We start from the raw sequence: 110,412 nt of genomic DNA on the forward strand, positions 1-110,412 counted from the left end.
AGCAACCCCCCCCGGCCCCCGGACTCCCCCGCCCACGGCCAAAGCCGGGGCGAGGCACCTGAGGCGGACTGCGCGCGGCGTCAGGCCGCCTGGATCGCCGACGAGGTCCCCGCCTCCTCGACGTGAGGCGAGTCTCGGAGCGTCTTTGTACCAGACCTCGATGCGTCGAGATCATCGAGGTCTGGTACAAGGACCCTCTGCTCCTCAGTGTTATCCGGTTTCCGGTTAATTGCTTCGGTCAGCCTGTGCGCGACGCGCTCCCTCTCCTGAAAGGAGAGGGTTGGGGTGAGGTGTGGTCCATTTCCGGAGAGGTCACACACCTCACCCTGTCCCTCTCCTTCCAGGAGAGGGGACCCGCGCCAGAACCCGAACGATTCAGCCGGAAACCGTATTACTTGTCGTTGAGCACCTTGATCGGGTCCGTGCGCTGGACCGGGCTCGGCTCCTGGGTGGCGCTGCTGGCGCCCTTGCCCGCGTGCGGATCGTCCGGCTTCTTCGGCAGCCCGGTGCCGCTCGCGAGTTCGAGGCAGGTCACCATCTCGACGTAGGACGGGAAGCCGCCCGCCTCGAACTGCTTCTCGCACTGGCGCTTGGCGGCGGGCGAGAACTCGCCCCAGCGGCGCTTGACCTCGTCGCGCGAGGCGCGCTCGGAGCGCAGGCAGCCTTCCTGGCTGGCATTGTCGCTGACGCTCGCGGAGGCCGCCGATTGGCAGGTCCGGTTGATGTCCAGTTGCGGCGGCCCGCTCTCGGCCTGCGCGGCGGCACCGAGGAGCAGGAGGGCGAAGGCTCCGGTGAGGAGGACGGGCTTCGTCATGGTGGGCGGTCTCTCGAGGGGATGCGATGTGCCGCACCAACGCGCGAGGCCCGTCCCCGGCACCACCCGAAAATTCAGGCGTCCCGCAGGGCGGCGTCGAGATCGGCGAACAGGTCGTCCACCGCCTCGATTCCGGTGGAGAGGCGCAGGAGATCGGGCGGGCAGGGCGAATCCGGCCCCTCCACGGAGGCGCGGTGCTCGATCAGGCTCTCGACGCCCCCGAGCGAGGTGGCCCGCTTCCACAGCCGCACCCGCGCCGCCGTGGCGATCGCCGCCGCCTCGCCGTCCCGCACCCGGATCGACAGCATGAAGCCGAAGCCGCCCTCCATCTGGCGGGCCGCCACCGCGTGGCCGGGATCGTCCGGCAGGCCGGGATAGAGCACGTGCGAGACGCAAGGATGCCCCTGGAAGCGGCGGGCGAGCTCGGCCGCCCCGGCGGATTGCGCCGCCACACGCAACGGCAGGGTGCGCAGCGAACGCATCAGCAGGTAGGCCTCGAACGGCCCCAGGATGGCGCCGCCGCCCGAGCGGATCGCGGCGAGACGCTCCCAGAAGGCGTCCGGCGTCGCCCCGGCGAGCACGCCCGCCACCACGTCGGAATGGCCGTTCAGGATCTTGGTGGCCGAGTGCATCACGAGGTCGGCGCCCAGCGTCAGGGGCCGGGTGTGGATCGGTGAGGCGGCGGTGGAATCGACCGCGAGGCGCGCGCCCGCCGCGTGCGCAAGGCGGGCGGCCTCGGCGATGTCCGTGACCGTCCAGAGCGGGTTGCCCGGTGTCTCGATCCAGACGAGCTTCGTCGTGCCCGGCCGGATCGCTCGCGCCAGGGCGGCAAGGTCGTCCATGTCGACGAAATCGACCGCGATCCGTCGGCGCGGCATCTCGGCGCTGAGCCAGCGCTTCAGGCCCCAGTACATCACCCGGGGTGCCACCACGTGGTCGCCGGGCTCCAGGGCGGTGAAGACCGCCGTGGCCGCCGCCATGCCGGAGCCGAACAGCAGGGCGCCGGCCGCCGCGTCCTCCAGCATCGCCAGCACCGCTTCCGCCTCGCGCACCGTGGCGTTGTCGGGCCGGGCATAGGAGAAGCCCGAGCTGTAGCCGTTGTCGGGATCGCGCAGGAAGGTGGTGGCCACGTGCAGCGGCGCCACCACGCCCCGGGTCACGGAATCGACGCGGCCGAGGGCCTGGGCGGCGAGGCTGCGCTTGGCGAAGGCGGGCGGCGCATCCGAAGACCCGGTCGGCGCGTTCGGTTCTGACAGAGGGTCGGCCATGCAGCGTGTCCGTGAGGTCGGGGTCTGATTGACCCGCCCTCGCAGACCGGTGCACGGACCGCAAGCCGAAGCGTCGCCGCTCCCTCCCAAGGGCGAATCACCAGACCGGATCAAAGGCAAGGAAGACCGTTCGTCATGTCCCGTGCGACCGCATCGTCACCGATCCACGTTCCCGCCGCGCCGGCCCTCGCCCTGCCCTGGCGGCTGGCGGCGGCGATCCTGCCCGTGGCCGCAACGGCCGTGCTCGGCTCGGCCGCCACGGGGCCGAACATCGAGGGCTGGTATGCCGGCCTGACAAAGCCGTCCTTCAACCCGCCGAACTGGGCGTTCCCGGTGGCCTGGACGATCCTCTACGCGATGATCGCGCTCTCGGCCTTCCGGATCCTGGGGGCGAAGCCGCGCAGCGGCCCGACCGTGGGGGCGTGGCGCCTGACGCTCGCCGCGTTCGCGGTGCAGCTCGCCCTCAACGCCGCCTGGACGCCGACCTTCTTCTCCGCCCACGCCCTCGGGGCCGCCCTGGTGGTCTCGGGCGCGATGTGGGTGATGATCCTCTGGACGATCCGCCTGTCCTGGCGCTTCGACCGGGCGGCGGCGTGGCTGCTGGTGCCCTACGCCGCCTGGGTCGGTTTCGCCACCGTGCTTACCGGCGCGATCTGGCGCCTGAACTGAGGCGGCCGGGACGGCCTACTCCGCCGCCTCGACGAAGACGGTGCCGGCGCGGGGGAGGTCCAGGGTGTCCCAGGTCTCGGTGAGCGCGGCCGTCAGCTTCGCGATGCGGGCATCGTCGTGGAAGGGCGAGGGCGTGATGCGCAGGCGCTCGGTGCCACGGGGCACGGTGGGGTAGTTGATCGGCTGGATGTAGATGCCGTGGTGCTCCAGCAGATGGTCGGCCGCCGCCTTGCAGAGTTCCGCGTCGCCCACCATCACGGGCACGATGTGCGTCTCGGTGTGCAGGACCGGCAGGCCGGCGGCCTCCAGGGCCGCCTTGGTGCGGGCGGCCTGACGCTGATGCGCCTCGCGCTCGCTGGTCGAGCGCTTGAGGTAGCGGACCGAGGCGATGGCCGCCGCCGCGATGGCCGGCGGCAGGGCGGTGGTGAAGATGAAGCCCGGGGCATGACTGCGCACGGCGTCGCAGAGAACCGCCGAACCGGTGATGTAGCCGCCGACGCAGCCGAAGCCCTTGGCGAGCGTGCCCTCGATCACGTCGACCCGGTGCATCACCCCGTCGCGCTCCGAGATGCCGCCGCCGCGCGGGCCGTAGAGGCCGACCGCGTGGACCTCGTCGAGGTAGGTCATGGCGCCGTAACGCTCGGCGAGATCGCAGATCGCGCCGATGTCGGAGACGTCGCCGTCCATCGAGTAGACGCTCTCGAAGGCGATCAGCTTCGGGCGGTCGCCCGCCGCGATCAGCAGTTCCTCCAGATGCGCGAGGTCGTTGTGGCGGAAGACGCGCTTCTCGCAGCCGGAATGGCGTACGCCCTCGATCATCGAGTTGTGGTTGAAGGCGTCGGACAGGATGAGACAGTTCGGAATCAGCTTGGCGATCGTCGAGATGCCGGCCTGGTTCGAGACGTAGCCCGAGGTGAAGACGAGGCCCGCCTCCTTGCCGTGGAGATCCGCGAGCTCGCGCTCGAGGTCGACGAGCGGCGAATTGTTGCCGGCGATGTTGCGGGTGCCGCCCGCGCCCACGCCGCAGCGGGCGGCGGTGCGAGTCATGGCGCCGACCACGTCCGGGTGCTGGCCCATGCCGAGGTAGTCGTTCGAGCACCAGACGGTGATCTCGGAGGTGCCGCCGTCGGGCTTGCGCCAATGCGCGGTCGGGAAGCGTCCCGCGATGCGCTCGATATCGGCGAAGACCCGGTAGCGGCGCTCGCCGTGCAGGCGGTCGAGGGCCGTGCGGAAATGCGACTCGTAGTCCGTCCGGCCCGGGCCGCTCGTACCGGTCTTACACCCCTGCCGAGTTTCCTGGCCCGCTCCCTGCTTGGTGTCGCTGATCTTGATCGTCGCGGGCATGCGGTTCACGGGCATCCGTCCTTCACGCTTGGGCTGGGTGGCCGGCGGTGGAGTCGCGGCCTCTGGCGGGATCATTTCCACGCGGACCCTCGTGCGGGGGGCCCTTTGCTGCAATCGGTCTCGTTGGCGAGCCTGGCGCGCACTCCGACGGAGCCGCGGACGACGCCCGCCCGGTTCCGGGTCTCCCCGACGCCCGGGTTTCCCCGATGCGGTGGCGACGATACAGGCGAACTTGGAATTGGTTCAAGTCGACATCCGCATTCCTGGTCTGCATCCATGGGCCGGGGGATGCAAAGCCGGCACGATGCCGTGGCGACGATGCGTCGCGCGGGCCTTCCCGGCACGCAGCGCATCGCGCTATGCCGATCCGCCAGCGAGACCCGACGCGATCCATGACGGACGACGAGACCCGGACCGAGGACACGGCCGCGCCGAAAGGCGCGCCGAAGAGCGCCGCCGAGCATCGGGCCGAGCGCCTGAAGGCGGCCCTGCGCGACAACCTGCGCCGTCGCAAGGCGCAGGTTCGCGGTCGTTCCACGGGTCCGGCCGGCTCTGACGAAACACCCGATCCCGAGGGTTAAGCAGAATCGGGGACCGCGAACCTCCTTTTCGACAAAACTTGGCTATAACGGCGTCTTCGGCAGTGGGACGGCCCGCGTCCCGATGGATCAGAATTTCGGATGTCTCGCGCCTCGACGCGCTGAGAGCGCCGCGAGCGAGCTTAAGGTTTCAAGAACGATGGACCGCATCAACATCATCGGCGGCCGGCCGCTGCACGGGGTGATCCCGATCTCGGGCGCCAAGAACGCCGCGCTGCCCCTGATGATCGCCAGCCTGATGACCGGCGAGACCCTGGAACTCGGCAACGTGCCGCGGCTGGCCGACATCAACGCGCTCCTGCGCATCCTCGGCAACCACGGCGTCGACCACATGGTGGTGGGCAAGCGCCCGGGCCAGACCACCGAGACCGGCCAGACCATCCGGCTCACCGCCTCGAACGTCATCGACACCACGGCGCCCTACGAACTCGTCTCCACCATGCGGGCGAGCTTCTGGGTGATCGCGCCGCTCCTCGCCCGCTTCGGCGAGGCCCGCGTCTCGATGCCGGGCGGCTGCGCCATCGGAACGCGCCCGGTCGATTTGCTGCTGATGGCCCTGGAGCGCCTCGGCGCCACCGTCGAGGTCGATGGCGGCTATGTGGTCGCCAAGGCCAAGAACGGCCTGCGCGGCGGCGAGATCCACTTCCCCAAGGTCACGGTGGGCGGCACCCACGTGGCGCTGATGGCGGCGGCGCTCGCCAACGGCTCGACGCTGATCGAGAACGCGGCGCGCGAACCCGAGGTCGTGGACCTCGCCGCCTGCCTCACCAAGATGGGCGCCCGCATCGAGGGTGCGGGCACGCCGCGCATCACGATCGAGGGCGTCTCGCGCCTGCACGGCGCCCGCCACGACGTGCTGCCCGACCGGATCGAGACCGGCACCTACGCCATGGCGGTGGCGATGACCGGGGGCGACGTCACCCTGGAGAACACCCGCGCCGACCTGCTGCATTCGGCCCTCGACATCCTCGCCACCACGGGCGCCGAGATCACGAGCGGCGTCGACACCATCCGCATCCGCCGCAACGGCGGCGGCATCGCGGCGGTCGACGTCACCACCGATCCGTTCCCGGGCTTCCCCACGGATCTCCAGGCGCAGTTCATGGCGCTGATGACGCTCGCCAAGGGCCAGTCGAACATCCGCGAGACGATCTTCGAGAACCGCTTCATGCACGTTCAGGAACTGGCCCGCCTCGGCGCCAAGATCCGGCTCGAAGGCGATCTCGCCATCGTCGAGGGCGTCGACCGCCTCAAGGGCGCACCCGTGATGGCGACGGACCTGCGTGCCTCCGTTTCCCTCGTGATCGCCGGGCTGGCGGCCGAGGGCGAGACCAGCATCAACCGGGTCTACCACCTCGACCGCGGCTTCGAGGCCCTGGAGGCCAAGCTCGCCCGCTGCGGCGCCGAGATCACCCGCGTCCGCAGCTGACGCGCGGGCTCTCCTCCCGGTCCGGGAGGAGAGCGAGGGTGGATCAGCCGCGGATCTCGCCGCGCTTGGGGCCGAAGCCGGGGATCATGCAGCGGCACTGCGAACCCCAGGGCTGCGGCTCGGTGATGCAGTTACCGCGCTGGGTCAGGCAGAGGCGTCCGAAGCGCTCGCCGTAGCCGCGGCGGGGGCCACGATCGTAGCGGTCCTCGAAGTCGCGGCGGCGCTCGTAGCGATCCTCCTCGTAGCGGCGCTCGAAGCGGCGGGGACGGTCGTCGTCGCCGTAATACTGGGCGCTGGCCTCGAAGGCGCCGAGGCCGGTGCCGAGCGTGGCCGCGGTGGCGAGGGCCAGGATGGCGTTTCTGATCGTGCTGCGCTGCATGGGATGCTCCCCTCGGATGCTTCAGGTGGTCGCGCCCGGTCTAGCGGCGGCGCCCTGAACGATCCCTGAGGAGCGATCCCCTCGAGCGAACAGGCGCGTCACGACGCGGACCACCGGGAGCAGCACCCGCGCGAGGCGGATCTGGCCGGGCAGTTGCCGGGGTCCCAGCGGACGATGGACCAAGCGCGGGCTGGCGCGCTCGGCCTCGGCCACCGCGTGGCCCGCGAGCGGATGGGCGGCGATGCGGGCGATCGCATCCGGCGGAATTCGCAGGGCCCGGGCCCAGCCGCGCTCGGTGCCGAGGCGGCCCGCCGCGTGCAGCCGGCGCAGGCGGCGGCGCCAGACGTAGCGGTACAGCGCCCGCGGCACCGGTTCGAGGCGGGCGTCGCACAGGCTGTCGGGCTTCTCGCAGCGCGCCCGGATGGTGTCGGCGACGCCGCCCGGCGCCCGGCCCACGAGGCGCCCCGACACCGTGACGAGGATCGACGGATCGTGCCGGACGTGCAGCCCCTGAGCGAGCAACAGCGCCACGAAGGCGCCGTCCTCGCCCAGCGCGATCGCGGGCATGCCGCCAACGGCCCGGTAGGCCGCGACGCTGACGCTCAGGGTGGCGCCGATGGTGGTGCGGTGGCAGGGCCAGGGATCGTGCGGATCGGGGTCGATGCGCGCCTCGGCCTCGGTGAGGAGGTCGCTGTAGATGTCCTCCCGGTCGCCGCGCCAGTGCAGGGAGGGCGGCAGCAGGGCGCGCTCCTCCGCATCGAGCTGGATGCGCCCGGCCACCGCGTCGGCGCCCCGGTCGAGGGCGGCCCGGTTGCGCGCGACCCAGTCGGGCGGAACCAGGCTGTCGGCATCGGTCGACAGGATCATGCCCTCCTCGCCGAGCCACTCGGCCGCCCGGTTCATGGCCTCGCGCCGGGCCCAGCCGGCATGGGCGCCGGCATAGGCGACGTGGGTGACGCGGACCGGCACCGACATCCGCGGCACGAGGTCGGCGACGATGGCCTCGGTGGCGTCGGTGCAGTTGTTGAGGAACAGGACCACGCCGAGGCTGCCCGGCGGGATGCCGGTCTGGGCATCAATCGCATGCAGGCAGGCGGCGATGCGCTCGGCCTCGTTGCGCACGGGGATCGCGACCACCGCGCGAACCGTGGCGGCGGCCTTGGGCGGGCAAGCCTCGCCGGGGAGGGACAGGGATGCGGCCGACACGTCACGACTCCGTTCGCCGGCGAAGGTCCGGCGCAGCGACGCGTCCCTAGCAGGTTGGCCGAGCGGGACAATGGCGGCGGACGGATCCGCGAATTCCGCCCGCCTGTTGCCGTGGGCGGGCCGCCTCGCTACCTACGGCTCCCACACCGCGAACGGCCGAGCCCGCACCCGGGTTAGGCCACCGACAGGAGCGCGACACCCGATCATGGAGCTTCTCAGGCTCGCCGCCCTCGACGCCGAAGACCTGGGCGTCATCTCCGCCCACCTGCAGGACGCGATCCTGAAGGCGAGCGACCTTGCCTATCTCGGGGGCCAGCACCGCTTCGTCCTGGTGGCGCGCCGCTTCGACTGGTCGGTGGAGGAGGGTGCGCCGCCGCGCCGCCGGCTGACGGGCATGCATTTCGACCGGGTGCTGCGGGTGCGCAGCCGTGGCATCACCCCGGGCACCGACTCCGACGCGCCCCTCGAACTCCTCGCCATCACCTTCGAGCCCACCGAGGCGCCCTCCGGCACCGCCACCCTGGTCTTTGCCGGCGGGGCGGCGATCCAGCTCGACCTCGAGTGCATCGAGGTGCAGCTCAAGGATCTCGGGCCGGTCTGGGAGGTGGAGGGTCGGCCCGACCACGAGGCCGCGGCCGCCGGCCGTGCCGCGATCGCGGGAAAGGCTGCCGAGGAAAACACCGCCAAGGGAAACGCCTGATGGTCCGCCTCGATTCCCGCGACGCAGACTTCGCCGAAGCGTTCACGCGCCTGCTCAGCGTCAAGCGCGAGATTTCCGAGGATGTCGACGAGACCGTGCGGGGCATCATCGCCGGCGTGGTCGCGGGCGGCGACGCGGCGCTGGTCGACTACACCCGCCGCTTCGACCGCTTCGGCGAGGATTTCACGGTCGCGTCCCTGCGGGTGACCCCGGCCGAGATCGAGGCCGCCATCGCGGCCTGCCCGGCGGACGCCCTGGAGGCGCTGCGCTTCGCGGCCGGGCGCATCGAAGCGTTCCACGCCGCCCAGGTGCCGGGCGACCACATGGCGACCGACAGCCTGGGCGTCACCGCCGGCTGGCGCTGGACGGCGCTCGAATCCGTCGGCCTCTACGTTCCCGGCGGCACCGCGAGCTATCCCTCCTCGGTGCTGATGAACGCCATTCCGGCCCGCGTCGCCGGTGTGCCCCGCGTCGTCATGGTGGTGCCGATGCCGGAAGGCACGATGAACCCGCTGGTGCTGGCCGCCGCGCATCTTTCCGGCGTCGACGAGGTCTACCGGGTCGGGGGCGCCCAGGCGGTGGCGGCCCTCGCCTACGGCACCGACACGATCGCGCCGGTGGCCAAGATCGTTGGCCCCGGCAATGCCTGGGTGGCCGCGGCCAAGCGCCGGGTCTTCGGGCAGGTCGGCATCGACATGATCGCCGGCCCCTCCGAGGTGCTGATCCTGGCCGATGCCCATGCCAATCCCGACTGGGTGGCGGCCGACCTCCTGGCCCAGGCCGAGCACGACGCCGCGGCCCAGTCGATCCTGATCACCGATTCCGCGACGCTCGCCGACAACGTGGCGCAAGCGGTGGAGCGCGCGCTGACCACCCTGCCCCGGGCCGAGATCGCCCGGGCGAGCTGGCGCGACTACGGCGCCGTCGTGGTGGTGCGGAACTTTGACGAGGCGGTGCCGCTCGTCGACCGCCTCGCCCCGGAACACCTGGAGATCGAGACCGCCGACGCTGAGGCGCTGGCGGCCAAGGTGCGCAACGCCGGGGCGATCTTCCTCGGATCGCACACGCCGGAGGCCATCGGCGACTATGTCGGCGGCCCCAACCACGTCCTGCCCACCGCCCGCTCGGCGCGGTTCTCCTCCGGGCTTGGCGTCCTCGACTTCATGAAGCGCACCACGATCCTGCGCTGTGACCCGGCGGCCCTGCGGGCCCTGGGACCCTCGGCCATCGCGCTCGGACGGTCGGAGGGCCTGGAGGGCCACGCCCGCTCGGTGGCGATCCGCCTCAACCTGTGAGGGCCTGATGTCCGGCGCGGCCAAAGCGAGCGAGCCCAAATCCCCCCACCGCCTCGCGGTGGTGACCCTCGACGAGGAATCGATCGGCCGGGGCAATCCGGACCAGGAGCACGAGCGCGCCATCGCGATCTTCGACATCCTGGAGGACAACAGCTTCACGATTCCCGGCCGCGAGGGTCCCTACGCCCTCACCCTCGGCCTCGTGGAGAGCAAGCTCGCCTTCGTCATTAAGCGCGAGGACGGCGAGCCGGTGATGACCCACCTCCTGTCGCTGACCCCGTTCCGCCGGGTGATCCGCGACTACGAGATGATCTGCGAGAGCTACTACAACGCCATCCGCACCGCCTCGCCGACCCAGATCGAGGCGATCGACATGGGCCGGCGCGGCCTGCACAACGAGGCCTCCGACCTGCTGCGCCAGCGCCTGGAGGGCAAGGTCGACCTCGACCACGACACCGCGCGGCGCCTCTTCACCCTGGTCTTCGCCTTGCACTGGAAGGCTTAGAGCCGCGATCCCTCCAGAAGTGCGAGGCTGAGACGACCGGATGGCGGACGCGACCGGCCCGAAGAAGACGCGCGTGCAGTCGGCCCTGTTCATGTGCAACTTCAACGCCGTGCGCTCGCTCGCGGCGGAGGCCATCGCGCGCCACTACTTCGGCAAGTCGATCTACGTGCAGTCGGCCGGCGTGCGCTCGGGCGAGCCGGCCGATCCGTTCATGGTGGCGGCGCTGGACGAGATCGGCATCGACGCGGCGCGCCACAAGCCGCGCACCCTCGCCCAGTTGGAGGAGTGGGAGGGCCTGAACTTCGACCTCATCGTGACCCTGGCCCCGGAGGCCCACCACGCCGCCCTGGAGCTGACCCGCACCAACGCGGTCGAGGTCGAGTACTGGCCGACGCCCGACCCGACCAACATCCAGGACGGCACCCGCGAACAGCGCCTCGACGCCTACCGCGACGTACGCGACGGACTGGTCTACCGGATCAAGATGCGGTTGAAGGGGTGAGCCGCCGGATCGACGTCACCGGGCCGTAGCTGTTCGCCTGGATTCGGGCGACGGCCTCTCGCAAGGGCTCCACCGCCACCGCCATGTGGTGGCCGTTGGCGTGGATCAGGCGGGTCGCGTCGAGCATCAGTCCGACATGGCCGCGCCAGAATACGACATCGCCGCGCCGCAGCCCCTCGAAGTCCAGGGGCAGGGCCTCGCCGAGCCCGCGCTCCTGCTGGTCGGCGTCCCGCGGCGCCGCGATTCCGGCCTGCGCGAGGCAGAGCTGGAGGAGCCCGGAGCAGTCGAGGCCGAGGCTGGTGCGCCCACCCCAGAGATAGGGCGTCCCGACGAGGCGCTCGGCGGTGGCGGCATAGTCGGGCTCGACCGCCGCGAGGGGGACGCAGTGGCCGGCGAAGACGTAGCCGCCCGCGATCCGCAGATAATCGCCGACGGTCTCCGTCGCGCGGATGCGGGCACCCAGGGTCAGCCAGCCACTGGCGGGCTGCTTCAGGTCGGGACCGGGATAGAGGAAGCTGCGCAGGGCCGTGACGCGGTGCGTCGGCGCCACGGCGAGGCCGAGGGCCGCCTCGGGCAGGTAGCCGACATAGCCGTCATGGGCGAACTGGACGAAGACGAAGCCCTCCTCGGCGCCGTAGGCGGTCACCGTATCGCCCATCACCGCCTCGGTCTCGATGCCGGCATCGAAGCGGGGCGTCCGGCGCAAGGGGGCGGCGGGTACGACGACGGAGCGTTCCTCGCCCACGACGTAGCGCTCGGCCTCGACGTGACCGCGCAGGCGCGCGTCGGCGATCTCGGGCCGGGCCGGAACGAGGCGAGGGTCGGAGAGATCGAAAGGACAAGCCTGCATGGCTCCGACTATCCGCCCCAGGCGACCCGATCGCAACAGGCTGCGCGTGCCCCGCGCCGAGCGCGGCATTTCGACGCTTGAATCTGCCCAATCCACCGGCAGGGCGCTTTGCAGCCATGCAGGCCCCTTCGCGGGCTCGACGATGGCCCTGATCGAAAAGCCATCACGCCGCCGCGATGCACCGGACGCGCGGGTCGCCCGCGAGCGTGTGCACTGCACAAACCGCCGGATCGCGTCTATGTTCGGGTGATGCCCCATGCGAGTCGCGCCGTGAAGAAGACCTCGAAATCCTTTCAGGATCTCCCGCCGATCCGCGTGCGGCGCGAGCCGCCGACCATCCCCGAGGCCGTCGCTGCGGCCCAGGACCTCGCCGACGACATCGAGCAGCAGGTGGAGATCGCCGCGGGCCTCATCGGCCTGCCGGCGGAGGAGGTGCGCGAGCACGTCGTCGCCGCTGCCAAGGCCAAGCCCGAGCGTCCCTCCGAGCGGATGCCGGAGCGCATCCTCACCGCCGCCAGCCCCAGCCGGGCGCCGCGCACCGTCATTGTCGAGCGCCGGACCCGGCCGCCGGTGGTGGTCGAGCGGCGCGGACGCCCGCCGATCGGGCGCCCCTGAGCGCAGGACCGGATTTCGTCCGGCCCGGGGTTTTAAATCCTCTACCAGTCCAAAGTCTTGCCGGTGTAGTCGAGATAGGCCGTACTGGTCCGTCCGAGCTGGCCCTCGATCACGTCCACCATGCCGGTGACGCTGGTGGCGACGTCGATGTCGGCATCGGCCCCGCCCATCTCGGTGCGGACCCAGCCCGGATGCAGCAGCAGCACGCCGAAGCCCGCCTCCCGGTGGCGGATCTCGAAACTGCGCACCAGGGTGTTGAGGGCGGCTTTGCTCGCCCGGTAGGTCTCCCAGCCGCCGGACTCGTTCAGGCCGACGCTGCCGAGGATCGAACTCATGAAGGCGACGAGGCCGTTCGGTGCGAGTCGGTCGAGGAAGGTTTCGGCGAATCGCACCGGGCTCACCGCGTTGGTGAGATAGACCTGGGCGGCGACCTCGCGCGGCACTAGGTGCAGCGGCTCGTGGGCCTGCGTCGCCACCCCGGCCACCACGAAGATCAGGTCGAAGCTCTGGCCCGCGAGGCGGTCGTGCAGGGCGGCCACTGCGTGGTCGTCGTCAATGTCGGCGGTCTCGACCGTGAGGGCGTCGGAGGTCAGGGCGGCGAGGCCCGGGGAGCGCGAGCGCTGGGTCGCGGTCACCCGCCAACCGCGCTGGAGGAAGGTCTCGACGAGGCCGAGCCCGAGGCCGCGCGAGGCCCCAACGATGAGCGCATTCTTCTGGGGTGCCATGGTGCTCCGTGTCTCTGGTTCGCGGAAGGGCCGCCCGCCCGGGGGCAGCGCCGCCCATCCCTCGAGGAGGAGGTGTACGGAAGAGCGGGTCCGGCAATCCGCGCCGCTTTCGCCGAGGTGCGCCGGCGCACCCGCGCATCCCTCAATCCGCCGTCTGCACCGACCAGGTCGCGTGCTCGATGCCGGGCATCCGCGCCAGGGCCGCCACCACCGCGTCGAGTTCGGCACCGGCCACCGCCGTCGCCACCAGGGTCGCCACCACCTCGACGGTGTCCTCGCCCCGCTCCACCACCTCGATGCCGCCGACGGGGTACTGCGCCGCCTCCAGGCGCTCGACCAGGAGGTCGCGGGCGGGGCCGGCGCCCTCCGCCTGCACCGTCACCTGCACCTCGTAGGTCGCCTCGGTCTGGCTCTCGTCGATGGGCGCGCGGTTGATGGCGTTCACCAGCGGCCGAAGCAGGGTGTTGCCGGCCAGCACCGCCGCCGTGACGAAGGCCGCTTCCAGGGGGAAGTCGGCCCCCGCGAAGGCCCCGACGGCGGCCGAGCACCAGAGGGTCGCGGCGGTGTTGAGGCCGCGCACGTTCATGCCCTCCTTCATGATCACGCCGGCGCCGAGGAAGCCGACGCCCGAGATCACGTAGGCCACGGTGCGGGTGCCGCCCGCCGCCCCTTCGAGGCGCATGCCGAGGTCGACGAAGGCGGCCGCACCCACCGCCACCAGGACGTTGGTGCGCAGGCCCGCCGTGCGCTGGCGATATTGCCGCTCGGCCCCGATCAGGGTGCCGAGCCCGAAGGCGACGATGAGGCTGACCGCCGAGTTGACGGCTTCGGGCATCGGCCCGGACAGGAAGGGGATCATCGCCCTGCCCTGACGCGGTCCCGTGACGGGACCATGACGGTGCGATCCGGATCAGGCCTGCGGGTAATCGGAGATGCCGCCATGCGCCGCCGACCACTTGGCGGGCTCGTGCAGGAAGCTCTCGACCTCGGCCAGCACCTTCGGGTCGAAGTGGCCGCTCTCCTTGGCGACGCTGAGCACGTCCCACCAGGTGGTGAGGTAGTGCAGCTGGATACCGAGGTCGGCCATGAGTTCGCGGCTGTTGGGGAAGATGTCGTAGAAGAACATCACGAAGCAGTGGTCGACCTGGGCGCCGGCATCGCGCAGGGCCTTGCAGAACAGCGCCTTGCTGCGTCCGTCGGTGGCCAGATCCTCCACCAGCAGCGTGCGAGCGCCCTCCACCACCTCGCCCTCGATCTGGGCGTTGCGGCCAAAACCCTTGGCCTTCTTGCGCACGTACTGCATCGGCAGCATCAGCCGGTCGGAGATCCAGGCCGCGAAGGGGATGCCCGCGGTCTCGCCGCCGGCCACATGGGTGATCGACTCGTAGCCGATGTCGCGCACGATGGTGGCGGCGGCGAAGTCGTTGAGCGTCGAGCGCAGGCGCGGATAGGAGATGATCTTGCGGCAGTCGATGTAGACCGGGCTCGCCCAGCCCGAGGTGAAGGTGAAGGGCTTGTCCTGGTAGAAGTGCACCGCCTTGATCTCGAGAAGCATCTTGGCCGCCTCGCGGGCGATCACGGCGCGGTCGATCGGCAGGAAGGAGGTCGTCATGCGCGGGTTCGCTCTCGTGCGGGCGGCGGGCGCGGGCTTCCGTATCCGGAAGGGGCCTCGCGTCCGTCTGAAGGGAGGGTTCTCCTTCCCGCCAACCGTCCGGGGCGTCAACCCTGGGACTCTCCCGGCACGCGGCCCTCAGGCCAGGAAGGTCCGCAGGGCCGCCAGGGTCGCGTCGGGGTTCTCCTCGGCGAGGAAATGGCCGGACGTGACCTCGGCGGCAACGGCACCTGGCGCGAAGGTGCGCTGCCAGGCGGCCAGCGGCGTCTCGGACTCACGGTCGAGGTAGCCGTCGCCGGTAAGGATCAGGGTCGGGCAGGTCAGTTCGCGCCCGGCGGCTAGGTCCGCGAGGTCGGCCTCGCGGTCGCGGGTGGCCCCCGCGCGGTAATCCTCGCAGAAGGCGTGGATGCGCTCGGGCACGTTCCAGGCCTGCCGGTAGAGGTGCAGGGCGGCGGGCGCGAAGACCTTGAGGGATTTGTCCCCGCTCCAGTCGCGCAGGAGCCCCTCGAAGTAAGAATCCGCGTCGCGGCCGATGGCCTGCTCGGGGCCCGGTGCGGCCTCGGCCAGGAAGTGCCAGTGCGAGGGCTTGCGCGGGTTGGCCTCGATCCGCTCCCACTGGACCAGGGTCGGCAGGATGTCGAGGAGAGCGAGGCGAGCGATCCGCCCTGGCTCGTCGAGGGCGAGGCGGTAGCCGATGCGCGCACCCCGGTCGTGCCCGACGAGGGCGAAGTGGACGTGGCCGAGCGACTCCATCACCGCCACCACCTCGGCCGCCAGCGTCCGCTTGGCATAGGCCTCGTGGCGGGGGTCGCCCTCCGGCGCGGCCGACCAGCCGTAGCCCTTGAGGTCGAGGCAGACCACGCGGTGGCGCTCGGCCAGCGCCGGCGCGATCCGGTGCCAGCAGGCATGGCTCTGCGGGAAGCCGTGGAGGAGGAGCACCGGACTCCCGTCCTCCGGTCCGCCGACGCGGGCGAAGAAGCGCCCGGCCGGAACGTCGATCCATCGGGCTGCGAAATCGGGGAAGAGATCAGTGGTCACGGGCGGCGCCTCCGGCGGGGGCCGGGGGAACGCGCGCCCTGGGCCAGCGGTTCGCGGAGCCTTGCCCCGTTCCTGGCTCTCCGCCTCAGCCCTTCGACTTCGCGCCGCGTTGGACATCCATGTAACGCCGCAGAACCGCGTTCATGCGGGTCTGGTAGCCACGGCCGTCCCGCTTGAAAAAGTCGACCACATCGCGGTCGAAGCTCGCGTGGATGGACACCTTCGGCGAGGGCAGGCGGGTCGTGGCGCGAGCCCACTCGTCCTCGTGGATCGTGGCGGGGTTCTCTGCATCCTCGACTGCGATCCGCTCGATCTCATCCTCGGACAGCGCCTTCAGTCGAGCCCAATCCGTCCTGTCCTGCGGGGGCTTAGAAGCCTTGCTGACCGGCATCGTACAATCTCCTCTCCATTCGGTTCGCGAGTCGGGCGGAAATGATCCGCTGCTTTCCGTCACGTGGCGTGAAGGTGATGTTCAGGATGACCCCGTTGAGTGCGACGATCATGTTGAAGCGCGCCTCCCCATAATCGCGCCGCGCGTCTTCCCGGATCAGCGCGAAGCGGCCATCGAAGGCGTCGTCCAGGCCGGCAAACCCGATACCCCGGAGCCGGAGATTGGTCTCGCTCTTCAGATCGTCCCAGGCGGTGCGCTCGCGTTCACCCATCGCCGCAATGTACATAAAATATGTACATTGCGGGAAAGCCGCACCCGCAAAAATGTGTCCGGGCAAAATGCCCGGCCGCGCGCCCTGCGGCCTCACGGATGCCGCCTCGGGATTGACGCCCGGCCCGCGCAGCGGGCACACCCAACCATCGTGGATCGCTCAAGAATCCGCACCCAAAAAATCCACGAGGAGACGCGCATGGACCGGCCCACCGTTCCTGCCCCGCAGGCGACCCGCACGGCCCGCGTGACGGGTCTCTCCGCATGAGCGGCGCGGCCCTCGCCGAACGGCCGGCGACCGGCGCCCAGCCCGTCGATGCCGCCCTGCGGGCACGCATCCTCGCGCTCCGCGACGGCCTTCTGCACGGGCTCATCGGCGCCGACGCCATGGTCGAGCGCCTCCTCATCGGTCTCCTCACCGGTGGCCACCTCCTCATCGAGGGTGCGCCCGGCCTCGCCAAGACCCGCGCGGTCAAGCGCCTCTCGGACGGGCTCGACGGCAGCTTCGCCCGCATCCAGTGCACCCCCGACCTGATGCCCGCCGATCTCACCGGCACCACCGTGTGGCGCCAGGATGCCGGCGATTTCGAGTTCCTGCCCGGTCCCCTGTTCCATTCCCTCGTCCTCGTCGACGAGGTGAACCGCGCGCCGCCGAAGGTGCAGTCGGCTCTGCTCGAGGCCATGGCGGAGGGGCAGATCACGGTCTCGGGCCACACCCATGCCCTGCCCGACCCGTTCATGGTGGTGGCGACCCAGAACCCGATCGAGCACGCGGGCACCTTCCCGCTGCCGGAGGCGCAGCTCGACCGCTTCCTCCTCCACGTCCTGGTGGAGATGCCCGACGAGGCCGCCGAGCGCCGCATCCTCGACCTCGTGGAGGGCGAGCTCAACCACCACGCCGAGGCGATGCCGGTGCGGCTCTCCGTGGCGGAGATCCGCGCCGCCCGCGAGGCCGCCCTCGGCGTCTACGTCTCCCCGGCCCTCAAGGATTATCTCGTGCGGCTGGTGGCCGGCACCCGCACCGATGCGGCGGCCCCGGATCTGCGCGCCGCCATCGAGCACCCGGCCTCCCCGCGCGGCACCCTGGCGCTGATGGTCGCCGGCAAGGCGCGGGCCTACCTGCGCGGCCGCGATCACGTGATCCCCGAGGATGTGGCGGAGCTCGCCGCCGACGCCCTGGCCCACCGCATCGGCCTGACCTGGCGCGCCGCCGCCGAGGGCCAGACGGCGCGGGGCATCATCCGCGGCCTCGTCCAGCGGGTGCGGGCGCTCTGAGCGGGACCATGACCGTGCCGAGCCCGGCCCAAGCCGCAGCCGCAGCCGCCCTGCCGGACACCGACCCGCTGATGGCGCCGGGCATCCACCTCTCCGGCGAGGCGCTGATGGGCCTGCGCCACCTCGCCCGGCGCGGAACCGGCCCGGCCACCCGGACGCTTGCGGGCCTGCCCGGCGGGATCGTGACGCGGCGGCGCGGACGCGGCTCGGAGCCCGACGACGTGCGCCTCTGGTCGGAGGGCGACGACCGCCGGCACATCGACCGCAACGCCACCGCCCGCACCGGCATCCTGCACGTGCGCACCCACCACGACGAGCGCGACCGCGCCGTGGTGCTCCTCGCCGACGTCAGACCCTCGATGCTGTTCGGCACCCGCCGCGCCCTGCGCTCGGTGGCGGCGGCCGAGGCCCTGGTGCTGCTCGGCTGGCGCATCGTCGGCGACGGCGGCCGCATCGGCCTCGTGGCGGCGGGGGCCGGCGAGCCCGTGGTGGTGCGCCCGGCCGGCGGCGAGCGGGCGATGACCGCCCTCACGGGCGCCCTGGCGCTGGCCCACGCCCGGGCACTGGCCGACGACACCCGCGCGGACCCGCCCCTCGCACCCGCCCTGACCCTGGCCCAGAGCCTGCTGCCTTCCGGCGGCCACCTCGTCATCGGCAGCGCCCTCGACGGGCCGGGGGAGGATTTCGACCCGCTCCTGACGATCATGGCCGAGCGCCTATCGATCCGCCTCGTCCTCGTGAGCGACGCCTTCGAGCGCGCCCGGCCACCGGGCTTCTACCCCTTCGCCACGCCGGACGGGCGGCGCGGCACCGTGCAGGCGAGCCGGGCCGACCGGGCCTCCCCGGGCACCGACGCCCGCCTCATCGCCTATGCCCAGCGCGGAATCGCGGGCCTGCGCCTCGACGTCGAGGCCGGTCCGGAGGCCTACGCGCCGCTGATGGAGCGCCTCGATGCGATGCTGTAGGGCGCCCCGCCGACCGGGAGCGGTCCGGTGACGCCCGATGTCCCGCCGGGCCTCGATCAGCTGCGCGGCCTGCACCTGCCCGCCGAGGCGGGGTCCACGCAAGGGGCGGTGATGCTCGCCATCGCGCTCGGGTTCACGGCGGCCCTGGTCCTCGGCCTGCTGCGGTGGCTGCGGGCGCGCCGGCGCGGCTCCGTCCGGCGCGCGGCCCTGGCCGAGCTGGCCGCCGCCAACGCCCTGCCGCCGGAGCGTCGCCGGGTCGCGCAGGCGCAGCTCCTGCGCCGCCTCGCCCGCACTCTCCAGGGCGACGCGGCGGCGGCTGCGCAGGGGACAGCCTGGGCCGCCACCCTCGACGGGCTCTTCGCCACCACCTTCTTCACCGCCGGCGCGGGCCGGATCTTCACTGAGGGACTCTACCAGCGCGGCGCCCCCGAGCCCGGCCCGGTGGACGCCGAGCTGGCGCGGCTCTTTGCCCGGATCGGGGCCTGACATGCTGACGGGTCTCGCACCCCACTGGCTCACCGCCCTCGCCTCGGCCTTCGACCTCGCGAGCCCCTACGCGCTGCTGCTCCTGCCCCTGCCGCTCCTGGCGGCCCGGCTGATGCCGCCCGAGCGGGTCGGGGCGAGCGGCGCGCTCCGGGTGCCCCCCTCCCTGGTGGCCGAGGCCGCCCGGGGCGACAGCGTGGCGGCGCGCGGGCGCGGCCGCGCCATCCTGGTCTGGACCCTGTGGGCGGCCCTGGTGGTCGCCCTGGCGGGGCCCCGCCTCGTCCTGCCGGCCACCGCCCTGCCGGCCTCGGGCCGCGAGATCATGCTGGTGATGGACCTGTCCGGCTCGATGGAGCGGCGCGACTTCGCCCTCGACGGCCAGACCGTGACGCGCCTGACCGCCGTCAAGCGGGTCGGCACCGACTTCATCCGCCGCCGGGCCGGCGACCGCATCGGCCTCGTCATCTTCGCCAACGAATCCTACGTCGCCGCGAGCCCGAGCTTCGACACCGCCACCGTCGCCCGTGCCCTCGACGAGGCCACCATCGGCCTCGTCGGCCGCTCCACCGGCATCGGCGACGGCCTCGGCCTCGCCCTCAAGCGCCTGACCCCGGCCGGGCCGGAGGCCGAGGGCGCGCCGCCCGCCACCGCCAAGGTGGTGATCCTGATGACCGACGGCGCCAACAATGCGGGCCAGACCACGCCCCGGGACGTGGCCGGCCTCGCCAAGGAGCTCGGCGTCCGCGTCCACACCATCGCGCTGGGCCCCCGCGACCTCTCCAACGCCGAGGGCGAGCAGGACGTGGTCGACACCGAGACCTTGCGGGACATCGCGGACCTCACCGGCGGCCGGATGTTTCGCGTGAAAACCACCGAGGACCTCGTCGCCATGGCCAACGCCATCGACGACATTGAGGGCGGCCGCGCCAAGGCGCCGCCGGTGCCGCTGCGGAAAGACCTCTGGCCCTGGCCCGCCGCCCTCGCCTTCCTGGCCGCGGCCGGCCTCCTCGCGTCGCGGCGGACCGCATGAGCCTCCTCGACACATTCCTCGGGACCTGCGCTATCCTGCGGCCCTGGTGGCTGGTGGCGATTCCCCTCGTGGCCGCCCTGGCGCTGCGCGCCGCCTGGCGCTCGGCGCCGCTGGGCGACTGGACCCGGGCCGTCGATCCCGGCCTGATGGCACTGCTCGCCCGGCGTGGGGCGGTGCTGGGCGGGCGCCGGCAGGCGAACCTCGCCGCGGCGATCGCGGCCGGGCTCGTCGCCCTGGCCCTCACCGGCCCGGCGGTGGAGCGCCCGGACGCCGCGACCTTCCGCAATCTCGACGCCACCGTGGTGGTGGTCGACCTGTCGCGCTCCATCGCGGAGGGCGGGCACCTGAAGGACGTGCGCCAGGTCGCACAGGGCGCGGCCGAGGCCGCCGGCACCCGCAGCGTCGCCGTGGTGGTCTATGCCGGGGACAGCTATCTCGCCGCCCCGCCCACCACCGACCGGGACGCCCTCGCCTCGACCCTCTTCGCCCTCGACGGCGACACCGTGCCGGACCGGGGCACCCATCCCGAGCGCGGCCTCGCCCTGGCCCGCCGCACCCTGGAGGAGGCCGGCGTGATCGCGGGCGACGTGGTCCTCGTCACCGACGGCGACGGCATCGGCGACGCGGCCTTACGCGAGGCCACCGCGATCCGGGCCAAGGGCTGGCACCTGCACGGGCTCTTCGTGCCCGCCGGGCCCGGCCTGCCGGCGGGCTCGCCCAAGCCCGACCGGGGCGCCCTCGAGCGCCTGACCGACGCGGGCGCGGGCCGCTTCGCCCTCCTCGACAGCCCCGCCCCGGTCCTCGACGCGGTCGGCGCCAGCACCGCCCAGCACCTTGCCGCCGGGGGCTACACCGTGCTGGCCTTCGCCGATCTCGGGCGCTGGCTCGTGCTGCTAGCCCTGCTGCCGGCCCTCGTCCTATTCCGCAGGAGCGCCTGATGGCGATCGGTTCGTTGTCCGCCCGCCTGCCCGTTCTTCCCCAGGGGTGGACCCGCTGGGCGCGGCTGGGCGCCCTCGGGCTCGCGGGTGCGGGCATCCTCGGCCTCACCGCCACGGCGCAGCCGCGCACCAGCCTCGGCCGCGCCCTGATGGGGGCCGGGCTGCCCGGGGCCGCCGCCTGGGTGCTCGACGATCCGGCCTGGCGCGGCCCGGCCCTCTACCAGGCCGGGCGCTACACGGAAGCCGCCGCCCTGTTCCGCAACGGCGGCCGGCGCAACGCCTACAACCTCGGCAACGCACTCGCGAAATCCGGCGACCTGCAGGGGGCGCTCGACGCCTACGACGCCGCGCTCCAATACAACCCGCGCGACGCCGACGCGCAGGCCAACCGCTCGCTGATCGCCCGCCTCGTCGACGAGGGCGCGGGCGATCTCGGCAAGGGCGGCGGCGTGGCCAACGCCACCGCCACGGTGGGCGCGCGCTACAACAAGACCTCGAACCAGGACCCCAACGACGACACTCAAGCCACCTCCAGCGGCGAGGGCCTGGCCGGCAACAAGGAGGGCGGCACCACCTCCTCGACGCCGGGCAACAGCAAGGTGGCCCGGCGCGGCAAGGCCGAGCAGGTCTCGGTGGATTCCGGCAAGGGCGAGGCCCGCGGCTCGGCCAGCGACGCGGCGGGGCGGGGCCGCACGGGGGCGGGCTCCGCCATGGTCGCGGCCGCCCCCGAGCGGGAGGTGCGCCGGGTGACGAAGAGCTTCGAGGCCCACGAGATCCGCCCCGACCGCCTCTGGCTGCAGACCCTGCCGGACGATCCCGGACGCTATCTCAAGCTGCGCCTGAAGGCGGAGCACGCGGCCCGCGTCGAGGCCGGCACGGCGGTGCCCGGTGGGAGCAATCCATGGTGAGCGTTCGGTCCGCGTTTCGGAATCGGCGTGGCGTCCTCGCGGCCGGCCTCGCCTTCGTCCTCCTCGCCCCCCTCCCCCTCCGCGCCGAGATCGGCCCCGGCGACCTCACCCTCACGGTGACGCCGGAGCGCAACGGCAACGCCGATCCGTTCTCCCGTGAGATGGTGCTGCTGCGCATCCACGGGGTCTACCGCCAGCCGATCCTGCTGGAGGAGGTGATCCAGCCGTCGCTGGCCAATTTCAGCTGGACGCAGCTCGGCCGCGACGCCTGGTCGAAGACCCGCCTGCCCGACGGGCAGGTGGCCATCGCCTTCGACCGCGTGGTGGCGATCTTCCCGCACCATCCGGGCGACTTCACCATCGATCCGTTCCTGCACCGCCTCACCGTCAACGACGGCGGCAAGCGGGTCGTGGTCGACGTGCCCTCGGCCCCGGTCACCTTGCCCGTCGCCACCTGGACGAAGCCGGTGGGCGGGCCGGACGCCAAGGAGCCCTGGTGGCTGCCGGCCAAGGACGTGACGATCACGGATTCCTGGAGCCCCGACCCCGAGACGGTGAAGCTCGGCGAGACCACCCGGCGCATCGTTACCCTGGAGGCGCAGGGCATGGTCGCGGAAGGGTTGCCGCCCCGGCCCGTGATGCGCACGCGCGGCATCCTCACCTTCGCGGGGCCGGTCACCCGCGAGACCCTGATCACCCCCTCGGGACCCGTGGCCCGCGTGACCTACCAGTGGGACGTGCGCCCCGCGATCGAGGAGATCATCCCCCTCGACGCGATCGTCATCCCGTGGTTCGACACCGTCTCGCGCACCCTGCGCGAGGCCGAGATCCCCGCCCGCCAGATCGGCGGCGGACTGCCCGACCGGGACGACGAGGCGAAACCCGTCCTCGCGGCCTCCCCGATCGTCGTCGCCTCCGCCGCGGTGACGGCCTTCGGCCTCGGTCTCGCCCTGCTCGGCTTCGGCTCCGGGGGCGCCGGGCGCCGGCGCCTCGACGGCCGCACCCGGCGCGCCCTGCGCCGGGCCGCCACGGCGCGCGACCCCCGCGCCTTTCGCGCCGCGCTGGCACCCGCCCTCCAGGGAGACCCGGACCTCGCACGGGCCTGGCGCCGGCAGCCCGACATCGCCGCCGGACTCGACGCCCTCGACCGGTCGCTCTACGCGCCCGGCGCCCCGGAGACGCAGGGTCCGGGCCCCGATCTCGCCGGGCTCGCGGCGGGACTGTCGCGGCCCGTCAGGATGCCGCCGACGGCCGCTCATCCGCCGGATCGCCTCGCCCCCCTCGACGGTTCCGCCGCCCCGCGCCGGTGAGGGCGGCTATTCCCGCCGCAGGAGGCGGTCGACGATGAGGTTCGACCAGCGCCGGTCCTTCATGGAGGCTTCGAGGGCGGCGGGGTCGTAGCGGGTTCGGACCCAGTCCTCGAAGCCGATGGGCGCGCGGGCGGCCGCTTCGAGATAGGCCCTGAAGAAGTGGCCCAGGATGCCGGTCTTGGCCTGCCGGACATGGCCGTAGCGCAGCGCGAGCTGGCGCATGGCCTGGGCGGGCGCCACCTGCTCCTGGAACACGAGGTAGAGGGCGGCGGCGAGGCCCGCGCGGTCGGCGCCGGACTTGCAGTGGATCAGGGCCGGATACTGGATCGTCTCGAAGATCCGCTTCAAGTCGAGGATGGTTTGGGGCTCGGGCGCCGCGCGGGAGCGCAGGGTGATGGTCCGGAGGTCGAGGCCCAGGGCCCGGCAGCGCTCCTGCGCCAGCGGCCAGGAGCCGTATTCCGGCTCGCCGCGCAGGCAGACGAGGGTCCGGATGCCGTCCCGGGCCATGCGGGTGATCTGGTGGGGGGCGGGCTGCGCCGAGCGCCAGAGGCGGCCGGCGCCGACCCGGTGCCGGTTGAGGTAGACCAGCCGGAACAGGCCGTGATCCCGGAGGAGCATGTTCGCCCAGGCCCGCAAGCGGTCGCCGCGCCCGGTGATGGGCCGCTCCCAGCGCGCGATCCGAGCGAGGCGCTCCACGTTGCGGCGCTCGTAGTCCCGGCCTCGACCCCATCGCGCCATGATCCGGCCGATCCTCAGCGCGTCCGTTCCTTGGGGAAGTGCAGGATCGCCAGGCGATAGGTCCGCAGCATGGCGATGGTGATGGCCACGATGAACCCGTACACGCCGCCGGTGACGTGCCGCTTCATGAAATAATACTTGAAGAAGACCAGCAGCGGCTCGAAGGCGATCCGCACGGGGGTCAGGGGCGATTTTTTCTTAACCTCCCCGGTCTGCAACCGATAATAGAGAATATTCTTTTCCACCAGATGCGCGATCGAGCGGATCGACTGGTGAAAGATCGGCGCGCGGATCCGGCCCCTGTGGGCGGCCGGGATCTTCACCTCGTCGAAGACGGCGCTGTCGGGGAAGCGGCAGCGGGTCCGGTCATAGAGGCGGACATAGGTGTGGTAGTCGGCGAAGGGGCGTGGCCGCGCATCGCCGGGATAGACCTGGGTGATCCTGAACTCGAACCCGTGGATGTCCTCGGGGATCGGCGCCGCGAGCAGGCGCGCCAGTTCCGCGCGGGTCGCCTCCGTGAGCCACTCGTCCGCGTCGAGATTGAGGATCCAGTCGTGGCTCGCCATCGTCTCGGCGAAGCGCTTCTGCTGACCGTAGCCTTCCCAGTCGCGGTGGAGGCAGGTCGCCCCGAAATCCCGGCAGATCTCCAGGGTGCCGTCGGTGCTTCCGGAATCGACCACGATGATCTCGGAGACGAGGCCCCGCACGCTCTCGAGGCAGCGCAGGATGCGGTCGGCCTCGTTCTTCGTGATGATCGTGCACGTAACGGGTCGTCGTAGGGCCGGATCAGGCTTCACCTGGGGATCTTCCCGTCGCTGGTCCCCGGCTTCGTAGCGGCGGGACCGGCGTTTCACAACTCGCCCGAAGGCTCGGCACCGGCCGCCCGGCGCGGCGCACCGGGCGGGGTGGGACGAGCGGGCCGCGCGCCTACTTCTTGTCGTGGCTGTGGCCGTGGGCATGTCCGTCATTGGCCGAGTGTACCGGCTTGCCGTCGCGGGTCAGTTCGCGCCCCTCGCTGACGCGCGGGTCGTCGCGATGGGCGGGCCCCCCCGAGACACCGCCCGTGTTCGGGATGGGGAGGGTGGGATTGGCTGCGTTGCCGTGGCCGTCGATGGCGGCGGCGGGACCCGCCAGGGCGGTCATCACCGCGAGGGAGAGCAGGGTGGTCATGGTACGGGTCATCGGTTCGTCCTCGTTGTCCGCGGCATCGTCGGCCGCGTCGAGGTGGGAGATGGGCCCGCCGCTTGGCTGCCGATTGCCGGAAGTATGACGAAGTATGTCCGACGCGACCGCAGGCCGCCCTCAGGGGACAGTGCGCGGCAGGCGGATCTCGACGCGCAGGCCACCGCCCGGCCGGTTCTCCAGGCCGATCGTGCCGCCCTCGGCCTCCACGACCCGGCGGGCGATGGCGAGGCCCAGGCCGGTCCCGCCGGTGCCGCGATTGCGGGAGCCCTCGAGTCGGACGAAGGGCTCGAAGGCCCGATCCAGCGCCTCGACCGGAATCCCCGCCCCGTCGTCATCGATCCGGAGCCGGAGGCACGTCGCCTCGACCGTGAGGCCGATACGGGCCCGGTCCCCGTACCGCACGGCATTGTCGACGACGTTGTCGAGCGCGCGCCGCAGCGCCACACGACGGATCGTGGCGAGGGCGCGCGGCGGTCCCTCGTAGGAGACCGCGTGCCCGGCATCCTGGCCGGCATCGGCGAGGCTCATCAGCACGCTCGCGACGTTGGTCACCGCGCGCGGTTCCGGATTGGCGTCGCCGCGCAGGTAGGCGAGCGTGGAGTCGATCATCGCCTGCATGTCGTCGAGGTCGGACGCCATCGCCCGGCGCTCCGCGGTGTCGGCGACCCCGTCGAGGCGCAGGCGCAGGCGGGCGATGGGCGTGCGCAGGTCGTGGGAGACGGCGGCGAGCGCCTGGGTGCGCTCTGTGACCAGGGTGTGGATGCGCCGCTGCATTCCGTTGAGGGCCCGCGCGATCGCACGCGTCTCGTCCGGTCCCGCCTCGGGCACGGGCACGACCCGGCCATGCCCGATCAGGCCGGTAGCTCGGGTCAGGTCGCGCAGGGGGCCGGCGATCCGGTGGGTGAGGATCACCGCGGCGAGGCCGACGAGGACGGCCATGCCGGTGGCGAGGAACGCCCAGGGGTTCCGCCGGGCCGTGCTCGGCGCGTGGGCCGAGCGGAAGGTGAGAAGGCTGCCGTCGGCGAGGGGCAGGCTGCCGCCGAGATCCTGGTGCAGGGGGTCCCCCGCGTCGAAAGTCAGGGCGAGCCCGGCGGCGAGGCTCGGATCCAGGGAGGTCAGGCGGTCGTGGAGGGCGGCCAGGGCCGGGTCGCTCCGCGCCGGGGACGGCATGGGCGCCTCCGACCAGCCGATCTCGAAATGCGGGGTGGAGAGGGCCCGCGCCTCGGCGCCGCGCTCCGGACCCGGCCGGCGCAGCACGGCCTCGCGGGCGAGGGCGAGCTGATTGGCGACCTGGATGGCGAAGGCGTCGTCGGCGGCAGCCACGGCCGACTGGCGGTACAGGAGCAGGGCCGCGCCGTGGACCGCGAGGATCGCCAGGAGCAGCACGGCCAGCGTGCGGCCCTCGAGGCTGCGCGCCAGAGAGCCGAGGCGCAGGACCGCGCGCTGCGGGGCGCCGCCTCGCCCGGCGCGAGGGCGCTTCATGCGCGGATCACCGTCGCGGCCAGCAGGTAGCCCGAGCCGCGCACGGTCTTGATGACGGGCGGCCCGCCCTCGGGCGGTTCGAGCTTGCGCCGGAGACGGCTGACCAGGGTGTCGACGCTGCGGTCGGATGGCGATCCGAGGCGGGCACGCGACAATTCGAGGATCTGTTCGCGGCCGAGCACCCGCCCCGGATGATCCAGGAAGACGAGGAGAAGGTCGTATTCCGCGCCCGAGAGATCGACGGCCGCCCCCTCGGGATCGACGAGCGCGCGGCTGCGCAGGTCGAGGCGCCAGCCGGAGAACGTGAGGGTCTCGGTGGCGCGGGTGGCGGGCGCGGGGGCGAGGACGGAGCGCCGCAAGACAGCCCGGATGCGGGCGAGGAGTTCGGGGCGCCCAAACGGCTTGGCGACGTAGTCGTCGGCTCCGAGTTCGAGGCCCAGGACCCGGTCCGCCTCCTCGCCACGGGCACTGACGACGATGACCGGCACGCTACTCCGGGTCCGCAACGCCCGCAGGAGGTCCAGCCCCGAGGCGCCGGGCAGCATCACGTCGAGCAGGATGAGGTCGATGCCGCCCTCTGGAAGCAGGCGCCACATCTCGGCGCCGCTTCGGCAGGTCGTGACGCGAAAGCCGCTCTCGCGCAGGGCGCGGGTCATCAGCAGGCGCAGGCCGTCGTCGTCCTCCACGATGAGGACGTGCCCCATGGGGGCGTGGCTTGCCTCCGGAACGCCGGCTCCCGACACAGGATTCATGGGGCTGCCTTCGTCCGAGCCGCTCCCCCCGGTTCTTCGGGCAGGCGGGCGACGGGCGCAAGGCCGCGTGACCGAAGCCGCGGGCGCCGAGACCGGTTTGACTTAACCTTCCGTTTACCCTGATCGGCGACGGCTGGGGGATCAGAGGGTTCGGTGATGCGGAGCGGCATGACGGCACGGTTCGGGCTCGCGGCGGCGGGATTGCTCGCGGGCCTGCTGCCGGCGGGTGCGGCCGATCTCGTGGAGCCGTTCGCACCACTGCCGGGCACCGCGCGGGGTCCGGACCTCGCGCCGATGCCGCGCTACTTCCCGCGCGCGGAGGGCGAGGATTCCACCGGCCGTCGCTTCGCACCCGTCCGCCGCCAGGCCCTGCGCTGCCGGGTGCGCCGGGTTCCGATCCCCACCGATGCGCCCGACGATCCGAGCTATGTCGGCTCGGCCTACGGCCTGGGCAAGCCGAGCTATTACGGCTTCACGCCGCCGCTGGGGGTGGACGATCCCTACGGCCGTCCCCTGCTGCCCTACTGTCCCTGACGGCTGGCGCCGGGGCGTCCGGGTGATTAGGTCTGGCGCCGTTCGTCGGACGCATGCACGAGGTCGCCCCTTGTCCCACACTTCCCTCTCCCGGTTCACGGCGGTCGCCCCCTTGCGCGCCGCGGTCGCCGCCTGGCGCGGGGCCGGCGACCGCGTGGTGCTGGTGCCCACCATGGGCGCCCTGCATGCGGGCCACCTCGCCCTGATGGCGCGGGCGAAGACCCTCGGAGAGCGCGTGGTGGCGAGCATCTTCGTCAATCCGACGCAGTTCGGCCCCAACGAGGATTTCTCGCGGTATCCGCGCGACACCGAAGCCGATCTGGCGCTTCTCGCCGAGGCGGGGGTCGATGCGGCCTACCTGCCGGAGGTCTCGGAGATGTACCCCGCGCACTTCTCGACCCGGATCGAGGTCGACGGGCTCACCGAGGGCCTTTGCGGGGCCTACCGGCCGGGGCACTTCTCGGGGGTCGCCACCGTGGTGACGAAGCTCCTCAACCAGGTCCAGCCGGATCTCGCGCTGTTCGGCGAGAAGGATTTCCAGCAGCTCCTCGTGATCCGGCGGGCGGTGCGCGACCTCGACCTGCCCGTGGAGATCCAGGGCGTGCCGACCCTGCGCGAGGCGGACGGCCTCGCCCTGTCCTCGCGCAACCGCTACCTCGACGCCGAGGCGCGGGCCCGAGCGCCGCGCCTGCACGCGGTCCTGTCCGGCATCGCCGCCGGCCTGGCGGACGGTGCGGAGGCGGGCCCGCTCCTGGAGCAGGGCCGCGCCGAACTCGCGGCGGCGGGCTTCGACCCGGTGCAGTACCTCGAAGTCCGCGACGCCGAGACCCTGGCCCCGCTGGAGCGGGCCACGCGGCCCGCCCGGGTGCTGGCGGCGGCCTATCTCGGCCGCACGCGCCTCATCGACAACGTGCCGGTGGGTTAGGCCCGGCCGGCACCGAGCGGGTTCGCCCGGAAGAAGTCCAGCATCGCCCGCGAGGCGTCGGGTCCACGCGGATCGGTGTAGCTGCCGGCCGGGCTGCCGCCGGACCAGGCATGGCCGAGGCCGCGCACGATCCAGCCCTCCACCGCGACCCGGCCGGTCCCGTCCGCGTAGCGGGTGCGGGTGTAGGACAGTCCGCCCGGGCTCACCGCCTCGGCGCTCTCGGGCGTCAGGCCCTCAATGCCGGCCTGGGCCAGGGCCTGCTCGCCGTTGCGCAGGTTGACCGTGCCGTCGCTCTCGCCGTGGAACACGATGGTGGGCACGCGAACCTCGGACATCGTGCAATCGGCCGAAGCCACGGGGCCGAGGCGCATGACGCTCAAGGCCGTCGAGACGTCGCGGGCGCAGCCGGCGGCGAGACCCGAATGGATGCCCACCGCCGCGTAGAGGTCGGGGTAGACCCGCGCGATGTTCACCGCCGCCGCGCCGCCCGCCGACAGGCCGGCGATGTAGACCCGCGCCGGGTCGACCCGGTGCTCGGCGATGATCGCCCGGGTCAGCCCCGCGATAATGCCGGCCTCGCCGGAATCGCGACCCTGGTCGCCCGGCTGGAACCAGTTCCAGCATCGCTGGCCGTTGGCCCGCCCGCTCTGGGCCGGGTAGGCCACGAGGAAGCCCTCCGCCTCGGCCAGGGCGTTCATGCCCGTGCCGGCCGCGAAATCGTCGGGCCCCTGCGTGCAGCCGTGCAACATCACCACCAGGGGCAGGTTCGGCCGGGCGTCGCTGGGAACGAACAGCTTGTAGTCCCGCCCGCCGGCCGCGTTGGAGAAGCTGTGCTCGGTGAAGCTGCCGCCCTCGGTGAGGGGCGCGCGCTTCTGATTGAAGCCGCCGAGCCCGCCCAGGCCGCCGGGGAGGCCTGCGCCGAGACCCGAGCCGCCGAAACCCGCGCTCGGCCCGAAGTTGGGACCCGCGTTCTGGCTTCCCCCGCGCCCGGCCTTGCCGAGGCCCCCGAGCACGGGGGCGATGCCGCGCGTCACGGTCTCGACGACCTTGCGCAGCTTCTCGGGAAGGATCGCGGCGAGGGGTGCCTCCTCCGGTGCGGCGGCCGGCGCAGCCTTCGCCTTGGCGGCGGGACGCTCCGGCCCCGGGCCGGTCTCGATGCGCTCGGCCACGAGGTCGATCGTGTGGGGGGCACTCACCGCCCCGCGCCCGGAGCCGGGCGTCGGCGATCCGGCGGAATGGGCGCCGGGCTGGCCCATCCCGTTCAAGCCGCGCTGGAGAAGATCCGTGGCGTCCTGCAGGCGCCCGGCGGCCGTGAGGCGTGTCGCCTCCATCATGTCGGCGAGGCGGTCCTGCATCCGGTTCGAAGGATCGGTCATGGGTTTCGCTTTCCAATTCGGCGCGAGGCCGAACCATGCGAGGTCGGGAACGCGGGGAGACACGCTGTCTTACGAACCCCGAAGATTTCCTTCGAAGCGATGGGGTTCGGTTTCGCTCTTGGATCGAGCGGCCGCATCGGGCTCGTCTTCAGAGGAGCCGATCGGCCAGGGCGGCCTTCACGTCCGGCGTCGCCTGCAGGCTGCCCATCACCTCGATCGACGCGATGGCATCGCGGGCGAGTTCGGGAGTGACGTCGGGGGCGATGCTGGCCAGGCCCAGCACCCGGATGTCGAGGCGGATCCCGCTCGCGCGCGCCGCCTCGAGTTCGGCCCTGTCGTAGCGGCGCAACCCGAGTTCGACGCCCTTGCGGGCCACGGATTGGCGCGTGACCTCGCCGTGGCGCGCGATCTGGTTGCGCACGGCGGTGCGGATGAAGTCGCTCCGGTTGGCGTAGACGCTTTCCGAGACGAGCAGGTCGATGTGACCGAGGTCCACGAAGCCGAGATTGATCGTGATCTTCTCGGTATCGCCGACCCGGATCGGGGCCTTCGGCTTGTCGACGAGATCCAACATCACACCTTCCCGCTACCATCCACCTGGATGGTATATGGGAGGCTCATTCTGCGTTGCAATATGAATTGTTTTGCATCGCACAATAGCCGGGAGGGGCGATGGCGGGATGGGGCTTGGTTCCCTCGAACTCGTTAACCCCGGGCCGCGACGAATGTTCGCTCGGCATCACGCCGACCCGTCCTCGCCGAGATAGGTGCGCCAGACCGCGTTGCCGCCGAGGGTGGCGATGAACGCCTCGTGGGCCGCGCGCTCGGCCTCCGTCAGGCGGTGGCGCAGGCGGCGCGGCCCCGTCGGGTGGCTCTCTCCGGCGCCGTCCAGAAGAGTCACCGGATCGTGGGTCTCGACCATGGCGAGACCGAGGCTGGTCTGCTTGCCGCCGAGAAGCTCGACATAGACCTCCGCCAGGATCTGCGCGTCGAGGAGAGCGCCGTGCTTGGTCCGCCGCGTGGTGTCGATGCCGTAGCGCGAGCACAGGGCGTCGAGGTTGTTGGCCGCCCCCGTATGCTTGCGGCGGGCGAGTTGCAGGGTGTCGACGACGTCGGCCGGATCGATGGGCGGGGGCGCGGCCGCTCCCAGGCGGGCATACTCCATGTTGAGGAAGCCGACGTCGAAGGGCGCGTTGTGGATCACCAGAGGCGCGTCGCCGCAGAAGGCGCGGAATTCGTCGACGATGTCGGCGAAGAGCGGCTTGTCGGCCAGGAAGGCGTCGGAGATCCCGTGCACCGCGAAGGCGCCCTGCGAGACCGGCCGGGTCGGGTTGACGAACTTATGGAAGGACTTGCCGGTCTGGACGTGGTTGATCAGCTCGACGCAGCCGATCTCGATCAGGCGGTCGCCGTTCTTGGCGTCCGTGCCGGTGGTCTCGGTGTCGAGAACGATCTCGCGCAGCATCGAAGGGTCCTGAAAGGTGGCGTTCCGCCACCGGACCATGCGCCCTCCTAAGACGGCGTCAAGGCGCGGTCGTGTTCCCGCCCAGGCGCCGGATGATCGCTGCGACCTCCGCCTCGGCGTGGTCGAAACCGAGGCTGGTGTCGAGGACGAAGTCGGCCCGCGCGCGCTTCTCGGCATCGGGCAGCTGCTTGGCGCGGATCGCCTCGAAGGTCGCGGCATCCAGGCCGGGGCGGGCGAGCACCCGGGCGCGCTGCACGTCCTCGGGCGCCGTGACGACCAGCACCGCGTCGCAGCGCGCCTCGGCGCCGGTCTCGAACAGGAGCGGGATGTCGAGGAGCACCAGGGGCGCGTCGGCGTGGCGGGCGAGGAAGTCGCTCGCCGCCGCCTGGGCCAGGGGGTGGACCAGGGCCTCCAGAGCGGCCAGGCGCTCAGGCGATCCGAGGACGGCCTCGCGCAGGCGCGTCCGGTCCACCGCGCCGTCCGGCGCCAAGGTGCCGGGAAAGGCCGCGCCGATGGCGGGCGCCGCCGCGCCGCCGGCCGCGTAGAGGGCGTGCACGGCGGCATCCGCATCGTGCACCGGCACGCCGTGGCGGGCGAACATCGCGGCGGTGGCGGACTTGCCCATGCCGATCGACCCGGTGAGGCCGAGGATGCGGGGGCGGGTCATGCGAGATCCGCGACGATGCGGGCGCGCAGGTCCGGCGTCACGCTCGGGGTGACCCGGAACCAGCGGGCGAAGCCCGGCACCGCCTGGTGCAGCAGCATGCCGAGGCCGTCCACCGCCGGAAGGCCTCGGGCCCGCGCGGCGGCCAGCAGCGGCGTCTCCAGGGGGGCGTAGACGATGTCGGCGACGGCGGCGTCCGGGGCCAAGTCGATGAGGTCGAGGACGAGGGGCGGATGGCCGACCATGCCCAGCGAGGTGGTGTTCACGAGGAGCCCCGTGCGCGCCAGGGCGGCGGGCAGGTCCAGCCAGCTCACCGCCTCGACCCGGGCGGGGTCGAGGGTCACCAGGGCCTCGGCGCGCTCCAGCGTGCGGTTGGCGACCCAGATGCGGGACAGGCCGCGCTCCAGCAGGCCGACCACGATGGCGCGGGCGGCTCCTCCGGCGCCGAGCACCAGGGCGGTGCCGGCGCCCCGTTCGGTCCAGTCCAACCCGAGGGTCTGGTCGAGATGGGCGATGAAGCCCGGCGCGTCGGTGTTGTCGCCGCAGAGGCGCTCGGACCCGTCGAAGAACAGGGTGTTGACCGCCCCGATTTTCTCCGCGCGCGGGGTGAGCGACTCCACCAGCCGGAAGGCTGCCTCCTTGTGCGGGATGGTGACGTTGCCGCCGGCGAACCCGTTCTCGCGCAAGGAGGCCAGGAAGGCCGGAAAGGCCTCGGGCGTCACGTCGATCCGCTCGTAGGTGCCCGCGATGCCATGCTCGGCCAGCCAGTGACCGTGGATCAGGGGCGAGCGGGAATGCCCGATCGGATGGCCGACGACGAAGGCGCGGGTCATGGGGTGCAGTCTCCGGCGAGCGCACAGGCGGGTCCCCCCGCCTCCTCGATCTGAAGCGTGGCGTGCCCGATGCCGAAGCGGGCCTTCAGTTCGGCGGCGGCGGTGTTGAGGAAGGCGTTGCCCGGGTGGCCTTCCGCCATCACCAGATGGGCCGTCAGGGCGATGTCGGTGGTGCTCATCGGCCAGATGTGTAGGTCGTGCAGGTCTGTGACGCCGGGACGCGCCCGCAGGTAGGCGCCCACCGCCGCCGGGTCGATGCCGGGGGGCACCGCCGAGAGGGACATCACGACGCTGTCGCGCAGGAGGCCCCAGGTCGCCCAGACGATCAGGCCGGCGATGACGAGGCTGACCACGGGGTCGATCCAGGCCGCACCGGTGAGCACGATGATGAGGCCAGTGACGACCACCCCGGCCGAGACGGCGGCATCCGCCACCATGTGCAGGTAGGCGCCGCGGATGTTGATGTCGCTGCTGCCCGAGGCGAAGAGCCAGGCGGTGGCCCCGTTGATGAGGATGCCGATGCCGGCCACCACCATCACGGTCAGGCCCGCCACCGGCTGCGGCTCGGGGGCGATCAGGCGGGCAACCGCCTCCCAGGCGATGGCGCCGGTGGCCACCAGCAGGAAGACTGCGTTGAACAGGGCGGCGAGGATCGAGGAACCGCGCAGGCCGTAGGTGAAGCGGGCGGTGGGCGCGCGCTTGACCAGCACCGAGGCGATCCAGGCGACGATGAGCCCGAGCACGTCCGAGAGGTTGTGGCCGGCATCCGCCACCAGGGCCATGGATTCGCTGGCGAAACCGTAAATCGCCTCGATGATCACGAAGGCGATGTTGAGGGAGATGCCGATGGCGAAGGCCCGCCCGAAGGTGGCCGGCGCGTGGGAATGGCCCCCATGGGAATGCCCGCCACCCCCGTGCGCGTGGCTATGGTCGTGGTGATCGTGCGCGTGCTCGGCCATCAGATCCGCCTCGGTTCAGCGCCTTCCCTCCCGCCTTGCGCGGAGGGATCGCGGGTGGGGGGTGGTTCCGCCGGCCTCGGCCGGCTGAGGGTCACCCAACCACCCCCACCCCTAACCCCTCCCCGCAAGGAGGAGGGGAACGCGTCCTTCCCCGAAGGAAACGCGCTGATTGGGACCGCTCACCCGAAACTCGGCTTCACGGCGGCCAGGATCACGATCAGGATCATGAGGAGCGTCGGCACCTCGTTGAGCACCCGGTAGAACCTGTGGCCCCGCGTGTTCCGGTCGGCCGCGAAGTCCTTGACCATCCGGGCGAGCCAGCCGTGGACGCCGCTCATCGCCAGCACCAGGACGAACTTCGCCTGGAGCCAGCCTGCGGCGTAGTAGCCGCTCATCCAGGCCAGGATCAGCCCGAAGATCCAGGTCGCGATCATGGCGGGCGTCATGATCGCCTTCAAAAGGCGCCGCTCCATGACCTTGAATGTCTCGGACTGGGCCGCCGCGTGCGGCCCCGGCACCAGGGCGGCGTGATAGACGAACAGGCGCGGCAGGTAGAGCATCGCCGCCATCCAGGAGATGAGCGAGACGAGGTGCCCGGCCTTGAGCCAGGGGTAGAGGCTGTCCACCCCTCAGCCCCGGAGCCGGGCCAGCATGCGCTCGACATGCGCGATCGGCGTCTGCGGCGTGATGCCGTGGCCGAGGTTGAAGATGTGCGGCAGGCCGTCCGTGGCGGCCAGCACCCCGTCCACCGCCGCGTCGAGGGCAGCGCCCCCCTCGATCAGGGTCTCGGGATGGACGTTGCCCTGGGTCACCGTGGTGGCGGGCACCCGGTCGCGCAGGGCCTTGAGGTCCACCGACCAGTCGACGCCGACCGCGTCGGCGGCGGTCTCGGGCACCACGCGGGCATGGCCGTCGAGGCCGGAGCCGCGCGCGAACACGATGATCTTCGCGCCCGGCACGCGGGCCCGGACCCCGGCGATCATCCGGGCGATGGGCTGGAGCGACCAGCGCGTCAGGGCATCGCGTTCGCCGGCCTCGGGCAGAGCGCTCTCGGAGACGTCGTTGACCGCCTCCTCGGCGGGCTCGCCCGCGCCGCGCGCGTCGGGCAGGGCACCGGCATGGGATTCGAAGATCTGCACCGCGTCGGCCCCGGCCTCGAGCTGGCGCACGAGATACTCGGTCTGCACCGCGACGAGGCGGTCGATCAGCGCCTCCACCAGGGCGGTGTCGGCCTGAGCGAGCGCCCGGGCGGGAGCGAGGTCCGGCGTGCCGCGCCCGCCGATCATGTAGCTCGCGACCGTCCAGGGCGCGCCGCAGAAGCCGAGCAGCGTGGTCTCGTTCGGCAGTTGCGCCCGCAGGCGCCGAACGGTCTCGAAGACCGGGGCCAGGTGCGCGAAAATCGCGGGATCGCCGGCCTCGCGCAGGCGCTCGAACTCGGCCCGGCCCGCCATGGCGTCGAGGCGCGGCCCCTCCCCTTCCACGAAGCGCACGTTCTGGCCGAGGGCGTCCGGGATCACGAGGATGTCGGAGAACAGGATCGAGGCCTCGAAGCCGAAGCGCCGGATCGGCTGGAGCGTCACCTCGGTGGCGAAGTCCGGATTGTAGCAGAGGTCGAGGAAGGAGCCGGCCCGGGCCCGAACCTCGCGGTATTCCGGCAGGTAGCGCCCGGCCTGGCGCATCATCCAGGCGGGGGGGCGGCTCTGCGCCTCGCCCGCGAGAACCCGCAGGACCACGCGGTCGGTTTCACCGCGGTCCTCTGCAACAGCCTGGCTCATCCGATCTCCGACGTCCCGATCCCTTGGGAGCGGGTTGTAGCACCGAAGCGTCGGATGTCCTCCCCTCGAAAACCCCTTCCCTTCGGTTCGTCGCAGAGGCGCTCCGGACGTCGTCCCCACACCGGCCTTCTAAAAGGAAAGAGAGATTCTAGGACTCTGTTTTTTCTTCTGGATGGGCTCAACGCGGGAGCGGAAAACCGTCCACAGGGCGTCCCCGCCGCCACGGCGTTAAGCAGGCTTTAACGGATTGGGTCCAATGTCCCGGATAGGCGATGTGCAACAGTGCCTTGCGTGCGCTCAACGGACGAGGTGCGCCCCGCGCTCCCGGATTCTCCCAAACCCGCGCCGGAACGGCGCCGGTTCGATCGGTTGTTGACGCCGGAGTCGACAAGCCGGGGCAGGGACCGGCTGGACCCCTCGACGAAGCCGGCTTATCCACCCTTATCGACTCCCCTGACCGTGCCCGGTGGACAAGACCGCACGCGGTCCTGGCCGCGAGGCCGGAGGAGACTGCCCCTCGATGAGCCGTAGTTATTTTCACCTGCACCTCGTGTCGGATTCGACCGGCGAGACCCTCATCAACGTGGGTCGCGCGGCCGCCGCCCAGTACGAGGGCATCTCGGCGATCGAGCACGTCTATCCCCTGGTGCGCTCGGGGCCCCAACTGGAGCGGGTGATCTCCGAGATCGAGGCCGCGCCCGGCCTCGTGCTCTACACCCTGGTGGGGCACGACCTCACCGAGCGCCTGGAGGCGGCCTGCCGCGAGACCGGCTCGCCCTGCCTCTCGGTGCTGCAACCGGTCCACGCCCTGCTGCAATCCTATCTCGGGGCGGATTCGACGGCCCGGCCCGGCGCCCAGCACATGCTCAACGCGGAGTACTTCAAGCGCATCGACGCGATGAACTTCACGCTCCTGCACGACGACGGCAACCTGCCGCCCAACGTGGACGAGGCGGACGTGATCCTCATCGGCGTCAGCCGCACCTCGAAGACCCCGACCGCGATCTACCTCGCCAATCGCGGCCTGAAGACTGCGAATTTCCCCCTGGTGCCGGGCATGCCCCTGCCCGAGAGCCTCGAGAACGCGCGAAAACCCCTCCTCGTCGGGCTGCTGGCCAGCCCCGAGCGCATCGTGCAGATCCGCCAGAACCGGCTCCTCAGCCTCAAGGCCGACGATTCCTCGCTCTATGTCGACCGCAGCGCCGTGGCCGACGAGATCGCGGCCTGCCGCCGGCTCTGCGCCAAGCACCGCTGGCCGACCATCGACGTGACGCGGCGCTCCATCGAGGAGACGGCCGCCGCCATCGTCGACCTGCACCGCGAGCACCGCCTCAAGTTCATCGCATCCTGAAACCGGGGCTCCCATGACCACGGCTCCCATGAGCGCGACCCTCTGGCGCGGGGCGCAGCCCCTGCTGCTCGCCTCCACCAGCCCGACCCGGCGCGGCCTCCTCGAAGGGGCGAGCCTCACCGTGGAGACCGAGGCGCCGGGGGTGGACGAGCGCGCCGTGGAGGCGGCCTGCGGCGGCCTGGCGCCCGACGCTCTTGCGCTGCGGCTGGCGGAGGCGAAGGCGGGCGCCGTGGCGGCGCGCCGGCCCGGCCGCGTGGTGATCGGCGCCGATCAGGTGCTCGATTGCGACGGGACCCTGTTCCACAAGCCGGCGGACCTCGCTTCGGCCCGCGACCAGATCGGGCGCCTCGCCGGGCGAAGCCACGCCCTGCATTCCGCCGTGGCCCTGGCGGTGGACGGCGCCGTCGCCGAGCGCTTCGTGGCGACGGCCCGCCTCACGATGCGGCCCCTCGATCCGGGACAGATCGCGGCCTACGTGGATCTGGCGGGCGCGGACACGGTTCAGGCCAGCGTCGGCGGCTATCAGCTCGAAGGCCTCGGCATCCACCTGTTCTCGGAGATCGCGGGCGACCATTCCACGATCCTCGGCCTTCCGCTGCTGCCGCTCCTGGCGCGGCTGCGGGACCGGGGGTTGCTCGCTTTCTAAGCAGGTTCGCGTTGGCAAGCCAACGCGAACCTGCTTAGCTCTTTGATATGTCGCAGGTTTTAGCCGCAAAACCGGCGACCACTTTTGCGAAACCTGCTTAGGATCGACTTCACCTCACGAGGCCCGGCATGACCCGATTCCCCCGCTTCCTCCTCGGCTCCCTTCTGCTGACGCTGGCCTCAGCCCCGGCCTCGGCCGCGAGCTTCCCCTGCGACAAGGCGGAGACGCCCGACGAGAAGGCGATCTGCGCGCACCTCCCCCTCAACGACCTCGACGTCGAGATGGCGACGCGCTTCGAGATCCTGCGGGCCATGCTGCCCATGGGCGGCAACGCCAAGCTGCGCGAGGACCAGGAGACCTGGCTCACGGAGCGCCGCACCTGCGGCGCCGACACCGCCTGCCTCAAGCAATCCTACGAGGGCCGGCTGAAGACCCTGCGGGCGGTGTTCTCGGAGTTCGCCAAGCAGGGCCCGCTGTAGTTGCAAGGTTGACGGATTCTCGGCAAGGCTGCGCCCTATCCGATCTTCTCTGGACGCCGAGTCTCGTATCGTGGGTGTCTCCGTCGGCGCAACCATCCGAATCAGCGATCGCCTCCGGCCCTCGGCGCGCGCGCTGATCTGGTTCCTCACGTGGTTGGTGATTATCGGACACCCCCTCACGAGCTCTTTCTATTGGGGCTTCATGCTGGATACGGGCGTCTTGCCGCACGATGCGGACAGCATCGGCATTCCGATCTTCGCCGACCTGATCGGCGCCCTGATCACGGCCGTCCCGATGCTCGGCCTGACGAAGCTCGCCCTGGTCTTCAAGACCGGCCCGTTTCGCCTCTGGAGCTGGAGCGGGTGCCGGCCGATCCTATCGACCCTCTGGTCCATCGGTCTCGGAGGCCCCGCGATCTATCTGGCGTCTCTGATCGTGCGTGACGTCGTCGATCCGAAGTCTTGGTACGATTATGTCTGGTTTCCGCACATGGCGGTGTTGATCGTTTGGTTACTCGTCCTGCGGGGGGCCGCTTTGTCTCGTGACGGTGCGCGCTGAGTTCACGTATCGACCTCGTCGCCTCATCCTAGCCGGCTCAGCAACCGGTCCATCAGCGGGTTGTCCGGCGTGAAGGCGTAGTCGATCTTGCGCACGTTCACGGCCCCCGCGCCGGCCTTGACCAGGGCGTCGGCGAGATCGAACACCGCGTCGACGGGGCAGTGCAGCACCATCTCGCCGCCCCGGCCCTCGGGGGCGCCGTAGGGCAAAGCGGCATCGTGCAGGGCGGCGATGCCGGCTAGATCGATGTCGCCGTCGTCCGGCATGGCCGCGCGGACCTCGCGGGTGGTCCGCGCCCGCTCCTCGGCCTGGATACGGCCGAGGACGGCGCGCAGGGCCCGGCGCTGGGGCTCGCCCCAGGGCGCGTTCAGGGAGGCGACGAGGTTCGCCTCCGAGCGCAGGATGATCCCGTCCTCCAGGATCTTCAGGGCGTTGGCGGCCAGCGTCGCCCCCGTGGTGGTGATGTCGACGATGATCTCGGCCGAGCCCGCCGCCGGCGCGCCCTCGGTGGCGCCCAGGCTCTCGACGATGCGGTAATCCGCGACCCCGTGCTCGGCGAAGAACCGGCGGGTGAGGTTGATGTACTTCGTGGCGATGCGCAGGCGCTGGCCGTGGCGCACCCGCATCTCGGCCGCGACCTCGTCGAGGTCGCTCATGGCGCGCACGTCGATCCAGGCCTGGGGCACGGCGACGACGACCGTGGCCTGGCCGAAGCCGAGCGGCGTCAGGAGTTCGACCTGGCCGCGCGCGTCGGGCAGCGACTCGCGGATCAGGTCCTCGCCGGTGATGCCGAGATGGGCCGCGCCGCTGGCGAGCTGCGCGGCGATCTCGGAGGCCGAGAGGTAGCGCACCTCGACGCCGGGCACGCCGACGAGTTTTCCGCGATAGTCGCGGGCGCCGGTGTTCTGGGCGAGCTTGAGGCCGGCGCGGGCGAAGAAGGCGGCGGCATTCTCTTGCAGCCGGCCCTTAGAGGGAACCGCCAGGACGAGGGAATCCGGTTCAGCCAACGGTCGCGTCCTTCGGGTTCGAGGCATCGGCGGCCACCCGCGAGAGCCAGACGGCGCAGCCGACGGCGGGCACCGGCACGGGGCTGCCGAGGTGCTGGAGCAGGCCGTCGTAGCGGCCGCCCCCCACCAGGGGCGCCGTCGTGCCCGGCGCCGTGCCCTCGAAGATGAAGCCGGTGTAGTAGTCGAGGTTGCGCGCGAAGCCGCCGGAGAAGCGGAAGCGGTCCACGGCGAGGCCCCGGGCGGCCATGAAGCCGGTGCGCTCCTCGAACAGGTCGAGGGCCGCATCGAGGGGCGGATGGTCGAGGCCGGCCTCCTTCACTAGGGCGCGCACCGCCGCCGCCGCGCTGTCGGGGTCGCCCGCGATGGCGCGGTAGCGCTCGATGACGGTGCGGTTCTCGGAATTCAGGCCGGAGCCGCCGCTCGCCTGCGCGGCGGCCTTGGCGAGGAAGCGCTCGGCGATCTCGCCGGCGCTGCGGCCACCGACCCGCGAGATGCCGGCGATCGACAGCACGTCCTCCACGAAGGCGCGCACGCCCTTGGGGTCCTGGCCCTGGATCGCGGCCAGCAGACCCGCATGCGGGTCCTCCGCGCGCAGGCCGTTGGTGATCGCGTCGAGGGAGCGGCCCGCCGCCAGGGCGCGCAGCGTCCGGCGCTTGGCGGTGGGGGGCACGCCGAGGGCGTCGAGCAGGGCGTCGACGAGGCCCATGTCGCCGAGGCGGATCGCGATGTCGCTGCGGCCCATCAGGGCGAGGCCTTCCAGGGCGAGGCCGATCACCTCCGCGTCGGCGGCCGGCGTGTCGGTGCGCCCGACCGACTCGATGCCGGCTTGCAGGAACTCGTCCGGCTCGTCGCCGGCCAGCCGGAAGACGGGTCCGAGATAGCTGTAGTCGGCGCCCTGCGGCGAACCTTTCGGCGTGCGCGCGAGGTGGTGGCGGCAGACCGGGATCGTGAATTCCGGCCTGAGGCAGAGTTCGCTGCCCGAGGCGTCCTGCGTCACGAAGATGCGCCGGCGGATGTCCTCGCCCGACAATTCGAGGAAGGGCTCCACCGGCTGCAGCACCGGCGGCGTCACGGGGCCGTAGCCGGCGCCGTGGAAATGGGCGAGCAGGCGCAGGTGGTCCTGCGATTGTTCGCCGGCGGTTCCCCCGCCTGCCTCCGGTCTCGTCATCGTGTCGCCTGCCGCTTCGTCGCCGGCCCTAGTAGCAACCGCCCTCGCGCTTGGCGACTGCCCGATTCACTTGGCGACTGCCCCCGCTCACGGATGCCTAGACCCAGCCCTGCAACTCGCGCCGGACCACGGTCTCGATCACCCGCATGCCGAGGTCGCTGTCGTTGAGGCAGGGGATGTAGGCGAAGCGCTCGCCGCCATTGTCCTCGAAATAGTGGCGGTTCTCGCCGTCGAGTTCCTCCAGGGTCTCGAGGCAGTCGGCAGTGAAGCCGGGCGCCACGATCGCCATGCGCTTGACCCCGCTCTTGGCCAGATTCTGCACCGTCTCGTCGGTGTAGGGCCGCAGCCATTCCTCGTTGCCGAAGCGCGACTGGAAGGTGGTGCGCATCTTCTCGGTCGAGAAGCCGAGCGCCTCGCGGATCAGGCGGCCCGTCTTCACGCACTGGCAATGGTAGGGGTCGCCCTTGAGGAGGTAGCTCTTCGGCACCCCGTGGAACGAGGTCAGGATCACCTCCGGCTCGAAGTCGAGCTTGGCCAGGCCCTCGCGGATCGAGGTCGCCATCGCGTCGATGTAGACGGGGTCGTCGTGATAGGGCGGCGAGACGCGGACCGTCGGCTGCCAGCGCATCTGCATCAGGGCCTTGAAGGCCTGGTCGCAGGCGGTGGCCGAGGTCGCGGCGGCGTATTGGGGATAGAGCGGCACCAGGAGGATGCGGTCGCAGCCCTGGTCGAGGAGCGCCTGGATGCGCACCGAGACCTCCGGCTTGCCGTAGCGCATGGCCCAGTCCACCACGACCGAATCACCCATCGCCGCCTGCAGGCGCTCGGCCTGGCCGCGGGTGATGGTCTTCAGGGGGCCCTCGTCGCGCTCGTTGTTCCAGACGGACGCGTAGTCGCGGCCCTTCGGCCCCGGGCGCTTGGTCAGGATGACGAGGTTGAGGAGCGGCCACCAGATCAGGCGCGGGACCTCGATCACCCGGCGGTCGGAAAGGAACTCCTTGAGGTAGCGGCGCATCGGCCAGTAGCTCGTGCCCTCCGGCGTGCCGAGATTCATCAGGAGCACGCCGACGCGGCCCCAGCGCACGGGCGGATGCTCGGCCGGCAGGGGCGCGCCCTGCGGCAGGCCCGCTTCGGTCTGGAGCGACAGGCCGTCCTGCGGGAGCGGCGGTGCGACGCGTTCGTTCATCGGATTTCCGTATCGCTCTGGAGATGAGCGCTTGAGAGCGGCGGGTTCACAAAGGTTGTGTCGTTGGGGATATCTATCTAGAGCACGGAGCCTTCCAGCGATCACGCGATGGATGAAGGCGCGACATGCCGTCTCCCCGGTACTTCCTCAACCACTTCATGCCCTTCACGGGCTATCCCTATACGGGGGGGCCGACCGCCTGCAATCTCTGCGGCTCGGCGGATTCCGTGACGATCGCCGAGAGCGACCGCCGGCTCAAGCGCCTGACCTCCGTCGCCTGCACCCAGTGCGCCCTGATCCGAACCGATCCGATGCCGACCCCGGCCGAGCTGTCCGCCTACTACGCCGACGCCTACCGGGCCGATTACCAGCTCGCCTTCGCGGGCGGCCCGCCCCGCGTCCACCTCAAGCGCTCGGCCCGCGAGGCCGCCGGCCGCGCCGAACTCCTGGCGCCCAAGCTGAAGCCGGGCGCCCGCGTGCTCGATTTCGGCTCGGGCTCGGGCGAGTTCCTGGCCGAGGCCCGCGCGCGGGGCTGCGAGGCCATCGGCATCGAGCCGGGCCGGGACTACGCCAACTACGCCCGCACCCATCACGGGGTCGAGGTGCTGGACGATGCCGGCGACGAGCGCTTTCCGGAAGGACATTTCGACGTCGTCACCACCCGGCACGTGCTGGAACACCTGCGCGACCCCGCCGACGTGATGGAGCGCCTCTCCCGCTGGCTCAAACCCGACGGCGTGCTCTTCGCGGCCGTGCCCGACATGGCCACCACCGGCAAGCCGCCGCACGAGCGCTTCCACTTCGCCCATGTCCACGGCTTCGTGCGCGAGACCTTCGACCTCATGGCGCGCCGGGCCGGCCTCGTGCCGCACCCGGACTATCCGCGCGAGGACACCACCGTGGTCTACGCCAAGACCGACGCGCCGCCGGTCGCCCTGGCCTGCCCCGGCCTCGCCCAGCGCCTCGCCGTCGAGCTGAAGCCGACGCCGCCCGTGGTCTTCCTCGTCTCCGGCGCCTGGCTCTGGCCGATGCTCCGCCGCAACGCCAAGGCCGTGCGCGACACCTTCGTGTCGCGCTGACGGCTGACAAGCGGGCCGGGCCCTCACACGCGCCGGGTCCGTCGTCGTAGCACCTTCGTCAACGGTATCCTAAATACGGGGCGCCCCGTGGCGGCATCGCGCCGCCCGCCCCGCGAGACGCCTGCCATGACGAGCCCCAACCGCCGCCAGACGCTCGGCCTCGGCCTCGGGGCAGGCCTCACCGCCGGCCTCGGCGGCACGGCCGCGGCCGCACCGGCTCCGGCATCCGATCCGACCTTCACCCTGCTCCTCGTCAACGACCTCTACCAGATGGCCGAATCCGACGGCCGGGGCGGCTTCGCGCGCCTCGCCGCCATCGTGAAGGCCGAGCGGGCCCGCGGCGTGCCGCTGCTCTACGTGCACGCGGGCGACACGCTCTCGCCCTCGCTGATGTCGGGGATCGACCGCGGGGCGCACATCATCGAACTCCTCAACATCGCTCCTCCGGACGTCTTCGTGCCGGGCAATCACGAGTTCGATTTCGGCCCGGCCATCTTCACCCAGCGCATGGGCGAGGCGACCTTCCCGGTGCTGGCCGCCAACCTGCGTGACGAGGGCGGCCGTCCGCTCCCGGGCCTGCGCGACCGCATGGTGGTGCCCCTCGGGGGCCTCCGGGTCGGCGTGATCGGGATCGCGTTGGCGAGCACGCCCGAGAAGTCGCAGGCCGGCAGCTTACGCTTCGAGCCCGAGATCGAGACGCTGTCCCGCCAGGTCCAGGCCCTGCGGATGGAGGGCGTCGACCTCGTCGTCGGCATCTGCCACACCGACCGGGCCACGGACGACGCCATCGTGGCTGCGCGCCTCGTGGACATCCTGCTCTCGGGGCACGACCACGACCTCGTGCTGCGCTACGACGGCCAGACGGCCATGGCCGAATCCGGCTACGATGCCCAGTACGTCACCGCCTTCGACGTCACCGCCACGGTGAGCGGCACCGGCCGGACGCGCAGCGTCGCGTGGCGTCCGAGCTTCCGCATCCACGATTCCGCCCAGGTCACCCCCGATCCCGAGACCCTGGCGCTGGTGCGGCGCCTGGAGGCCAAGCTCTCCCGCGAGCTCGCCCTGCCGGTGGGGCAGATCCGCGATCCCCTCGACAGCCGGACGGCGTCGGTCCGCGTCCGGGAGGCGAGCTTCGGCAACCTCGTGGCGGATGCGATGCGGGCCTCGACCGGCGCCGAGATCGCGGTCATCAACGGCGGCGGCATCCGGGGCAACCAGCTCTACCCCGCGCAGACGACGCTGACCCGGCGTGACATCCTCAGCGAACTGCCCTTCGGCAACACCATCGTGATGGTCTCGCTGACCGGCGCGCAGGTGCGCACGCTGCTGGAGGGGGCGCTCGCCGACTGGGGCCGCCCGGCCGGGCGCTTCCCGCACGTCTCCGGTCTCGTCGTGACCGTCGATCCCGCCGCGCCGGTGGGCCGGCGGATCGTCGCTCTGACCGTGGATGGCGCACCGATCGAGCCGGAGCGCGCCTACACGGTCGCGGCGAACGACTTCCTCTACGAGGGCGGCAACGGCTACGGCGAACTCGCCCGCGGCCGCACCCTGGTGGGCCGGAGCGACGGGAAGCTCGTGGCCAACGAGGTCATCGCCTATATCCGTGCCAACGCGCCGCTTCCCGCCCCCGCCGAAGGGCGCATCCTGGTCCGTTGATGTCCGACACCCCCGTCGCCGATGCCCTCGCGCGCTTCCGTGCCTCCGGCTCGTCCTGGCTCGCCCTGCCGTTCTTCGCGGACGGCTCCGCCGACGCGGTGGCCGCCCGGGTCGACGCCCGCATCGCGGCCGGCGCGCAGGTGCTGCCGGCGCCGGAGGCCATCTTCAACGCGCTGACCCTCACGCCCCTGGAACGCGTGACGGTCGTCATCCTCGGCCAGGACCCCTACCCGACCCCGGGCGACGCCAACGGCCTCGCCTTCTCGTATGTAGGTCCGCGGCGCCTGCCCGCCTCCCTCAAGGTGATCCTGGCCGAACTCGCCGAGCCGGGAGCCCCGCCGGCCAAGCCGACGCGGGGCGACCTGACGCCCTGGGCGCGCCAGGGTGTGCTCCTCATCAACGCGGCGCTGACGGTGGAGGCCGGCAAGGCGGGGGCGCACCTGCGCTTCGGCTGGTCGGACCTGACCGACCAGGCCGTCGCGGCCGTTTCCGCCCGGCCCGAGCCGGCGGTCTTCCTGCTCTGGGGCGCCCAGGCGAAGGCCCGCGCCGCCCTAATCGACGTCGAGCGCCACGGGCTCATCGAATCGGGGCATCCGTCGCCACTCAATCGCGCGCGGGACTTTCCCGGCACGCGCCCCTTCGCGGCGGCCAACGCCTGGCGCGCGGCGCGCGGGCTGCCACCCATCGACTGGCGCCTCGACTGAGACGAACGGTGCGATTTGACGAGGCGCCGGTTCGATCTATGTCAGGCCTCTAAGCGGAGCCTAAGAATCCGCGATCGAGGAACGCCCTTTCATGATCACCCGTCCCCTGCTGGCCGCCGGCCTCGCCGCGTGCCTCGCGCTCCCGGCCCAGATGCTTCCCGCGCAAGGCCAGATCCGCAACGCGCCCTCTCCCCGCGCGCTCGAATTCGCGGCCTACATCTTCGCCGCCGCCAATGTCTGCGGCTACCGCATCGGCACCGAGGAGTTCGACGCGCTGCTGGAGAAGCAGAACGTCCGCGCCGCCGATGTCAACCCGCGCGGTCCCTTCGGCGCGAAGGTTCAGACCATGTTTGCCCTGATGTCGAACCAGATGCAGCTCAACCGGGAGAAGGCCTGCTTGGCGGTCGCCGGCGAGTACGGCCCCGAGGGCAACGTGAGCAAGAACGTCCTGCTGCCGGCACCCGCCGCCGACGCACCCGCAGCGCCAGCCGGTGGGAAGCCGGCGCAGTAAATAAATTTCTAATGGAAAGTAGCCATCGCCCGCGGATCATTGGGCGATGGCCGGCGGCGTGGGGGATCGGTCGCCCTCGGACGCGTCCCATGATCCAGGGACTGTTCGGTCCCGCATTCGCGTTTCGGCCCTGAATCGCCTATATCGGACCCATTCCAAGTCCGAAGGTTATTCAACATCATGGCGACGGCGTCGTTCGACACCGCCCGGCGCAACGCGAGCGCCGTTCCCGCAATCGAGAAGCGGCCCGAGTTCGAGCCTCAGATCGACAACGCGGCCACATCCCTCGGGCGCTCGTCCCTGGTGGGGCTGACCCGCGAGCAGCTGAAGGGTCGGCTCGGCGCCATCGGCGTCTCCGAGCGCGAGCAGCGCATGCGCTCGGGTCAGATCTGGCACTGGCTCAACGTGCGCGGCGCCAAGGCCTTCGACGACATGACCAATGTCGGCAAGGGCCTGAAGGCCCAGCTGGCGCAGGCCTACACCCTCGACCGGCCCGAGGTGATCACCGAGCAGGTCTCGCGGGACGGTACCCGCAAGTGGCTGATGCGGATGGCGCCCACCGGCAAGCACGACCACAACCGGGGCGCCGAGATCGAGTGCGTCTACATTCCGGGGCGCGGGCGCGGCACGCTCTGCGTTTCGAGCCAGGTCGGCTGCACCCTCACCTGCTCGTTCTGCCACACCGGCACGCAGCGCCTCGTGCGCAACCTGACGGCGGCCGAGATCACGGCCCAGGTCGTGGTGGCCCGCGACCAGCTCAACGACTGGGCCGGCCAGAACCCGACGGCACCGGGCGAAGACGAGACCCGGCGCAAGGTCACCAACATCGTCTTCATGGGCATGGGCGAGCCCCTCTACAATCTCGACAACGTCGTCGACGCGGTCGGCGTCATGGCCGACCAGGAGGGTCTCGGGCTCTCGCGCCGGCGCATCACCGTCTCGACCTCCGGCGTGGTCCCGCAGATGCAGCGCCTCGGCGACGAGGCCCACGCCATGCTGGCGATCTCGCTGCACGCGGTGCGCGACGACATCCGCGACACTCTCGTGCCCCTGAACCGCAAGTATCCGCTGGCCGAGCTGCTGGCCGCCTGCCGGTCCTATCCGGGCCTCAACAACGCCCGCCGCATCACCTTCGAGTACGTGATGCTGAAGGGCGTCAACGACAGCGACGCGGATGCCCGCGAACTCGTGCGCCTGCTCAAGGGGATCCCGGCCAAGATCAACCTGATCCCGTTCAACCCCTGGCCGGGCAGCGCCTACGAATGCTCCGACTGGGAGCGCATCGAGCGCTTCTCGGAAATCATCTATGAAGCCGGCTATGCGTCGCCCGTCCGCACCCCGCGCGGGCGCGACATCCTGGCTGCCTGCGGCCAGCTCAAGAGCGAGACCGAGAAGCTGCGCGCCCGCGCCCGGATGATGCTGGAGGACGGCATCGGACCTGAGGGCGTCTACGCGGGTGCCGACGACGGCGACGAGGATTGAGGGGCGCGTGCGTGCTCTCGGGTTTCTGTTCGTCGCGGGCCTGGCGCTGATCCTGGCGATCCCGTGCGGAGCCGCCGTGCTCGCCCTCGGGGCGATGCTGGACCCGGCCACCAGCGAGACGCTCTCGCGCCTCGGCCTCGTCGGCCTGTTCACGGGCCTCGAGGACCTCGCCTCCGGGATCGGCCCCGAGACGCTGCTGTTCGCCCTCGCCGCCATCGCCCGCGCCCTGTTCGTGCTCCTCGTCGTGCCGCCCGTCCTGGTGGCGGTGCTCGGCGCGGTCCTCGGCTGGCGCGCCGCGACCTGGTACGGCGCCGGCGCCGGCCTCCTCACCGCCCTGGTGCCCTGGCTCGCGCGCGGCCTCACCCGGACCGGGCCGAGCGCGGACGCCTTGGTCCTGGAGGGGCGCATCACGGCGGTGCTGTTTCTCACCGGCGCGGCCTCGGGCCTCGTCTACTGGCTGATCGCCGGCCGGCACGCCGGCGCCCCATCCGAGAACGGACGCGCCTGACATGCGGCTCACCCCCTCGCGCATCGCCCTCGCGTTGGTTCTCGCCGCCACAGGGCCGGGTCTCGCGCAAGAGGTGCCCGAGCCGCCGCCGATCCAGTCCGACGACGCACGCCTGCTGCCCGTGCTGGGCGCCCACGGCATGGTCTCGTCGCAGGAGGCGCAGGCCACCCGCGTCGGCGTCGAGATCCTCAAGGCCGGCGGCAACGCCGTCGACGCCGCCGTGGCGGTGGGCTTTGCCCTCGCGGTGACCCTGCCGCGGGCCGGCAACCTCGGCGGCGGCGGCTTCATGATGATCCACCGCGCCGAGGGCGACGAGACGGTCGCCCTCGATTACCGCGAGACCGCCCCGGCCGCCGCCCGCTCCGACATGTTCCTCGATGCGAAGGGCGAGCCGGATCGCGCCGCCTCCACCCGCACCGGCAAGGCCGTGGGCGTCCCCGGCACCGTGCGAGGTCTCGCCGAGGCGCACCGCCTCTACGGCTCGGGCCGGTTCACCCTGGCCGACCTCATCGCCCCGGCGGAAAAGCTCGCCCGCGCGGGCATCCCGGTGGAATCGGGGCTGGCCGATTCCCTGCCCCGCGCCGCCGGCCTGCTAGGCCGCTGGCCCTCATCGCGAAAAATCTTCTTCTCGGGCGACAAACCCCTCCAGCGCGGCGACCGCTTGGTCCAGGCGGACCTCGCCGACACCCTGGCCCGCATCGCCAGGGACGGGCCGGACGCGTTCCACACCGGCGCCATCGCCGAGCGCATCGCCGCCGCCGTCCGCGAGGCGGGCGGCGTGATGACGGCGGCTGATCTGGCCGCCTATCGTCCGGTGGTCCGCGAGCCCGTGCGGGGCACCTACCGGGGCTATGCCATCGCCTCGATGCCGCCGCCGAGTTCGGGCGGCATCCACCTCGTCGAGATCCTGAACGTGCTGGAGGGCTTCGACCTCGCCCGCATGGGCGCAGGCAGCGCGGACGCGCTCCACACCTTAACCGAGGCGATGAAGCCGGCCTATGCCGACCGGGCGACCTGGCTCGGCGACCCCGCCCGCACGCAGGTGCCGGTGGAGGGCCTGATCGCCAAGCCCTACGCGGCGCGCCTGCGGGCCGGCATCGATCCCGCCCGCGCCCGGCCCGCCGCCGAGGTGAAGGCCGGTGATCCCCTCCCCTTCGAATCCGACCAGACCACGCATTTTTCGGTGGTCGACGGCGCCGGCAACGCGGTCTCGAACACCACGACCCTGAACTTCTCCTACGGGCTCGGCCTCGTGGCCGAAGGCACGGGCGTGCTCCTGAACAACGAGATGGACGATTTCTCGGCGAAGCCCGGCGCCCTCAACGCCTACGGCCTCGTCGGCAGCGTCGCCAACGCGGTCTCGCCCGGCGCCCGGCCACTCTCCTCGATGACCCCCGCCTTCGTGTTCCGGGACGGCCGGCTCGTCCTGGTGACGGGGAGCCCGGGGGGCAGCCGCATCATCTCGACGGTGCTGCAGGTCATCGTCAACGTGCTCGACTTCCGCATGAACCTCGCCGAGGCGGTCGCCGCGCCGCGCATCCACCACCAGTGGCAGCCCGATGTGCTGATGGCCGAGGAGGGCCTGTCCCCCGACACCCTGGCGCTGCTGCGGGCGCGCGGCCACCGCATCAAGGTCGGGGCGACCTCCGGCTCGGCCAACTCGATCCAGGCCGCCGACGGCCTGCTGGCCGGCGCTGCCGACCCGCGCCAGCGCGGAACCCTCGCCGACGGCTACTGAGGCTCAGGCATTCCCGCGTCCGGATGGCCTGCGGCGGCGGCGCACGCTACAGGAGATTTGGGCCGCGCCCCGTTCCGGGCTGTCTCATCCGGGTTACCGATGCTTCTCGTTCGTTCACTCGCGTTCAACCTCGCCTTCTACGTCGCCACCACGCTCATCGCGATCGGCGGCCTGCCGACTCTCGTCTCCCGCCGCGCGGTGATCCGGCTGGCGCAGTTCTGGGCGCGCGTGACCCTCCGGCTGCTGCGGATCGTGGGGGGCATCACGGTGGAGTTCCGGGGCGTCGAGAACATTCCGCCGGGCCCCCTGCTGGTGGCGGCCAAGCACCAGTCGGCCCTGGAGACCCTGGCCCTCGTCACCTGCTTTCCGGATTTCGCCTACATCCTGAAGCGCGAACTGCTCTGGATCCCGCTGATCGGCTGGTATCTCTCCCGCTCCGGCATGGTCGCCATCGACCGGAGCAAGGGCGCGCGGGCCATGAGCGCCATGAACGAGGCGGCCGCCGACGCCATCCGTGACCGGCGCCAGCTCATCATCTTCCCCGAGGGCACGCGCCGTCCCCCCGGCGCTGCCCCCGCCTACAAGCTCGGCCTCACCCACCTCTACGCCGCCCTCGGCGTGCCCTGCCTGCCGGTCGCCCTCGATACCGGCCTGTACTGGCCGCGCCGCAGCCTCGTGCGGCGGCCGGGCACCACCGTGATCGAGTTCCTGCCCCCGATCCCGCCCGGACTCGACCGGGCCCGCTTCCTCGAGGTCGTGCAGGCGCGCATCGAGACCGCCTCGGACAGGCTCCTGGCCGCCAGCCGGGCCGCGCTCGCCGCGCGCGGCCACGCGCTCCCGGAGACCCCGAGGGAAGCGCGCGAGACCGACTCCCGCGTCGCCTGACCGCGCCCCGCGGACGGTCCGCCCGGACGCTCCGGCGCTTGTGGATAACTCGCCCGAACCCCATCTGAAAGGACGCGGGGCGTCGTCCTTGACGCCAACGAAACGTTAAGATTAATGTGGAACAAATGGCGAACAAGAGAGCCCTGTCCTGGTCGGCCGCACTCCGCGACCTGAAGGACGATCGAGCACGGAGACAGGAAGTGCGGGAAGAACGCCTGAGGACGACGGCCGGCCTTCGCGGCACGCCCGCCCTGGTGCTGAGCGCCTGGCGCGGACGCTCCGGCCGGCGCTACGTGGTCGGCATCCACGAGCTCGCCGAGCCGGAACTCGACGACATGGGCGAGGCCGTGGTGCTGGCGGTGCGCCGCGACGCCTCCGGCACCGGCGAACTGGTCTCGGTGGCCTCCGCCGGGCAGAGCCCGCGCGAGCGCCTGCACCGCAACTGGGTCGCCCGGGCGCGCCACAAGGGCGCCACCGAGATGCACGTGCACCGTCTCGCCGAGGGCGAGGCCGAGCGCGAGGCGATCGTCGCCGATCTCGGCGCCGAGCAGAAGGCCGACGCCGCGCACTGAGCGCGGCGTCGACGCGCGTCGCGTCCCGCGCGCGGGACGAGGACTTCAATAGCCAGGACTTCGACCTCCGCCATGCTTTCGCCGCCGAGACCCTGCCAAGCGTAAAGCGGGACGCCCCGATCCGGTCGCGGTCCCCGATGCGAGCGCAGGATACGAAGACCCGATGGCGCAGAGTCCGATCCCGGCCAGTTCCCCGTCGCGTAAGCCCCCCTCGCGCAAGGGGCTGTTCCTTCCCTACATCCTCCTCGCCGTCCTAGTGGTCGCCTGGTCGATCGGCTGGTTCTTCATCCGCCACCGCGCCGCCTCCGAGATGGACGCTTGGCTCGCCCGCGAGCAGGCCGCCGGCCGCAGCTGGACCTGCGCGGACCGCAGCATCACCGGCTACCCATTCCGCATCGAACTGCGTTGCGCCGCCCTCGCCTTCAGCCGGTCCGACAGCCGCTTCACCCTCGGGCCCGTCACGGCGGTGGTTCAGATCTATCAGCCGCGCCAGGGGATCCTGGAAGTCGGCGGCCCCTTCCACGTGGAGCAGGGCGACCTCGTCGCGGACGCCACCTGGACCTCCCTGGAGGGCAGCTTCCACGGCGCCTCCGAGGGCTTCGTGCGCGCCTCCCTGGTGGCGAACGACGCCAAGGGCAGCGTGCGCGGTGCCGGGCCGGACCCGATCGACTTCGACACGAAGCACTTCGAGTTTCACGCCCGCCCGACGCCCGGCCGCTTCACCACGGACGGCGCCGTCGACACCAGCCTGCGCGTGACCGGCATCCGCCTGCCGCTCGCGGACGCGGCGCTGGGCAACGCCGATCCGGCCGACCTCGCCGTCGATGCCACCGTCAACCAGGCCACGGCCCTGGGGACCGGCACCGTGGCGAAGGAACTCGACGATTGGCGCCGGGCCGGCGGCAGCCTCGACCTCGCCCTCCTGTCGCTGGCCAAGGGCGAGCGCCGGCTCCAGGCCAAAGGCAGCCTCGACCTCGATGCCGCCCACCGGCCGAAAGGCCAGCTCGACCTGCGCGCCGCCGGCGTCGAGGCCCTTGTCGGGCAGGTCATGGGCCAGCGCTTCGGCGCGGAGAAGGGCGCGCTCATCGGAAGCCTCGTCGGCCAGCTCCTCGGCGGCCGCCGGAACCAGGCCAGCGCCGAGGCGGGCGTGGCCGCGCCGGCGAACGACGCCCTCAAGGCGCTGCCGCCCCTGCGGCTCACGGACGGCCGGCTGATGCTCGGTCCGTTCCCGATCCCCAACGTGCAGCTGCCGCCGCTCTACTGAGCGGCGTCGCGCCGTCAGGCCGCCGGGTCGCTCGGCCGGCCGCGGCCGAAATCGGCCTCCGCCGTCTCCTGGCCCATGGCGACGATGCCGCGGCGGATGGCCCGCGTGCGCGTGAACAGGTCGTGCAGGGCCTCGCCGTCGCCCCAGCGGATCGCCCGGGCGAGGGCCGCGAGATCCTCGTTGAAGCGCCCGAGCATCTCCAGAACCGCGTCCTTGTTGGTCAGGAACACGTCCCGCCACATGGTCGGGTCGGAGGCGGCGATGCGGGTGAAGTCGCGAAAGCCGCCGGCCGAGAACTTGATCACCTCGGATTGCGTCACGGCCTCCAGGTCGGCCGCCGTGCCCACGATGTTGTAGGCGATGAGGTGCGGCACGTGGCTGGTGATCGCCAGGACGAGGTCGTGATGCTCCGGCGTCATCGTCTCGACGATGGCGCGCAGGCCCTCCCAGAAGGCCTGGACCCGCGCGGTCGCGGCCGGGTCGGTGTCCTCGGCCGGGGTGAGGATACACCAGCGCCCGGAGAACAGGGTCGAGAACCCGGCGTCCGGGCCGGAATACTCGGTGCCGGCCACGGGGTGCGCGGGCACGAAATGCACCCCGGCCGGCAGATGCGGCGCGACGGCCGCGACCACCGAGGCCTTGACCGAACCGACATCCGACACGATGGCCCCCGGCTTCAGACCCGGACCCATGCGCTCGGCCACCGCCCCGACCGCGCCGACAGGCACGCACAGGATGACGAGGTCGGCCTCCGCCACACCGGCGGCGAGGTCGTCGGTGGCGTCGTCGGCGAGGTTCAGCGCCCGCACCCGCTCCAGCACCGCGGGATCGCGGTCGATGGCGACGATGCGCCGGGCGAGGCCGAACTGGCGCGCGCCCCGGGCGATCGAGGACCCGATCAGCCCGAGGCCGACGATCGCCAGGGTCCCGACGGTGGGGGTGTCGATCTCAGGCACGGGTCTCGCCCCGCACGAAGGCGGTCAGGGCGTCAAGGAAGGCCCGGTTCGCCTCCTCGCCGCCGATGGTGACCCGTAAGGCATCCGGCAGCCCGTAGGAGGAGACCCGGCGGGTGATGACGCCCCGCGTGGTGAGGAAGGCGTCGGCCTCCGCCGCGCTCCGGCCGGGCTCGGCGGGGAAGTGGACGAGGATGAAGTTGGCGACGCTCGGGGTTACCGCGAGGCCGAGTTCGCGAACCGCGTTCGTCATCGAAGCGAGCCAGGTGTCGTTGTGGGCCACCGCCGCGGCCACGTGCGCGTCGTCCGCGATGGCGGCCGCGCCCGCCGCGATGCCGGCCCCCGACAGGTTGAACGGCCCCCGGATGCGGTTGACCGCGTCGGCCACCTCAGAAGGCGCGACCATCCAGCCGATGCGCAGGGCCGCGAGCCCGTGGATCTTCGAGAAGGTCCGGGTCATCACGACGTTGTTGGACTCGAGCACGAGGTCGAGGCCGGCGCTGTAGTCGTTCGCCCGCACGTACTCGGCATAGGCGCCGTCGAGGACGAGGAGGACGTGGGGCGGCAGCCCCGCATGCAGGCGCCGGACCTCGTCGAAGGGCAGGTAGGTGCCGGTCGGGTTGTTGGGGTTGGCGAGGTAGACGATCTTGGTGCGGGCCGTGACGGCGGCGAGCAGCGCGTCGACGTCGGCGCGCAGATCCCGCTCCTTCACCACCACGGGGGTGCCGCCGGCGGCCAGGATCGCGATCCGGTAGACCAGGAAGCCGTGCTCGGTGAAGATGCCCTCGTCGCCGGCGCCGAGATACGCGTAGGCCAGGAACGACAGGAGCTCGTCCGAGCCGGCGCCGCAGACGATCCGCGCCGGATCGAGGCCGTAGCGGGTCGCGATCGCCTCGCGCAGGCGGGCCGAGGTGCCGTCCGGATAGAGTTCGAGCTTGGCGGCCTCCGCCCGCATCGCCGCCACCGCCTTCGGGCTTGGGCCCAGCGGCGTCTCGTTCGAGGAGAGCTTGTGCACCTTGGCCAGACCGGGCGCCCCGCTCTTGCCGGGCACGTAGGCCTCGATGGCGAGGACGCCGGGGCGGGGCACCGGGCGCGAGGGAGCCAGGGGGGCAGCGGATATCGGGGCAGAGGACATGGGGACAGAAGACCTGGAGGCCGCCGGTTCGTGGGCGAACCGCCCGTCTAACAAAGCTGGCCCGGCTTTGCGAGCGGCCCCACGTCCTGGAGTTCCCTCGCCTCGGACCCTATTGCCTCGGACCCTCTTGCCTCGGACCCTCTTGCCTCAGACCCGGAAGCGGGCGGCGTGGCTGCCGATCTCGTCGAGGGTCTCGGGCGCAGCGCCGGCGCGGGTCAGGGCCTCGTGCAACTGCCGGGTGCTGACCCCGCCCGGGACGGCGAGGAGGAGGCCGTGCCCGCCCGGTCTGGCTGCGCGGGCGACGACCTCGCCGTAGAGGTCCTGCAGGGCGCGCATGGCCTCAGGCTCCCAGGCCGCGACGCGGGTGGCGTGCAGCACCCAGTCGCGCTGGGCGGCGGCCGGATCGTCCAGCGGGTTCGAGACCACGAAGACCGGGGTGCCGGCCGGGTGGGTCGGGCGCTCGATGAAGGGCAGGCGCGCGATGACCTTGGGGCGGCCCGCGCCGACGAGTCCCTCCCACCAGGGTGCCGCGCCGGTGGACGCGCCCGAGCCGTCGGGATCGAGGCGGAAGATGCCGAGGTCGCCGCGGGAGGCGGCCACCGCCTCGATCACCGCGAGGCAGGTGGGATGGGCTCGGTAGGGCACCGTGAAGCCGAAGTGGAAGCGGGCGGAATCGCGCATCGGCGCATCCCCGCCCGAGATGTCGGCATGCACCGAGAACGGCGCCTGCACGTAGGTGAAGGTCGCGATGATGACGCGCCAGATCCCCTCCACGGTGTCCAGCGGCAGCAGCCCGCGATGGCGCTCGGCGACCCGCCGCATCATCGAGGCCTCGCGCCCGGGCCGGAAGGCGGAGCCGCTGGCCGAGGTGCCCTTGACCGCGATCAGCCGGTCGATGATCGACCCGCGCTGGATCAGCAGGGCGTGCATCTCGGCGTCGATCCGGTCGATCTCGGCGCGCAGGTCGCCGAGATTGTCGAGGGGCGGCGCGGGTCTCGTGGGAAAGCGCATGCGGGGCTCGCGAGGGTCCGGCGAGGATCCGGAAGACAAGGGGTTGAGGAACAGCGGGGGTCGAGGAAACCGGCGACGCGGCTCGTCCGCTCCGTTTTCACCGCCCGGTCTACGATCGCGCGCGCCGAAGGGCCAGTGTGCAGCGCCGTGCCCGCGCCCTTTCGTTGACGCGTGAGGGCGCGCACATTACCTCCATCCTTCCGGTCGCAAGGTCCCCGCGCGGATGGCATACCAGCCGGCCGGCCATCCACCCCGGATCGACGCGCCGCCTCCTCCAACCCGTTTCGTGGTCATGTCGCTGGATACCGCCCTGAAAGTCGGCACGTCCGAAGACGAATCGATCCGCGCCGACGCGCCGGGCGTCGAGGTCTCCCAGGCCCGCGAGCCGAAGGGCCTCGTGGCGCGGTTCGGGCCGGACGAGCCCCTGGCGATGGATGCCGGCGTGCAGCTCGCGCCGTTCCAGATCGCCTACCAGACGGCCGGCACCCTCAACGCGGACCGCTCCAACGCCGTGCTGATCTGCCACGCGCTCACCGGCGACCAGCACTTCGCCCACACGCATCCGGTGACGGGCAAGCGCGGCTGGTGGGAGACCCTGGTGGGTCCGGGCAAGCCCGTGGACACCGACCGCTACTTCGTCGTCTGCTCGAACGTCGTCGGTTCGTGCATGGGCTCCACCGGCCCGGCCTCGATCGACCCGGCGACGGGCCGCGCCTACGGGCTCGACTTCCCCCTGGTGACCATCCGCGACATGGTCCGCGCCCAGGCGATGCTGCTCGACCGGCTCGGCATCCGCGATCTGTTCCTCTGTATCGGCGGCTCCATGGGCGGCATGCAGGTGCTGCAATGGGCGGCGAGCTACCCCGAGCGGGTCTTCGCCGCGATGCCGATCGCCACGGGCCCGCGCCACTCCGCGCAGAACATCGCCTTCCACGAGGTCGGCCGGCAGGCGATCATGGCCGATCCGGCCTGGGCCGAGGGGCGCTACCTCGAGGCCGGCACCCGGCCGGCCAAGGGCCTGGGTGTGGCCCGCATGGGTGCGCACATCACCTACCTGTCGGAGCCGGCCCTGCACCGCAAGTTCGGCCGCCGCTTCCAGGGCGGATCGGCGCCGACCTTCTCGTTCAACGCCGACTTCCAGATCGAGAGCTACCTGCGCCACCAGGGCCTCAGCTTCGTCGAGCGCTTCGACGCCAACGCCTATCTCTACCTCACCCGGGCGATGGACTACTTCGACCTCGCCGCCGACCAGGGCGGGGTGCTGGCCAACGCCTTCAAGGGCACCAAGACCCGGTTCTGCGTGATGTCCTTCACCTCCGACTGGCTGTTCCCGACCTCCGAATCCCGCGCCATCGTGCACGCCCTGAACGCGGCCTCGGCTCCGGTCGCCTTCGTGGAGGTCGAGAGCGACAAGGGCCACGACGCCTTCCTCCTCGACGAGCCGGCGATGTTCGCCGCCGCCCGCGGCTTCATCGACGCCGCCGCCCGGGCCCGCGGTCTGTGACGGGACCCGTGGCGCAGGCCCACCGGCCCTGGGAGACGGCGGAGACGCTGCCGCGCGCGGAAGCCGGCAACACCCGCGTCGACCACCTCGTGGTGCTCGACCTGGTGCCGGCCAACGCCCGGGTCCTCGACATCGGCTGCGGCGACGGCGCGCTGCTCGCCCTGCTGCGCGACCGGCGCGGCGTCGACGGGCGCGGCATCGAACTGTCGCGGGAGGGGGTGAACGCCTGCCTCGCCCGGGGCCTGCCGGTGATCCAGGGGGATGCCGACACCGATCTGGCGAACTATCCCGACGACGCCTTCGACGTGGTGGTCCTGTCCCAGACCATCCAGGCGACCCGCAACCCGCGCATCGTGCTGGAGCATCTCCTGCGCATCGGCCGGCAGGTCATCATCTCGTTCCCGAATTTCGGCCATTGGCGCGTGCGGTCGGAACTGGCCCTGCGCGGGCGCATGCCGGTCACGGCCCTGATGCCGGAGGAATGGTACGAGACCCAGAACATCCACCATTGCACGATCCGCGACTTCGTCGGCCTGTGCCGGACGGTGAACGCCGAGATCGAGAAGGCCACCGCCCTCAATGCCAGGGGCCGGCCGATGCGCTTCGCGATGCCCTGGTGGGTCTGGAACCTGATGGGCGCGCAGGGGGTGTTCCTGCTGCGCAGGGGCGCGGCCGGCTCCAACACCTAAGCGCGGTCCGGTCCGGCCTGTTGCACGTGAAAACTCTTAACCCTGTTCGGCGCGGCGGACGAGCAGGGTCGCGACCTCGTAGGTCACCCGCGAGCCCGCCGCCTCGAAGCCCCGCAGCACGCGCCGCATCGCGCCGGGCGAGAGGGGTTCGGACGTGCCCGGCGTTCCGGCGCCGATGGCCCGCAGCGCGTTGAGGAAGGCCCGGCCGTCGGCATGCGCCTCGACCAGGAGCTCGGCGGAGACCGTGAGGGTGCAGCCCGGGACCGTCAGCGCGGCAAGCTCCCCCAGGGTCGGATAGATCGGTGTGGCCGCTTCCAGGCCGAACGCCATGTGCGCCGCCCGCCACTCGGCGAAGGTGCCCGCGCCGAGGGTCGCCACCGCGAGAAGGCCATCGGGGGCCAGGAGGGCGGCGAGAGCCGCCAGGGTTCCGGGCAGATCCTCGAACCATTGCGCGGCGAGGCTCGATGCGATCAGGTCGAAGCCGGGCGCCAGGGCGGGCCGCTCCGCATCCATGACGACGAAGGCCGGGCTGGCGGCCCCGGCGAAGCGGGCACGGCAGCGTCGCACCATGGCGGGGGCGATGTCGGAAGCGACGACGTCGCCGTTCGGGACGCGACGGCGCAGAGCCTCGGTCAGCAATCCGGTGCCGCAGCCGACCTCGAGGATGCGCGGCGCCGGCGCCAGGACCTCGCCGCCGATCCGACGCGCGAGACGGTCCGCCACCGCGGCCTGGATCGCCGCCGCGCCGTCATAGCCCTCGGCCCCGTCGAAGGCCCGGGCCACGGCCTGTTTCCAGGGATGCATCGGGGCGACCGTCGGTGGCACGGGTTGGGGACGAGCGGGGCGATAGCCCCTGGGTCTCGTCGGCTCAAGGTGTTCCGGGTGCTACGCCGCCAGGGCCCGCTCGATCATCCCCGCCACGGCGAGCGCGCGGCCGTCGTCGCCGAAGCGGGCGACGACCTGGACGCCGAGTGGCAGGCCGTCGCCGGGGACCGGGACGGTGACGCAGGGTACGCCCATCAGGGTCCAGAGGCGGTTGAAGCGCGCGTCGCCCGTGGTGCCGAGGCCGGCCGGCGCGCGGCCCGGGGCCGACAGGGTGAGGATCGCGTCGAACTCCCCGAACAGGTCCTTGAGGACGCGCCGGGCCCGGTGGGCGGAGCGGCGCGCCGCGTCGTACTGGGCGGCGACGAGATCCTGCGCCGCGTCGAGCTGCGCGCCGAGTTCCGGGCTGAGCTGCGCCCGATGGTGCGCGTATTCCCAGGCCAGCGCCTGACGGGCCTCGTAATCCTGGATGATCGCGTGGCACGCCCAGGCCTCCGGCAGCGGCGCCGGCAGGACGAGGTCGACGACCCGCGCGCCGGCGGCCTCCGCCGCGCGGGCGGCCCGGGTCAGGGCGGCGAGGGCGTCCGCGTCGGGGGCATCGGCGAATCCCTGGAGGCAGAGGCCGATGCGGGGGGCCTGCGGGGCTGCGTCGAGATCGAGGTCGAGGGCGGGCCGGTCGGCGATCAGGCTCAGGCCCTGGGCGACGTCGCGGATGCCAGCCCCGAACAGCCCGACGGTGTCGAGGGCCCAGGAGAAGGTCTTCACGCCCACCGTCGGCAGGAGGCGGAAGGACGGCTTGATCGCCGCCACCCCGCAGAAGGCCGCCGGCCGGATCACCGAGCCGCCGGTCTGGGTACCCAGGGCCAGGGGCACCATCCCGGCGGCGACGGCCGCGGCCGAGCCCGCCGAGGAGCCGCCGGGCGTGTGGCCGGTGTCGCGCGGGTTCACCGTCGCGGTGGGGTCGTGGCTCGCGAAGGGCGAGGTCGTGGTCTTGATCAGGGGTACGGCGCCCAGCGCCCGCAGGCGCGCCACGATGGCGGCATCCGCCTTGGGCCGCCAGTCGGCATAGATTGGCGAACCCATCTGCGTGGGCAGGTCGGCGGTGTCGATGATGTCCTTGACCCCGACGGCGATGCCCGCCAGCGGCCCCGAGCCGGCGATCGCGGGTGCGGGGTTCCGGCTGACGATCGCCCCGATGCCGGGGTCGCGGGCCGCGATGGCGGCCTCGGCGAGGCGGATGGCGCCGGCGGGGTCGAGGATGCCGGCAATGATGCGGGTGCGGAGATCGACGAGGGAGAGCATGCAGGCTTGGTCCGGTCTCGGCCGGCTCCTGTCAACACCCGTCCACAGGAGGCGGGCCCGCACCGCATCGTTGACGCATCGTTTACGCAACCCTGCGCATCGTACGGGTCATGTGGCGTAGCGTATTCGCGTTCTCGGCCCTGACGCTGTTCGGCGCGGGCCTCACCGGCTGTGCACTCAACAAGTTTGAGCAGCGCGAGGCATGGCGTGACCAGACCGAGCAGGCCTGCAACGCCAAGCGCCTCGTGGAGACGACCGAGTTCGTCACCCCGTCGAAGGAGATCAGCGGGCCGGGCGTCTGCGGCATGCTGCAGCCCTACCGCGTCACCCGCCTCGGCAAGGGCACCGTCGCCCTCAAGCAGCGCGTCACCCTGGCCTGCCCGGCGCTGACCGAGGCCGAGGCCTGGCTCGCCGACACGATCCAGCCGGCCGCGAACCTGTATTTCGGCCAGCCCGTGGCCGAGATCAACGCCGGCACCTATGCCTGCCGGGGCCGCAACAACCAGGCGGGCGCCAAGCTCTCCGAGCATTCCTTCGGCAATGCCGTCGACATCATGTCGTTCAAGCTCGCCGACGGCTACGTCATCACCGTGAAGGGGGGCTGGCGCGGCACCGAGGCCGAACAGGCCTTCCTGCGCGAGGTCTTCCTCGGGGCCTGCGCCCGGTTCTCCACCGTGCTGGCGCCGGGCTCGAACGTGTTCCACTACGACCACATCCACGTGGACCTCGCCCGGCACGACCCGCGCGGCCTGCGCCGCATCTGCCAGCCGCTGATCAAGTTCGTGCCGCAACTCGGTACGGACGCGGCGGCCCGGGCCACCGCCCGCCCGCGTCCCCCGGAGCGACTGCCCGCGCCGCCCCAGGCTCCCATCGACGTGGAGGAGGACGATCCCTACGGCGTGACGCCGATGTCGGCGCGCCAGCCCGCCCGGCCGCCCGCCTCACAACTGGCCCACGCCCCCGCCCCGGTGCGGGCGCCCGCACCGCCGACCGCCTACGCGGCGGCCCCGCGGGCACCGCTCGCGCGGCCCCCGGCACCCCGCGTCGCGGCCGCCCTCCCGCCGGAGGATTTCGCCCTCGAGCCGCTCTCGCTCGCGGCCCCCGGCCTTTCCGAGCCGATCTACTGAGCCGCATCCGGAAGGTGTGCCCGGCGAACCCCAGGGGGCCGGGAAAGCGACGGCGCGCCCGGCCCCGTGCTTGACAGGGCGGTCCGAGGCGGCATCGTTCCGGCACGCTTCACGGACTCCAGCGGAACGAAGACGCCGGCATGCGCCCGAACCCCCTCTCCACCACCCTCGCCCTCGGCCTCGTGCTGGCGGGTGCCCTCCAGCCGGCGCTCGCCCGCTCCGGCCGCGAGGAGATCACCCCCGCCGAGGAGCGCGAGTTCAACTACGAGGCCGACATTCCCGGCTGCCAGGCCCCCGAGGTGCTGGAGCGGCTTTCGTCGCACTTCGCCGAGAAGGAGGCGAAGTTCTGGAACTCCTCCCTCACCATCCTGCGCTACGAGCACATCGAGCGCACGGCCTGGCGCCCCTGGGGCCTCGACTATGTTCCCCGCCGCTTCTGCAGCGCGGTGGCCACCACCTCGGACGGCATCCGCCGCAAGGTGGATTACTCGGTGCGCGACGGGCTCGGCATCATCGGGGCCGATTGGGGCATCGAGTTCTGCGTCCACGGCCTCGACCGCAACCTGTCCTACGCCTACTCCTCGGCCTGCCGCGAAGCCCGTCCGTGAGCCGCGCGCTCCGGCGCCCGGCGCGCCTCGCCCTTACGGGCCTGACCCTCGCGCTGGCGGCGCCCACGGGCGCGTCGGCCCAGGGGTTCGAGCGCGGCGGCACGCCGGGATCGTTCGACTTCTACGTCCTGGCCCTGTCCTGGTCCCCGACCTACTGCGATGGCCCCGGCGCGCGCCGCAAGGCGGACGGCCAGTGCCGGCCGGGGCGCGGCCTCGGCTTCGTCGTGCACGGGCTCTGGCCGCAATACACCCGGGGCTACCCCTCGAACTGCTCCTCCGTCGAGCGCTCGCCGACCCGGCAGGCGATCGAGGTGGCGGGGCAGGTCTATCCGAGCGAGGGGCTGGCCCGGCACGAGTGGCGCACGCACGGCACCTGCTCGGGCCTCGACCCGGTCTCGTATTTCCAGGCGGCCCGGGACGCCCGCGCGGCGGTGACCATTCCGGACGCCTTCAAGGGACTGGAGCGCGACACCCGCATGGCGCCGATCGAGGTCGCCCGGCAGTTCGTGACGGCCAACCGGGGCCTGCGGCCCGACATGATGTCGGTGACCTGCCGGGGCGGTCAGCTCCAGGAGGTGCGGATCTGCTTTGCCAAGGACCTGCGTGGCTTCACCCCCTGCCCCGAGGTGGCCCGCCAGAATTGCCGCGCCGGCGAAGTTGCCATCGACGCCGCGCGGTAGATGATGCCGCGCTTCGCCCCCGGGTCTGGTCGCCGGGGGCCGTGGTGAGACAGGCCCGGACCTCATGAACTACCGCCACGCCTTCCACGCCGGCAATTTCGCCGATGTCCTGAAGCACCTCGTGCTGGCCCGCGTGCTGGCGCATCTCTGTCTGAAGCCCACCGGCTTCCGGGCGATCGACACCCATGCGGGCCTCGGCTTCTACGACCTCACCGCCGACGAGGCCGGGCGCACGGGCGAGTGGCAGGACGGCTGGGGCCGGCTCGCGACACCGTTTCCCGAAGCCGTCGAGGATCTGCTCGCCCCCTACCGGGAGGCGGTGGCGGCGGTGCAGGCGCGGCACGGGGCCGACACCTATCCGGGCTCGCCCGCCCTCATCCGCGAGTTCCTGCGCCCCAGCGACCAGGGCGTCTTCGTGGAACTGCACCCGGCCGATGCCGAGACCCTGCGGGCGCGCTTCAACCAGGATTCGCTCTCGAAGGTGATGCATCTCGACGGCTGGACGGCACTCAACGCGCTGATCCCGCCGCCCGAGCGCCGGGGCCTCGTCCTGATCGACCCGCCCTACGAGGAGCTCGGCGAGATCGACCGCCTCGGCGCGGCGCTCGCCCGGGCGGTCGCCAAGTGGCCGACCGGCACCTATCTCGGCTGGTATCCGATCAAGGACGTCGCCAAGGTCGACCGCATGGTGGCCGAACTCGATCGCGGCCTCGCCCGCCCGGCCCTGCGCCTCGACCTGATGGTTTCCGAGCCCGATCCCACCCGCCTCAACGGCAGCGGTCTCGTCGTGATCAACCCGCCCTGGCGCCTCGCCGAGGAGGCGATGCTGTTCCTGCCGGCGATCGCCGAGCGCCTGGCCCGGGGCGACTACGCCGCCTTCCGCTGTGAGGCCTTCGGGGCACCCGCCTGACACCCATCGGCGGCCTCCCGATCCGCGCCTGTCATCCTAGCTTCACACGCCCCGGTCATGTCCCGTCCCTGGCGGACCGCCGAGCCGGTGGATGCGTCCGGAATGACCGCGCGGGCGCACCGCCCACGCGCTATCGTGTCGGAGAGGTGGGACAATGCGGGCGGACGAGCGCTTGGAGGCCGAACCCGGCAAGGGTCTGGCCCGCGCCGCGATGGCTGCGCGCCCCGAGGCGGTGACGGGTGGCAGGGAGTCGGAGGGAAACATGGCCAAGGGGGGTTCGGCCAAGTCCGACGTGACGAAGTCCGACAAGCGGCTGCGGCCGCCGGGCTCCAAGAGCGTCGGCTGGGCCCTGGTCCAGGCCGCCCGCCTGCACCGCTCCCGCGTCGGCGACCGACTGGCGGACCTCGACCTCTTCGCCGGGCAGGAACAGGTCGTGCAGGCGCTGGCGGCGGCCGGCACCATGACGATGGGCGATCTCGCCGCGACCCTGCGGGTGCGCCCGCCGACCGCCTCGAAGACGATCTCGCGCCTGGCGGCCCTCGGATTCGTCGAGCGCCGGGCCGAGGCCGGCGACGGCCGCATCGTGCGCGTGCGCCTCACCGAGACGGGCCTGGCCAAGGCCGCCGCCATCGAGCGGATCTGGGACGACGTCGAGGCCGAACTCCTCGACGGGTTCGACGGCAAGGAGAAGCGCCGCCTGCGCAAGCTGCTGCGCAAGGCCGCGCGCAACCTCGCGGAGGTCTCCGGCGTCACCGGCCACGAAATCGAGGGCGATTCCGAGATGGACGAGGACGAGCCCGAGACCCTGGCGGTGCCGGAGGCCCTGTAGGCCCCGCGACCCCCGAGGGAGCGCTCAGCGCACCCGGAACGGTTCCTGGCTGCCCGCTTGCCGGCGCAGTGCGGCCGTCCGGACCTGGTCTTGGATCGGCGACGGCCGGAGCGGCTCGGTCGCCGCCGGTGTCGACGGCGTCCCGGCCTTGCGGATCATGCCGGAGCCCGCATGCATCTTGCGCCGCCGCCGCCGGGCCTGCCGCTCCCAGGCCTGTGCCATCCGCGTCGCGAACTGGTCGAGCAGCCAGAGGAGCGTCGAGACGAGGATCGCGAGGCTGCAGGCCACGCCGATCAGGAGCCCCCAGATGCCGGGGGCCGGAATCACCATCAGGCTGACGAGGCCGATGCTCGCCATGATGGGTATCCACCGCGCCATCCCCCGCTCCTCCGACCGACACAGCCCCGAAGCACTGTCTCCCGGGGTTCATAAGATTTGGTGGATGCGGTGGGCGCCGGGGGATCGCCGGCCGCGGGCGCTTGCCCGGGGCACCGCGCAGGCGGCGCGTGCGCATCGGCCCCGCTCCCAGGCGGGTGCCCGCCGGGCCTTCGCTGGCCTACAGCAGCGCGGTCGCGCGATCCGCACCGGGCGGAGCGCCGGGAGACGGGGGCGGGTCGTGGTGCGCAATCAGGGCGTCGTGGAAGACTCGGGCCGGGCCGCATCGCCCAGCAGGCGTCTCGCCGGCATCGCCCTGATGTGCGGGACGCTGGCCTTCTTCGCCTGCCTCGACGCCTCCGCCAAGACCCTGGCCGGCCACGGCGTCGACCCGCTGCTCTCCACCTTCATGCGCTATGCCGTGAATGTCGGCCTCGTGCTGATGGTGCTCAATCCCGTGCGCACGCCCGGCGTCGCGCGCACGAACCGGCTCGGGCTGCAGGCCTTACGCTCGCTGCTGCTGTTCGGCTCAACGGCCCTCAACTTCCTGGCCCTGCGCCACCTTCAACTCGCCGAGACCCTCTCGATCCAGTTCGCCACGCCCCTGATGGTGGCGCTGCTCGCTGGGCCGCTCCTCGGCGAATGGTCGTCGCCGCGCCGGCTCGTGGCGGTGGGGATCGGCTTCCTCGGCGTCCTGGTCATCGTCCGGCCGGGCGTCGGCGCATTCCAGCCGGCGGTGCTGCTCAGCATCGGCAACATGCTGTGCTACGCGTTCTACGTCCTGACCACGCGCAAGCTCGCGGGCGTCGATTCGACGGCCACCACGGTGTTCTATTCGGGGCTCGCCGGCCTTGCGGTGATGAGCCCGCTCCTGCCCTGGATCTGGACCACGCCGGCGGTCTGGAGCACCTGGGCCCTGCTCGTCGGGGTCGGACTGTTCGGCACCCTGGGGCACTGGCTGCTGGTGCTGGCCCATGCCCGGGCGCCCGCCAACGTGCTGGCGCCCTTCATCTACACCCAGCTGCTCTGGTCGGTGATGCTGGGCTACCTCGTCTTCGGCGACGTGCCGAACCGATGGACGCTGATCGGCGCGTCCATCGTCATCGGGTCCGGGCTCTACCTCCTGGCCCAGGAGCGCAGGTCCGCCCGGACGCGGCCCGCTCAGCGGTGACGGTGGTGGTGGCGGCGCGACTTCATGCGCGTGCGATAGGCCCGGCGGCCCGGATCGATGCCGAGCGCTCCGTTCACCGTGCCGACCGCGCCGCCGACCGCGCCGCCCACGATCCCGCCGATTGGGCCGGCGACCCGGTCGCCCTCGGCCGCACCCCGGCGGATGCCGCCCGGCAGGCCCTGCGCCTCGGCCGCGCCCGAGAGCGCGAAGGCGGAGAGGACGAGGCTGGCGGCGAGCAGAGCTTTTCTCATGGTGCTGTCTCCCAATGATATCGCGTCTCGGCCGCCCCTCGAACTCGGCCCCGTGCCGAAACCGGCCGGCACCCGAACGCGTGCGGACTAACGGCCGAGCTTGAAATAGGCTCCCGTCGAACGTCTGCGGTGTTTGACGGAGGCTTAAAGCTCGCTGGTCTCGGGCCGGCACCGCTGCTAGAAGCCGCCGGATGTGCGCTCCTGGTGATCTCCGGATGCGGCGCGGCGCGCCGATACCGTCCATCCTGCGAATTATGAGCCCGGCCTGCGCCTGAGAGCCGCCGCGGCGGTCCGACGCGAAGGCCGGGAGGGCGAGGACTCGCCTCCAATTCGCCGGCCCCGGTGGCACGCCTGCCCGCCGACCGCCTCCAAGACCGATCAGCGCCGAAGACCCCCAGACATCCCATGAGCGACCAGACCTCCCCCGCCGCGGCCCCCGCCCGCGACTATTCGAAGACCCTGTTCCTGCCCCAGACCGCGTTCCCGATGCGGGCCGGCCTCCCGGTGCGCGAGCCCCTGCTGCTGGAGCGCTGGGCCGCTACCGACCTCTATCGCCAGATCCGCGTGCAGGCCGCCGGCCGCCCGAAATTCGTGCTGCATGACGGCCCGCCCTACGCCAACGGCAACATCCACATCGGCACGGCGCTCAACAAGATCCTGAAGGACGTCATCGTGCGGGCGCAAGGGGCGCTCGGCTACGACGCCAACTACGTGCCGGGCTGGGACTGCCACGGCCTGCCGATCGAGTGGAAGATCGAGGAGCAGTACCGCGCCAAGGGCCGCAACAAGGACGACGTCCCGGTCATCGAGTTCCGCCAGGAATGCCGGACCTTCGCGGGCCACTGGCTCGACGTTCAGCGCGAAGAGTTCAAGCGCCTCGGCGTCACCGGCGACTGGGACCACCCCTACGTCACCATGTCGTTCCCGGCCGAGGCCGCGATCGCCCGCGAACTCATGACCTTCGCCACCACCGGCCAGCTCTATCGCGGCTCGAAGCCGGTGATGTGGTCGGTGGTCGAGAAGACCGCCCTGGCCGAGGCCGAGGTCGAGTACGAGGACGTCGTCAGCGACGCGATCTTCGCGGCATTCCGGATCACCGACGGTGCGGCGGCGGATCTCGCGGCGGCACGGGTCGTGATCTGGACGACCACGCCCTGGACGATGCCTGCCAACCGCGCCGTCGCCTATTCGCGGAAGGTGGCCTATGGCCTCTACCGGGTCACGGCGGCGGCCGAGGACAACTGGGCGAGGGTCGGGGACGCCTACGTCCTGGCGGACACGCTGGCCGCTTCCGTCTTCGCGAGTGCCCGCGTCGAGGCCTTCGAGCGCCTGCGCGACGTCGCGCCGGCCGAACTCGCGGGCCTGACCCTGAGCCATCCGCTGGCCGGCCACCTGCCCGGCTACGACTTCGCCGTTCCGCTCCTCGACGGTGAGCACGTCACCGACGAGGCCGGCACCGGCTTCGTCCACACGGCGCCGAGCCACGGGCGCGAGGATTTCGAGGTCTGGATGGCCAACGGCCGCGCGCTCGCCCAGCGCGGCATCGAGACCCGCATCCCCTACACCGTCGATGCCGACGGCGCGCTGACCGAGGAGGCGCCCGGTTTCACGGGAAAACGTGTCCTGAACCACAAGGGCGAGAAGGGCGACGCCAACAAGGCGGTCATCGCGGCGCTGACCGAGGCCGGCACCCTGGTGGCGCGCGGCACCCTCAAGCACAGCTACCCGCATTCCTGGCGCTCGAAGAAGCCGGTCATCTTCCGCAACACGCCGCAATGGTTCATCGCCATGGACCGGCCGGTGGAGTCCCTCGGCGGCCAGACCCTGCGCGAGGTCGCCATGCGGGGCATCGAGGACACCCGCTGGGTGCCGCCCCAGGGCCGGAACCGCATCAACGGCATGGTGGGCAACCGGCCCGACTGGGTGGTCTCGCGCCAGCGCGCCTGGGGCGTGCCCATCACCGTCTTCGTCAAGCGCGGCACCCACGAGGTTCTTCGCGATGCGGCAGTGAACGCGCGCATCGAAGCGGCCTTCCACGCGGAAGGCGCCGACGCCTGGTTCACCGATGCGGACGGGGCGCGCTTCCTGCGGCCCGACCACGATCCGGCCGACTACGAAAAGGTCACGGACGTCCTCGACGTCTGGTTCGATTCCGGTTCGACCCACGCCTTCGTGCTGGACGACGCGGACCAGTTCCCCGGCCTCGCGGGCGTCAAGCGCCGCCGCGACGGCGGCGACGACACGGTGATGTACCTGGAGGGGTCCGACCAGCATCGCGGCTGGTTCCAGTCGTCCCTGCTCGAATCTGCCGGCACCCGGGGCCGCGCGCCCTACGACATCGTCCTGACCCACGGGTTCGTCCTCGACCCCAAGGGCCTGAAGATGTCGAAGTCGAAGGGCAACGTCGTCGCGCCGCAGAACGTCATCAAGGATTCAGGCGCCGACATCCTGCGCCTGTGGGTGGCGGCCTCCGACTACGCCGACGACCTGCGCATCGGTCCGGAGATCATCAAGACCTTCGCGGAGACCTACCGCAAGCTCCGTAACTCGCTGCGCTGGATGCTGGGCTCCTTGGCGCATTTCGAGCCCGGCACCGAAATCCCCCATGCGGAGCTGCCCGAGCTCGAGCGCCTGATCCGGCATCGGCTGTCCGAGCTCGACGGCGAGATCCGCGAGGCCTACGCCACCTTCGACACCAAGCGGGTGGTGGCGCTCCTCAACGGGTTCATGACCGGCGACCTCTCGGCCTTCTACTTCGACGTCCGCAAGGACACGCTCTACTGCGACCCGGCCTCCTCGTCCGTGCGCCGCGCCGCCCTCCAGGTCATCGACGAGACCTTCCGCCGGGTCACGATCTGGCTGGCGCCCGTGCTGGCCTTCACGGCGGAGGAGGCCTGGCTCGACCGCTACCCGTCGGAGACCGGCTCGGTCCATCTCCAGACCCTGCCGGAGACGCCGGCCTCCTGGCGGGACGAGGCGCTCGCCGCCCGCTGGCAGCAGATCCGCCGGGTGCGCCGGGTCGTCACCGGCGCCCTGGAGATCGAGCGCACGGCCAAGCGCATCGGTGCCAGCCTGGAGGCGGCCCCCACCGTGTACATCGCGGATGCGGACCTGCGCGCGGTGGTGGAGGGCGTCGATTTCGCCGATGTCTGCATCACCTCCGCCATCCGCATCGCGGAGGGCGAAGGCCCGGCCGAGGCCTTCCGCCTCGACGACGTGCGCGGCGTCGCGGTCGTGTCGGCGCTGGCCGAGGGTCGCAAATGCGCCCGGTCCTGGCGGGTGACGCCCGAAGTCGGCGCAGACCCGGACTATCCCGACGTGACGCCCCGCGACGCGCGAGCGCTTCGCGAGTGGGACGCCGCCCATGCCGGCGCGAACGCGGCGTGACGCGGATGCTCCGCCCTCCCTTCCCCCGCGATGGGGGGAGGACCGGCCTGTGCGCCTGACCCCCTCCCGCCTCGGCCTCGCGGCGCTTCTCGTCACCCTCGTCCTCGACCAGGCGACGAAGCTCGGGCTGTATTTCGGCACCGACCTCGTGCTGACGCAGCCCTGGCGGATCGCCCCCTTCGCCGAGTTCCTCGTGGTCTGGAACCGGGGCGTGTCCTACGGGATGTTCCAACAGGAGGGCGACCTCGGCCGCTGGGTGCTGGTGGCGGTGTCCTGCGTCGCGGCGATCGCCCTGATCCTCTGGATGCGGCGGGCCGAATCGCGCCTCTTGGGCCTCGCCCTCGGGCTCGTGGCCGGGGGCGCCATCGGCAACGCCATCGACCGGGCCGCCTACGGCGCGGTGTTCGATTTCGTGCACCTTCACTGGGGCCGGTGGTCCTGGTACGTGTTCAACGTCGCCGACGCCGCCATCGTCGCCGGAGTGGTCGGCCTCATCCTCGACAGCCTCCGGCCGGCGCCGAAGCACGGCAATTCGCAATCGTGAGGGCGGCCCCGCATTCCGTGCGCGGATGTGATCCGTAAACCACACCGGGGATCGTTGTGCGGCGGAGGCTGGTGCGCTGCGGTCAAGGCGCCATACGATCGCCTGAAACCGGGATCAGGCCGGACCGGTCGGATCAGGCGGCGGCCAAGCGCCCATCCCGGAACGGGAAACCGGGGCCGACCAACCGGGCGAAGAACGGGGACAACATGATCGGGCATCGGGGTTTGCTGGTGGTGGCGGGCGTTCTGAGCGCTGCGAGCGCGCAGGCGCAGCAGGGCGTGTTCATGCGGGACGCCCTCAGCAATATCGGCCTGATCGAGCCCGAGAAGCCCGCCATCAATTACCGCGAGCGCGCGCCCCTGGTGATGCCGCCCAAGCTCGACGGCCGGGCCCTGCCGCCGCCGCGCCAGCCGGAAGCCTCGGCGCAATGGCCCAAGGATCCCGAGATCGTCCAGCGCGAGCGCGAGCGCGAGGAGGCCCGCAAGCCGATCGTGCGTGGCGCTCAGGGCCGCATGAGCGACAACAACATGACCCTGTCCATCGACGAGATGCGGGGCGGCCGCCGGGCCGGCGCTCAGGGCCGCACGGAGAACGGGCGACCCGAGGGCGAGAACGACGACCGCAACTCGTTCTGGGCGAACCCCTTCGGACTGCGCTCGGCGGAAGTGGCGGAGCCCTCCGCGGTGGAGCCCGACCGCGACGTGCTCACCGACCCGCCGACCGGTTACCGCAAGCCGCCCCGCAAGGTCGCTAAGAGCAACGGCGATCCCGTCAACAATCCCTCGCGCGAGCGCGAGGAAGCCGATCCGGGCGCCTACCTGCGCGCCCGCTCGGCGAACTGAACCCGGGTCCAGTGCCGGCGCCGCGCGGGCGCCGGTCACGCTCGATGACCCGACGCCCATCCGCTTCGCCCCCGCCGGTGGCGCGCGGCGGGCGCCATCCCAACAGGACGGACGGCTTCGCGACGAGCCGGCCGCGGAAGGATCAGCATTGATGCATCTGTTCAGGAAGGACACGCCCCATTTCGGTCCGTCGCGCGGCCATGCCAGCGCCGGCCGTGCGGATGCCGCCCCCTTCGGGCGCTCCGAGGCGGGCGGACCCGAGGTCAGCGCCTTCGCGCTCGACAATGGCCTCGACGTCGTCGTCGTTCCCGATCACCGCGCCCCCGTCGTCACCCACATGGTGTGGTACCGCAACGGCTCGGCCGATGACCCGCTCGGCCAGTCGGGCATCGCCCACTTCCTCGAGCACCTGATGTTCAAGGGCACCGAGCGGCACCCGATCGGCGCCTTCTCGAAGGCCGTCTCGGGTCTCGGCGGCCAGGAGAACGCCTTCACCTCCTACGACTACACCGCCTATTTCCAGCGCGTGGCCCGCGATCACCTCCGGACCATGATGGAATTCGAGGCCGACCGCATGACCGGCCTCGTCCTCGACGACGCCGTGGTGGCGCCCGAGCGCGACGTGGTGCTGGAGGAGCGCCGCATGCGGGTCGAGACCGACCCCTCCGCCCAGCTCTCCGAGGCCATGGCCGCCTCGCTGTTCGTGCACCATCCCTACGGCACGCCGATCATCGGCTGGATGCACGAGATCGAGGAGCTGAACCGCACCCACGCCCTCGACTACTACAAGCGCTTCTATACGCCCGAGAACGCCATCCTGGTGGTGGCCGGCGACGTGACCCCGGACGACGTGCGCCGCATGGCGGACGACACCTATGGCCGCGTCACCCCGCAGGGCACCCGGCCCGTCCGCCTGCGCGCCCGGGAGCCGGAGCCCAAGGCCCTGCGCCGCCTCGCGGTGGCCGACCCCAAGGTCGAGCAGCCGACCCTGCAGCGGCTCTACCTCACGCCGTCCTGCATCACCGCGCGGGACGGCGAGTGCCACGCCCTGGAACTGCTGGCCGAGGTGATGGGCGGCGGCTCCACCTCCTACCTCTACCGCAAGCTGGTGATGGAGCTCGGCGTCGCGGTGAACGCGGGCGCCTGGTACATGGGCTCGGCCATCGACGACACCCGCTTCTCGGTCTACGCGGTGCCGGCCGAGGGCGTCAGCCTGGAGAAGCTCGAGGAGGAGGTCGACCGGATCTTGCGCCGCGTGCCCTCCGAGGCCCTTACGCCCGAGGCGATCGAGCGGGCCAAGACCCGGCTCGTGGCCGAGACGGTCTATTCCTCCGACAGCCAGTCGTCGCTCGCCCGCATCTACGGGTCGGCGCTCGCCATCGGCGAATCGATCGAGGAGGTCCGCCGCTGGCCCGCCGACATCGAGAGCGTGACGCAAGGCCGCCTCGCGGCGGTGGCGGAGCGCTACCTCGTCCCGGCCCGCTCGGTGACCGGCTACCTCACCAAGGCCCGTGAGGCCGATGCGGCCTGAGACCCAGGTCTCGTGAGACCCGGGTGGCCTGAAGGCCGCCCGACGCCCTTCCGGACGGCAGCGGCCCCGCCGCCGCGCCCCGCGCACAGCATGAGGTTTCCATGACGATGGCCACCAACCTGGTCGACACCGCCACCCGCTCCGCGACCTCGCCGACCCAGGCCGTTCCCGTCGCGACCGCCCCCGGCATCGAGGCGTGGCACGTCGAATCCCCGGTGGTGCCCCTGATCGCCCTGGCCTTCACCTTCGAGGGGGGCGCCGCCCAGGACCCCGAGGGCAAGGCCGGCGTCGCCCAGATGCTCGCCCGCCTCCTCGACGAGGGCGCGGGCGACCTCTCCTCGGACGCCTTCCAGGAGCGCCTGGCGGCCCGGGCCATCGAGCTGTCCTTCCATGCCGGGGCGGATGCCCTCGGCGGCTCCCTCAAGATGCTGGTCAAGCACGCGGACGAGGCCATCGACCTCCTCGCCCTGGCGCTGGCCAAGCCCCGCCTCGATCCCGACGCCATCGAGCGGGTGCGTGCCCAGACCCTGGCGAGCCTGCGCTACCAGCAGAACGATCCCGGCGTGATGGCCTCGCGCCGCTTCTTCGCCGAGGCCTATGCGGGCCACCCCTATGCCCGCCCGTCCTCCGGCACGGCCGAGAGCATCGCGGCGATCACCCGCGACGACCTCGTGGCGATGCATCGCCAGATCATCGGGCGCGGCGCCGTGAAGGTCGCGGCAGTGGGCGCCATCGACGCGGAGCGCCTCGCCGAGGCCCTGGACCGGGCCTTCGGCAAGCTCAACCTGGCCGCGCCCCTCAAGGCCGTGCCGCCGACGCGGGTCCAGAATCTCGGGACGCGCCACGTGGTCGACCTCGACGTGCCGCAATCGGTGATCCGCTTCGGCCTGAACGGCGTCGCCTGGCGCGACCCCGACTTCATCCCGGCCTACGTCCTCAACCACATCCTCGGCGGCGGCTCCTTCACCTCCCGCCTGTTCCAGGAAGTGCGCGAGAAGCGCGGCCTCGCCTACTCGGTGGGGACCTCGCTCGTCAGCCATCGCGCCGCCTCGATGACCTGGGGCTACACCGCCACCAAGAACGAGCGCGTCGGCGAAGCCCTGTCGGTGATCGGCGAGGAGATCGGCCGGCTCATCAGCGACGGTCCCTCGGACGACGAATTGCAGAAGGCCAAGGACTACCTCACCGGGTCCTACGCGCTCGGCTTCGACACCTCGACCAAGATCGCGCACCAGCTCGTGCAGATCGCCTTCGAGGGGCTGGGCATGGACTACATCGCCCGCCGCAACGATCTCGTCGCCAACGTGACGCAGGCCGATATCCGCCGCGCCGGCGCCCGCACCTTCGCGGATGGCCGGATGCTGGTGGTGGCCGCCGGACGCCCGACCGACTTCTAGAGTTCCGACATGCGGGGGCGGTCGCGGGATCGCCCCTGACAACCCGGTGGTCTCGCGTACGCTTCCCCCTGGTCAGCCAAGGTTCCCCGCCTACCTCGCAGCGTGAGAAGCGAATCTCATCGCCGTGCCGGAGAGCGTGCCCGTGGCCCACGAGGAAACCCGAACGGGGCAGCGGGCCCTGCGCCCGGCCGTGATGCTGGGCGCGCTCGGCATTGTCTACGGCGACATCGGCACTTCGCCGCTCTACGCCTTCAAGGAGGCGGTGCGCGCGGCCAGCGCCGGGGCGCCGCCGACGCCGATCGCGGTGACGGGCGCCGTCTCGCTGATCCTGTGGTCGCTGATCCTCATCGTCTCCATCAAGTACGCGGTGCTGATCCTGCGCGCCGACAATCGCGGCGAGGGCGGCATCGTCGCCATGCTGGCCCTGCTCGGCGCCCGCCATGCCAAGCCCGGCTCCTGGGCCGGCGTGCTCCTCGTGGTCGGCCTCGTCGGTGCCGCCCTCCTCTACGGCGACGGCGCGATCACGCCCGCCATCTCGGTGCTCTCGGCTGTCGAGGGCCTCAAGGTCGAGGCACCGGGGCTCGCGCGCTTCGTGGTGCCCATCACCATCGCCATCCTCATCGGGCTGTTCCTGGTCCAGAGCCGGGGGGTCGCCTTCATCGGCCGCATCTTCGGCCCCGTGATGCTCGCCTGGTTCGTCGTGCTCGCGCTCCTCGGCCTCGGCGGCATCTGGCACGCGCCGCAGATCCTGGCCGCGGCGAACCCGCTCAAGGCGATCGAGTTCCTGGGCCATGCCGGCTGGCACGTCAGCTTCGCCATGCTGGGCGCGGCCTTCCTGGCGGTCACCGGCGGCGAGGCGATGTATGCCGATCTCGGGCATTTCGGGGCCGGGCCGATCCGCGCTTCGTGGTTCGGCCTCGTGCTGCCGGCCCTGGTGATCCACTATTTCGGGCAGGGCGCGCTCCTGCTGGTCGAGCCTGACGCCATCGAGAATCCGTTCTACCGCCTGAGCCCCGACTGGGCGCATTATCCGCTGATCGGGCTGGCGACGGTGGCCACCGTCATCGCCTCGCAATCGATCATCTCGGGCGCCTTCTCGCTCACCCAGCAATCGATCCAGCTCGGCTTCCTGCCGCCGATGCGGGTGGTCCACACCGCCCGGCACGAGCGCGGGCAGATCTACGTGCCGATGGTGAACTGGCTGCTCGCCGCCGCCACCCTGAGCGCGGTCCTGATCTTCGGCTCCTCGGACGCGCTCGCCGGCGCCTACGGCATCGCGGTGGCCTCCCTGATGGCGATCACGACCCTGCTCGCTGCCCTCGTGGCGTTGAAATGGGGCTACAACCCCGTGGCCGTGCTGGCGGTGAACGGGTTCTTCCTCCTCATCGACCTGGTGTTCCTCGGCGCCAACAGCGTGAAGCTGTTCGAGGGCGGCTGGTTTCCGCTGATGCTCGCCGCCCTGGTGGCGTTCCTGATGCTGACCTGGCGCAAGGGCAACCAGCTCGTGGAGGCGGCGCGCGTCTCCCTGCGCCAGCCCGAGGCCGAATTTCTGGAGCAGTTGCGGCGCGACCCGCCCATCGTCTTGCCGGGCAACGCCGCCTTCCTGTCCTCGGCCACCAGCGCGATTCCCCTGCACCTGTCCCGCTTCGTCGAGCGCAGCCACGCCCTGCACAAGCGCATCCTCATCGTCACCGCCCGCTACGAGGAAGAGCCCACCCTGCCCCGCGACCAGCGCGCGGAGGTCGTGGTGATCACGCCCGACATCACCCGGGTGATTCTACGTTACGGCTTCATGGAAGATGCCTCGGTGCCCGACGGCCTGCGCTGCGCCGTCGAATCGAAGCGCCTGCCGCCCGAATGTCTGGAGGATCTGACGATCTTCATCGGGCACGAGACCATCATCCCGAAGAGCGACCAGCGCGGCATGGCGACTTGGCGGGAGGAGATCTACGCCTTCCTGCTGCGCAACGCCGAGCGCACCGGCGCGCATTTCTGTGTGCCGACGCGGCAGCTGGTGGAGGTCGGCACCGAGATCGAGATCTGAGCCCGGGGCATCAACTCTCGCGCGGACTCCGCCATCCGGCCTTGCGGGCAGCGCTCCGGGTGTCGCACAAGGAAGCGGCGCGGGCGGGCGGCCCGGCCGCGCCGAACCCGGGACGTGTGGCGTAGCGATGACCGAACTGGCGCCGAAGGCCCTGGCGATCCGCCTGCGGCAACAGGCGATCCTCTCCGATTTCGGGGTCGAGGCCCTGCGCGCCACCGAATTGCTGCCCCTGCTCCAGCGCGCCACCGAGCTCTGCGCGGAGGGGATGGAGGCGCAGTTCTGCAAGGCGCTGGAGTACAAGCCGCACCAGGACTGTCTCCTCGTCTGCGCCGGGATCGGCTGGGCGGCGGAGGCGGTGGGCACCACCATCATCGGCGCCGACCTCGCCTCGCCGGCGGGCTACGCCCTGAAGACGGGCCGGCCCGTGATCTCGAACCACCTCGAGAACGAGACGCGTTTCCGGACCCCGAAGCTGATGGCCGACCACGGCATCCGCCGGGCGATCAACGTGCTCATCGCCAACCGCGACGGCAATTACGGCGTGCTGGAGGTGGACGACACCCGCGAGGGCCAGTTCGAGGAGGCGGACATCGCCTTCATGCAGGGCTTTGCCAACCTCGTCGGCGGCGCCATCGAGCGCCAGCGGGCCGAGGCGCGGCTGAAGGCGGCCCTGGAGCGCCAGGAACTCCTGTCCCGCGAGATGAGCCACCGGGTCAAGAACAGCCTCGCGGTGGTGGCAGGCTTCCTCGGGCTGCAGGCCCGGGGCTCCGACAATGCCGACGTGAAGAGCGCGCTCGCCGACGCCCGCACCCGGGTGGAGGCGGTGGCCCAGGTGCACGACCAGCTCTGGCGCCAGCCGAGCCTGGAGGCGATCGATGTGGCGGGCTTCCTCGAGGCGCTCTGCGCGAAGCTCCAGGAAAGCGCCCCGCGCCATCGCCTCGTCTGCCGCGCGGCCCGGATGGACATTCCGGCCGACCTCGCGATCCCCCTCGGGCTCTTCGTGAACGAACTCGTCACCAACGCGATCAAGTACGCCTACGCGGACGGCGAGGGCGAGATCCGGGTGGACGCACAGCCCGACGAGGCGGGGGGCCTGATCCTCGGGGTGGCCGATGACGGCGTCGGTCTGCCGGAGGGGTTCGACCCCACCGCCGCCCGCAGCGCCAGCCTCGGCATGCGCATCATCAACAGTCTGGCGCGCCAGCTCGGCGGTTCACTGCAGGTCGCCCCCGACGTCCAGGGCGCGCATTTCTCGCTGGTGATCCCGCCGCTGGGGTGAGGACCGGCGCTCGTCGCCAAGCTGCGAGGATGCCTTCCATGGTCGCCACGTCATCCTGGGGCGCCGAAGGCGAGCCCAGGATCCAGACCCGCCGACGATGCAGACTGGATCAGAACCTGGGCGTCTGGATGCCGGGCTCTGCTGCGCAGCCCCGGCATGACGGAGTGGATTTCAGAACCAGACTTCTGCCCGTCGCGATCCGGTCACACCAGTCCAAGCTTCTGGGCCAGCCCGATCCGCTGGAGCTTGCCGGTGGCACCCTTGGGGATCTCGTCGAGGATCAGGATCTTGGCGGGCACCTTGAAGGCAGCCAGGCGCTCCGAAGCGAAGCCGCGCAGCTCCTTCTCGGCCAGATGCTGGCCCTCGCGCAGGACGATGGCGGCGCAGACGTCCTCCCCGAGCTTGTCGTGCGGCATCGCGAAGGTCACGCATTGCGACACCGCCGGGTGGTCCATCAGGATCTCGTCGACCTCGCGGGGCGAGATCTTCTCGCCGCCCCGGTTGATGATCTCCTTGAGGCGCCCGGTGATCGAGAGGTAGCCCTCGGGCGAGAGCGAGCCCTGGTCGCCGGTGCGGAACCAGCCCTGCTTCGTGAAGGCCTCGGCATTGGCCTTGTCGTTGTTCTCGTAGCCCGACATCACGTTGTCGCCGCGAATGACGATCTCGCCGGTCTCGCCCGCGGGCAGGGGCTCGCCGTCCTCGTCCACGATGGCGATCTCGGGGCCCGCCGCGAGGCCGACCGAGCCGGCGTAATGCGGGCGCGGCGGCAGCGGGTTCGAGGCCATCTGGTGCGAGGCCTCCGTCATGCCGTAGGCCTCGATCAGGGGCGCGCCGAACACGTCCTCGATCTCCTTCATGACCTGCGGCGGCATGGAGGACGAGGAGGAGCGGATGAAGCGCAAGGGGTTGGCCTCGATGACCTCCTTGTTCCGCGCGGCGCGGCCCAGGATCGCTTGGTGCATCGTCGGCACCGCCGTGTACCAGGTCGGACGGACCTCGCTCATCCAGCCGAAGAACTTCAGGGCGTTGAAGCCGGGCGTGCACGAGACCTGTCCGCCGGCCGAGAGCGGCGCCAGGATGCCGGCGATCAGCCCGTGGATGTGGAACAGCGGCATGATGTTGAGGCCGCGATCCTGCGCCGTGAAGGCGAGCGTGGTGCGGATGTTGCGGGCCGAGGCGCAGACGTTCGACTGCTTGAGGGGCACGATCTTCGGGCGCGAGGTGGTGCCCGAGGTGTGCAGCACGAGGCCGATGTCGTCGGGCTCGGCCGGGCCGCCCTGCGGGGCTGGGGCGGCGTCGCCGGCCTCGAAGGACAGGGTGAAGCTGCCCGCGCCCTCCGCCGGGGTCGGAGTCAGGCGCACCACCGGCACGCCGAGGCGCGCGGCCACCGCCACGGCGGGGCTCTCGGAGCCTTCCGCGACCACGAGCAGCTTCGCGTTGAGGTCGGTGAGGTAGAAGGTGAACTCGTCGGCCTTGTAGCTCGGGTTGAGGGGGGCGGCCGTGGTGCCCGCCCCGATGGCGATGAAGGCGGCGGCCATCTCCGGCCCGTTGTCGAGGACGATGCCGACCCGGTCGTTCCGGCCGATCCCCTGCGCGTTCAGGGCCGCGATGGTCCGGTCCGTGAGGGCGCGGAGCTGTCCGAAGGTCAGCGGCACGCCGCCGGGGCTCGACAGGGCGGTTGCCGCGTCGGCGCCGGTCCGGATCAGGGCGTGGAGGGTGGTGGCGGCGGGATTGGCGTGGGAAGTCTCGGCCATGGCGAAGCGTCCTCGAATGTCTCTGGGGTTCAGGCCGGCATGATGGAGAGGCGCCCCTGCGCCCGCTCCAGGCTCTGGGAGAGGAGGCGCATCAGGGCGTAGACGGTGCCGATATGCGGCGTCGGGGTGTCGGTGAGGCGCCCGAGTTCGATGATCGAGCCGACCAGGGCCTCGAGTTCGATGGGGCGCCCGGCCTCCACGTCCTGGAGCATCGAGGTCTTGTGCGCGCCGACCTTCTCGGCCCCCGCGATGCGCCGCTCGATGCCGAGCTTGAAGGTGACGCCGAGCTTGTTCGCGATGGTCTCGGCCTCCCGCATCATGTCGGCGGCGAGCGCCCGGGTCTCGGGGAACTGGCAGATGTCCACCAGGGTGGCGTGGCTGAGCGCCGAGATCGGGTTGAAGCTGAGGTTGCCCCAGAGCTTGAGCCAGATCTCCGCGCGGATGTCGCTGGTCACGGGGGCGCGAAAGCCCGCCTTGATCAGGGTCTGGGCCAGCGACTGCACGCGCGGCGACATGGAGCCGTCGAGTTCGCCCAGCCCGAATCGGTGGCCCTCCACCACCTGCACCACGCCGGGCTCGGTGAGCACGGCGGCCGGGTAGACCACCGAGCCGATGACGTGCTTCGGGTCGAGGTGCTTCGCGATGAGGCCACCCGGATCGGCGGTCTCCAGGTGCGTCCCCGTCAGGTCGCCGCCGTGGCCGCCCGAAAAGTACCACCACGGAATGCCGTTCTGCATCGTCACCACCATCGTGTCGGGTCCGATGAGGTGATGGAGGTCGGCCGCGACCGGGCCGACCTGATGGGCCTTCACGGTGAGGAGCACGATGTCGTGCCGGCCCGCCTCGGCCATGGACTTGGTGGCCTTGAGGTTGGTCACGTGGATCTCGGAGCCGTCCTCCTCGATCAGCCGCATGCCGTTGGCCTGGATGGCCTCCAGGTTGGCGCCCCGCGCGATGAAGGTGACGTCCTCGCCCGCATGGGCGAGGCGCACCCCGAGAAATCCTCCGATGGCGCCGGCGCCGACGATCGCGATGCTCATGTGGGTGTCCTCGAAAAACCTGTTCTGGTCACGTCCGCGTCTGGGGGTACGGGTGTCTCACGAGAACCCGTTCGACAACACGCCGATACCGTCGATCTCCACCTCGACCGTGGCGCCCTTGGGGATCGGCCCGGACCCCAGCGAGGTGCCGCAGGCGATGAGGTCGCCGGGCTCCAGGGTCATGTCCCGCGAGAGTTCGGCCACCAGCTCGGCGGGGCGGCGCATCATGTCGGACAGGGGATAGCGCTGGCGCTCCCGGCCGTTGACGCGCACCGCGACCTCCAGGGCCCAGGGGTCGATGTCCGTGGCGATCACCGGGCCGAAGGGGCCGAAGCCGTCATGGCCCTTGGAGCGGGTCCAGTGCATGAAGCTCGGATCGGCCCTCAGGGCCTCCAGCGCGGTCACGTCGTTCACGCAGGTATAGCCGAAGATGTGCGCGGCCGCCGCCTCCGGGGTCAGGTCGCGGCCGCGCTTCCCGATCACGATCCCGAGTTCGCCCTCGAACAGGAGGCGGCCGGCGCCCTCCGGCGCGGTGATCGTCTGCCCGCCGGCGAGGTAGCAGCTCGCCGGCTTGACGAAGTAGAGCGGCACCTCCGGCCGGGTCAGGCCCTGCTTCTCCGCCGAGGCGTGGAAGTTGTTCCACAGGGCGATGTACTTCGAGGGCCGGCACGGCAGGTCGAGGGTGACCTGCGCCAGCGGCAGGGTCGCGCCGGTCGGCACCGGATCCGCGAAGAGATCCCCTTCGTGGACCGCGATGGTTTCTCCGTCGAGGCGGCCGAAACCGCCCGCGCCGTCGTGGAGGTAGCGGATCCAGCGGGCCATCGCGCGTCAGCTCCGGGCGATGAAGCGGGCGCGCATCGGCTTCAGCACGAAGAGCGCGAGGAAACCGGCCAGGAAGGCCATGCCGGAGGCGACGTAGAACACCGTCTGCCAGGTGCCGGTCTTGGCCTGGATGGTCAGCAGGATCGGCAGCAGCAGGGCGGCCGTGCCCTTGGCGGTGTAGAGCAGGCCCGCATTAGCCGCCGCGTTCTTGTCGCCGTAGGTGTCGCTGCAGGTGGCGGGGAACAGCGAGTAGATCTCACCCCAGGCGAAGAACACGAGGCCGGTGAGCAGCACGAAGGCCATCGGGATGTGGGCGAACATGCCGAGCGCCAGGATGCCGGCGCCCTCGATCAGGAAGGCGATGACCATGGGGTTCTCGCGGCCGATCTTATCCGAGACCCAGCCGAAGAAGGGCCGCGTGACGCCGTTGAGGACCCGGTCGATGGTCAGCGCGAAGGTCAGCGCCGGCAGGGTCAGGCCCATCAGCGACACGGGCACGCCCGCCACCTGGAAGTCCTTGGCGATGGGGGCCAGCGAGGCCGCCGCCATCAGGCCGCCGGCCGCCATCATCACGAACATGAGGTAGAGCAGCCAGAAGACCGGCGTGCGCACCATCTCGGCGGTGGAATACTGGCGCCGGGTGACGGTGTTCACGGTCTGCGTCCGGCCGGCGAGCATGCGGTCCTTGAAGGCGGCGCTCGGCGAGACGAGGAGCAGGGCGGCCAGCATGACGATGAGGCCCTGGCCGAGGCCGAACACCAGGAAGGTGTGCTGATAGCCGGAATCGCGGATCATGTTGGCGATCGGGATCACGGTCAGGGCCGAGCCCGCGCCGAAGCCGGCGGCGGTGAGGCCGGCGGCGAAGCCGCGCCGGTCGGGGAACCACTTCAGGGCGTTGCCCACGCAGGTGCCGTAGACCGCGCCCGCGCCGATGCCGCTGATGGCGGCGGCGGCGTACAGCATCGTCAGGGTGTCGGCATAGGAATTCATCACCCAGCCGAGGGCGCACAGCGCACCGCCGAAGATGGTGACGAGGCGCGGGCCGTACTTGTCGACGAACCAGCCCTCGATCGGTACCAGCCAGGTTTCCATCACCACGAAGATCGTGAAGGCCCACTGGATGGCGGTGCGCTCCCAGCCGAACTTCTGCTGGATCGGATCGACGAACAGCGTCCAGCCGTATTGCAGGTTGGCGATCATCGACATGCACAGCACGCCCAGGATGAGCTGCCCCCAGCGGCCGAGCGGCGGCGAATCCACCCCGGCGGTCGCGATCGGGCGCGGGCCGGCTTCGGCGGGCGCAATGCGCGCAGTCATGGGCGTCTTCCTCGGCTCAACTCTTGTTTATGCCGATCGGTTTTATCGGCAATTATTTTGAATTCAAGGCGTGAGAACTCGGGGAAGCCTTTGAGTTTGCCGCAAAATTTTTGGGTTAAGCCGACAAAAAATTTGAGATGCTGGTCGTGATCCGGGAAACGGAGAAGATTTTCTTGCACCGCTCGCAAAGGATCTTTGCAACGCAACATACGGGCGGCGTTCCGGCTGCGTTCGTCACGCCCTCGTCATTCCGCAGAAATGTCGGGCGGGGAACAATCGTCGGGTTCCACCGTTCCGCTTGGCCGAAACCGACCGGTTGCATGCGGCGACCGGGATTTCGATGGATACCAGCTTCACGGAGCGTTTCTGATGAGCAGCACGACGGACAAGATCAAGGGTCTGGCCAACGAGGCCGTCGGCAACATCAAGCAGGGCATCGGTTCCGCCACCGGCAACGAGAAGCTGCAGGCCGAGGGCAAGGCCCAGGAACTGAAGGGCGAGGCCCAGAAGACCGTCGGCGACGCCAAGGACGGCATCAAGGGCGCGGCCCAGAGTGCGGCCGACGCCGTCAAGAAGATCTGAGCCAGTCATATCCTGCGCGCCGCGACCCCGAGGGGGCGATCGGCGCGCAACACGGATCGCCCGGCGCTCCGGCCCGGTCGGATTAGGACTTCAGAAAGATTAAGGACTTGCGACGATGAACAGGGACCAGATCGAGGGCGGCATCCGCAACATCCGGGGCCGCGGCCGCTCCGCCATCGGCGCCGTGACCGGGCGGGTCCGCCCGCAGGCCGAGGGCGCGTTCGACCAGGCGGCCGGTGCGGTCCAGTACGCCTATGGCCGTGCCCGCGACGCGGCAGACGACCTGCAGCGCGACGGCGCCCACCTCGTCGACGAGGCCCGTCACCGCGGCCGTGCCATCGCCGGGGACCTGCAGGAGCGGGGCCGCACCTACCAGGGCGAGGCCGTGCGCCGTGGCCGCGTCGTCGCCGCCCGCGCCGAGGAGAACAAGGGTACCACGCTGCTTCTGGTAGCGCTGGCCGCCTTCAGCGCCGGCTGGCTGATGCGCCGCGGTCGCTGAGCCCGGCGGACCCGTCGCCGGCCTCCCGCGGATTGTGGGGCCGGGGCGGATTCTGGGAACGCAGGTCCTTGGCGCGGTAGAGGGCCTCGTCCGCCCGCGCCAGCACGGTTTCCGGGGTTTCCTGGTCCGGCGCGTCCCCGCCATCGCGACAGGTCGCGACGCCGAGGCTCGCGGAGATGCAGAGCAGGCTCCCGTCAAGGTCGAACGGCTCCAGGAAACATTGCTCGATCGCCGTGACGACGCGCCGCCGGGCGTCCGTGCCGTCCACCTCAGCCACCACCACGAACTCGTCGCCGCCGAGGCGGAAGGTCCGTGCGGCCTGCGCGGCCGTCGCCCGGTCGAGGCGACGGGCCGCCTGGGCCAGCAGCGCGTCGCCGGCCTTGTGGCCGAGCGTGTCGTTGACGGTCTTGAACAGGTCGAAATCGAGCAGGATCACGAGGCATTCGGCGCCCGCTACCGGGGCGTCGAGCCACGCGATCAGCCGCTCGCGCAGGGCGAGACGGTTGCCGAGTTGCGTGAGGTCGTCGCGCCGGGCGAGGTCGTGCAGGCGCGCGTGCTCGGCATCCCGCGCCGTGACGTCCCGGTCGATGCCCCGGTAGCCGAGCAATGTGCCATCCTTCGCCAGCAGCGGGATGCCGCTCGTCTCCAGCACCACGATCCGCCCGTCCCGGTGGCGGTTCCGGTTGATCAGGCCCGCGAAGGCCCGCTTCTCGGCGGCGATGCCGCCGAAGATCGCCCCGATCCGCGCGGCCTCGTCGGGGGGCATGAAATCGAAGGGCGTGCGCCCCAGCATCTCGTGCGGCTCGTAGCCGAGCAGGGCCATCACGTGGCGGGAGGCGTAGGTGTAGCGCCCCTGGGCGTCGACCTCCCAGATCCAGTCGGAATTGGTGTCGAGCATCGCCTTGAGGCGCGCGATCTCCCGCAGCAGTTCGTCCGGGCTCGCGCCTTCGTCCGAATCCGGGGCCGCCGGGGAGGAGGCGCAGTGTTTCGCGGTTCTCATGGGCAGCGGGTAGGCACTCGCGGTCGATCCTGTCCCGAATGCACGATTAGGGATAAGGATCGGTATACGAAGCCGCCCGAGACCGGCCGCCGCGCGGGAGACATCACCGGAATGCCGATACGCCCCTGGGCCGAGCTGACGACGGAGGCGTTCCGGACCCGCGACATGGGGCGGACCATCGCGGTGCTGCCCGTGGCGGCCATCGAGCAGCACGGGCCGCACCTGCCGCTGGCCACCGACACGATCATCGCCGAGGGCTACCTCGCCCGCCTGGCACGGCTGCCGGCCGACGACCTCGACGTCCTGCTGCTGCCCGTCCAGGCCATCGGCAAATCCGACGAGCACGACGGCTTTCCCGGCACCCTGACCCTCTCCACCGAGACGGCCCTGCGGGCCTGGACCGGGATCGGCGCGGATGTGCGGCGGGCGGGCTGCGGCAAGCTCGTGATCATCACCGCGCACGGGGGCAACAGCGGGCTCATCGACCTCGTGGCGGGCGACCTGCGCGCCCTCGGGATGGTGGCGGTGACCACGGCCTGGAGCCGTTTCGGCTATCCGGAAGGGCTGTTCCCGGAGGACGAGATCCGCCACGGCATCCATGGCGGCGGCATCGAGACCGCCCTGATGCTGGCCCTGCGGCCCGACCTCGTGCGGGTGGAGGCTGTCGCGGACTTCACCCCCCGCACCCGGGCGATGGCGGAGCGCTTCACGCACCTGCGCGCCGGGCGGCCCGCCGCCTTCGCCTGGAAGGCGCAGGACCTCAACCCTTCGGGCGCGATCGGCGACGCCACCCTCGGCACGGCGGAGGCGGGGGCCGCCGCCCTCGATCACGGCGCCCGGGCTGTCCTGGAACTCCTGCGCGACGTCGACCGCTTCGACTTGGCCGGATGACGGGGATGCGCGGAGACGAATTTCCGTGCGCCGCGTAACCCCGCCGCGCCCCGGAGCGAAATCTACCGCGACGGGAGGGTCGCGCTCCCGGACCCGGAAAACCTTCCGGACCAGGAAGCCCGCATGGTGGCCCTCGCCCTTCCGGCCGGACCCGGCCTCACCGCTCGTTCCGCCGCCGGCCCCGCCCGGGAGAGCGGCGTGAGCCTCGATGCCGGCCTCGACGGCACCCTCGCGGCCGCCATGGCGGCGGCGCAGGCGGGCGACGGGGAGGCCTATCGCCGCCTGTTGCGGGCCTGCCTGCCGGTGGTGGCCGGGATGGCGCGGGCGCAGGGCGTGCGGCCGGATGCGGTGGACGACGTGGTGCAGGACGTGCTGCTGACGATCCACCGGGCGCGGGCGACCTACGACCCGGGCCGGCCCTTCCTGCCCTGGCTGCGCGCCATCACCCAGCGCCGGGCCATCGACGGGATGCGCCGGGCCGGGCGGCGGCCCCGCGAGGTGCACGATCCGATCGCCTACGAGGCGGAGGCCGATGGCGGTCCGGCCCCCGGCGCCGGCCTGGAGGCGCGCGACCGCGCCCGGGTGCTCGCCCGGGCCGTGGCCGCCCTGCCCGAGGGGCAGCGCCAAGCCGTGGAGCACTTGGCGCTCGGCGAACGCAGCCTCGACGAGGCGGCCGAACTGACCGGGCGCAGCAAGGGCGCCCTCAAGGTGAACCTGCACCGTGCCCTCAAGGCCCTGCGCCGCACCCTCGGGCGGGACGGACCGGAGGCGGATCGGGGAGCGGGAGACGGGGCGGATGCGCGGGGACGAGGAACACACGATGTCTGAGCGCGCGCGCCTCCGGCCCGATGATGATCGCGTGCATGACGATCTGGTGGAAGCCCTCGCGGGGGACCTGAGGCCGGTGCGGCGCCTGCCGTCGCCGGGCCTGCGGGCCCTGATCTGGTGCGCGGCGGCCCTGGGCGCGGGCCTGGCCCTGATGCCGTTCGCCGATCTCGAGGCCCTGCACCTGCGCATGGCGGTGCCGGATCTGCGCTACGCCGCCCTCGGCGCGCTGCTCACCGCCCTGACCGCCACCGTCGCGGCCTTCCAGACCAGCGTGCCGGGGCGCTCCCTCCGCTGGACCCTGCTGCCGGTCGCGCCGGCCGCCCTCTGGGTGAGCGCGAGCGGCCTCGGCTGCCTGCGCGGCGTAACGGTCCCGGGGGCCGCGCCGCCGGAGGCCGGTGGATGCTTCGCGTTCCTGCTCGGCGTCTCGCTCCCGCTCTCCCTCGCGCTCGTGTGGATGCTGCGCCGGGCCTGCCCCCTGCGCCCCAACCTCACGGCTGCCCTGGCCGGGCTCGCGGCGGCAGCGGCGGCGGCCGTCCTCCTTGTGCCCTTCCACCCGCACGACGCTACGGCGGCGGACCTCGCCCTGCACGGGGTCGCGGTTCTCCTCGTCATCGGGGTCAACGGCCTCGCGGGCGGGCGCCTGCTGACGCGGGGCAGCTGAAGGGAGCCGCCGCTCAGGCGATCGCCGCCGCTCAGGCGGCCCGGATCGCGTCCGCGACCTCGCCGGGATACTCCTCGTGCGGGCTGAGCGCCCCCGGCACGGAGGCCCGGGCGACCCGGCCGGTGGCGATCAGCGCGTCCATCTCGGCCCCGGAGCGGCGCGGGGCCCGCTCCGGCCGCAGGACCAGGACCGGCGGCAGGCCGGGGCCCTCGAACAGGTCGAGGAAGTCCCGGCGGCTCTCGAAGGGGTCGAGGCCACCGGTGACGAAGGCGGCCGTGCCGAAGCGCCCGCCGTTCTGGCGCGTGATGGCGTGCTTGTCGGCGATGATTCCGGGCGTGACGTGGTCGGGGTCGGCATAGACGTGGGCGCGCATCATCCGGCCGATGACGGGCCGGCTGATGTTGATGCGGTAGAGGGCGTCGCCCAGCAGCGGCAGCTCGACGGCCCGGCGCAAGGTGGTGAACAGGCCCTTGCGCTCCGGCCCCAGGGCGGTGGGCAGCGGCCCCCGCCAGGTCGGGGCGACGAGGACGAGGCGCGCGAAGGCCCGGGGATGGCGCCGCGCCGCCGCCACGAGGTAGCCGGCCGCGTGGCCGGCCCCCACCGCGAGGGCGTAGGGGCCGGGGGCCGCCGCCAGCAGGGCATCGAGGAAGGCGTGCATCGTCTCCGGGTTCAGGGGCACCCGGGCCCGGACATGGTCGCCGAAGCCCGGCCAGTCCGGCACGAGGCAGCGGTAGCTGTGCCCCAGATCCTTGGCCAGGGGCCGCATCTCGACGCGGGCCGAGATCGACGACAGGGCCGGCAGCAGCAGGGCGTCGGGACCGCTGCCGACGACGTCGTAGGGGGTCGGAACGCGGCGCCCGGCGAAGGTCAGCGCGAAGCTGCGGGTGGAATGGGCCGGGTCGATCATCGTACGCCTCTTCCTCGCATCCGGGACGATTCCACCGGCACCAGATGGGGCATGGCCGGCCGCGCCGGCACGCGACCGAGCGACGCCCCAAGAGGGGTTTCGCTCGGTATCGGATCAAGCGTTCTGGCGACGCCCGAAAAGGGGCTTCGCTCGATATCGGATCAAGCGTCCTGGCGACGCCCCAAAAGGGGCTTCGCTCGGCATCGGATCAAGCGTCCAGGGGACGTCCCGGGATCAGGTGCGCAGGAGCTCGTTGATGGCGGTCTTGGATCGGGTGCCGGCATCGACGCGCTTGACGATCACGGCGCAGTACAGGCCCGGGCCGGGGCTGCCGTCCGGCAGGTCCTTGCCCGGCGTGGTGCCGGAGACCACCACCGAATAGGGCGGTACGCGACCGTACATCACCTCGCCGGTGGTCCGGTCGATGATCTTGGTGGAGGCGCCGATGTAGACGCCCATGGAGAGCACGCTGCCCTCGCCGACGATCACGCCCTCGGCCACCTCGGCGCGGGCGCCGATGAAGCAGTTGTCCTCGATGATGACCGGGTTGGCCTGGAGCGGCTCGAGCACGCCCGCGATGCCGGCGCCGCCGGAGATGTGGCAGTTCTTGCCCACCTGGGCGCAGGAGCCGATGGTGACCCAGGTGTCGACCATGGTGCCCTCGCCCACATGGGCGCCGAGGTTGATGAAGGACGGCATCAGCACCGCGCCGGGTGCGATGTAGGAGCCGCGGCGCACGACGCAGCCGGGCACCGCCCGGAAGCCGGCCTCGCGAAAGTGCTTCTTCTTCCAGCCCTCGAACTTCGAGGGCACCTTGTCCCACCAGGTCGCGCCGTCGGGGCCGCCATGGATGATCTCCATGTCGTTGAGGCGGAAGGACAGCAGCACCGCCTTCTTGAGCCACTGGTTGACCTGCCAGTCGTCGCCGACCTTCTCGGCGACGCGGGCCTTGCCGGAATCGAGCAGGTCCAGGGCCTCGTCGACGGCCTCGCGCACGGCGCCCTTGGTGCCGGTGTCGATGCCGGCGCGCTCCTCCCAGGCGGTCTCGATGGTGGCGGCGAGGTCGGCGGGGGACGCGTGGTGCGGCATGGGGCTGGTTCCGGCAACGGGCTTGTGGGGATGCGGCCCGTGCTTACAAAAGCCCGTCCGGCCTGTCACCTTCGCGGGCATCGCGTCTCTCGGGGTCGGTGCGGGATTCCCGCGGATCGACAAAGGCCGGAGGACACTGGAAACTTCCGTCCGCCATCATGAGATCTCTTCCGTCGACCCATCATCCGAGGGCGTGGCAGCGAGGTGAACGATGAGAACGCAGCGCCCCAAGCGTCGCTTGCACAGTCCGGGGCACAACCCTAGCCTGAATGCGCAGCCGAGCTACATCTCCAATCGGCCGACATGGGCGAAACGCGTGTACGCAATCTGCTTCGACTTGGACACCGACACGCTTCAGCGACATTACCATAATGCGTCCTGGCAGAACGGGTATGCCGATATCGGCAAGGTTCTCCAGCGGCATGGCTTCAATCGACAGCAGGGCAGCGTCTATTTCGGTGACGAAACCGTCGATCCGGTGCGGTGCGTTCTCGCGATCCAGGATGTAACGAGAAGTTGCCCCTGGTTCAGCGCTGCTGTCACCGATGTTCGCATGCTTCGGATCGAGGAGAACAACGATCTGATGCCCGCACTGGGACTTCCCGAACCTCCGTTGGCGGAGCCGCCGCAGCCGGAAGCGGGGGGCGTTTGAGCGAAGCTCGAATCCGCCGCCCCGGTGGAATCGAACGGGACCATCCGTCGGATGCCGACGCTTCGGGTGCCGATATCGGGCGCTGCGCGTCCGCCCGGACGGCCGTCGTCACCCCGCCGTCATGGGCTTGGCGCTGGCATGGCCGCAGGCGTCGTAGCGGCGCTCGATGAGGAAGTAGTCCTTGCGCGCGGTGTTGAAGTACTTGGCCGAGACCGCGACCTCGCGCCTGGCCGGCTGCCCCTCGGCGGCGGCGCTGGGCACCCGCTCGATAGTGCAGCACGCGGTCTGATCGCCGAGATACTCGAGACGGTTGGCGTAGGCGCGCCCGCCATGGTCGCCGTTCCGGACGATGTCGCGGATCATGATGTCCACGTAGGCGTCGTCGGACAGGGTGGCGTTGGTCTCGTAGCAGATCAGCAGGCGGGTGGACTGGATATAGAGCAGGGCGCCGGCCCCCAGGACCGCCACGACGAGGAAGGCGATGCCCGCGCCCCGCGCGGCCCGCCCCCCTTTTTCGTCCTCGTCGCGCTCCCGCATCACGACCCGATCCCGACCCACTGATCTGTGCTCATGGGGATGAGCATGGGGGCAAGGCCGTGACAAATCCTTTCGAAGATCGCGGCAATCCGCGTGACCCGGGCCGCGTCCCCAGCATTCGGCCCCGTCAGGGCGCGATGGCGTCGAACCGGCCGCCCAGGCCGGCGAGGTCGGCGGCGAAGTCGGCCAGATCCTCGGTCAACTCGTCGTGGATCGCCCGGGCGGCATCGGGAAACTCCTCCAGCACCCGGCGCATCAGGGTCGGGGTGATGCGGACCACCTCCGCCGCGCTCGCCGCGTCGGCGTCGCACGGGCGCTCCCCGCGCTGGAACAGGGCGAGGCGCCCGATCAGGCTGGAGCGGCCGGCCGTGACGGGAATGGCGTGGGTGCCGCGCGGGGTGAGCGTGAGGGTGCCCGACATCACCACGAAGCCGCCATCGGCGCGCTCCCCGTGCGCGAACAGGCGGTCTCCGGCCGCGAGGGCGCGGCGCTCGGCGGCGAAGGAGAGCAGGCGCAGGGCATCCCGCCCCATGAACCCGAACAGGGGGGCGGCGCTCAGGATCGCGATGTCGTCGTCGAGCCCCACGTGTCGCCCTCACCCTGCCGGGACCCGGCCCCGCCGGACCCCGAGCGCTCAGCTTAGCCGAGGCCGGGGCGGAGGGCCATTCGGTCTCAGGGCAGCAGCTTGTAGCCGCCGCCCTCGGTGACGAGGATCGCGGCCAGCGCCGGGTTCGGCTCGATCTTCTGGCGCAGGCGGTAGATGTGGGTCTCGAGGGTGTGGGTGGTGACCTGGGCGTTGTAGCCCCAGACCTCGGCGAGCAGCGTGTCGCGGCCGACCACCTCGCGCCCCGCCCGATAGAGGAAGCGCAGGATCGCGGTCTCTTTCTCGGTGAGCTTCAGCTTCGAGCCGCGCTCGCCCACCAGTAGCTTGGCGCCCGGGCGGAAGATGTAGGGCCCGATCTGGAACACCGCGTCCTCGCTGGCCTCGTGGCTGCGCAGGTGCGCGCGGATGCGGGCCAGCAGCACCGCGAACTTGAACGGCTTGGTGACGTAGTCGTTGGCGCCCGCCTCCAGGCCCTCGACGGTGTCGTCCTCTGAATCCTGCGCCGTCAGCATGATCACGGGGCCGCGGTAGCCGCTCCTGCGCATGGCCCGCACGGCCTCGCGCCCATCCATGTCGGGCAAGCCGACATCCATCACCGCGAGGTCGATCCGGTCGTCCGTGACGCGATCGATTGCGCTCCGTCCGTCCACGGCGGTCAGCACCGTGAACTCATCGTACAGATCGAGCTGCTCCATCAGCGTCTCGCGCAGCGAGGCGTCGTCGTCGCAGATCAGCAGGCGATGGGTATTCGGCATCGACCGAAGGACTTTCAGGCAGCTTGCAGGATGCGCCGGCGGTCTCGGAAAGCCGCAGGCAGGCGGTGACGGAGGATCAACGGTTGCAACGAGAACCCAAGACACGATGATGACACGCGCGCATCGTCTTGCCTTACGTAAATCACGCCGTGCCCATTAAACCAATAATCCGGGCTGCGCACAATACGGTTGCGCGCAGCCTAACGGGTCGCAAACGGCGCAGCCCCACGAAAAGTTTCACGTCGAATACCGAATTGGCAGGTTCGGGCGCGCACGCGATAAGCGGCTCATGAAGAGAACCAGCCATTGCAAGCGGAACACTCCTCTCAAGCGGACCAGTCTTGCCGGCCTGCGCGTGCGCGCCCTCGTGACGGATCGGAGCCGGGGCCAGCTGATCGCCGGGGCGGCAATCATCCCCTGCGCCCTCGGGCGGAGCGGGATCACGCAGGCCAAGCGCGAGGGCGACGGCGCCTCGCCCCGGGGCACGTTCCGCCTGCGCGGCGGCGTCTACCGGCCCGACCACTTCGCGAGCCGGCCCGTCAGCCCCCTCCCCTTGCGTCCGAGCGCGCCCGGCGACGGCTGGTGCGACGATGCCCGGGACCGGCGCTACAACCGGCCGATCCGCCTGCCCGCCCCGGGGGTCGGGCACGAGCGGATGTGGCGCGAGGACGGGCTCTACGACCTCGTGGTCGACCTCGACTACAATCGCGGGCCGATCCGGCGGGGCCGCGGCTCGGCGATCTTCATGCACGTGGCGCGGGGCGACTTCCTGCCGACCGAGGGCTGCGTCGCCCTGCGCCGGGCCGACCTCGTCCGCCTGCTGCGCCGGGTCGGCCCGGGGACCCGCATGCGGATCGGCTGACCGGGTTCAGGCGGCGCGCGCCCGTAGGGCGGCGAGGCTCGCCGCCACCGCCGCGTCGAGGGGCGTGTGCGGCTCCGCGCCGAGGCGGGCGACGAGGCGGGCATTGTCCGGCTGGAGGGTCGCCGACCAGAGATGGCGCATCTCGATCACCTCGCGCAGGAAGGTGACGAAGGGCGCCCCGAGATAGACCGGCGCCCAGGCGAAGGGCCGGACCGGCGGCTGCCCGCCATCCGCCCGCGCCACCGCCTCCGCCATGGCGCGCCCGTGCAGGGCATGGCCCCGGAAGTTCAGGGACAGGTGGTGCGGCAGGGTCGCCGCGTCGTCGAGGAGGCGCGCGAAGGTCTCGGCGAGGTCGGGCAGGTAGGCCCAGGCATGCCCCGCCCCCGGAACTTCCGGCGTCACCACCCGCCGCAGGGGCCGGCCCTCCCGCATCAGCACGGTGGTGACCCAGGAACTCAGCGCGCGCGGGCCGAAGAAGTCGCCGGCGCGGACGATCAGGTGGGCCAGCCCGGCCGCGGCCTCCAGCATCGCCTCCATCTCGACGCGGACCGCACCCTTGCGGGTGCGGGGCCGGCGCGGTGCGTCCTCGCCGACCTCCGGCCCGGCCTCGGGGGCGTAGACGTAGAGGTTGCCCGGCAGGACGAGGCGCGCGCCGGCCCCCGACGCCGCCGTGATGGCGTGGGCCAGCATGGGGATCGCGAGGCCGCGCCAGTCGCGGTATCCGGGCGGGTTCACCCCGTGGAACAGGATGCGGGCGCCGCGTGCCGCCGCGACCATGTCGGCCTCCCGCATGGCGTCGCCCGCGACCCAGTCGACGCCATCCGGACCCGTCCGGCGCGCCCGGTCGGGGTCCCGCGCCAGGCCGCGCACCCGCCAGCCGTGCCGAAGCAGCGCCTCCGCCACCGCCCCGCCGATTCCCCCCGTCGCCCCGGTGACCAGGGCCAGCCTCTCCGACATCGCATCCGTCTCCTGCGCGTCCGCCTCTCGTTGCATCCACCTTTCGGGGAAGCGGACCGAGGGTGGCGTGCCGGCGGCTCATCGCCCATTGCCGAAAGGTGGCGGGTTGCCATACGAAACCGCATGGACGAGCCGGACTGGCACCTGTGGCGGGCGTTTCTCGGGGTGGTCCGCGCGGGCAGCCTGTCCGGGGCGGCGCGCGACCTGCACCTGACCCAGCCGACCCTCGGGCGCCAGATCGCCGCCCTGGAGCGCAGCCTCGGCCTGACCCTGTTCACCCGCGCCACCGACGGCCTGCGGCCCACCGACCGGGCCCTCGACCTCGTGCCCCAGGCCGAGGCGATGGCGGCCGCGGCGGCCGCGCTCCTGCGCCGGGCCTCCGGCGACGCCGACGCGATGCGAGGGCGCATCCGCCTCACCGCCAGCACGTTCCTCGGCGGCGCGGTGCTGCCCGACCTGCTCGCCGGGTTCCACGCGGCCCATCCGGGCGTCGATCTCGAACTCTCCCTCAGCGATCGCACCGAGGACCTGCTGCGCCGGGACGCGGACCTCGCCGTGCGCAACGTGGCCCCGACCCAGGGCGCCCTCGTCGCCCGGCGCATCGGCGCGGCCCCGGTCCGGTTCTACGCCCATCGCGCCTACGCCGCCCGGCGCGGCCTGCCCGCCACGGTGGCGGAGCTCGGGCGCCACAGCCTGATCGGCCGGGCGGTCCATGCGGCGCGAGTGCGGCCGACGCTCGGCCACGACCTGACTTTCGCCTTCTCCTGCGACGACGACCTCGGGCTCCTCGCCGCACTGCGCGCCGGCCTCGGCATCGGCTATTGCCAGGACGGCCTCGCCTGCCGCGACCCGAACCTCGTGCCGGTGTTGCCCGAAATCGTACTCGCCGAGATCGGCATCTGGCTGGTCATGCACGAGGACCTGCGCAGCACCCGCCGCATCCGCGCGCTGTTCGACCATCTCGCAGACGGATTGACGGGGTATCTCGGAGGATAGTTGCCGGCTTATCAAACGTGTAGCCGGCTTTCTGTTGTGTGGTGCCGTGGTCTCCGGCCCGGCTTTTCCCTATACGCGAGGGCTGCCTTCACCACTCCGTCATCCTGGGGCCGCGCAGCGGAACCCGGGGTCCAAACGCACAGGTGGTGCGAGGCCTTGCACCGTCGGCGGCTCTGGATTGCACGCCGCCGACGTCCGGAAGTACGGCGCGGGGGGAGAGGCTGCCCCCTCCCCTGCCCTCACTCAGCCCGCCACGTCGGCGGACGCCGCCGTCAGGGCCGTCATGTTGACGATGCCGCGGACGGTGGCGGTGGGGGTGAGGATGTGGACCGGGCGCGCCGCGCCGAGCAGGATCGGGCCGACGGAGACGCTCTGACCGGCCACCACCTTGAGGGCGTTGAAGGTGATGTTGGCCGCCTCCAGGTTCGGCATGACCAGGAGGTTGGTCTCGGCGGTGAGGGTCGAATTCGGCCGCAGGCGCTCGAGGATCGTGCGGCTCAGTGCCGTGTCGGCCGACATCTCCCCGTCGACCTCGAGATCCGGCGCCTGGGCGCGGATCAGGGCGAGGGCCTCCCGCATCTTGCGCGACACCGGATCGTCGACGCTGCCGAAATTCGAGGACGCCACCAGGGCCACGTGCGGCGTCTGCCCGAAGCGGCGCATCTCCGCGGCGGCCAGCACCGTCATGTCGGCGATCTCCGCTGCGCTCGGGTCGCGGTGGATGTAGGGATCGCAGATGAACAGCGTGTGCCGGGGCAGCTGAAGCAGGCCCATGGCGGCGAGGCCGTGCGCGCCCGGCTTCAGGCCGATCGCCCCGGTCACATCCGCGAGGTGGGCCGGATAGGTCCCGGTGGTGCCGCAGAGCATGCCGTCGACCTCGCCGGCGGCGAGGAGCCGGGCGGCCCGCACGGTGGCGCCGGCCTCGGGGCTGGTCTCGGCGACGTGCACGTCCGTGCCGATGCGGATGCGCAGGCCGAGGCTGGCGATCTTGCTCGCGATGGTCTCGGCCCGGCCGACGAGGACCGGGGTGGCGAGGCGCTCGTCCACCACCACCTGGGCGGCGCGGAGCACCCGGTCCTCCTCGCCCTCCGCGTAGGCGATCCGCTTGGCCCCGGCCTCGGAGGCGGCGGCGAAGACCGGCTGCATCACCGTGCCGGAGGTGTAGACCAGGCGCTCCAGGGAGCGGCGGTAGGTCTCGATGTCCTTGAACGGCCGGGCGGCGACGCCGCTGTCGATGGCGGCCTGGGCCACCGCCGGGGCGACGGTGGTGATCAGGCGCGGGTCGAAGGGCCGGGGGATCAGGTAGTCGGGCCCGAAGCGCAGGTCGTTGGCGCCGTAGGCCGCGGCCACCACGTCGGACTGCTCGGCATGGACGAGGTTTGCGATGGCGCGCACGGCGGCGAGCTTCATCGCCTCGTTGATCTCGGTGGCGCCGACGTCGAGGGCGCCCCGGAAGATGAAGGGGAAGCACAGGACGTTGTTGACCTGGTTCGGGTAGTCCGAGCGGCCGGTGGCGATGAGGCAGTCGGGCCGAACCTCCTTGGCCAGCGCCGGCAGGATCTCCGGGTCGGGGTTGGCGAGCGCCAGGATGATCGGCTTGTCGGCCATGCCGGCGACCATCTCGGGCTTGAGCACGCCGCCCTGGGAGACGCCGAGGAAGATGTCGGCGCCCGCGACGGCGTCGCCGAGGGTCTTGGCCTGCGTGTCCCGCGCATAGGCCCGCTTCTGCTCGTCGAGGCTGGCCATCCGGTCGGTGGAGACGACGCCGCGGGAATCGCAGACGAGGATGTTCTCGCGCTTCAGGCCGAGGCCCACCAGGATGTTGAGGCAGGCGATGGCCGCCGCACCCGCGCCCGAGCAGACCAGGGTGGCGGATTCGATCGGCTTGCCCACCACTTGCAGCGCGTTGATCAGGGCGGCGGCGGCCACGATGGCGGTGCCGTGCTGGTCGTCGTGGAAGACCGGGATCTTCATGCGCTCGCGCAGCTTCGTCTCGATGACGAAGCATTCGGGGGCCTTGATGTCCTCGAGGTTGATGCCGCCGAAGGTCGGCTCCAGCCGGGCGACGGTCTCGATGAATTTCTCCGGGTCGGTCTCGTCGACCTCGATGTCGAACACGTCGATGCCGGCGAACTTCTTGAACAGGCAGCCCTTGCCCTCCATCACCGGCTTGCCGGCGAGCGCGCCGATATTGCCGAGGCCGAGCACCGCCGTGCCGTTGGTGATGACGGCGACGAGGTTGCCGCGCGAGGTCAGGCTGTAGGCCTCGTCGGGCTCGTGCGCGATCGCCATGCAGGCGGCGGCCACACCCGGGGAATAGGCGAGCGCGAGGTCGCGCTGCGTGCTCATGTCCTTGGTCGGCTGCACCGAGATCTTACCCGGCGTCGGGAAGCGGTGGTAATCGAGGGCGGCCCGGGTTAGGGCGGCCTCGGTGCCGGCATCGGCGTTGGCGGCGGCGCCCGGGGCGCGCAGGTCCGTGTCTTTGCTCATGGGGTGATCCTTTCGGGGTTTTGGGTGACAGGCGCCGTCCGTCCCGCCGGGGGGGCGGGTCGGTTGGCATCCGGATGGGGGTGGCGGGCGGTTCGCGCGTCGGCGGATCAGGCTGGGTCGGCGGGTGGCGGTTCCGAGGCCGCGGCTTCCGGTTCGCCCGGCGGCGGCGGAACCGGATCGGGTCCGCCCTCGGCCGCCCGGCGCCCCTCGGCGAGGAGATCGAGGGTCTGGGCTCGGGCCAGGTCCCAGTCGCGCATCGCCCAATCCATCTGACGCCGCAGGAAATCCTGCTGGAGTTTCAGCATCGCCGGCAGGGTGCGCGCCTCCATCAGCCCCTGCACCAGGGTGAGGTTGGCGGCGAGCTGACGGTGGGTGTTGCGGGCCATCAGCCGGCGGGCGGCCAGGAGGTCCGCATCGACATCGGCCCGGGCCGACCGGCCCACCGTGGCGAGGCGGTCGAGATAATTCTCGATGGCCTCCGCGACGGCATCGCGGGCGGCCTCGGCGCGCCGGAGCGCCGGGTCGGATTCGGGCTCGTTCGATGACATCAGCGCGTCTCCCGAAGCCGGAGCCGGTACGGGCTCCGCGAGGACCGCGCCGGTCCCGGCGCGATCCTGTCTTCCCGATGCGGCGCCGCCCATCCCCGGCGCGCCGCCGATCCCGCCGAGCGGCCTGTAGTGACCGGCCTCAGTGACCGGCCTTTTTCGGCCCGTCCTTCCGGGGCATGTAGAGGTCGGTGATGGTGCCCTCGAAGGCCTCGGCCGCCAGTCCGATCGTCTCCGACAGGGTCGGGTGCGGGTGGATGGTCAGGCCGATATCCTCGGCATCCGCCCCCATCTCGATGGCGAGTGCCGCCTCCGCGATGAGGTCGCCCGCCGACGGCCCGACGATGCCGCAGCCGAGGATGCGGTCGGTCTCGGGGTCGAACAGGACCTTGGTCAGGCCCTCCTCGCGCCCCAGCGCCAGGGAGCGCCCCGAGGCCGCCCAGGGGAACACGCCCTTGCCGACCTTGATGCCCTTCGCCTTGGCCTCGTTCTCCGTCATGCCGACCCAGGCCACCTCGGGGTCCGTGTAGGCCACGGAGGGGATGACCTTGGCGTCGAAGGCGCTGGCCTTGCCGGCGGCGACCTCGGCCGCGACCTTGCCCTCATGCGTCGCCTTGTGGGCGAGCATCGGCTGGCCGACCACGTCGCCGATGGCGAAGATGTGGGGCACGTTGGTGCGCATCTGCTTGTCCACGGCGATGAAGCCGCGCTCGTCCACGGCCACACCCGCCGCCTCCGCGCCGATGCGCTTGCCGTTCGGTCGCCGCCCCACCGAGACCAGCACCTTGTCGAAGGTGTCGCTCGCCGGCGCGGTGCCGCCCTCGAACGAGACCTTCAGGCCCTCCGGCGTCGCCGCGACGGCGGTGACCTTGGCCTTGAGGTGGATGGCCTCGTACTGCTTCTGGATGCGCTTCATCAGCGGCGTGACCATGTCCTTGTCCGCGCCGGGGATGATCTGGTCCATCAGCTCGACGATGGTCACCTTCGAGCCGAGCGCGTGGTAGACGGTTGCCATCTCCAGCCCGATGATGCCGCCGCCGATCACGAGGAGGCGGGCCGGCACGCCGTCGAGTTCGAGCGCGCCGGTCGAGTCGATGACCCGGGGGTCGTCGTGCGGGATGAAGGGCATCTGCACCGGCTCGGAACCCGCCGCGATGATCGCGTGGTCGAAGCCGATGATCCGGGTCTGGCCCTCGTGCTCCACCGCGACCTGGTGGGGCGAGACGAAGCGGGCCTCGCCCGTCACCACCGTGACCTTGCGCTGCTTGGCGAGCCCGTTGAGGCCGCCGGTGAGGCGCTTGACCACCCCGTCCTTCCACTCACGAAGCTTGTCGATGTCGATCTGCGGCGCCGTGAAGGAGATGCCGTGCGCCGCCATGGCGTGGCTCTCGTCGATGACCTTGGCCGCGTGCAGCAGGGCTTTGGACGGGATGCAGCCCACGTTGAGGCAGACGCCGCCGAGGCTCGGCCAGCGCTCGACGAGCACCACCGACTGCCCGAGATCGGCCGCCCGGAAGGCCGCGGTGTAGCCGCCGGGGCCGGCGCCGATGACGAGGACCTGCGCCCGCATCTCCTCGCCGGAGACCGGAGCCGCGCCCTGGGGGGCGGCGGCCTTGGTGGCACCGGCACCGCCCTGGGTCGCGGCCGAGCCGTAGCCGGCCTGACCCTCGCCCGGGGCGTGGGCGGCGGCCGGAGCGGCGGCTGCGCCGGTCTTGGTGGTGTCCGTCACGGTGGGCTTGGCCGCGCCGGCACCGGCGGTCTCGGCCATCACCAGGATCAGGTCGCCCTGGCTCACCGTGTCGCCCGGCTTGATCTTCACCTCGGCCACCGTGCCGGCCACCGGGGACGGGATGTCCATGGTGGCCTTGTCGGATTCCAGCACGATGATCACGTCGTCGGCCGAGATCACGTCGCCGGGGCTGACGCTAACCTCGATCACGGGCACGTTCTTGAAGTCGCCGATATCCGGCAGGTGGACGTCGTTGCTGCTCATCGCTTCACCTCACTCGTTGTTTCGCGCGGACCGGGCCTCGTACGTCAGACGACGAGGCGCCGGACGTCCTCGAGGACGTGGGCGAGGTGGCGGGCGAAGCGCGCGGCGAGCGCACCGTCGATGACGCGGTGGTCGTAGGAGAGCGAGAGTGGCACGATCAGGCGCGGCTTGAACTCGGTGCCGTTCCAGACCGGGCTCATCTTGGAGCGGGCCACACCCAGGATCGCGACTTCCGGCGCGTTGACCAGCGGCGTGAAGGAGGTGCCGCCGATGCCGCCGAGACTCGAGATCGAGAAGGTGGCGCCCTGCATGTCGGCCGCCGAGAGTTTGCCGTCGCGGGCCTTGGCCGAGATCGCGCCGAGGTCGCGGCTGATCTCGATGATGCCCTTGCGGTCGGCATCCTTGATCACCGGCACGACGAGGCCGTCCGGCGTGTCCACCGCCACGCCGATGTTGTAGTAGCGCTTGAGGATCAGCGCGTCCTTCTCAGGCGACAGCGAGGCGTTGAACTCGGGATGCTTGCGTAGGGCCGAGACCGCGGCCTTGATGAGGAACGCCAGCAGAGTGACGCGGTAGCCCTTGTCCTTGAGCTCCTTGCCGGCGTTGTCGAGTTCCTTGCGGTAGGCATCGGTCTCGGTGATGTCCGACTCGTCCTGGTGGGTGACCAGCGGCACGTTGAGCCAGGACCGGTGCAGGTGCGCGCCGGAGATCTTCTTGATCCGCGACAGGGGCTGGGTCTCGATCGGGCCGAACTTCGAGAAATCGACGGCCGGGATCTCTGGGATACCCATGCCGCCGCCCGAGAAGGCGGCCGTGCCGGAGGCCGCGGGGGCCGGGGCGGCCGAGCGGGTGAGGTGGCCCTTCACGTCCTCCTTGGTGATCCGGCCCTTCTCGCCGGTGCCCTTCACGGCGGTGAGGTCGAGGCCGAGCTCGCGGGCGAGGCGCCGCACGCCGGGGCTGGCATGGACCTGCGAGAAGTCGGGGAGGTTGCCGGCCGGGGCGGGCGCGCTGGCGGCCGGAGCGGCGCTCGGGGCCGGCTCCTGCTTGGCCACGAGGGCGGCGCCATCGGCGCCGGCCGGGGCCTCGGCGGCCTTCGCGGCGCCGGCCGTATCACCCTTGGCGCCCTCGCCCTTGAACACGAGGAGCGGCGAGCCTTCGCTGACCTTGTCGCCGAGCTTGACCAGGATCTTCTCGACCACGCCGGCGCTCGGCGAGGGCACGTCCATGGTCGCCTTGTCGGATTCCAGCGAGACCAGCGGGTCGTCGGGCCCGATCGTGTCGCCCTCCTTCACGTGGATCTCGATGATCGGGATGTCCTTGAAGTCGCCGATGTCCGGAATCTGGATCTCGATACCCACTGCGTAGTCTCCCTGGCTGAGTCGAGGCCTCTGGCGGGCCCCCTCGTGCGGTCTGCTCGGTGAAAGGGTCGGGAAGTCGGGGCGCCGGCCGCGCTCAGGCGGCCGGCGCGAAGTCGGATCAGACGGTCCAGGGTGCCGGCCGGTCCGTTTCGATGCCGTACTTGGCGATGGCGTCGGCCACGGTCTGGGCCGGGATCACGCCGTTCTCGGCGAGGCTGTGCAGGGCCGCCACCACGACCCAGTGCCGGTTGACCTCGAAGAAGTCGCGCAGGCGGACCCGGTAATCCGAGCGGCCGAAGCCGTCGGTGCCGAGCACGCGGTAGCGTCCGGGCACCCAGGTGCGGATCTGGTCGGCGAACAGCCGCATGTAGTCCGTCGAGGCGATCACCGGGCCGGTGCGGCCGGTGAGGCAGGTCTCGACGTGGGAGAGGCGCTTGCCCTCCAGCGGGTGCAGGAGGTTCCAGCGCTCCGCCGCCATGGCATCGCGGCGCAGCTCCGTGAAGCTCGGGCAACTCCAGATGTCGGAACTGATCCCGAAATCCTGCTCCAGGAGTTCGGCGGCCGCGATGACCTCGCGCAGGATGGTGCCCGAGCCCAGGAGCTGCACCCGGTGGCCCTTGGTCTTCTCCGCGGGGCCTTCCTTGAACAGGTACATGCCCTTGATGATGCCGGCCTCTGCGCCCTCCGGCATGCCGGGGTGCTCGTAGTTCTCGTTCATCACGGTGATGTAGTAGAACACGTCCTCCTGCTCGGCATACATCCGGCGCAGGCCGTCCTGCACGATCACCGCGACTTCGTACGAGAAGGTCGGGTCGTAGGAGACGCAGTTTGGGATCGTCGAGGACATGAGGTGGCTGTGGCCGTCCTCGTGCTGCAGGCCCTCGCCGTTCAGGGTCGTGCGCCCGGCGGTGCCGCCGATCATGAAGCCGCGGGCCCGCATGTCGCCCGCCGCCCAGGCGAGATCGCCGATCCGCTGGAAGCCGAACATCGAGTAGTAGACGTAGAACGGGATCGTCGGCGCGTCGGAATGCGAGTAGGAGGTCGCGGCCGCGATCCAGGACGACATCGCGCCCGGCTCGTTGATGCCCTCCTGGAGCATCTGACCGTTCTTGTCCTCCTTGTAGTACATGAGCTGGTTGGCATCCTCCGGCCGGTAGAGCTGACCGACCTGGGAGAAGATGCCGAACTGGCGGAACATGCCCTCCATGCCGAAGGTGCGGCTCTCGTCGGGCACGATCGGCACGATGCGGTTGCCGATGTTCTTGTCGCGCAGGAGCGTGTTGAGGATGCGCACGAACGCCATGGTGGTGGAGATCTCGCGCCCCGCGGTCTCCTTCAGCTGCGCGCCGAAGGCCGAGAGCGGCGGGATCTCCAGGGATTGCGACTTGCGCCGCCGGGCCGGGAGCGGACCGCCGAGCGCCGCGCGCCGCGCCATCAGGTAGTTGTGCTCGGGGCTGCCCTCGGGGAACTTGATGAAGGGGATCTCCTTCAGCTGGTCGTCCGAGAGGTCGATCTGGAAGCGGTCGCGGAACTGCTTGAGGACCGCCTCGCCCATTTTCTTCTGCTGGTGGGTGATGTTCTGGCCCTCGCCGGACTCGCCCATGCCGTAGCCCTTGACGGTCTTGGCGAGGATGAGGGTCGGCTGGCCCTTGTGCTTGGAGGCGGCGCTGTAGGCCGCGAACACCTTGCGGGGATCGTGGCCGCCGCGGGTGAGGCGCCAGATGTCGTCGTCCGACCAGTCGGCCACCAGGGCCGCCGTCTCCGGGTACTTGCCGAAGAAGTGCTCGCGCACGTAGGCGCCGCTCTTCGACTTGAAGTCCTGGTACTCGCCGTCGACGCATTCCTCCATCAGGCGCGCCAGCATGCCGGTGCTGTCCTTCTGGATCAGGGCGTCCCACCCTGAGCCCCACAGCACCTTGATGACGTTCCAGCCGGCACCCCGGAAATCGGCCTCGAGCTCCTGCACGATCTTGCCGTTGCCGCGCACCGGGCCGTCGAGGCGCTGGAGGTTGCAGTTGATGACGAAGACGAGGTTGTCGAGCTTCTCACGCGCGGCGAGCGCGATGGCGCCCAGGCTCTCGGGCTCGTCCATCTCGCCGTCGCCCATGAAGGCCCAGACCTTGCGGCCGTCCGTCTGCGCGAGGTTGCGGTGGTGCAGGTAGCGCAGGAAGCGGGCCTGGTAGATCGCCATCAGGGGCCCGAGGCCCATCGAGACGGTGGGGAACTGCCAGAAGTCCGGCATCAGCCAGGGATGGGGATAGGAGGACAGGCCCTTGCCGCCGACTTCCTGGCGGAAGCCCAGGAGCTGCTCCTCGGTCAGGCGGCCTTCGAGGAAGGCGCGGGCATAGACGCCGGGCGAGGAATGGCCCTGTACGTAGATCAGGTCGCCGCCGTGATTGGCGTCGGCGCCCCGCCAGAAATGCATGAAGCCGGTGTCGTAGAGGGTCGCGGCCGACTGGAAGCTGGCGATGTGGCCGCCGAGCTCGGACGAATCCTTGTTGGCCCGCAGGATGATCGCGATGGCGTTCCAGCGGATCGCCGAGCGGATGCGGTGCTCGATCGCGCGGTCGCCGGGATGCGGGTCCTGCTTCTCGGGCAGGATCGTGTTCAGGTAGGCAGTATTGGCCGAATAGGGGACTGGAGCGCCCTTCTTGCGGGCCCCGTCGATGACCTGCTCGATCAGGTAATGGGCGCGCTCCGGGCCGTCGACGTCCAGGACGCCGTCCAGCGAATCAAGCCATTCCTGTGTCTCGACCGGATCGAGATCGCGGCTACGCTCCATGGGCATCCTCCATAACTTTTATGCGGATCGCGGGACCCGCTTATTTGGCTGAGCGCCGTTCAGCAGCGTTCGTGCCAACCCCAACCAAGCGCTTTTCGTGTTTTGTGGCAATGGGTTCGCGAAACCACAAAGTCTTCGGTCTGCGATATTTGTTACGCGTTTGAATTTTTTTGTCTGGGTTTCCAGACCGGCCCGGATGAGGTTGATCGCCGGGTGCCCGTTTTCCCGGCGCGAGACGCATGGATTCGCGTCCGCAAGTGCCTAGGGTTGCATCCGGGTCGGGACTGCGGCCGCGCCGCCCCCGGGCTCGTCAACCCAGCCCTGCACGCCCCGCACGGCCGCGCGCCCCTGTCCCGAAATCCGCACCGCGCCTCAGGCGCGCCGGGACGAGCCGCGCACGATGAGCCGTCCGCTCAGGGTGACCTTGCGGACGGGTTGGTCCGGCGTCTTCAGGCGGTCGAACAGCAGCGTCATCGCCTGCGCGCCGATCTCGGCGACCGGCTGCTCGATCACCGTGAGGCCGGGTTCCACGAGGTCCGTCCAGGGCTCGTTGTCGAAGCCGGCGAGGCCGAGGGTTCCGGGTACGGCGAGCCCGAGACGCCGGGCCGCCCGCACCGCGCCCATCAGCATCAGACCGTTGGAGAGGACCAGCGCATCGGGGCGGTCGTCCCCGGCCAGCCACGCCGCCAGGACCGCCTCGGCGGCGGCGGCGTTGGGGGCGGCCACCCGCGCCAGGGGCTCGGCCCCGACCCGGCGCAGCGCGCCCTCGTAGCCCGCCCGGCGCTCCTGCGCGGTGGAGCTCGTCGCGCCGAACAGGCCGCCGATCCGGCGGTAACCCTGCGCCCAGAGGTGCTCGGCCAACTGGGCGGCCGCCGCCACATTGTCGAGAACCACGCTGTCATGGGCGCCGGGCGGCCCGGCCCGGTCGATGAGCACCGCCGGCACCTCGAGGTCGCCCGCCTTCATCGCCTCGGCGGTGACCCGGGTCGGGGCGAAGATGAGGCCGGTGACGCGCTCCTCCTCCATCAGGCGCAGGTACAGGGCCTCGCGGTCCGGGTCCTCGTCGGTGTTGCAGAGGATCACCCGCATCCCGGCGGCATAGGCCGCATCCTCCACCGCCCGGCTCACCGCTGTGAAGAACGGGTTGCGGATATCGGCCACGATCAGGCCGATGGTCTGGGTCGATTGCGAGCGCAGGCGGCGGGCCGAGAGGTTGGGCCTGTAGCCGGTGGCGCGTACCGCCGCCTCGACCTGCTGGCGCAGGGCCTCGCTGACCGGCCCGCGCCCGAGGGCCCGCGAGACCGTCGCGGTCGAGACCCCCGCCGCACGGGCGACGTCGCGAATCCCGACGCTCATCGGGCGGGACGCCTGAGACGGTGCGCGACACCCGGGTGCGGACCGCCTGCGATAGGAAACGTTTTCAGCATCATGGCGCCGACATTGGCACCGATACGCAGGGTGGGCAATCGTCGATTTTGCACTATTTCACCAATCTGGATTGACAGATTTTATGAAAACGTTTTCATTGGTTGCAACGAGAAGCCCAACACCCCTGACGGGAGGAGCACGCCATGCTCGCACCGACACCCCCCATGAGCCCGCGCCTGCTCATCCGCCTCGCCGCCGCGCCCGCCACCAAGGAGGCGGCCATCCGGGAGGCGGCGCAGCTCCTCGTGGCGGCCGGCTGCATCGATCCGGCTTACGAGGCCAGCATGCTGCGCCGGGAGGCGGTGTCGAACACCTATCTGGGGCACGGCGTCGTCATCCCGCACGGCATGGTCGACGACCGCCACCTCGTCCGTCAGAGTGGGCTCGCGGTGCTGCAGGTGCCCGAGGGCATCGTCTGGCACGACGGTCAGGTCGCGCATCTGGTCGTCGCCATCGCGGCGCAGTCCGACACGCACATCACGGTGCTGCGCCGCCTCACCCGCCTGATCCAGGACGAGGCCCGCCTCACCGCCCTGCGCGACACGACCGCCAAGGAGGTGATCGCCGCCGCCCTCGGCGAGGACGCGGCGAGCCCCGGCGCGGCCGGCCCCGCCACCGACCTCAGCCAGCGCTTCGAGTGGACGGTCGATTATCCGACCGGGCTGCATGCCCGCCCGGCCTCGCACTGGGTGGAGGTCGCCCGGACCTGCCCGGCGCGGATCCAGGTGCGGCACGGCGCCGAGGTGGCGGACGCCAAGAACCTCATCGCCCTGCTCCAGCTCGGCCTGCGCTGCGGCGACGCGGTGACGATCTCGGCGGAGGGCGACGACGAGGCCGGGGCGCTCGCGAAGATCTGCAAGGCGGTGACCGGCCTCAGCGCCGGCGAGAAGGCCGCCGCGCAGGCGGCCGCCGATGCCGCCGCCAAGGCGTCGGGCCCGGTGGCGGGCTGGAACCCGGCCGAAGCGCCCCGCGCGCTCGCCGGCCTCGGGGCCAGCCCCGGCCTCGTCATCGGCCCCATCCACGTCCTCAGCCTCGCCGAGCCCGTGGTGCCGGACGAGCCGGAGCCCCTGACGAGCGGCGGCGACCGCCTGCACGCGGCCCTCGAGGCCACGGACGGACAGCTCCGGGCGCTCGCCGACGACACCGCGCGCCGCCTCGGCGCGGCCGATGCCGGCATCTTCAAGGCCCAGGGCGAGCTCATCGCCGACACCGACCTCATCACCCTGGCCTGCCAGCTCATGGTGGAGGGCCACGGCGTCGCCTTCGCCTGGAACCAGGCCGTGGAGCGGATGGCCGCCAAGCTCTCGGCCCTGGGAAACCCCGTGCTCGCCGCCCGCGCGGCGGACCTGCGCGACGTCGGCCGCCGTGTGCTGGCCCAGATCGATCCGGCCCTGAAGAGCGGCCACGACCTGCCGGACGTTCCATGCATCCTGGTCGCCCCCGACCTCGCCCCCTCCGACACCGCCGGGCTCGACCCCGCCCGCGTCATAGGCCTCGCCACGGCGCAGGGCGGCCCGACCTCGCACACCGCGATTCTCGCCCGGACGCTGGGCATCCCCGCCATGGTGGCGGGCGGGCCCGGGCTGCTCGCCCTGGAGAACCGCACGCAGGCCATCCTCGACGGCGGCACCGGGCGCCTCTACCTCGACCCGAGCGCGGCGGACCTCGCTTCGGCCCGGGCCTGGAGCGAGCGCCAGCGCGCCAAGGCCGAGGACGAAGCCCGCGCCCGGGCGCTGCCCGCCCGCACCACGGACGGGCACGTGGTCGCCATCGGCGCCAACGTCAACAACCCCGAGCAGGTGCCGCTGGCCCTCGACCAGGGCGCGGAGGGCGTCGGCCTGATGCGCACGGAGTTCCTGTTCCTGGAGCGCGGCGACACGCCCTCCGAGGACGACCAGTACGCCACCTACCGGGGCATGCTCACGGCGCTCGCCGGCCGGCCGCTCATCGTGCGGACCCTCGACATCGGCGGCGACAAGCAGGTGGCGCATCTCCACCTGCCCAAGGAGGAGAACCCCTTCCTCGGCGTGCGCGGCGCCCGCCTGCTCCTGCGCCGGCCCGACCTGATGGAGCCGCAGCTGCGCGCCCTCTACCGCGCCGCCAAGGATACGGCCAAGGATACGGTGAAGAACGGCGTGCCAGCAGGCGCCCCCGTCGGCCAGCACGCGCCGCTCTCGATCATGTTCCCGATGATCACCTCGGTGCCCGAGGTGCTGGCCCTGCGCGCCCATTGCGACCGCATCCGGCGCGACCTCGACGCGCCGGAAGTGCCGCTCGGCATCATGATCGAGGTGCCGGCCGCCGCGATCCAGGCCGATGCCCTGGCCCGGCACTGCGATTTCTTCTCCATCGGCACCAACGACCTGACCCAGTACGCCCTGGCCATCGACCGCCAGAACACCGACCTCGCGCCCGAGGCCGACAGCCTGCACCCGGCGGTGCTGCGCCTCATCCACATGACCTGCGAGGGCGCGGCCCGGCACCGGCGCTGGGTCGGCGTCTGCGGCGGCATCGCGGGCGATCCGTTCGGAGCCTGCCTGCTGGCCGGCCTCGGCGTGCACGAGCTCTCGATGACGCCCCGGGACGTCTCCGCCGTGAAGGCGCGCCTGCGTGCCTCCGAGATCGGCGACCTGCGGGCGCTCGCCGCCCGGGCCTGCGCCCAGGAGGATGCGGCCGGGGTCCGGGCGCTCGCCCACGAGATCATGGGAGCGGTCGCATGAGCGTCGACGGCGCGCGGGTCGTGACCTGCACCCTGAACCCGGCCCTCGACCAGACCGTCGTGCTCGACGCCCTGGTTCCCGGGGCGGTCCACCGCGCCCGCAGCGTGCGCAGCGACGCGGGCGGCAAGGGCGTGAACGTCGCCGCCTGCCTGGCTGACTGGGGCGTGCCCGTGGCCGCCACCGGGGTGCTGGGCCAGGACAACGCCGCCCCGTTCCAGGCCCTGATGGAGGCCAAGGGCATCGCGGATGCCTTCGCGTGGATCCCCGGCGAGACCCGGACCAACCTCAAGCTCCTCGACGCGCAGAGCGGCGACACCACCGACATCAACCTGCCGGGGCTCGCCGTGACGGCGGACGCCCTGGTCACGGTGCGGGCGGTCCTGCGCAGCCGCGCCGCCGAAGGCGCCCTCGCGGTCCTGGCCGGCAGCCTGCCCGGCGGCCTGCCGGCCGGGACTTATGCGGACCTCACCGCCGCCCTGGTGGCGCGCGGCGTCCGCGTGATCCTCGACGCGTCCGGGCCGGCCCTCGCCGCCGCCCTCGCGGCTCCGGCGGACGCCCTCCCCTTCGCGATCAAGCCGAATCGGCACGAGCTGGAGGAATGGGCCGGGCGCCCCCTGCCGACGCTCGCCGCCGTCGCCGCCGCCGCCCACGACCTGCGGGTGCGGGGCATCCCCCTGGTGGTGGTCTCCCTGGGCGCCGAGGGGGCCCTGTTCGTCACCGAGGCCGAGACGCTGCACGCCCTGCCGCCCCCGACCACGATCGCCAGCACGGTGGGGGCCGGCGACGCCCTGGTGGCCGGGCTCGTGGCCGGACTGCATGCGGAGCTGCCCCTGGCCGACACCGCCCGCTTGGCGCTCGCCTTCGCGGCCGGCAAGCTCGGCCAGGCCGGGGCGAACCTGCCGCCGCGCGAGACCGTGCGGGCCATCGCCGCCACGGTGCGGATCGAGACGCTCTCTCACCGGGCGTAGCGCTGGCCCCCTCCCCCTTGCGGGGAGGGCGGCGGGGTGGGGGTAGCTCTGCCAGCCTCCGCAGCTTGAGGGTCGCCCAACCACCCCCACCCCCAACCCCTCTCCGCAAGGGGGAGGGGGACGCGCGCGAACGACGCAACGATCGAACACGAATCATCAGCAGGAGGAAGCCATGACCCAGGTGTTGGCGGTGGTGGGAGGTGGGGATCAGGGCCTGCACGCGGTGCTGGCCGGGGCGGCCCTGCGCAAGGCGGCCGAGCGGCGCCGGCAGGCTGTCGAGGTGGAACTGCGCGGCAAGGGCGTCGGCGGGAACCCGCTCAGCGCCAGCGCGATCCAGGGGGCCGAGGCGGTGCTGCTCATCGGCGAGGGCGATCTCGGCGAGGGCCGGTTCGGGGCGATGCGCCGGGCCCGCATCCGGATCGAGGACGTGCTCACCGACGCGCAGGCGGTGCTGGACCGCGTCCTCTCCGGGGATGCCCCGACCCCGGTCGCCGCGAGCATTCCGAAAAAAATCGTCGCCGTCACCTCCTGTCCCACCGGCATCGCCCACACCTTCATGGCGGCCGAGGGCCTTCAGGCGGCGGCCGAGGCCCTGGGCCATCCGATCCGCGTGGAGACGCAAGGCTCGGTCGGTGCTCGCGACGCCCTCACGCCGGAGGAGATCGCGGCGGCCGACCTCGTGCTGATCGCCGCCGATACGGGCGTGGACCGGGCGCGTTTTGCCGGCAAAAAGCTCTATGCCACCACCACCAAGGCGGCGATCCGGGACGGCAAGGGCCTGATCGCCACCGCCTTCGCGGAGGCCCAGGTCCACGGGGGCGAAGCCGTCGCCAAGGGACCGGCCCGCCCGGCCGCCGCCGAGACGAAGGCCGGCGCCTACAAGCACCTGATGACCGGCGTCTCGTTCATGCTGCCCTTCGTGGTGGCGGGCGGGCTCCTCATCGCGCTCGCCTTCGCCTTCGGGGGCATCGACGCAATGAAGCCCGAGAATGCCGGAACCCTCGGCTTCGCGCTGGGCGAGATCGGCGCCAAGGCGGCCTTCGCGCTGATCGTGCCGGCGCTCGCCGGCTACATCGCCTATTCCATCGCCGACCGGCCCGGCATCGCGCCCGGCATGATCGGCGGCATGCTGGCCGCCAACCTCCAGGCGGGCTTTCTCGGCGGCATCGCGGCCGGATTCATTGCCGGCTACGCGACGTCCTTCCTCAACAAGCACATCCGCCTCCACCGGAACCTGGAGGGGTTGAAGCCCGTCCTGATCCTGCCCCTGCTCGCCACCGCGATCACCGGGCTCCTGATGATCTACGTGGTCGGCGTACCGGTGGCGGCAATCTTGGCCGCGCTCACCGAGTGGCTGAAGGGCATGCAGGGCACCAGCGCGGTGCTCCTCGGCCTCGTCCTCGGCGGCATGATGGCGGTCGACATGGGTGGGCCCGTCAACAAGGCGGCCTATGCCTCCTCCGCCGCCCTGATCGCTTCCGGCATCACCGCCCCGATGGCGGCGGTGATGATCGGCGGCATGACGCCCCCGCTGGGCATCGCTCTCGCCACCCGCCTGTTCCCCGCCCGCTTCTCGAAGCCCGAGCGCGAGGCCGGCGGCGCGGCGGCGGTGCTGGGCGCGGCCTTCATCACGGAAGGGGCGATCCCGTTCGCGGCGGCCGATCCGCTCCGGGTCATCCCCGCGATGGTTGCGGGCTCCGCGCTCGCGGGCGCCATCGCCCTGAGCGTCGGCGTCGAGATCAAGGTGCCCCATGGTGGCCTGTTCATCCTGCCGATCCCCAACGCGGTGACGAACCTGCCCGGCGCGCTGATCGCCCTCGCCGTCGGCACCCTGGTGACGGGGCTGCTGGTCGGCCTCCTGAAGAAGCGGGCGGCCTGACCGCACCGACCACGACAGGCCCGGCGCCAAGACCGGGCACATCCACACGCCGAACGATGAGGGGAGACGAGAGATGGGCAAGGGATGGAAGGCGGCCGCACTCGGCCTCGGACTGGCGACGATGGCCGCTGCGCCGGATGCGCGGGCGCAGGGGTTGGAGGCCGGGACCGGCCTCGGCGTGCCGGAGACGGTGCGGCGCCCCGCCCTGCAGCGGACCCGCGCCCGGCCGCCGCAGCCCGACGGCCAGGGCTTTTCGGGCGCCGACAGCGCGGCGGGGGCCGCCGACACCCTGGGCCAGAGCGCGACCCCGCCGACCCTGGCGGCCGGCACCTTCGACCTCGGCAACGGCCTGAGTTTCATCGCCAATTACACCGGGCAGGCGGCCGCCAACCCCATCGGCGGCATTCGCCAGGGCGGCGCCTATGCGGGGCAGGTGTTCTTCGGCATCGACGCCGACCTGAACCGGCTGGCCGGCATCGCGGGCGGCGCCGTCCACGTCGCG

109 protein-coding genes and 1 pseudogene (1 of these 110 only partly in view) are annotated in these 110,412 nt (G+C 71.6%); 58 read left to right on the forward strand and 52 right to left on the reverse strand.

The annotated features are described in order from the left end of the window. Positions 1-391: 391 nt before the first annotated feature. Both MKK58_RS14795 and MKK58_RS14800 read right to left on the reverse strand, forming a co-directional pair. Positions 392-814: a hypothetical protein gene (locus tag MKK58_RS14795; protein WP_243912769.1), complete on the reverse strand. Its 423-nt coding sequence runs from the start codon at positions 812-814 to the stop codon at positions 392-394. A gap of 74 nt (positions 815-888) precedes the next feature. Then, complete coding sequence (locus tag MKK58_RS14800) at positions 889-2,070, reverse strand: trans-sulfuration enzyme family protein (protein WP_243912895.1); 1,182 nt, start codon at positions 2,068-2,070, stop codon at positions 889-891. 147 nt (positions 2,071-2,217) lie between these two features. Between MKK58_RS14800 and MKK58_RS14805 the strand changes: the two genes are divergently transcribed. Continuing rightward, a complete protein-coding gene (locus tag MKK58_RS14805) occupies positions 2,218-2,751 on the forward strand; it encodes a TspO/MBR family protein (protein WP_243912770.1) in 534 nt (177 codons plus the stop codon). A gap of 15 nt (positions 2,752-2,766) precedes the next feature. Here the strand turns inward: MKK58_RS14805 and hemA are convergent, their stop codons facing one another. Beyond that, complete coding sequence (gene hemA / locus MKK58_RS14810; RefSeq protein WP_243912771.1) at positions 2,767-4,110, reverse strand: 5-aminolevulinate synthase; 1,344 nt, start codon at positions 4,108-4,110, stop codon at positions 2,767-2,769. Between the two features lie 377 nt (positions 4,111-4,487). Between hemA and MKK58_RS14815 the strand changes: the two genes are divergently transcribed. Together MKK58_RS14815 and murA are read left to right on the forward strand one after the other, a co-directional pair. Further along, a complete protein-coding gene (locus tag MKK58_RS14815; RefSeq protein WP_243912772.1) occupies positions 4,488-4,676 on the forward strand; it encodes a hypothetical protein in 189 nt (62 codons plus the stop codon). Between the two features lie 157 nt (positions 4,677-4,833). Next, positions 4,834-6,123, forward strand: a complete 1,290-nt coding sequence (gene murA / locus MKK58_RS14820) for a UDP-N-acetylglucosamine 1-carboxyvinyltransferase (RefSeq protein WP_243912773.1) — start codon at positions 4,834-4,836, stop codon at positions 6,121-6,123. A gap of 43 nt (positions 6,124-6,166) precedes the next feature. On the opposite strand, the gene MKK58_RS14825 is transcribed toward murA, so the two are convergent. Both MKK58_RS14825 and MKK58_RS14830 read right to left on the reverse strand, forming a co-directional pair. Next, the gene (locus tag MKK58_RS14825) at positions 6,167-6,502 is read right to left on the reverse strand and encodes a hypothetical protein (protein ID WP_243912774.1); all 336 of its coding nucleotides are present in this window, start codon (positions 6,500-6,502) and stop codon (positions 6,167-6,169) included. Positions 6,503-6,523: 21 nt separating this feature from the next. Next, positions 6,524-7,708 (reverse strand): glycosyltransferase, encoded by a 1,185-nt coding sequence (locus MKK58_RS14830; RefSeq protein WP_409565251.1) that lies wholly within the window; start codon positions 7,706-7,708, stop codon positions 6,524-6,526. 205 nt (positions 7,709-7,913) lie between these two features. Here MKK58_RS14830 and MKK58_RS14835 point away from each other — a divergent pair, with 205 nt between their 5' ends. From MKK58_RS14835 to MKK58_RS14850, 4 genes are read left to right on the forward strand one after another with little or no spacing between them, the layout of a single operon-like run. Beyond that, on the forward strand, positions 7,914-8,408 hold the full coding sequence (locus tag MKK58_RS14835; protein ID WP_243912775.1) for a DUF2948 family protein: 495 nt from the start codon (positions 7,914-7,916) through the stop codon (positions 8,406-8,408). Then, entirely contained in the window at positions 8,408-9,703 is a 1,296-nt protein-coding gene (gene hisD / locus MKK58_RS14840) for a histidinol dehydrogenase (RefSeq protein WP_243912776.1), read from the forward strand. Before MKK58_RS14835 ends, hisD begins: the two co-directional genes overlap by 1 nt. Before the next feature lie 7 nt (positions 9,704-9,710). Further along, a complete protein-coding gene (locus tag MKK58_RS14845; RefSeq protein WP_243912777.1) occupies positions 9,711-10,208 on the forward strand; it encodes a UPF0262 family protein in 498 nt (165 codons plus the stop codon). Between the two features lie 40 nt (positions 10,209-10,248). Next, positions 10,249-10,710 (forward strand): low molecular weight phosphatase family protein, encoded by a 462-nt coding sequence (locus MKK58_RS14850; RefSeq protein ID WP_243912778.1) that lies wholly within the window; start codon positions 10,249-10,251, stop codon positions 10,708-10,710. Here the strand turns inward: MKK58_RS14850 and MKK58_RS14855 are convergent. Beyond that, positions 10,688-11,560 (reverse strand): C40 family peptidase, encoded by an 873-nt coding sequence (locus tag MKK58_RS14855; protein ID WP_243912779.1) that lies wholly within the window; start codon positions 11,558-11,560, stop codon positions 10,688-10,690. The genes MKK58_RS14850 and MKK58_RS14855 overlap by 23 nt on opposite strands. A 249-nt stretch (positions 11,561-11,809) precedes the next feature. Here MKK58_RS14855 and MKK58_RS14860 point away from each other — a divergent pair, with 249 nt between their 5' ends. Then, complete coding sequence (locus MKK58_RS14860; protein WP_279578389.1) at positions 11,810-12,175, forward strand: hypothetical protein; 366 nt, start codon at positions 11,810-11,812, stop codon at positions 12,173-12,175. 41 nt (positions 12,176-12,216) lie between these two features. Here the strand turns inward: MKK58_RS14860 and MKK58_RS14865 are convergent, their stop codons facing one another. The 6 genes from MKK58_RS14865 to MKK58_RS14890 all read right to left on the reverse strand — a co-directional run bounded on the left by MKK58_RS14865 (position 12,217) and on the right by MKK58_RS14890 (position 16,353). Beyond that, entirely contained in the window at positions 12,217-12,900 is a 684-nt protein-coding gene (locus tag MKK58_RS14865; protein WP_243912781.1) for an SDR family oxidoreductase, read from the reverse strand. Between the two features lie 142 nt (positions 12,901-13,042). Continuing rightward, entirely contained in the window at positions 13,043-13,759 is a 717-nt protein-coding gene (locus MKK58_RS14870) for an MgtC/SapB family protein (RefSeq protein ID WP_243912782.1), read from the reverse strand. Positions 13,760-13,810: 51 nt separating this feature from the next. Further along, positions 13,811-14,512: an orotate phosphoribosyltransferase gene (locus tag MKK58_RS14875; RefSeq protein WP_243912783.1), complete on the reverse strand. Its 702-nt coding sequence runs from the start codon at positions 14,510-14,512 to the stop codon at positions 13,811-13,813. A gap of 138 nt (positions 14,513-14,650) precedes the next feature. Beyond that, a complete protein-coding gene (locus MKK58_RS14880; RefSeq protein ID WP_243912784.1) occupies positions 14,651-15,550 on the reverse strand; it encodes an alpha/beta fold hydrolase in 900 nt (299 codons plus the stop codon). Between the two features lie 85 nt (positions 15,551-15,635). Beyond that, positions 15,636-15,941, reverse strand: coding sequence for a BrnA antitoxin family protein (locus tag MKK58_RS14885; protein ID WP_243912785.1), 306 nt, complete (start codon positions 15,939-15,941; stop codon positions 15,636-15,638). Continuing rightward, positions 15,919-16,353 carry a BrnT family toxin gene (locus tag MKK58_RS14890; RefSeq protein WP_243912786.1) on the reverse strand — a complete coding sequence of 145 codons (435 nt, stop codon included), beginning with the start codon at positions 16,351-16,353 and terminating at the stop codon, positions 15,919-15,921. Before MKK58_RS14890 ends, MKK58_RS14885 begins: the two co-directional genes overlap by 23 nt. A 122-nt stretch (positions 16,354-16,475) precedes the next feature. On the opposite strand from MKK58_RS14890, the gene MKK58_RS14895 reads away from it, so the two are divergent. The 7 genes from MKK58_RS14895 to MKK58_RS14925 all read left to right on the forward strand — a co-directional run bounded on the left by MKK58_RS14895 (position 16,476) and on the right by MKK58_RS14925 (position 23,120). Next, the gene (locus MKK58_RS14895; RefSeq protein ID WP_243912787.1) at positions 16,476-17,486 is read left to right on the forward strand and encodes an AAA family ATPase; all 1,011 of its coding nucleotides are present in this window, start codon (positions 16,476-16,478) and stop codon (positions 17,484-17,486) included. A gap of 71 nt (positions 17,487-17,557) precedes the next feature. Beyond that, positions 17,558-18,451: a DUF58 domain-containing protein gene (locus MKK58_RS14900; protein ID WP_243912897.1), complete on the forward strand. Its 894-nt coding sequence runs from the start codon at positions 17,558-17,560 to the stop codon at positions 18,449-18,451. A gap of 27 nt (positions 18,452-18,478) precedes the next feature. Further along, positions 18,479-18,937, forward strand: a complete 459-nt coding sequence (locus MKK58_RS14905) for a DUF4381 family protein (RefSeq protein WP_243912788.1) — start codon at positions 18,479-18,481, stop codon at positions 18,935-18,937. A 1-nt stretch (position 18,938) separates the two neighbouring features. Continuing rightward, entirely contained in the window at positions 18,939-19,964 is a 1,026-nt protein-coding gene (locus MKK58_RS14910; RefSeq protein ID WP_243912789.1) for a VWA domain-containing protein, read from the forward strand. Next, positions 19,961-20,902: a vWA domain-containing protein gene (locus tag MKK58_RS14915; protein WP_243912790.1), complete on the forward strand. Its 942-nt coding sequence runs from the start codon at positions 19,961-19,963 to the stop codon at positions 20,900-20,902. The genes MKK58_RS14910 and MKK58_RS14915 overlap by 4 nt, the downstream gene beginning before the upstream one ends. Further along, positions 20,902-21,810: a tetratricopeptide repeat protein gene (locus MKK58_RS14920; RefSeq protein ID WP_243912791.1), complete on the forward strand. Its 909-nt coding sequence runs from the start codon at positions 20,902-20,904 to the stop codon at positions 21,808-21,810. The genes MKK58_RS14915 and MKK58_RS14920 overlap by 1 nt, the downstream gene beginning before the upstream one ends. Then, positions 21,804-23,120, forward strand: a complete 1,317-nt coding sequence (locus MKK58_RS14925; RefSeq protein ID WP_243912792.1) for a hypothetical protein — start codon at positions 21,804-21,806, stop codon at positions 23,118-23,120. Before MKK58_RS14920 ends, MKK58_RS14925 begins: the two co-directional genes overlap by 7 nt. Positions 23,121-23,126: 6 nt before the next feature. Here MKK58_RS14925 and MKK58_RS14930 read toward each other — a convergent pair whose 3' ends face one another. The 5 genes from MKK58_RS14930 to MKK58_RS14950 form a co-directional block, all read right to left on the reverse strand. Further along, the gene (locus MKK58_RS14930) at positions 23,127-23,858 is read right to left on the reverse strand and encodes a tyrosine-protein phosphatase (RefSeq protein WP_243912793.1); all 732 of its coding nucleotides are present in this window, start codon (positions 23,856-23,858) and stop codon (positions 23,127-23,129) included. Between the two features lie 14 nt (positions 23,859-23,872). Next, positions 23,873-24,655 carry a glycosyltransferase family 2 protein gene (locus MKK58_RS14935; RefSeq protein ID WP_243912794.1) on the reverse strand — a complete coding sequence of 261 codons (783 nt, stop codon included), beginning with the start codon at positions 24,653-24,655 and terminating at the stop codon, positions 23,873-23,875. Positions 24,656-24,785: 130 nt separating this feature from the next. After that, on the reverse strand, positions 24,786-25,040 hold the full coding sequence (locus MKK58_RS14940; protein ID WP_243912795.1) for a hypothetical protein: 255 nt from the start codon (positions 25,038-25,040) through the stop codon (positions 24,786-24,788). 120 nt (positions 25,041-25,160) lie between these two features. After that, positions 25,161-26,525 (reverse strand): ATP-binding protein, encoded by a 1,365-nt coding sequence (locus MKK58_RS14945; protein ID WP_243912796.1) that lies wholly within the window; start codon positions 26,523-26,525, stop codon positions 25,161-25,163. After that, a complete protein-coding gene (locus MKK58_RS14950) occupies positions 26,522-27,277 on the reverse strand; it encodes a response regulator transcription factor (RefSeq protein WP_243912797.1) in 756 nt (251 codons plus the stop codon). Before MKK58_RS14950 ends, MKK58_RS14945 begins: the two co-directional genes overlap by 4 nt. Positions 27,278-27,445: 168 nt before the next feature. Here MKK58_RS14950 and MKK58_RS14955 point away from each other — a divergent pair, with 168 nt between their 5' ends. Both MKK58_RS14955 and panC read left to right on the forward strand, forming a co-directional pair. Beyond that, positions 27,446-27,811 carry a hypothetical protein gene (locus tag MKK58_RS14955; RefSeq protein WP_243912798.1) on the forward strand — a complete coding sequence of 122 codons (366 nt, stop codon included), beginning with the start codon at positions 27,446-27,448 and terminating at the stop codon, positions 27,809-27,811. Between the two features lie 70 nt (positions 27,812-27,881). Continuing rightward, positions 27,882-28,736 (forward strand): pantoate--beta-alanine ligase, encoded by an 855-nt coding sequence (gene panC / locus MKK58_RS14960; RefSeq protein ID WP_243912799.1) that lies wholly within the window; start codon positions 27,882-27,884, stop codon positions 28,734-28,736. On the opposite strand, the gene MKK58_RS14965 is transcribed toward panC, so the two are convergent. The 8 genes from MKK58_RS14965 to MKK58_RS15000 all read right to left on the reverse strand — a co-directional run bounded on the left by MKK58_RS14965 (position 28,733) and on the right by MKK58_RS15000 (position 35,808). Next, positions 28,733-30,112, reverse strand: coding sequence for an alpha/beta hydrolase family esterase (locus MKK58_RS14965; RefSeq protein ID WP_243912800.1), 1,380 nt, complete (start codon positions 30,110-30,112; stop codon positions 28,733-28,735). The two genes, panC and MKK58_RS14965, sit on opposite strands and share 4 nt — an antisense overlap. Positions 30,113-30,260: 148 nt before the next feature. Beyond that, positions 30,261-30,686 carry a CopG family transcriptional regulator gene (locus MKK58_RS14970; RefSeq protein WP_243912801.1) on the reverse strand — a complete coding sequence of 142 codons (426 nt, stop codon included), beginning with the start codon at positions 30,684-30,686 and terminating at the stop codon, positions 30,261-30,263. Positions 30,687-30,851: 165 nt separating this feature from the next. Then, entirely contained in the window at positions 30,852-31,577 is a 726-nt protein-coding gene (gene dnaQ, locus MKK58_RS14975) for a DNA polymerase III subunit epsilon (protein ID WP_243912802.1), read from the reverse strand. A gap of 58 nt (positions 31,578-31,635) precedes the next feature. Next, positions 31,636-32,244 carry a dephospho-CoA kinase gene (gene coaE / locus MKK58_RS14980; RefSeq protein WP_243912803.1) on the reverse strand — a complete coding sequence of 203 codons (609 nt, stop codon included), beginning with the start codon at positions 32,242-32,244 and terminating at the stop codon, positions 31,636-31,638. Continuing rightward, positions 32,241-33,074 carry a shikimate dehydrogenase gene (locus MKK58_RS14985; RefSeq protein ID WP_243912804.1) on the reverse strand — a complete coding sequence of 278 codons (834 nt, stop codon included), beginning with the start codon at positions 33,072-33,074 and terminating at the stop codon, positions 32,241-32,243. Before MKK58_RS14985 ends, coaE begins: the two co-directional genes overlap by 4 nt. After that, the gene (locus MKK58_RS14990; RefSeq protein WP_243912805.1) at positions 33,071-34,033 is read right to left on the reverse strand and encodes a cation diffusion facilitator family transporter; all 963 of its coding nucleotides are present in this window, start codon (positions 34,031-34,033) and stop codon (positions 33,071-33,073) included. Before MKK58_RS14990 ends, MKK58_RS14985 begins: the two co-directional genes overlap by 4 nt. Positions 34,034-34,212: 179 nt before the next feature. Then, positions 34,213-34,659 (reverse strand): protoporphyrinogen oxidase HemJ, encoded by a 447-nt coding sequence (hemJ, locus tag MKK58_RS14995; RefSeq protein WP_409565252.1) that lies wholly within the window; start codon positions 34,657-34,659, stop codon positions 34,213-34,215. 3 nt (positions 34,660-34,662) lie between these two features. Further along, positions 34,663-35,808, reverse strand: a complete 1,146-nt coding sequence (locus MKK58_RS15000; protein ID WP_243912806.1) for a uroporphyrinogen decarboxylase — start codon at positions 35,806-35,808, stop codon at positions 34,663-34,665. 520 nt (positions 35,809-36,328) lie between these two features. On the opposite strand from MKK58_RS15000, the gene MKK58_RS15005 reads away from it, so the two are divergent. From MKK58_RS15005 to MKK58_RS15020, 4 genes are all read left to right on the forward strand, one after another. Beyond that, positions 36,329-37,159 carry a pyruvate, water dikinase regulatory protein gene (locus MKK58_RS15005; RefSeq protein WP_238281337.1) on the forward strand — a complete coding sequence of 277 codons (831 nt, stop codon included), beginning with the start codon at positions 36,329-36,331 and terminating at the stop codon, positions 37,157-37,159. Positions 37,160-37,187: 28 nt separating this feature from the next. Beyond that, positions 37,188-37,805, forward strand: coding sequence for a Maf family protein (locus tag MKK58_RS15010; RefSeq protein WP_243912807.1), 618 nt, complete (start codon positions 37,188-37,190; stop codon positions 37,803-37,805). 128 nt (positions 37,806-37,933) lie between these two features. After that, positions 37,934-38,284 carry a lysozyme inhibitor LprI family protein gene (locus MKK58_RS15015; protein ID WP_243912808.1) on the forward strand — a complete coding sequence of 117 codons (351 nt, stop codon included), beginning with the start codon at positions 37,934-37,936 and terminating at the stop codon, positions 38,282-38,284. A gap of 70 nt (positions 38,285-38,354) precedes the next feature. Next, the gene (locus MKK58_RS15020; protein ID WP_243912809.1) at positions 38,355-38,843 is read left to right on the forward strand and encodes a hypothetical protein; all 489 of its coding nucleotides are present in this window, start codon (positions 38,355-38,357) and stop codon (positions 38,841-38,843) included. A 23-nt stretch (positions 38,844-38,866) separates the two neighbouring features. Here MKK58_RS15020 and hisG read toward each other — a convergent pair whose 3' ends face one another. From hisG to hemH, 3 genes are all read right to left on the reverse strand, one after another. Beyond that, a complete protein-coding gene (gene hisG, locus MKK58_RS15025) occupies positions 38,867-39,850 on the reverse strand; it encodes an ATP phosphoribosyltransferase (protein ID WP_238281330.1) in 984 nt (327 codons plus the stop codon). Further along, a complete protein-coding gene (locus MKK58_RS15030; RefSeq protein WP_243912810.1) occupies positions 39,843-41,018 on the reverse strand; it encodes an ATP phosphoribosyltransferase regulatory subunit in 1,176 nt (391 codons plus the stop codon). The genes hisG and MKK58_RS15030 overlap by 8 nt, the downstream gene beginning before the upstream one ends. A gap of 97 nt (positions 41,019-41,115) precedes the next feature. Next, complete coding sequence (hemH, locus tag MKK58_RS15035) at positions 41,116-42,204, reverse strand: ferrochelatase (RefSeq protein WP_243912811.1); 1,089 nt, start codon at positions 42,202-42,204, stop codon at positions 41,116-41,118. Between the two features lie 125 nt (positions 42,205-42,329). On the opposite strand from hemH, the gene MKK58_RS15040 reads away from it, so the two are divergent. From MKK58_RS15040 to MKK58_RS15085, 10 genes are all read left to right on the forward strand, one after another. After that, positions 42,330-43,283 (forward strand): class I SAM-dependent methyltransferase, encoded by a 954-nt coding sequence (locus tag MKK58_RS15040; RefSeq protein ID WP_243912812.1) that lies wholly within the window; start codon positions 42,330-42,332, stop codon positions 43,281-43,283. Positions 43,284-43,409: 126 nt separating this feature from the next. After that, positions 43,410-44,939 carry a bifunctional metallophosphatase/5'-nucleotidase gene (locus MKK58_RS15045; protein ID WP_243912813.1) on the forward strand — a complete coding sequence of 510 codons (1,530 nt, stop codon included), beginning with the start codon at positions 43,410-43,412 and terminating at the stop codon, positions 44,937-44,939. Then, positions 44,939-45,643, forward strand: a complete 705-nt coding sequence (locus MKK58_RS15050) for a uracil-DNA glycosylase (RefSeq protein WP_243912814.1) — start codon at positions 44,939-44,941, stop codon at positions 45,641-45,643. Before MKK58_RS15045 ends, MKK58_RS15050 begins: the two co-directional genes overlap by 1 nt. Positions 45,644-45,734: 91 nt before the next feature. Next, positions 45,735-46,154 carry a hypothetical protein gene (locus MKK58_RS15055; RefSeq protein WP_243912815.1) on the forward strand — a complete coding sequence of 140 codons (420 nt, stop codon included), beginning with the start codon at positions 45,735-45,737 and terminating at the stop codon, positions 46,152-46,154. Positions 46,155-46,334: 180 nt separating this feature from the next. Further along, a complete protein-coding gene (gene rlmN, locus MKK58_RS15060; protein ID WP_243912816.1) occupies positions 46,335-47,636 on the forward strand; it encodes a 23S rRNA (adenine(2503)-C(2))-methyltransferase RlmN in 1,302 nt (433 codons plus the stop codon). Between the two features lie 7 nt (positions 47,637-47,643). Further along, a complete protein-coding gene (locus MKK58_RS15065) occupies positions 47,644-48,144 on the forward strand; it encodes a hypothetical protein (RefSeq protein WP_243912817.1) in 501 nt (166 codons plus the stop codon). 1 nt (position 48,145) lies between these two features. After that, positions 48,146-49,882, forward strand: a complete 1,737-nt coding sequence (ggt, locus tag MKK58_RS15070; protein ID WP_243912818.1) for a gamma-glutamyltransferase — start codon at positions 48,146-48,148, stop codon at positions 49,880-49,882. Between the two features lie 99 nt (positions 49,883-49,981). After that, entirely contained in the window at positions 49,982-50,767 is a 786-nt protein-coding gene (locus MKK58_RS15075) for a lysophospholipid acyltransferase family protein (RefSeq protein WP_243912819.1), read from the forward strand. Between the two features lie 125 nt (positions 50,768-50,892). Continuing rightward, a complete protein-coding gene (locus tag MKK58_RS15080; protein ID WP_238281308.1) occupies positions 50,893-51,339 on the forward strand; it encodes a hypothetical protein in 447 nt (148 codons plus the stop codon). A 163-nt stretch (positions 51,340-51,502) separates the two neighbouring features. Then, a complete protein-coding gene (locus MKK58_RS15085) occupies positions 51,503-52,603 on the forward strand; it encodes a DUF2125 domain-containing protein (protein WP_243912820.1) in 1,101 nt (366 codons plus the stop codon). Positions 52,604-52,617: 14 nt separating this feature from the next. On the opposite strand, the gene MKK58_RS15090 is transcribed toward MKK58_RS15085, so the two are convergent. The 3 genes from MKK58_RS15090 to MKK58_RS15100 all read right to left on the reverse strand — a co-directional run bounded on the left by MKK58_RS15090 (position 52,618) and on the right by MKK58_RS15100 (position 55,702). After that, the gene (locus MKK58_RS15090; RefSeq protein WP_243912821.1) at positions 52,618-53,559 is read right to left on the reverse strand and encodes a prephenate/arogenate dehydrogenase family protein; all 942 of its coding nucleotides are present in this window, start codon (positions 53,557-53,559) and stop codon (positions 52,618-52,620) included. Continuing rightward, positions 53,552-54,691 (reverse strand): pyridoxal phosphate-dependent aminotransferase, encoded by a 1,140-nt coding sequence (locus MKK58_RS15095; RefSeq protein WP_243912822.1) that lies wholly within the window; start codon positions 54,689-54,691, stop codon positions 53,552-53,554. Before MKK58_RS15095 ends, MKK58_RS15090 begins: the two co-directional genes overlap by 8 nt. A gap of 147 nt (positions 54,692-54,838) precedes the next feature. Further along, positions 54,839-55,702 carry a chorismate mutase gene (locus tag MKK58_RS15100; protein ID WP_243912823.1) on the reverse strand — a complete coding sequence of 288 codons (864 nt, stop codon included), beginning with the start codon at positions 55,700-55,702 and terminating at the stop codon, positions 54,839-54,841. A gap of 292 nt (positions 55,703-55,994) precedes the next feature. Between MKK58_RS15100 and MKK58_RS15105 the strand changes: the two genes are divergently transcribed. Both MKK58_RS15105 and metW read left to right on the forward strand, forming a co-directional pair. Further along, complete coding sequence (locus MKK58_RS15105; protein ID WP_279578391.1) at positions 55,995-57,206, forward strand: homoserine O-acetyltransferase; 1,212 nt, start codon at positions 55,995-55,997, stop codon at positions 57,204-57,206. Positions 57,207-57,214: 8 nt separating this feature from the next. Continuing rightward, the gene (metW, locus tag MKK58_RS15110; protein ID WP_243912824.1) at positions 57,215-57,895 is read left to right on the forward strand and encodes a methionine biosynthesis protein MetW; all 681 of its coding nucleotides are present in this window, start codon (positions 57,215-57,217) and stop codon (positions 57,893-57,895) included. A 36-nt stretch (positions 57,896-57,931) separates the two neighbouring features. Here metW and MKK58_RS15115 read toward each other — a convergent pair whose 3' ends face one another. Then, positions 57,932-58,699 (reverse strand): methyltransferase domain-containing protein, encoded by a 768-nt coding sequence (locus MKK58_RS15115; RefSeq protein ID WP_243912825.1) that lies wholly within the window; start codon positions 58,697-58,699, stop codon positions 57,932-57,934. An 81-nt stretch (positions 58,700-58,780) separates the two neighbouring features. Beyond that, positions 58,781-60,019, reverse strand: coding sequence for an amidase (locus MKK58_RS15120; RefSeq protein ID WP_243912826.1), 1,239 nt, complete (start codon positions 60,017-60,019; stop codon positions 58,781-58,783). A 110-nt stretch (positions 60,020-60,129) separates the two neighbouring features. Between MKK58_RS15120 and MKK58_RS15125 the strand changes: the two genes are divergently transcribed. The 5 genes from MKK58_RS15125 (at position 60,130) to MKK58_RS15145 (ending at position 64,173) form a co-directional block, all read left to right on the forward strand. Then, positions 60,130-61,146: an extensin family protein gene (locus MKK58_RS15125; protein WP_243912827.1), complete on the forward strand. Its 1,017-nt coding sequence runs from the start codon at positions 60,130-60,132 to the stop codon at positions 61,144-61,146. 140 nt (positions 61,147-61,286) lie between these two features. Beyond that, complete coding sequence (locus MKK58_RS15130) at positions 61,287-61,754, forward strand: hypothetical protein (protein ID WP_243912828.1); 468 nt, start codon at positions 61,287-61,289, stop codon at positions 61,752-61,754. Positions 61,755-61,795: 41 nt separating this feature from the next. Further along, on the forward strand, positions 61,796-62,434 hold the full coding sequence (locus MKK58_RS15135; protein WP_243912899.1) for a ribonuclease T2: 639 nt from the start codon (positions 61,796-61,798) through the stop codon (positions 62,432-62,434). A 64-nt stretch (positions 62,435-62,498) separates the two neighbouring features. Beyond that, the gene (locus MKK58_RS15140) at positions 62,499-63,344 is read left to right on the forward strand and encodes a 23S rRNA (adenine(2030)-N(6))-methyltransferase RlmJ (protein WP_243912829.1); all 846 of its coding nucleotides are present in this window, start codon (positions 62,499-62,501) and stop codon (positions 63,342-63,344) included. 262 nt (positions 63,345-63,606) lie between these two features. Continuing rightward, positions 63,607-64,173, forward strand: coding sequence for a MarR family winged helix-turn-helix transcriptional regulator (locus MKK58_RS15145; RefSeq protein WP_243912900.1), 567 nt, complete (start codon positions 63,607-63,609; stop codon positions 64,171-64,173). A 24-nt stretch (positions 64,174-64,197) separates the two neighbouring features. On the opposite strand, the gene MKK58_RS15150 is transcribed toward MKK58_RS15145, so the two are convergent. Continuing rightward, the gene (locus tag MKK58_RS15150) at positions 64,198-64,530 is read right to left on the reverse strand and encodes a hypothetical protein (RefSeq protein ID WP_243912830.1); all 333 of its coding nucleotides are present in this window, start codon (positions 64,528-64,530) and stop codon (positions 64,198-64,200) included. Positions 64,531-64,792: 262 nt separating this feature from the next. Between MKK58_RS15150 and MKK58_RS15155 the strand changes: the two genes are divergently transcribed. Continuing rightward, positions 64,793-65,719 carry a DMT family transporter gene (locus MKK58_RS15155; protein ID WP_243912901.1) on the forward strand — a complete coding sequence of 309 codons (927 nt, stop codon included), beginning with the start codon at positions 64,793-64,795 and terminating at the stop codon, positions 65,717-65,719. Here MKK58_RS15155 and MKK58_RS15160 read toward each other — a convergent pair. Next, positions 65,710-65,970 carry a hypothetical protein gene (locus MKK58_RS15160; protein WP_238278571.1) on the reverse strand — a complete coding sequence of 87 codons (261 nt, stop codon included), beginning with the start codon at positions 65,968-65,970 and terminating at the stop codon, positions 65,710-65,712. The genes MKK58_RS15155 and MKK58_RS15160 overlap by 10 nt on opposite strands. A gap of 405 nt (positions 65,971-66,375) precedes the next feature. On the opposite strand from MKK58_RS15160, the gene ileS reads away from it, so the two are divergent. The 7 genes from ileS (at position 66,376) to MKK58_RS15195 (ending at position 76,994) form a co-directional block, all read left to right on the forward strand. Then, the gene (ileS, locus tag MKK58_RS15165; protein WP_243912831.1) at positions 66,376-69,357 is read left to right on the forward strand and encodes an isoleucine--tRNA ligase; all 2,982 of its coding nucleotides are present in this window, start codon (positions 66,376-66,378) and stop codon (positions 69,355-69,357) included. A 55-nt stretch (positions 69,358-69,412) separates the two neighbouring features. Then, positions 69,413-69,901 carry a signal peptidase II gene (gene lspA, locus MKK58_RS15170; RefSeq protein ID WP_243912902.1) on the forward strand — a complete coding sequence of 163 codons (489 nt, stop codon included), beginning with the start codon at positions 69,413-69,415 and terminating at the stop codon, positions 69,899-69,901. A gap of 206 nt (positions 69,902-70,107) precedes the next feature. Beyond that, a complete protein-coding gene (locus MKK58_RS15175; RefSeq protein WP_243912832.1) occupies positions 70,108-70,743 on the forward strand; it encodes a hypothetical protein in 636 nt (211 codons plus the stop codon). Positions 70,744-70,894: 151 nt separating this feature from the next. Then, positions 70,895-72,274: a M16 family metallopeptidase gene (locus MKK58_RS15180; protein ID WP_243912833.1), complete on the forward strand. Its 1,380-nt coding sequence runs from the start codon at positions 70,895-70,897 to the stop codon at positions 72,272-72,274. Between the two features lie 101 nt (positions 72,275-72,375). After that, the gene (locus MKK58_RS15185; protein WP_243912834.1) at positions 72,376-73,671 is read left to right on the forward strand and encodes a M16 family metallopeptidase; all 1,296 of its coding nucleotides are present in this window, start codon (positions 72,376-72,378) and stop codon (positions 73,669-73,671) included. 193 nt (positions 73,672-73,864) lie between these two features. Beyond that, positions 73,865-75,715, forward strand: coding sequence for a potassium transporter Kup (locus MKK58_RS15190; RefSeq protein ID WP_243912903.1), 1,851 nt, complete (start codon positions 73,865-73,867; stop codon positions 75,713-75,715). A gap of 127 nt (positions 75,716-75,842) precedes the next feature. After that, on the forward strand, positions 75,843-76,994 hold the full coding sequence (locus MKK58_RS15195) for a sensor histidine kinase (protein WP_243912835.1): 1,152 nt from the start codon (positions 75,843-75,845) through the stop codon (positions 76,992-76,994). Positions 76,995-77,197: 203 nt separating this feature from the next. On the opposite strand, the gene MKK58_RS15200 is transcribed toward MKK58_RS15195, so the two are convergent. From MKK58_RS15200 to oxlT, 4 genes are read right to left on the reverse strand one after another with little or no spacing between them, the layout of a single operon-like run. After that, complete coding sequence (locus MKK58_RS15200; protein WP_243912836.1) at positions 77,198-78,748, reverse strand: acyl--CoA ligase; 1,551 nt, start codon at positions 78,746-78,748, stop codon at positions 77,198-77,200. A 29-nt stretch (positions 78,749-78,777) separates the two neighbouring features. Next, the gene (locus tag MKK58_RS15205) at positions 78,778-79,788 is read right to left on the reverse strand and encodes a ketopantoate reductase family protein (protein ID WP_243912837.1); all 1,011 of its coding nucleotides are present in this window, start codon (positions 79,786-79,788) and stop codon (positions 78,778-78,780) included. A 57-nt stretch (positions 79,789-79,845) separates the two neighbouring features. Further along, positions 79,846-80,610 (reverse strand): fumarylacetoacetate hydrolase family protein, encoded by a 765-nt coding sequence (locus tag MKK58_RS15210; protein WP_243912838.1) that lies wholly within the window; start codon positions 80,608-80,610, stop codon positions 79,846-79,848. A 6-nt stretch (positions 80,611-80,616) separates the two neighbouring features. Further along, complete coding sequence (gene oxlT / locus MKK58_RS15215; protein WP_243912839.1) at positions 80,617-81,927, reverse strand: oxalate/formate MFS antiporter; 1,311 nt, start codon at positions 81,925-81,927, stop codon at positions 80,617-80,619. A 369-nt stretch (positions 81,928-82,296) separates the two neighbouring features. Here oxlT and MKK58_RS15220 point away from each other — a divergent pair, with 369 nt between their 5' ends. Then, positions 82,297-82,509 (forward strand): CsbD family protein, encoded by a 213-nt coding sequence (locus MKK58_RS15220; RefSeq protein WP_055946396.1) that lies wholly within the window; start codon positions 82,297-82,299, stop codon positions 82,507-82,509. A 115-nt stretch (positions 82,510-82,624) separates the two neighbouring features. Continuing rightward, complete coding sequence (locus tag MKK58_RS15225; protein ID WP_243912840.1) at positions 82,625-83,008, forward strand: CsbD family protein; 384 nt, start codon at positions 82,625-82,627, stop codon at positions 83,006-83,008. Here MKK58_RS15225 and MKK58_RS15230 read toward each other — a convergent pair. After that, a complete protein-coding gene (locus tag MKK58_RS15230; protein ID WP_243912841.1) occupies positions 82,974-84,008 on the reverse strand; it encodes a sensor domain-containing diguanylate cyclase in 1,035 nt (344 codons plus the stop codon). The genes MKK58_RS15225 and MKK58_RS15230 overlap by 35 nt on opposite strands. 111 nt (positions 84,009-84,119) lie before the next feature. Between MKK58_RS15230 and MKK58_RS15235 the strand changes: the two genes are divergently transcribed. The 3 genes from MKK58_RS15235 (at position 84,120) to MKK58_RS15245 (ending at position 86,388) form a co-directional block, all read left to right on the forward strand. Then, positions 84,120-84,899: a creatininase family protein gene (locus MKK58_RS15235; protein ID WP_243912842.1), complete on the forward strand. Its 780-nt coding sequence runs from the start codon at positions 84,120-84,122 to the stop codon at positions 84,897-84,899. A gap of 240 nt (positions 84,900-85,139) precedes the next feature. Further along, positions 85,140-85,727: a sigma-70 family RNA polymerase sigma factor gene (locus MKK58_RS15240; protein ID WP_243912904.1), complete on the forward strand. Its 588-nt coding sequence runs from the start codon at positions 85,140-85,142 to the stop codon at positions 85,725-85,727. Next, complete coding sequence (locus MKK58_RS15245) at positions 85,720-86,388, forward strand: NrsF family protein (RefSeq protein WP_243912843.1); 669 nt, start codon at positions 85,720-85,722, stop codon at positions 86,386-86,388. Before MKK58_RS15240 ends, MKK58_RS15245 begins: the two co-directional genes overlap by 8 nt. Positions 86,389-86,419: 31 nt before the next feature. Here the strand turns inward: MKK58_RS15245 and MKK58_RS15250 are convergent, their stop codons facing one another. Continuing rightward, positions 86,420-87,295 (reverse strand): alpha/beta fold hydrolase, encoded by an 876-nt coding sequence (locus tag MKK58_RS15250; protein WP_243912844.1) that lies wholly within the window; start codon positions 87,293-87,295, stop codon positions 86,420-86,422. Positions 87,296-87,529: 234 nt separating this feature from the next. Continuing rightward, positions 87,530-88,384, reverse strand: coding sequence for a 2,3,4,5-tetrahydropyridine-2,6-dicarboxylate N-succinyltransferase (gene dapD, locus MKK58_RS15255; protein ID WP_238278238.1), 855 nt, complete (start codon positions 88,382-88,384; stop codon positions 87,530-87,532). A 211-nt stretch (positions 88,385-88,595) separates the two neighbouring features. On the opposite strand from dapD, the gene MKK58_RS15260 reads away from it, so the two are divergent. Further along, a complete protein-coding gene (locus MKK58_RS15260; RefSeq protein ID WP_243912845.1) occupies positions 88,596-89,036 on the forward strand; it encodes a hypothetical protein in 441 nt (146 codons plus the stop codon). A gap of 108 nt (positions 89,037-89,144) precedes the next feature. Here the strand turns inward: MKK58_RS15260 and MKK58_RS15265 are convergent, their stop codons facing one another. The 3 genes from MKK58_RS15265 to MKK58_RS15275 all read right to left on the reverse strand — a co-directional run bounded on the left by MKK58_RS15265 (position 89,145) and on the right by MKK58_RS15275 (position 90,932). Then, positions 89,145-89,573, reverse strand: coding sequence for a hypothetical protein (locus MKK58_RS15265; protein ID WP_243912846.1), 429 nt, complete (start codon positions 89,571-89,573; stop codon positions 89,145-89,147). A 127-nt stretch (positions 89,574-89,700) separates the two neighbouring features. Further along, positions 89,701-90,159 carry a cyclic nucleotide-binding domain-containing protein gene (locus tag MKK58_RS15270; RefSeq protein ID WP_243912847.1) on the reverse strand — a complete coding sequence of 153 codons (459 nt, stop codon included), beginning with the start codon at positions 90,157-90,159 and terminating at the stop codon, positions 89,701-89,703. A gap of 86 nt (positions 90,160-90,245) precedes the next feature. Beyond that, the gene (locus tag MKK58_RS15275) at positions 90,246-90,932 is read right to left on the reverse strand and encodes a response regulator transcription factor (RefSeq protein ID WP_243912848.1); all 687 of its coding nucleotides are present in this window, start codon (positions 90,930-90,932) and stop codon (positions 90,246-90,248) included. A gap of 289 nt (positions 90,933-91,221) precedes the next feature. On the opposite strand from MKK58_RS15275, the gene MKK58_RS15280 reads away from it, so the two are divergent. Further along, the gene (locus tag MKK58_RS15280) at positions 91,222-91,794 is read left to right on the forward strand and encodes a L,D-transpeptidase (protein WP_243912849.1); all 573 of its coding nucleotides are present in this window, start codon (positions 91,222-91,224) and stop codon (positions 91,792-91,794) included. Between the two features lie 6 nt (positions 91,795-91,800). Here MKK58_RS15280 and MKK58_RS15285 read toward each other — a convergent pair whose 3' ends face one another. Continuing rightward, positions 91,801-92,751, reverse strand: coding sequence for an NAD(P)H-binding protein (locus MKK58_RS15285; protein ID WP_243912850.1), 951 nt, complete (start codon positions 92,749-92,751; stop codon positions 91,801-91,803). 123 nt (positions 92,752-92,874) lie between these two features. Between MKK58_RS15285 and MKK58_RS15290 the strand changes: the two genes are divergently transcribed. Continuing rightward, positions 92,875-93,747: a LysR family transcriptional regulator gene (locus MKK58_RS15290; protein WP_243912851.1), complete on the forward strand. Its 873-nt coding sequence runs from the start codon at positions 92,875-92,877 to the stop codon at positions 93,745-93,747. 243 nt (positions 93,748-93,990) lie between these two features. Here MKK58_RS15290 and MKK58_RS15295 read toward each other — a convergent pair whose 3' ends face one another. The 6 genes and pseudogenes from MKK58_RS15295 to MKK58_RS15320 form a co-directional block, all read right to left on the reverse strand. Then, on the reverse strand, positions 93,991-96,237 hold the full coding sequence (locus tag MKK58_RS15295; RefSeq protein WP_243912852.1) for an NADP-dependent malic enzyme: 2,247 nt from the start codon (positions 96,235-96,237) through the stop codon (positions 93,991-93,993). Positions 96,238-96,344: 107 nt separating this feature from the next. Beyond that, positions 96,345-96,785, reverse strand: a complete 441-nt coding sequence (locus tag MKK58_RS15300; RefSeq protein ID WP_243912853.1) for a hypothetical protein — start codon at positions 96,783-96,785, stop codon at positions 96,345-96,347. Positions 96,786-96,924: 139 nt separating this feature from the next. After that, positions 96,925-98,775, reverse strand: a complete 1,851-nt coding sequence (gene lpdA / locus MKK58_RS15305; RefSeq protein WP_243912854.1) for a dihydrolipoyl dehydrogenase — start codon at positions 98,773-98,775, stop codon at positions 96,925-96,927. Between the two features lie 44 nt (positions 98,776-98,819). Further along, a pseudogene (aceF, locus tag MKK58_RS15310) lies at positions 98,820-100,142 on the reverse strand (dihydrolipoyllysine-residue acetyltransferase); the annotation flags it as partial. A 109-nt stretch (positions 100,143-100,251) separates the two neighbouring features. Next, entirely contained in the window at positions 100,252-102,915 is a 2,664-nt protein-coding gene (gene aceE, locus MKK58_RS15315; RefSeq protein WP_243912856.1) for a pyruvate dehydrogenase (acetyl-transferring), homodimeric type, read from the reverse strand. 372 nt (positions 102,916-103,287) lie between these two features. After that, positions 103,288-104,271 carry a LacI family DNA-binding transcriptional regulator gene (locus MKK58_RS15320; RefSeq protein WP_243912857.1) on the reverse strand — a complete coding sequence of 328 codons (984 nt, stop codon included), beginning with the start codon at positions 104,269-104,271 and terminating at the stop codon, positions 103,288-103,290. A gap of 215 nt (positions 104,272-104,486) precedes the next feature. On the opposite strand from MKK58_RS15320, the gene ptsP reads away from it, so the two are divergent. The 4 genes from ptsP to MKK58_RS15340 form a co-directional block, all read left to right on the forward strand. After that, positions 104,487-107,063: a phosphoenolpyruvate--protein phosphotransferase gene (gene ptsP / locus MKK58_RS15325; RefSeq protein ID WP_243912858.1), complete on the forward strand. Its 2,577-nt coding sequence runs from the start codon at positions 104,487-104,489 to the stop codon at positions 107,061-107,063. After that, positions 107,060-108,031, forward strand: coding sequence for a 1-phosphofructokinase (gene pfkB / locus MKK58_RS15330; RefSeq protein ID WP_243912859.1), 972 nt, complete (start codon positions 107,060-107,062; stop codon positions 108,029-108,031). The genes ptsP and pfkB overlap by 4 nt, the downstream gene beginning before the upstream one ends. A 172-nt stretch (positions 108,032-108,203) precedes the next feature. After that, positions 108,204-109,910, forward strand: coding sequence for a fructose-specific PTS transporter subunit EIIC (locus MKK58_RS15335; RefSeq protein WP_243912860.1), 1,707 nt, complete (start codon positions 108,204-108,206; stop codon positions 109,908-109,910). Positions 109,911-109,983: 73 nt separating this feature from the next. Beyond that, positions 109,984-110,412: the 5' end (the start) of a carbohydrate porin gene (locus tag MKK58_RS15340; RefSeq protein WP_243912861.1), read on the forward strand. It continues 1,062 nt past the right edge of the window; only the first 429 of its 1,491 coding nucleotides appear in the window; its start codon is at positions 109,984-109,986; its stop codon lies off the right edge, out of view.

It is taken from the genome of Methylobacterium sp. J-078 (genome assembly GCF_022829285.1).
In the GTDB taxonomy this organism is placed as follows: domain Bacteria; phylum Pseudomonadota; class Alphaproteobacteria; order Rhizobiales; family Beijerinckiaceae; genus Methylobacterium.

What these genes read in the sequence shown, in the direction of transcription:
- MKK58_RS14915 (WP_243912790.1), top strand. Translation starts at nt 19,961, where the DNA reads ATGAGCCTCCTCGACACATTCCTCGGGACCTGCGCTATCCTGCGGCCC.
- MKK58_RS15275 (WP_243912848.1), bottom strand. Translation starts at nt 90,932, where the DNA reads ATGCCGAATACCCATCGCCTGCTGATCTGCGACGACGACGCCTCGCTG.
- coaE (WP_243912803.1), bottom strand. Translation starts at nt 32,244, where the DNA reads ATGACCCGCCCCCGCATCCTCGGCCTCACCGGGTCGATCGGCATGGGC.
- lpdA (WP_243912854.1), bottom strand. Translation starts at nt 98,775, where the DNA reads ATGAGCAGCAACGACGTCCACCTGCCGGATATCGGCGACTTCAAGAAC.
- MKK58_RS15050 (WP_243912814.1), top strand. Translation starts at nt 44,939, where the DNA reads ATGTCCGACACCCCCGTCGCCGATGCCCTCGCGCGCTTCCGTGCCTCC.
- MKK58_RS15005 (WP_238281337.1), top strand. Translation starts at nt 36,329, where the DNA reads ATGAGCCGTAGTTATTTTCACCTGCACCTCGTGTCGGATTCGACCGGC.
- MKK58_RS15085 (WP_243912820.1), top strand. Translation starts at nt 51,503, where the DNA reads ATGGCGCAGAGTCCGATCCCGGCCAGTTCCCCGTCGCGTAAGCCCCCC.
- MKK58_RS14875 (WP_243912783.1), bottom strand. Translation starts at nt 14,512, where the DNA reads ATGACGACCTCCTTCCTGCCGATCGACCGCGCCGTGATCGCCCGCGAG.
- MKK58_RS14950 (WP_243912797.1), bottom strand. Translation starts at nt 27,277, where the DNA reads ATGAATCCTGTGTCGGGAGCCGGCGTTCCGGAGGCAAGCCACGCCCCC.
- MKK58_RS15015 (WP_243912808.1), top strand. Translation starts at nt 37,934, where the DNA reads ATGACCCGATTCCCCCGCTTCCTCCTCGGCTCCCTTCTGCTGACGCTG.
- MKK58_RS14990 (WP_243912805.1), bottom strand. Translation starts at nt 34,033, where the DNA reads ATGGCCGAGCACGCGCACGATCACCACGACCATAGCCACGCGCACGGG.
- ileS (WP_243912831.1), top strand. Translation starts at nt 66,376, where the DNA reads ATGAGCGACCAGACCTCCCCCGCCGCGGCCCCCGCCCGCGACTATTCG.
- MKK58_RS15300 (WP_243912853.1), bottom strand. Translation starts at nt 96,785, where the DNA reads ATGTCATCGAACGAGCCCGAATCCGACCCGGCGCTCCGGCGCGCCGAG.
- MKK58_RS15030 (WP_243912810.1), bottom strand. Translation starts at nt 41,018, where the DNA reads ATGACGAGACCGGAGGCAGGCGGGGGAACCGCCGGCGAACAATCGCAG.
- MKK58_RS15130 (WP_243912828.1), top strand. Translation starts at nt 61,287, where the DNA reads ATGCGCCCGAACCCCCTCTCCACCACCCTCGCCCTCGGCCTCGTGCTG.
- oxlT (WP_243912839.1), bottom strand. Translation starts at nt 81,927, where the DNA reads ATGACTGCGCGCATTGCGCCCGCCGAAGCCGGCCCGCGCCCGATCGCG.
- MKK58_RS14845 (WP_243912777.1), top strand. Translation starts at nt 9,711, where the DNA reads ATGTCCGGCGCGGCCAAAGCGAGCGAGCCCAAATCCCCCCACCGCCTC.
- MKK58_RS15120 (WP_243912826.1), bottom strand. Translation starts at nt 60,019, where the DNA reads ATGCTCTCCCTCGTCGATCTCCGCACCCGCATCATTGCCGGCATCCTC.
- MKK58_RS15100 (WP_243912823.1), bottom strand. Translation starts at nt 55,702, where the DNA reads ATGCGCTTTCCCACGAGACCCGCGCCGCCCCTCGACAATCTCGGCGAC.
- MKK58_RS14940 (WP_243912795.1), bottom strand. Translation starts at nt 25,040, where the DNA reads ATGACCCGTACCATGACCACCCTGCTCTCCCTCGCGGTGATGACCGCC.
- MKK58_RS14945 (WP_243912796.1), bottom strand. Translation starts at nt 26,525, where the DNA reads ATGAAGCGCCCTCGCGCCGGGCGAGGCGGCGCCCCGCAGCGCGCGGTC.
- MKK58_RS14930 (WP_243912793.1), bottom strand. Translation starts at nt 23,858, where the DNA reads ATGGCGCGATGGGGTCGAGGCCGGGACTACGAGCGCCGCAACGTGGAG.
- MKK58_RS15040 (WP_243912812.1), top strand. Translation starts at nt 42,330, where the DNA reads ATGCCGTCTCCCCGGTACTTCCTCAACCACTTCATGCCCTTCACGGGC.
- dapD (WP_238278238.1), bottom strand. Translation starts at nt 88,384, where the DNA reads ATGCCGCACCACGCGTCCCCCGCCGACCTCGCCGCCACCATCGAGACC.
- MKK58_RS14815 (WP_243912772.1), top strand. Translation starts at nt 4,488, where the DNA reads ATGACGGACGACGAGACCCGGACCGAGGACACGGCCGCGCCGAAAGGC.
- rlmN (WP_243912816.1), top strand. Translation starts at nt 46,335, where the DNA reads ATGGCGACGGCGTCGTTCGACACCGCCCGGCGCAACGCGAGCGCCGTT.
- MKK58_RS14910 (WP_243912789.1), top strand. Translation starts at nt 18,939, where the DNA reads ATGCTGACGGGTCTCGCACCCCACTGGCTCACCGCCCTCGCCTCGGCC.
- MKK58_RS14860 (WP_279578389.1), top strand. Translation starts at nt 11,810, where the DNA reads ATGCCCCATGCGAGTCGCGCCGTGAAGAAGACCTCGAAATCCTTTCAG.
- MKK58_RS15295 (WP_243912852.1), bottom strand. Translation starts at nt 96,237, where the DNA reads ATGAGCAAAGACACGGACCTGCGCGCCCCGGGCGCCGCCGCCAACGCC.
- aceE (WP_243912856.1), bottom strand. Translation starts at nt 102,915, where the DNA reads ATGGAGCGTAGCCGCGATCTCGATCCGGTCGAGACACAGGAATGGCTT.
- MKK58_RS15055 (WP_243912815.1), top strand. Translation starts at nt 45,735, where the DNA reads ATGATCACCCGTCCCCTGCTGGCCGCCGGCCTCGCCGCGTGCCTCGCG.
- hemH (WP_243912811.1), bottom strand. Translation starts at nt 42,204, where the DNA reads ATGAACGAACGCGTCGCACCGCCGCTCCCGCAGGACGGCCTGTCGCTC.
- MKK58_RS15265 (WP_243912846.1), bottom strand. Translation starts at nt 89,573, where the DNA reads ATGCGGGAGCGCGACGAGGACGAAAAAGGGGGGCGGGCCGCGCGGGGC.
- MKK58_RS14955 (WP_243912798.1), top strand. Translation starts at nt 27,446, where the DNA reads ATGACGGCACGGTTCGGGCTCGCGGCGGCGGGATTGCTCGCGGGCCTG.
- MKK58_RS15185 (WP_243912834.1), top strand. Translation starts at nt 72,376, where the DNA reads ATGACGATGGCCACCAACCTGGTCGACACCGCCACCCGCTCCGCGACC.
- MKK58_RS14850 (WP_243912778.1), top strand. Translation starts at nt 10,249, where the DNA reads ATGGCGGACGCGACCGGCCCGAAGAAGACGCGCGTGCAGTCGGCCCTG.
- MKK58_RS15220 (WP_055946396.1), top strand. Translation starts at nt 82,297, where the DNA reads ATGAGCAGCACGACGGACAAGATCAAGGGTCTGGCCAACGAGGCCGTC.
- MKK58_RS15320 (WP_243912857.1), bottom strand. Translation starts at nt 104,271, where the DNA reads ATGAGCGTCGGGATTCGCGACGTCGCCCGTGCGGCGGGGGTCTCGACC.
- MKK58_RS14865 (WP_243912781.1), bottom strand. Translation starts at nt 12,900, where the DNA reads ATGGCACCCCAGAAGAATGCGCTCATCGTTGGGGCCTCGCGCGGCCTC.
- MKK58_RS15205 (WP_243912837.1), bottom strand. Translation starts at nt 79,788, where the DNA reads ATGAGCATCGCGATCGTCGGCGCCGGCGCCATCGGAGGATTTCTCGGG.
- MKK58_RS15115 (WP_243912825.1), bottom strand. Translation starts at nt 58,699, where the DNA reads ATGCATCCCTGGAAACAGGCCGTGGCCCGGGCCTTCGACGGGGCCGAG.
- MKK58_RS15125 (WP_243912827.1), top strand. Translation starts at nt 60,130, where the DNA reads ATGTGGCGTAGCGTATTCGCGTTCTCGGCCCTGACGCTGTTCGGCGCG.
- MKK58_RS14855 (WP_243912779.1), bottom strand. Translation starts at nt 11,560, where the DNA reads ATGCAGGCTTGTCCTTTCGATCTCTCCGACCCTCGCCTCGTTCCGGCC.
- murA (WP_243912773.1), top strand. Translation starts at nt 4,834, where the DNA reads ATGGACCGCATCAACATCATCGGCGGCCGGCCGCTGCACGGGGTGATC.
- MKK58_RS15010 (WP_243912807.1), top strand. Translation starts at nt 37,188, where the DNA reads ATGAGCGCGACCCTCTGGCGCGGGGCGCAGCCCCTGCTGCTCGCCTCC.
- MKK58_RS14795 (WP_243912769.1), bottom strand. Translation starts at nt 814, where the DNA reads ATGACGAAGCCCGTCCTCCTCACCGGAGCCTTCGCCCTCCTGCTCCTC.
- MKK58_RS14885 (WP_243912785.1), bottom strand. Translation starts at nt 15,941, where the DNA reads ATGCCGGTCAGCAAGGCTTCTAAGCCCCCGCAGGACAGGACGGATTGG.
- MKK58_RS15210 (WP_243912838.1), bottom strand. Translation starts at nt 80,610, where the DNA reads ATGGCCCGCTGGATCCGCTACCTCCACGACGGCGCGGGCGGTTTCGGC.
- MKK58_RS15080 (WP_238281308.1), top strand. Translation starts at nt 50,893, where the DNA reads ATGGCGAACAAGAGAGCCCTGTCCTGGTCGGCCGCACTCCGCGACCTG.
- MKK58_RS14900 (WP_243912897.1), top strand. Translation starts at nt 17,558, where the DNA reads ATGGCGCCGGGCATCCACCTCTCCGGCGAGGCGCTGATGGGCCTGCGC.
- hisD (WP_243912776.1), top strand. Translation starts at nt 8,408, where the DNA reads ATGGTCCGCCTCGATTCCCGCGACGCAGACTTCGCCGAAGCGTTCACG.
- MKK58_RS15195 (WP_243912835.1), top strand. Translation starts at nt 75,843, where the DNA reads ATGACCGAACTGGCGCCGAAGGCCCTGGCGATCCGCCTGCGGCAACAG.
- MKK58_RS15230 (WP_243912841.1), bottom strand. Translation starts at nt 84,008, where the DNA reads ATGAGAACCGCGAAACACTGCGCCTCCTCCCCGGCGGCCCCGGATTCG.
- MKK58_RS15190 (WP_243912903.1), top strand. Translation starts at nt 73,865, where the DNA reads ATGCTGGGCGCGCTCGGCATTGTCTACGGCGACATCGGCACTTCGCCG.
- MKK58_RS15260 (WP_243912845.1), top strand. Translation starts at nt 88,596, where the DNA reads ATGAGAACGCAGCGCCCCAAGCGTCGCTTGCACAGTCCGGGGCACAAC.
- hemA (WP_243912771.1), bottom strand. Translation starts at nt 4,110, where the DNA reads ATGCCCGTGAACCGCATGCCCGCGACGATCAAGATCAGCGACACCAAG.
- MKK58_RS15150 (WP_243912830.1), bottom strand. Translation starts at nt 64,530, where the DNA reads ATGGCGAGCATCGGCCTCGTCAGCCTGATGGTGATTCCGGCCCCCGGC.
- MKK58_RS14835 (WP_243912775.1), top strand. Translation starts at nt 7,914, where the DNA reads ATGGAGCTTCTCAGGCTCGCCGCCCTCGACGCCGAAGACCTGGGCGTC.
- MKK58_RS15075 (WP_243912819.1), top strand. Translation starts at nt 49,982, where the DNA reads ATGCTTCTCGTTCGTTCACTCGCGTTCAACCTCGCCTTCTACGTCGCC.
- MKK58_RS15160 (WP_238278571.1), bottom strand. Translation starts at nt 65,970, where the DNA reads ATGAGAAAAGCTCTGCTCGCCGCCAGCCTCGTCCTCTCCGCCTTCGCG.
- MKK58_RS14870 (WP_243912782.1), bottom strand. Translation starts at nt 13,759, where the DNA reads ATGATCCCCTTCCTGTCCGGGCCGATGCCCGAAGCCGTCAACTCGGCG.
- MKK58_RS14805 (WP_243912770.1), top strand. Translation starts at nt 2,218, where the DNA reads ATGTCCCGTGCGACCGCATCGTCACCGATCCACGTTCCCGCCGCGCCG.
- dnaQ (WP_243912802.1), bottom strand. Translation starts at nt 31,577, where the DNA reads ATGCTGCGCGAGATCGTTCTCGACACCGAGACCACCGGCACGGACGCC.
- pfkB (WP_243912859.1), top strand. Translation starts at nt 107,060, where the DNA reads ATGAGCGTCGACGGCGCGCGGGTCGTGACCTGCACCCTGAACCCGGCC.
- MKK58_RS15145 (WP_243912900.1), top strand. Translation starts at nt 63,607, where the DNA reads ATGGCCAAGGGGGGTTCGGCCAAGTCCGACGTGACGAAGTCCGACAAG.
- MKK58_RS15225 (WP_243912840.1), top strand. Translation starts at nt 82,625, where the DNA reads ATGAACAGGGACCAGATCGAGGGCGGCATCCGCAACATCCGGGGCCGC.
- MKK58_RS15175 (WP_243912832.1), top strand. Translation starts at nt 70,108, where the DNA reads ATGATCGGGCATCGGGGTTTGCTGGTGGTGGCGGGCGTTCTGAGCGCT.
- MKK58_RS15105 (WP_279578391.1), top strand. Translation starts at nt 55,995, where the DNA reads ATGTCGCTGGATACCGCCCTGAAAGTCGGCACGTCCGAAGACGAATCG.
- MKK58_RS15285 (WP_243912850.1), bottom strand. Translation starts at nt 92,751, where the DNA reads ATGTCGGAGAGGCTGGCCCTGGTCACCGGGGCGACGGGGGGAATCGGC.
- MKK58_RS15245 (WP_243912843.1), top strand. Translation starts at nt 85,720, where the DNA reads ATGTCTGAGCGCGCGCGCCTCCGGCCCGATGATGATCGCGTGCATGAC.
- MKK58_RS15095 (WP_243912822.1), bottom strand. Translation starts at nt 54,691, where the DNA reads ATGTCCTCTGCCCCGATATCCGCTGCCCCCCTGGCTCCCTCGCGCCCG.
- ptsP (WP_243912858.1), top strand. Translation starts at nt 104,487, where the DNA reads ATGCTCGCACCGACACCCCCCATGAGCCCGCGCCTGCTCATCCGCCTC.
- MKK58_RS15235 (WP_243912842.1), top strand. Translation starts at nt 84,120, where the DNA reads ATGCCGATACGCCCCTGGGCCGAGCTGACGACGGAGGCGTTCCGGACC.
- MKK58_RS15000 (WP_243912806.1), bottom strand. Translation starts at nt 35,808, where the DNA reads ATGAGCCAGGCTGTTGCAGAGGACCGCGGTGAAACCGACCGCGTGGTC.
- MKK58_RS15240 (WP_243912904.1), top strand. Translation starts at nt 85,140, where the DNA reads ATGGCGGCGGCGCAGGCGGGCGACGGGGAGGCCTATCGCCGCCTGTTG.
- MKK58_RS14895 (WP_243912787.1), top strand. Translation starts at nt 16,476, where the DNA reads ATGAGCGGCGCGGCCCTCGCCGAACGGCCGGCGACCGGCGCCCAGCCC.
- MKK58_RS15280 (WP_243912849.1), top strand. Translation starts at nt 91,222, where the DNA reads ATGAAGAGAACCAGCCATTGCAAGCGGAACACTCCTCTCAAGCGGACC.
- ggt (WP_243912818.1), top strand. Translation starts at nt 48,146, where the DNA reads ATGCGGCTCACCCCCTCGCGCATCGCCCTCGCGTTGGTTCTCGCCGCC.
- MKK58_RS14985 (WP_243912804.1), bottom strand. Translation starts at nt 33,074, where the DNA reads ATGACCCGCGCCTTCGTCGTCGGCCATCCGATCGGGCATTCCCGCTCG.
- MKK58_RS14825 (WP_243912774.1), bottom strand. Translation starts at nt 6,502, where the DNA reads ATGCAGCGCAGCACGATCAGAAACGCCATCCTGGCCCTCGCCACCGCG.
- MKK58_RS15290 (WP_243912851.1), top strand. Translation starts at nt 92,875, where the DNA reads ATGGACGAGCCGGACTGGCACCTGTGGCGGGCGTTTCTCGGGGTGGTC.
- MKK58_RS14965 (WP_243912800.1), bottom strand. Translation starts at nt 30,112, where the DNA reads ATGACCGATCCTTCGAACCGGATGCAGGACCGCCTCGCCGACATGATG.
- MKK58_RS15140 (WP_243912829.1), top strand. Translation starts at nt 62,499, where the DNA reads ATGAACTACCGCCACGCCTTCCACGCCGGCAATTTCGCCGATGTCCTG.
- MKK58_RS14970 (WP_243912801.1), bottom strand. Translation starts at nt 30,686, where the DNA reads ATGTTGGATCTCGTCGACAAGCCGAAGGCCCCGATCCGGGTCGGCGAT.
- MKK58_RS15200 (WP_243912836.1), bottom strand. Translation starts at nt 78,748, where the DNA reads ATGGCCGAGACTTCCCACGCCAATCCCGCCGCCACCACCCTCCACGCC.
- MKK58_RS15180 (WP_243912833.1), top strand. Translation starts at nt 70,895, where the DNA reads ATGCATCTGTTCAGGAAGGACACGCCCCATTTCGGTCCGTCGCGCGGC.
- MKK58_RS14920 (WP_243912791.1), top strand. Translation starts at nt 20,902, where the DNA reads ATGGCGATCGGTTCGTTGTCCGCCCGCCTGCCCGTTCTTCCCCAGGGG.
- MKK58_RS15335 (WP_243912860.1), top strand. Translation starts at nt 108,204, where the DNA reads ATGACCCAGGTGTTGGCGGTGGTGGGAGGTGGGGATCAGGGCCTGCAC.
- MKK58_RS14925 (WP_243912792.1), top strand. Translation starts at nt 21,804, where the DNA reads ATGGTGAGCGTTCGGTCCGCGTTTCGGAATCGGCGTGGCGTCCTCGCG.
- MKK58_RS15250 (WP_243912844.1), bottom strand. Translation starts at nt 87,295, where the DNA reads ATGATCGACCCGGCCCATTCCACCCGCAGCTTCGCGCTGACCTTCGCC.
- MKK58_RS15045 (WP_243912813.1), top strand. Translation starts at nt 43,410, where the DNA reads ATGACGAGCCCCAACCGCCGCCAGACGCTCGGCCTCGGCCTCGGGGCA.